General features: G+C 34.1%; 103 protein-coding genes, 4 tRNA genes and 1 pseudogene (2 of these 108 cut by a window edge). 54 read left to right on the top strand and 54 right to left on the bottom strand.

Annotated features, from left to right (window positions below; all coding sequences use genetic code 11):
- The 6 genes from B0A66_RS01365 to tsaB all read left to right on the top strand — a co-directional run.
- A protein-coding gene (locus B0A66_RS01365; protein ID WP_089048047.1) for an ABC transporter permease crosses the window boundary here: on the top strand, nt 1–869 show its 3' portion. It extends 397 nt beyond the left edge of the window; the window shows 869 of its 1,266 coding nt (coding positions 398–1,266); its start codon lies off the left edge, out of view; it ends in the stop codon at nt 867–869.
- A gap of 39 nt (nt 870–908) precedes the next feature.
- Nucleotides 909–2,024, top strand: coding sequence for an efflux RND transporter periplasmic adaptor subunit (locus B0A66_RS01360; protein ID WP_089048046.1), 1,116 nt, complete (start codon nt 909–911; stop codon nt 2,022–2,024).
- Nucleotides 2,025–2,102: 78 nt separating this feature from the next.
- On the top strand, nt 2,103–3,488 hold the full coding sequence (locus tag B0A66_RS01355; protein ID WP_089048045.1) for a TolC family protein: 1,386 nt from the start codon (nt 2,103–2,105) through the stop codon (nt 3,486–3,488).
- A gap of 6 nt (nt 3,489–3,494) precedes the next feature.
- Nucleotides 3,495–4,784, top strand: a complete 1,290-nt coding sequence (locus tag B0A66_RS01350; protein WP_089048044.1) for an efflux RND transporter periplasmic adaptor subunit — start codon at nt 3,495–3,497, stop codon at nt 4,782–4,784.
- A 15-nt stretch (nt 4,785–4,799) separates the two neighbouring features.
- Nucleotides 4,800–5,066: a hypothetical protein gene (locus B0A66_RS01345; RefSeq protein ID WP_089048043.1), complete on the top strand. Its 267-nt coding sequence runs from the start codon at nt 4,800–4,802 to the stop codon at nt 5,064–5,066.
- 26 nt (nt 5,067–5,092) lie between these two features.
- Entirely contained in the window at nt 5,093–5,764 is a 672-nt protein-coding gene (tsaB, locus tag B0A66_RS01340; RefSeq protein WP_089048042.1) for a tRNA (adenosine(37)-N6)-threonylcarbamoyltransferase complex dimerization subunit type 1 TsaB, read from the top strand.
- Between the two features lie 7 nt (nt 5,765–5,771).
- Here the strand turns inward: tsaB and B0A66_RS01335 are convergent, their stop codons facing one another.
- The gene (locus tag B0A66_RS01335; protein WP_089048041.1) at nt 5,772–6,587 is read right to left on the bottom strand and encodes a mechanosensitive ion channel family protein; all 816 of its coding nucleotides are present in this window, start codon (nt 6,585–6,587) and stop codon (nt 5,772–5,774) included.
- A gap of 174 nt (nt 6,588–6,761) precedes the next feature.
- Entirely contained in the window at nt 6,762–7,661 is a 900-nt protein-coding gene (locus tag B0A66_RS01330; protein ID WP_089048040.1) for a NifU family protein, read from the bottom strand.
- Between the two features lie 144 nt (nt 7,662–7,805).
- Here B0A66_RS01330 and B0A66_RS01325 point away from each other — a divergent pair, with 144 nt between their 5' ends.
- Complete coding sequence (locus tag B0A66_RS01325; protein ID WP_089048039.1) at nt 7,806–8,795, top strand: PorP/SprF family type IX secretion system membrane protein; 990 nt, start codon at nt 7,806–7,808, stop codon at nt 8,793–8,795.
- 11 nt (nt 8,796–8,806) lie between these two features.
- Nucleotides 8,807–9,325 carry a gamma carbonic anhydrase family protein gene (locus tag B0A66_RS01320; RefSeq protein ID WP_089048038.1) on the top strand — a complete coding sequence of 173 codons (519 nt, stop codon included), beginning with the start codon at nt 8,807–8,809 and terminating at the stop codon, nt 9,323–9,325.
- A 1-nt stretch (nt 9,326) separates the two neighbouring features.
- Here the strand turns inward: B0A66_RS01320 and B0A66_RS01315 are convergent, their stop codons facing one another.
- The 6 genes from B0A66_RS01315 to B0A66_RS01290 form a co-directional block, all read right to left on the bottom strand.
- Nucleotides 9,327–10,046: a LytR/AlgR family response regulator transcription factor gene (locus tag B0A66_RS01315; RefSeq protein WP_089048037.1), complete on the bottom strand. Its 720-nt coding sequence runs from the start codon at nt 10,044–10,046 to the stop codon at nt 9,327–9,329.
- A 104-nt stretch (nt 10,047–10,150) separates the two neighbouring features.
- A complete protein-coding gene (locus tag B0A66_RS01310) occupies nt 10,151–10,858 on the bottom strand; it encodes a dioxygenase family protein (protein WP_089048036.1) in 708 nt (235 codons plus the stop codon).
- Nucleotides 10,859–10,870: 12 nt separating this feature from the next.
- Nucleotides 10,871–11,980 (bottom strand): sensor histidine kinase, encoded by a 1,110-nt coding sequence (locus B0A66_RS01305; protein ID WP_089048035.1) that lies wholly within the window; start codon nt 11,978–11,980, stop codon nt 10,871–10,873.
- Between the two features lies 1 nt (nt 11,981).
- Nucleotides 11,982–12,314 carry a DUF4907 domain-containing protein gene (locus B0A66_RS01300; RefSeq protein WP_089048034.1) on the bottom strand — a complete coding sequence of 111 codons (333 nt, stop codon included), beginning with the start codon at nt 12,312–12,314 and terminating at the stop codon, nt 11,982–11,984.
- The gene (locus B0A66_RS01295) at nt 12,304–13,311 is read right to left on the bottom strand and encodes a Kelch repeat-containing protein (protein ID WP_089048033.1); all 1,008 of its coding nucleotides are present in this window, start codon (nt 13,309–13,311) and stop codon (nt 12,304–12,306) included. Before B0A66_RS01295 ends, B0A66_RS01300 begins: the two co-directional genes overlap by 11 nt.
- A 16-nt stretch (nt 13,312–13,327) precedes the next feature.
- On the bottom strand, nt 13,328–14,167 hold the full coding sequence (locus B0A66_RS01290) for a DUF6268 family outer membrane beta-barrel protein (protein ID WP_089048032.1): 840 nt from the start codon (nt 14,165–14,167) through the stop codon (nt 13,328–13,330).
- Nucleotides 14,168–14,397: 230 nt separating this feature from the next.
- Here B0A66_RS01290 and B0A66_RS01285 point away from each other — a divergent pair, with 230 nt between their 5' ends.
- Both B0A66_RS01285 and B0A66_RS01280 read left to right on the top strand, forming a co-directional pair.
- Entirely contained in the window at nt 14,398–15,726 is a 1,329-nt protein-coding gene (locus B0A66_RS01285; protein ID WP_244283372.1) for a DUF4270 family protein, read from the top strand.
- Nucleotides 15,727–16,962 carry an aromatic hydrocarbon degradation protein gene (locus tag B0A66_RS01280; RefSeq protein WP_089048030.1) on the top strand — a complete coding sequence of 412 codons (1,236 nt, stop codon included), beginning with the start codon at nt 15,727–15,729 and terminating at the stop codon, nt 16,960–16,962.
- Nucleotides 16,963–16,966: 4 nt separating this feature from the next.
- On the opposite strand, the gene murI is transcribed toward B0A66_RS01280, so the two are convergent.
- Nucleotides 16,967–17,743 carry a glutamate racemase gene (gene murI / locus B0A66_RS01275; protein ID WP_089048029.1) on the bottom strand — a complete coding sequence of 259 codons (777 nt, stop codon included), beginning with the start codon at nt 17,741–17,743 and terminating at the stop codon, nt 16,967–16,969.
- A gap of 443 nt (nt 17,744–18,186) precedes the next feature.
- On the opposite strand from murI, the gene B0A66_RS01265 reads away from it, so the two are divergent.
- Nucleotides 18,187–18,741 carry an urea amidohydrolase gene (locus B0A66_RS01265; protein ID WP_089048027.1) on the top strand — a complete coding sequence of 185 codons (555 nt, stop codon included), beginning with the start codon at nt 18,187–18,189 and terminating at the stop codon, nt 18,739–18,741.
- A gap of 65 nt (nt 18,742–18,806) precedes the next feature.
- Nucleotides 18,807–19,319 (top strand): hypothetical protein, encoded by a 513-nt coding sequence (locus B0A66_RS01260; protein WP_089048026.1) that lies wholly within the window; start codon nt 18,807–18,809, stop codon nt 19,317–19,319.
- A gap of 74 nt (nt 19,320–19,393) precedes the next feature.
- Here B0A66_RS01260 and B0A66_RS01255 read toward each other — a convergent pair whose 3' ends face one another.
- From B0A66_RS01255 to B0A66_RS01225, 7 genes are all read right to left on the bottom strand, one after another.
- Nucleotides 19,394–19,897, bottom strand: coding sequence for an OmpH family outer membrane protein (locus B0A66_RS01255; protein WP_208862559.1), 504 nt, complete (start codon nt 19,895–19,897; stop codon nt 19,394–19,396).
- Nucleotides 19,898–19,912: 15 nt separating this feature from the next.
- Entirely contained in the window at nt 19,913–20,914 is a 1,002-nt protein-coding gene (locus B0A66_RS01250) for an OmpH family outer membrane protein (RefSeq protein ID WP_089048025.1), read from the bottom strand.
- 48 nt (nt 20,915–20,962) lie between these two features.
- The gene (gene bamA / locus B0A66_RS01245) at nt 20,963–23,695 is read right to left on the bottom strand and encodes an outer membrane protein assembly factor BamA (RefSeq protein WP_089048024.1); all 2,733 of its coding nucleotides are present in this window, start codon (nt 23,693–23,695) and stop codon (nt 20,963–20,965) included.
- Entirely contained in the window at nt 23,628–24,368 is a 741-nt protein-coding gene (locus B0A66_RS01240) for an isoprenyl transferase (RefSeq protein WP_089048147.1), read from the bottom strand. The genes bamA and B0A66_RS01240 overlap by 68 nt, the downstream gene beginning before the upstream one ends.
- A 4-nt stretch (nt 24,369–24,372) precedes the next feature.
- Complete coding sequence (gene porG / locus B0A66_RS01235) at nt 24,373–25,056, bottom strand: type IX secretion system protein PorG (protein WP_089048023.1); 684 nt, start codon at nt 25,054–25,056, stop codon at nt 24,373–24,375.
- Between the two features lie 172 nt (nt 25,057–25,228).
- A complete protein-coding gene (locus B0A66_RS01230) occupies nt 25,229–26,113 on the bottom strand; it encodes an NAD kinase (protein ID WP_089048022.1) in 885 nt (294 codons plus the stop codon).
- Nucleotides 26,114–26,201: 88 nt separating this feature from the next.
- The gene (locus B0A66_RS01225) at nt 26,202–26,861 is read right to left on the bottom strand and encodes a CBS domain-containing protein (protein WP_089048021.1); all 660 of its coding nucleotides are present in this window, start codon (nt 26,859–26,861) and stop codon (nt 26,202–26,204) included.
- A 115-nt stretch (nt 26,862–26,976) separates the two neighbouring features.
- Between B0A66_RS01225 and B0A66_RS01220 the strand changes: the two genes are divergently transcribed.
- The 3 genes from B0A66_RS01220 to B0A66_RS01210 all read left to right on the top strand — a co-directional run bounded on the left by B0A66_RS01220 (nt 26,977) and on the right by B0A66_RS01210 (nt 30,903).
- Nucleotides 26,977–27,690, top strand: coding sequence for a pyridoxine 5'-phosphate synthase (locus tag B0A66_RS01220; RefSeq protein ID WP_089048146.1), 714 nt, complete (start codon nt 26,977–26,979; stop codon nt 27,688–27,690).
- A gap of 78 nt (nt 27,691–27,768) precedes the next feature.
- The gene (locus tag B0A66_RS01215) at nt 27,769–30,048 is read left to right on the top strand and encodes a TonB-dependent receptor (RefSeq protein ID WP_089048020.1); all 2,280 of its coding nucleotides are present in this window, start codon (nt 27,769–27,771) and stop codon (nt 30,046–30,048) included.
- Between the two features lie 3 nt (nt 30,049–30,051).
- Nucleotides 30,052–30,903, top strand: a complete 852-nt coding sequence (locus B0A66_RS01210; protein WP_089048019.1) for a DUF4249 domain-containing protein — start codon at nt 30,052–30,054, stop codon at nt 30,901–30,903.
- 50 nt (nt 30,904–30,953) lie between these two features.
- Here B0A66_RS01210 and B0A66_RS01205 read toward each other — a convergent pair whose 3' ends face one another.
- The gene (locus B0A66_RS01205; RefSeq protein WP_089048018.1) at nt 30,954–32,363 is read right to left on the bottom strand and encodes a hypothetical protein; all 1,410 of its coding nucleotides are present in this window, start codon (nt 32,361–32,363) and stop codon (nt 30,954–30,956) included.
- Nucleotides 32,364–32,581: 218 nt separating this feature from the next.
- On the opposite strand from B0A66_RS01205, the gene B0A66_RS01200 reads away from it, so the two are divergent.
- The 10 genes from B0A66_RS01200 to serB all read left to right on the top strand — a co-directional run bounded on the left by B0A66_RS01200 (nt 32,582) and on the right by serB (nt 40,960).
- Nucleotides 32,582–33,346 (top strand): alpha/beta fold hydrolase, encoded by a 765-nt coding sequence (locus B0A66_RS01200; RefSeq protein WP_089048017.1) that lies wholly within the window; start codon nt 32,582–32,584, stop codon nt 33,344–33,346.
- Between the two features lie 143 nt (nt 33,347–33,489).
- Nucleotides 33,490–33,834 (top strand): phage holin family protein, encoded by a 345-nt coding sequence (locus B0A66_RS01195; protein WP_089048016.1) that lies wholly within the window; start codon nt 33,490–33,492, stop codon nt 33,832–33,834.
- Nucleotides 33,835–33,952: 118 nt separating this feature from the next.
- Nucleotides 33,953–35,275: a trigger factor gene (locus B0A66_RS01190; RefSeq protein WP_089048015.1), complete on the top strand. Its 1,323-nt coding sequence runs from the start codon at nt 33,953–33,955 to the stop codon at nt 35,273–35,275.
- A 230-nt stretch (nt 35,276–35,505) separates the two neighbouring features.
- Nucleotides 35,506–36,180 carry an ATP-dependent Clp endopeptidase proteolytic subunit ClpP gene (clpP, locus tag B0A66_RS01185; protein WP_089048014.1) on the top strand — a complete coding sequence of 225 codons (675 nt, stop codon included), beginning with the start codon at nt 35,506–35,508 and terminating at the stop codon, nt 36,178–36,180.
- A 171-nt stretch (nt 36,181–36,351) separates the two neighbouring features.
- Entirely contained in the window at nt 36,352–37,584 is a 1,233-nt protein-coding gene (gene clpX, locus B0A66_RS01180; RefSeq protein WP_089048013.1) for an ATP-dependent Clp protease ATP-binding subunit ClpX, read from the top strand.
- A gap of 146 nt (nt 37,585–37,730) precedes the next feature.
- Nucleotides 37,731–38,135: an SRPBCC family protein gene (locus tag B0A66_RS01175; protein ID WP_089048012.1), complete on the top strand. Its 405-nt coding sequence runs from the start codon at nt 37,731–37,733 to the stop codon at nt 38,133–38,135.
- A 65-nt stretch (nt 38,136–38,200) separates the two neighbouring features.
- Nucleotides 38,201–38,608, top strand: a complete 408-nt coding sequence (locus B0A66_RS01170; protein WP_089048011.1) for a VOC family protein — start codon at nt 38,201–38,203, stop codon at nt 38,606–38,608.
- Nucleotides 38,609–38,610: 2 nt separating this feature from the next.
- On the top strand, nt 38,611–39,054 hold the full coding sequence (locus tag B0A66_RS01165; protein ID WP_089048010.1) for an SRPBCC family protein: 444 nt from the start codon (nt 38,611–38,613) through the stop codon (nt 39,052–39,054).
- Nucleotides 39,055–39,065: 11 nt separating this feature from the next.
- Nucleotides 39,066–39,506 carry a VOC family protein gene (locus B0A66_RS01160; protein WP_089048009.1) on the top strand — a complete coding sequence of 147 codons (441 nt, stop codon included), beginning with the start codon at nt 39,066–39,068 and terminating at the stop codon, nt 39,504–39,506.
- Nucleotides 39,507–39,730: 224 nt separating this feature from the next.
- On the top strand, nt 39,731–40,960 hold the full coding sequence (gene serB / locus B0A66_RS01155) for a phosphoserine phosphatase SerB (protein WP_089048008.1): 1,230 nt from the start codon (nt 39,731–39,733) through the stop codon (nt 40,958–40,960).
- A gap of 307 nt (nt 40,961–41,267) precedes the next feature.
- On the opposite strand, the gene B0A66_RS01150 is transcribed toward serB, so the two are convergent.
- A complete protein-coding gene (locus B0A66_RS01150) occupies nt 41,268–42,791 on the bottom strand; it encodes a GH3 auxin-responsive promoter family protein (RefSeq protein WP_089048007.1) in 1,524 nt (507 codons plus the stop codon).
- Nucleotides 42,792–43,032: 241 nt separating this feature from the next.
- Between B0A66_RS01150 and B0A66_RS01145 the strand changes: the two genes are divergently transcribed.
- On the top strand, nt 43,033–43,827 hold the full coding sequence (locus B0A66_RS01145) for a DUF2797 domain-containing protein (protein ID WP_089048006.1): 795 nt from the start codon (nt 43,033–43,035) through the stop codon (nt 43,825–43,827).
- A 136-nt stretch (nt 43,828–43,963) separates the two neighbouring features.
- Here the strand turns inward: B0A66_RS01145 and B0A66_RS01140 are convergent, their stop codons facing one another.
- From B0A66_RS01140 to sppA, 3 genes are all read right to left on the bottom strand, one after another.
- Nucleotides 43,964–46,579 (bottom strand): AsmA-like C-terminal region-containing protein, encoded by a 2,616-nt coding sequence (locus B0A66_RS01140; protein WP_089048005.1) that lies wholly within the window; start codon nt 46,577–46,579, stop codon nt 43,964–43,966.
- Between the two features lie 400 nt (nt 46,580–46,979).
- Entirely contained in the window at nt 46,980–47,927 is a 948-nt protein-coding gene (locus B0A66_RS01135) for an alpha/beta hydrolase (protein ID WP_089048004.1), read from the bottom strand.
- A gap of 8 nt (nt 47,928–47,935) precedes the next feature.
- Complete coding sequence (gene sppA / locus B0A66_RS01130; protein ID WP_089048003.1) at nt 47,936–49,693, bottom strand: signal peptide peptidase SppA; 1,758 nt, start codon at nt 49,691–49,693, stop codon at nt 47,936–47,938.
- Nucleotides 49,694–49,828: 135 nt separating this feature from the next.
- On the opposite strand from sppA, the gene folK reads away from it, so the two are divergent.
- A complete protein-coding gene (gene folK / locus B0A66_RS01125; protein ID WP_089048002.1) occupies nt 49,829–50,968 on the top strand; it encodes a 2-amino-4-hydroxy-6-hydroxymethyldihydropteridine diphosphokinase in 1,140 nt (379 codons plus the stop codon).
- A gap of 10 nt (nt 50,969–50,978) precedes the next feature.
- Here the strand turns inward: folK and B0A66_RS01120 are convergent, their stop codons facing one another.
- Both B0A66_RS01120 and B0A66_RS01115 read right to left on the bottom strand, forming a co-directional pair.
- Nucleotides 50,979–51,515 (bottom strand): RNA methyltransferase, encoded by a 537-nt coding sequence (locus B0A66_RS01120; RefSeq protein WP_089048001.1) that lies wholly within the window; start codon nt 51,513–51,515, stop codon nt 50,979–50,981.
- Nucleotides 51,516–51,590: 75 nt separating this feature from the next.
- Nucleotides 51,591–52,022 (bottom strand): DUF1573 domain-containing protein, encoded by a 432-nt coding sequence (locus B0A66_RS01115; RefSeq protein ID WP_089048000.1) that lies wholly within the window; start codon nt 52,020–52,022, stop codon nt 51,591–51,593.
- 163 nt (nt 52,023–52,185) lie between these two features.
- On the opposite strand from B0A66_RS01115, the gene mutS reads away from it, so the two are divergent.
- From mutS to B0A66_RS01095, 4 genes are all read left to right on the top strand, one after another.
- Nucleotides 52,186–54,792, top strand: a complete 2,607-nt coding sequence (mutS, locus tag B0A66_RS01110) for a DNA mismatch repair protein MutS (protein WP_165766567.1) — start codon at nt 52,186–52,188, stop codon at nt 54,790–54,792.
- 149 nt (nt 54,793–54,941) lie between these two features.
- Nucleotides 54,942–55,014 (top strand) — tRNA-Gly (locus tag B0A66_RS01105).
- A 14-nt stretch (nt 55,015–55,028) separates the two neighbouring features.
- Nucleotides 55,029–55,114: transfer RNA gene (locus B0A66_RS01100), tRNA-Leu, on the top strand.
- Between the two features lie 259 nt (nt 55,115–55,373).
- The gene (locus B0A66_RS01095; RefSeq protein WP_089047999.1) at nt 55,374–55,748 is read left to right on the top strand and encodes a DUF1508 domain-containing protein; all 375 of its coding nucleotides are present in this window, start codon (nt 55,374–55,376) and stop codon (nt 55,746–55,748) included.
- A gap of 121 nt (nt 55,749–55,869) precedes the next feature.
- Here the strand turns inward: B0A66_RS01095 and B0A66_RS01090 are convergent, their stop codons facing one another.
- Together B0A66_RS01090 and B0A66_RS01085 are read right to left on the bottom strand one after the other, a co-directional pair.
- Complete coding sequence (locus B0A66_RS01090) at nt 55,870–56,082, bottom strand: PG1828 family lipoprotein (protein ID WP_089047998.1); 213 nt, start codon at nt 56,080–56,082, stop codon at nt 55,870–55,872.
- Between the two features lie 344 nt (nt 56,083–56,426).
- The gene (locus B0A66_RS01085; RefSeq protein WP_089047997.1) at nt 56,427–57,659 is read right to left on the bottom strand and encodes a 3-deoxy-D-manno-octulosonic acid transferase; all 1,233 of its coding nucleotides are present in this window, start codon (nt 57,657–57,659) and stop codon (nt 56,427–56,429) included.
- A 136-nt stretch (nt 57,660–57,795) separates the two neighbouring features.
- On the opposite strand from B0A66_RS01085, the gene B0A66_RS01080 reads away from it, so the two are divergent.
- From B0A66_RS01080 to B0A66_RS01060, 5 genes are all read left to right on the top strand, one after another.
- On the top strand, nt 57,796–58,929 hold the full coding sequence (locus tag B0A66_RS01080; protein ID WP_089047996.1) for a DegT/DnrJ/EryC1/StrS family aminotransferase: 1,134 nt from the start codon (nt 57,796–57,798) through the stop codon (nt 58,927–58,929).
- Between the two features lie 4 nt (nt 58,930–58,933).
- Nucleotides 58,934–59,377 carry a nuclear transport factor 2 family protein gene (locus tag B0A66_RS01075; RefSeq protein WP_089047995.1) on the top strand — a complete coding sequence of 148 codons (444 nt, stop codon included), beginning with the start codon at nt 58,934–58,936 and terminating at the stop codon, nt 59,375–59,377.
- Nucleotides 59,378–59,393: 16 nt separating this feature from the next.
- On the top strand, nt 59,394–60,407 hold the full coding sequence (galE, locus tag B0A66_RS01070; RefSeq protein ID WP_089047994.1) for a UDP-glucose 4-epimerase GalE: 1,014 nt from the start codon (nt 59,394–59,396) through the stop codon (nt 60,405–60,407).
- Between the two features lie 142 nt (nt 60,408–60,549).
- Entirely contained in the window at nt 60,550–60,747 is a 198-nt protein-coding gene (locus B0A66_RS01065) for a hypothetical protein (RefSeq protein WP_089047993.1), read from the top strand.
- Complete coding sequence (locus B0A66_RS01060) at nt 60,735–61,052, top strand: hypothetical protein (RefSeq protein ID WP_089047992.1); 318 nt, start codon at nt 60,735–60,737, stop codon at nt 61,050–61,052. Before B0A66_RS01065 ends, B0A66_RS01060 begins: the two co-directional genes overlap by 13 nt.
- Before the next feature lie 86 nt (nt 61,053–61,138).
- On the opposite strand, the gene fabD is transcribed toward B0A66_RS01060, so the two are convergent.
- Together fabD and B0A66_RS01050 are read right to left on the bottom strand one after the other, a co-directional pair.
- The gene (fabD, locus tag B0A66_RS01055; protein WP_089048144.1) at nt 61,139–62,014 is read right to left on the bottom strand and encodes an ACP S-malonyltransferase; all 876 of its coding nucleotides are present in this window, start codon (nt 62,012–62,014) and stop codon (nt 61,139–61,141) included.
- Between the two features lie 72 nt (nt 62,015–62,086).
- On the bottom strand, nt 62,087–62,449 hold the full coding sequence (locus B0A66_RS01050) for a DUF983 domain-containing protein (protein WP_089047991.1): 363 nt from the start codon (nt 62,447–62,449) through the stop codon (nt 62,087–62,089).
- 184 nt (nt 62,450–62,633) lie between these two features.
- Between B0A66_RS01050 and B0A66_RS01045 the strand changes: the two genes are divergently transcribed.
- Nucleotides 62,634–63,497 carry a helix-turn-helix domain-containing protein gene (locus B0A66_RS01045; RefSeq protein ID WP_089047990.1) on the top strand — a complete coding sequence of 288 codons (864 nt, stop codon included), beginning with the start codon at nt 62,634–62,636 and terminating at the stop codon, nt 63,495–63,497.
- A gap of 138 nt (nt 63,498–63,635) precedes the next feature.
- Here the strand turns inward: B0A66_RS01045 and B0A66_RS01040 are convergent, their stop codons facing one another.
- The 3 genes from B0A66_RS01040 to B0A66_RS01030 all read right to left on the bottom strand — a co-directional run bounded on the left by B0A66_RS01040 (nt 63,636) and on the right by B0A66_RS01030 (nt 66,753).
- Nucleotides 63,636–64,169: a YceI family protein gene (locus tag B0A66_RS01040; RefSeq protein ID WP_089047989.1), complete on the bottom strand. Its 534-nt coding sequence runs from the start codon at nt 64,167–64,169 to the stop codon at nt 63,636–63,638.
- Nucleotides 64,170–64,292: 123 nt separating this feature from the next.
- The gene (locus B0A66_RS01035) at nt 64,293–65,009 is read right to left on the bottom strand and encodes a pirin family protein (protein ID WP_089047988.1); all 717 of its coding nucleotides are present in this window, start codon (nt 65,007–65,009) and stop codon (nt 64,293–64,295) included.
- Between the two features lie 262 nt (nt 65,010–65,271).
- A complete protein-coding gene (locus B0A66_RS01030; protein WP_089047987.1) occupies nt 65,272–66,753 on the bottom strand; it encodes a helix-turn-helix domain-containing protein in 1,482 nt (493 codons plus the stop codon).
- 209 nt (nt 66,754–66,962) lie between these two features.
- Here B0A66_RS01030 and aceB point away from each other — a divergent pair, with 209 nt between their 5' ends.
- Nucleotides 66,963–68,564, top strand: coding sequence for a malate synthase A (gene aceB, locus B0A66_RS01025; protein ID WP_089047986.1), 1,602 nt, complete (start codon nt 66,963–66,965; stop codon nt 68,562–68,564).
- Nucleotides 68,565–68,706: 142 nt separating this feature from the next.
- Complete coding sequence (aceA, locus tag B0A66_RS01020) at nt 68,707–69,987, top strand: isocitrate lyase (protein WP_089047985.1); 1,281 nt, start codon at nt 68,707–68,709, stop codon at nt 69,985–69,987.
- Nucleotides 69,988–70,029: 42 nt separating this feature from the next.
- Here the strand turns inward: aceA and B0A66_RS01015 are convergent, their stop codons facing one another.
- The 8 genes from B0A66_RS01015 to B0A66_RS00980 all read right to left on the bottom strand — a co-directional run bounded on the left by B0A66_RS01015 (nt 70,030) and on the right by B0A66_RS00980 (nt 78,782).
- Entirely contained in the window at nt 70,030–70,605 is a 576-nt protein-coding gene (locus B0A66_RS01015) for a Crp/Fnr family transcriptional regulator (RefSeq protein WP_089047984.1), read from the bottom strand.
- The gene (locus B0A66_RS01010) at nt 70,605–70,922 is read right to left on the bottom strand and encodes a DUF6370 family protein (RefSeq protein ID WP_089047983.1); all 318 of its coding nucleotides are present in this window, start codon (nt 70,920–70,922) and stop codon (nt 70,605–70,607) included. The genes B0A66_RS01015 and B0A66_RS01010 overlap by 1 nt, the downstream gene beginning before the upstream one ends.
- 3 nt (nt 70,923–70,925) lie before the next feature.
- A complete protein-coding gene (gene purT, locus B0A66_RS01005) occupies nt 70,926–72,086 on the bottom strand; it encodes a formate-dependent phosphoribosylglycinamide formyltransferase (protein WP_089047982.1) in 1,161 nt (386 codons plus the stop codon).
- 369 nt (nt 72,087–72,455) lie between these two features.
- Nucleotides 72,456–74,330, bottom strand: coding sequence for a peptidase U32 family protein (locus B0A66_RS01000; protein ID WP_089047981.1), 1,875 nt, complete (start codon nt 74,328–74,330; stop codon nt 72,456–72,458).
- A 289-nt stretch (nt 74,331–74,619) separates the two neighbouring features.
- A complete protein-coding gene (locus B0A66_RS00995) occupies nt 74,620–75,078 on the bottom strand; it encodes a ferritin-like domain-containing protein (RefSeq protein ID WP_089047980.1) in 459 nt (152 codons plus the stop codon).
- A 173-nt stretch (nt 75,079–75,251) separates the two neighbouring features.
- The gene (locus B0A66_RS00990; protein ID WP_089047979.1) at nt 75,252–76,265 is read right to left on the bottom strand and encodes a hypothetical protein; all 1,014 of its coding nucleotides are present in this window, start codon (nt 76,263–76,265) and stop codon (nt 75,252–75,254) included.
- A gap of 154 nt (nt 76,266–76,419) precedes the next feature.
- Nucleotides 76,420–77,610: a pyridoxal phosphate-dependent aminotransferase gene (locus tag B0A66_RS00985; RefSeq protein WP_089047978.1), complete on the bottom strand. Its 1,191-nt coding sequence runs from the start codon at nt 77,608–77,610 to the stop codon at nt 76,420–76,422.
- A gap of 77 nt (nt 77,611–77,687) precedes the next feature.
- Nucleotides 77,688–78,782 (bottom strand): fatty acid desaturase family protein, encoded by a 1,095-nt coding sequence (locus B0A66_RS00980; protein ID WP_089047977.1) that lies wholly within the window; start codon nt 78,780–78,782, stop codon nt 77,688–77,690.
- Between the two features lie 107 nt (nt 78,783–78,889).
- Here B0A66_RS00980 and rsmG point away from each other — a divergent pair, with 107 nt between their 5' ends.
- Nucleotides 78,890–79,519, top strand: coding sequence for a 16S rRNA (guanine(527)-N(7))-methyltransferase RsmG (gene rsmG / locus B0A66_RS00975; RefSeq protein ID WP_089047976.1), 630 nt, complete (start codon nt 78,890–78,892; stop codon nt 79,517–79,519).
- A gap of 54 nt (nt 79,520–79,573) precedes the next feature.
- Complete coding sequence (locus tag B0A66_RS00970) at nt 79,574–80,989, top strand: alkaline phosphatase (protein WP_089047975.1); 1,416 nt, start codon at nt 79,574–79,576, stop codon at nt 80,987–80,989.
- Between the two features lie 59 nt (nt 80,990–81,048).
- On the opposite strand, the gene B0A66_RS00965 is transcribed toward B0A66_RS00970, so the two are convergent.
- From B0A66_RS00965 to B0A66_RS00955, 3 genes are read right to left on the bottom strand one after another with little or no spacing between them, the layout of a single operon-like run.
- Nucleotides 81,049–81,747 carry a LytR/AlgR family response regulator transcription factor gene (locus B0A66_RS00965; RefSeq protein ID WP_089047974.1) on the bottom strand — a complete coding sequence of 233 codons (699 nt, stop codon included), beginning with the start codon at nt 81,745–81,747 and terminating at the stop codon, nt 81,049–81,051.
- 26 nt (nt 81,748–81,773) lie between these two features.
- Nucleotides 81,774–82,949, bottom strand: coding sequence for an alpha/beta fold hydrolase (locus tag B0A66_RS00960; RefSeq protein ID WP_089047973.1), 1,176 nt, complete (start codon nt 82,947–82,949; stop codon nt 81,774–81,776).
- A gap of 11 nt (nt 82,950–82,960) precedes the next feature.
- Entirely contained in the window at nt 82,961–84,013 is a 1,053-nt protein-coding gene (locus B0A66_RS00955; RefSeq protein WP_165766566.1) for a sensor histidine kinase, read from the bottom strand.
- Nucleotides 84,014–84,320: 307 nt separating this feature from the next.
- On the opposite strand from B0A66_RS00955, the gene B0A66_RS00950 reads away from it, so the two are divergent.
- Nucleotides 84,321–84,722 carry a hypothetical protein gene (locus B0A66_RS00950; protein ID WP_089047971.1) on the top strand — a complete coding sequence of 134 codons (402 nt, stop codon included), beginning with the start codon at nt 84,321–84,323 and terminating at the stop codon, nt 84,720–84,722.
- A 189-nt stretch (nt 84,723–84,911) separates the two neighbouring features.
- Here B0A66_RS00950 and pruA read toward each other — a convergent pair whose 3' ends face one another.
- A complete protein-coding gene (gene pruA / locus B0A66_RS00945) occupies nt 84,912–86,537 on the bottom strand; it encodes an L-glutamate gamma-semialdehyde dehydrogenase (protein ID WP_089047970.1) in 1,626 nt (541 codons plus the stop codon).
- Between the two features lie 221 nt (nt 86,538–86,758).
- Between pruA and B0A66_RS00940 the strand changes: the two genes are divergently transcribed.
- From B0A66_RS00940 to pdeM, 4 genes are read left to right on the top strand one after another with little or no spacing between them, the layout of a single operon-like run.
- The gene (locus B0A66_RS00940; RefSeq protein ID WP_089047969.1) at nt 86,759–87,784 is read left to right on the top strand and encodes a ligase-associated DNA damage response exonuclease; all 1,026 of its coding nucleotides are present in this window, start codon (nt 86,759–86,761) and stop codon (nt 87,782–87,784) included.
- Nucleotides 87,785–87,787: 3 nt separating this feature from the next.
- A complete protein-coding gene (locus B0A66_RS00935) occupies nt 87,788–89,389 on the top strand; it encodes an ATP-dependent DNA ligase (RefSeq protein ID WP_089047968.1) in 1,602 nt (533 codons plus the stop codon).
- Between the two features lie 13 nt (nt 89,390–89,402).
- Entirely contained in the window at nt 89,403–91,862 is a 2,460-nt protein-coding gene (locus B0A66_RS00930) for a ligase-associated DNA damage response DEXH box helicase (protein ID WP_089047967.1), read from the top strand.
- Between the two features lie 18 nt (nt 91,863–91,880).
- Nucleotides 91,881–92,516, top strand: a complete 636-nt coding sequence (gene pdeM, locus B0A66_RS00925; RefSeq protein ID WP_089047966.1) for a ligase-associated DNA damage response endonuclease PdeM — start codon at nt 91,881–91,883, stop codon at nt 92,514–92,516.
- On the opposite strand, the gene apaG is transcribed toward pdeM, so the two are convergent.
- The 6 genes and pseudogenes from apaG to map form a co-directional block, all read right to left on the bottom strand.
- The gene (gene apaG, locus B0A66_RS00920) at nt 92,513–92,899 is read right to left on the bottom strand and encodes a Co2+/Mg2+ efflux protein ApaG (protein ID WP_089047965.1); all 387 of its coding nucleotides are present in this window, start codon (nt 92,897–92,899) and stop codon (nt 92,513–92,515) included. The two genes, pdeM and apaG, sit on opposite strands and share 4 nt — an antisense overlap.
- 80 nt (nt 92,900–92,979) lie before the next feature.
- Nucleotides 92,980–94,239: a type IX secretion system plug protein gene (locus B0A66_RS00915; RefSeq protein WP_089047964.1), complete on the bottom strand. Its 1,260-nt coding sequence runs from the start codon at nt 94,237–94,239 to the stop codon at nt 92,980–92,982.
- Nucleotides 94,240–94,318: 79 nt separating this feature from the next.
- The gene (locus B0A66_RS00910) at nt 94,319–97,219 is read right to left on the bottom strand and encodes a DEAD/DEAH box helicase (RefSeq protein ID WP_089047963.1); all 2,901 of its coding nucleotides are present in this window, start codon (nt 97,217–97,219) and stop codon (nt 94,319–94,321) included.
- Nucleotides 97,220–97,283: 64 nt separating this feature from the next.
- Nucleotides 97,284–98,051, bottom strand: a complete 768-nt coding sequence (locus tag B0A66_RS00905; protein WP_089047962.1) for a class I SAM-dependent methyltransferase — start codon at nt 98,049–98,051, stop codon at nt 97,284–97,286.
- A gap of 83 nt (nt 98,052–98,134) precedes the next feature.
- Nucleotides 98,135–98,509: pseudogene (locus tag B0A66_RS00900) on the bottom strand (GxxExxY protein).
- A gap of 74 nt (nt 98,510–98,583) precedes the next feature.
- Entirely contained in the window at nt 98,584–99,402 is an 819-nt protein-coding gene (map, locus tag B0A66_RS00895; RefSeq protein WP_089048143.1) for a type I methionyl aminopeptidase, read from the bottom strand.
- Between the two features lie 192 nt (nt 99,403–99,594).
- Here map and B0A66_RS00890 point away from each other — a divergent pair, with 192 nt between their 5' ends.
- A complete protein-coding gene (locus tag B0A66_RS00890; protein WP_089047961.1) occupies nt 99,595–100,851 on the top strand; it encodes a DUF445 domain-containing protein in 1,257 nt (418 codons plus the stop codon).
- Between the two features lie 69 nt (nt 100,852–100,920).
- Here the strand turns inward: B0A66_RS00890 and gpmI are convergent, their stop codons facing one another.
- Together gpmI and B0A66_RS00880 are read right to left on the bottom strand one after the other, a co-directional pair.
- Nucleotides 100,921–102,438, bottom strand: a complete 1,518-nt coding sequence (gpmI, locus tag B0A66_RS00885; RefSeq protein ID WP_089047960.1) for a 2,3-bisphosphoglycerate-independent phosphoglycerate mutase — start codon at nt 102,436–102,438, stop codon at nt 100,921–100,923.
- Nucleotides 102,439–102,578: 140 nt separating this feature from the next.
- A complete protein-coding gene (locus tag B0A66_RS00880; protein ID WP_089047959.1) occupies nt 102,579–105,005 on the bottom strand; it encodes a DUF5916 domain-containing protein in 2,427 nt (808 codons plus the stop codon).
- Nucleotides 105,006–105,326: 321 nt separating this feature from the next.
- Between B0A66_RS00880 and B0A66_RS00875 the strand changes: the two genes are divergently transcribed.
- A complete protein-coding gene (locus B0A66_RS00875; protein ID WP_089047958.1) occupies nt 105,327–106,049 on the top strand; it encodes a murein L,D-transpeptidase catalytic domain family protein in 723 nt (240 codons plus the stop codon).
- On the opposite strand, the gene B0A66_RS00870 is transcribed toward B0A66_RS00875, so the two are convergent.
- Both B0A66_RS00870 and B0A66_RS00865 read right to left on the bottom strand, forming a co-directional pair.
- Nucleotides 106,038–107,630 (bottom strand): L,D-transpeptidase family protein, encoded by a 1,593-nt coding sequence (locus B0A66_RS00870; RefSeq protein WP_089047957.1) that lies wholly within the window; start codon nt 107,628–107,630, stop codon nt 106,038–106,040. The genes B0A66_RS00875 and B0A66_RS00870 overlap by 12 nt on opposite strands.
- Before the next feature lies 1 nt (nt 107,631).
- On the bottom strand, nt 107,632–108,066 hold the full coding sequence (locus B0A66_RS00865; RefSeq protein WP_089047956.1) for a GNAT family N-acetyltransferase: 435 nt from the start codon (nt 108,064–108,066) through the stop codon (nt 107,632–107,634).
- A 134-nt stretch (nt 108,067–108,200) separates the two neighbouring features.
- Between B0A66_RS00865 and B0A66_RS00860 the strand changes: the two genes are divergently transcribed.
- Nucleotides 108,201–108,273, top strand: a tRNA-Gly gene (locus tag B0A66_RS00860).
- A 105-nt stretch (nt 108,274–108,378) separates the two neighbouring features.
- Nucleotides 108,379–108,451 (top strand) — tRNA-Gly (locus tag B0A66_RS00855).
- Nucleotides 108,452–108,708: 257 nt separating this feature from the next.
- Here B0A66_RS00855 and B0A66_RS00850 read toward each other — a convergent pair.
- A complete protein-coding gene (locus B0A66_RS00850) occupies nt 108,709–109,245 on the bottom strand; it encodes a hypothetical protein (RefSeq protein WP_089047955.1) in 537 nt (178 codons plus the stop codon).
- Between the two features lie 1,057 nt (nt 109,246–110,302).
- Between B0A66_RS00850 and B0A66_RS00845 the strand changes: the two genes are divergently transcribed.
- Together B0A66_RS00845 and B0A66_RS00840 are read left to right on the top strand one after the other, a co-directional pair.
- A complete protein-coding gene (locus tag B0A66_RS00845; protein WP_089047954.1) occupies nt 110,303–111,568 on the top strand; it encodes a phosphoribosyltransferase-like protein in 1,266 nt (421 codons plus the stop codon).
- Nucleotides 111,569–111,807: 239 nt separating this feature from the next.
- Nucleotides 111,808–112,947, top strand: a complete 1,140-nt coding sequence (locus tag B0A66_RS00840; RefSeq protein WP_089047953.1) for a reverse transcriptase family protein — start codon at nt 111,808–111,810, stop codon at nt 112,945–112,947.
- Between the two features lie 331 nt (nt 112,948–113,278).
- Here B0A66_RS00840 and pepE read toward each other — a convergent pair whose 3' ends face one another.
- Complete coding sequence (gene pepE / locus B0A66_RS00835) at nt 113,279–113,986, bottom strand: dipeptidase PepE (RefSeq protein WP_089048142.1); 708 nt, start codon at nt 113,984–113,986, stop codon at nt 113,279–113,281.
- Nucleotides 113,987–114,145: 159 nt separating this feature from the next.
- Between pepE and B0A66_RS00830 the strand changes: the two genes are divergently transcribed.
- Nucleotides 114,146–114,916: a carboxypeptidase-like regulatory domain-containing protein gene (locus tag B0A66_RS00830; RefSeq protein WP_089047952.1), complete on the top strand. Its 771-nt coding sequence runs from the start codon at nt 114,146–114,148 to the stop codon at nt 114,914–114,916.
- On the top strand, nt 114,903–115,343 hold the 5' portion of the coding sequence (locus B0A66_RS00825) for a carboxypeptidase-like regulatory domain-containing protein (protein WP_089048141.1). Its footprint extends 285 nt past the window's final position; 441 of the gene's 726 nt are visible here — the first part of the coding sequence; it begins with the start codon at nt 114,903–114,905; the stop codon falls past the right edge of the window. The genes B0A66_RS00830 and B0A66_RS00825 overlap by 14 nt, the downstream gene beginning before the upstream one ends.

Raw genomic sequence — 115,343 nt, 5'->3', positions numbered from 1 at the left:
AATTCATTAAGCAGCAACCAATGAATATAATCAAAGGGCGTTTTGTGAATCAGCAGGATATTCTGGAGAGACGAAAAGTAGTTGTAATTGGAAAAGGAGTTATTAGTGAACTTTATGGCAAGGAAGAAGAAGCTGTTGGAACGTACATAAAAGTAAATGGAATTAATTTTATGGTTGTTGGAGTGTATACTTCAAAGCAACAAGGCGGAAACGCAGAGCAGGAGCAAAAAAATATCTTCATGCCTTTTACCACTTTTCAACAAGCCTTTAATTATGGAGATAAAGTAGGATGGATGGCGATTACTGCCCAGGATGATAAATCAATTACAGCCTTAAAACCTAAAATTTTAGAATATATAAAGTTGCTGCATTCTATTAATCCGGCAGACGAAAGAGCAGTAGGGAATTTTGATTTGTATGAGCAGTTTAATAAGATTCAGAGTCTTTTTAATATTTTACAACTTATAGCCTATTTCGTTGGGACTTTGGTATTGATTTCCGGTGTTATTGGGATTTCAAATATCATGTTGATTGTAGTAAAAGAGAGAACCAAAGAAATCGGAATCAGAAGAGCTTTAGGAGCTACTCCGGGAGCGATTCGCAGTCAGATTTTGTCTGAATCGATCTTTTTAACCATTATTTCCGGGATGCTGGGTATTGCTTTTGCGACCTCGCTTATTGCCATTTTAAACGCAGTTCTGGATCGTATGCCAGCGGATAGCAATACCATGTTTGCAAATCCGACTGTAGATTTAGGAGTTGTCTTTGTTGCCTTATTAATATTAGTAGGATCAGGTTTACTGGCAGGATTTATTCCGGCTCAGACCGCAATCAATGTAAAGCCTGTAGATGCTTTACGATCAGAATAAAAATATCAATCAAAATAATTGAATTAAACCAAAAACAAAATGAAAAAAGGAGTAACCGTAACCATTTTAATTTTTATTGCTATCGTTTTCTTTGGTGCGCTGTATTATTTGTACGCTAAAAATCAAGAATCGCCAATCGTTTATAAGACAGAAAAAGCAGAAATTAAAACAATCGTAAAAAACACTATCGCAACGGGTAATGTTAAGCCGGATGAAGAGGTTCTAATCAAGCCAAACATTTCGGGAATTATAGAGCAGGTTTACATTAAGGCGGGAGAAAACATAAAAGCCGGAGATATGATTGCGAAAATTAAAGTTGTCGCAAACGTTTCGAATGTAAGCAGTACACAAAATCAGGTGCAAACAGCTAAAATTGCTTTAGACAATCAGGAAAAAATCTTTCAGAGACAAAAAGTATTATTTGAGAAAGATGTAATCTCTGCAAATGATTTTGATGCAGCGCAATTGGCGTACCAACAGGCAAAGCAAAATTATCTGGCTACAAGACAAAGTTTAGATATAGTAAAAACCGGAACTACATCTTCATTTGGAAGTTATGCTAATACCTTAATTCGTTCTACTGTAACCGGAATGGTGCTAGACGTTCCTGTAAAAGTGGGAAATCAGGTTATTGAAAGTAATAATTTTAATGAAGGAACAACTATTGCAAGTGTTGCCGATGTTGGTAAAATGATTTTTGTTGGTAAAATTGATGAATCTGAAGTGGGGAAAATCAAAGAAAATATGCCAATCGAAATTACAGTTGGAGCTATTGAAAATAAAAAGTTTTTAGCTGTTTTAACGTATATCGCTCCAAAAGGTGTTGTTGAAAACGGTGCAATTCAGTTTGAAATTAAAGCTTCTTTAGAAAACAAAGATGCTACTTTCATTAGAGCCGGTTTAAGTGCAAACGCTTCTATTATTTTAGAGAAAGCAGATAAAGTTCTGGCTATCAAAGAATCGTTAGTACAGTTTGATAAAAAAACACAAAAACCTTATGTAGAAATTGAAACTGGTCTTCAGAAATTTCAAAGGAAAGATTTGGTTTTGGGTGTAAGCGACGGAATTTATGTTCAAATTAAAAGTGGAATTAAAGCCTCAGATAAAATTAAAATCTGGAATCAGGGCTTAATTGATGAAAAAGAGAAAAAATAATTTAAAACAAGAAAGTTTTTTAGGTCTAAAAAATGTTAAATTTGCGTAGTATCTTTACTATGCTTTCATTCAAAATATATGAAAATAAATAAATGTAATCGACTTGTTTTTGCTGTATTATTAGGCTTCGGCTTAACCGGACACGCACAAACAAAACAATGGACACTGGAGGAATGCGTACGATATGCATTAGACAATAACATTACAATAAAGCAATCAGAATTAGATCTTAAAAGCGCTGTTATTGATAAAAAAGGTGCATTTGGGAGTTACCTGCCAACGGTAAACGGTAATGCTTCGCACTCCTGGAACATTGGTTTGAACGTTAACCCTGTAACCAATATTGCTACAACGCAAACGACACAATATTCTTCTTTGGGCGTAAATGCTGGTGTGGATCTTTACAAAGGTTTACAAAATCAAAATAATTACCGTAGAGCCAAACTTACTATAGTTGCTTCACAATATCAATTACTGCAAATGCAGGAAGATATTTCACTAAATGTAGCAAATGCATTTTTAGAAATTCTTTCGAATAAAGAAAATTTAAAAGTAAGAAAAGAGCAATTGGCAATTGATGAAAAAAGATTAGCCCGTTCAGAAGAAATGGTCAATGCAGGTACAATTCCGCGTGGTGATTTGTATGATTTAAAAGCAACAGCAGCAACAGATCAGCAAAATATTATTCTTGCCGAAAATAGTTTACTTATCTCTAAATTGAGTCTGGCACAGCTTTTACAATTAAAAGAATTTGCTGATTTTGATATTGCAGATAATATTGAGGTAAAAGACGAAAATAATATCATGGCACAAAATCCTAATGATATTTATACGAAAGCAAAAGAAATCAGAACAGAATTAAAACTGGCTCAGACTAATCTGGAAATTGCAGAGAAAAACGTTTCTATTGCAAGAGGAGCTTATCAGCCAACACTTCAGGGTTTCTATTCTTTTAGTACAAGAGCAAGTTATAGTGATATATTATCGGGAGTTGATGCTAATGGAAATCCGGTATTTAGAGGTCCGGATCCGCTTTTAACCCAGTTTAGTGATAACAAAGGTCATAATTTTGGTTTTCAGTTGAATGTTCCTATTTTTAATGGATTCTCAGTTAGAAATAATGTAGAGAAAAGTAAAGTAAATTTAGAAAAATCCAAAATAGATTTAGAGCAAAAAAGTTTAGATTTGCAGCGTAATGTTTTCACGGCTTTTACAAATGCAAAAGGAGCTTTAAATGCTTACGAATCATCTAATGTAACTTTGGAAGCGAGACAACAAGCTTACAATTACGCAAAAGAAAAATACGATGTAGGTTTAATGAACTCATTTGATTTTACGCAGGCGCAAACATTGCTGACCAACGCACAATCAGACCTCATTAGAATGAAATACGATTACATGTTCAAAATAAAAATACTTGAATTTTACTTTGGAATTCCAATTGTTCCAATTATCGCAAAATAATTTATTATGTCAAAAAAAACAGTTTATTTCTTAGTAGGTGGTGCAGTAGTTATTATTGCCGCTTTGATTGGTCTTTCAAAATCAGGAGTAATAGGAAATAAGGACGAAGGAAAAGAAGTTGAAGTTTCAAAAGTGGTATCATCAACAATTGTTGAAACAGTATCTGCTACAGGAAAAATACAACCGGAAATCGAAGTTAAAATCGCTCCGGAAGTTTCTGGTGAGATTATTTTGTTAAATGTAAAAGAGGGGCAAACGGTTAAAAAAGGAGATTTACTGGTAAAGATAAATCCCGACTTATATACCTCAAGCTACAACCGTTCTGAATCGAATTTGTCAGGAAGCAAGGCAGGCTTAAGTCAGTCAGAAGCCTCTTTTAAAGAAGCAAAATCAAACTACGAGCGTAACAAAACACTATACGATAAAGGCGTTATTTCACGATCAGACTGGGACAAAGCAATCGCATCTTTCGAAGTAGCCAAAGCTACTAAACAAAATGCTTATTTCTCTGTTCAGAGTGCTTCTGCCTCTGTAAACGAAGCTAAAGAAAACTTAAGAAGAACTACTATTTACGCTCCCGCAGACGGAACTATTTCAGTTTTGAATGTAGAATTAGGAGAACGTGTTTTGGGAACGCAGCAAATGGCAGGAACGGAGCTTTTGCGAGTAGCCAACTTAAACAACATGGAGGTTGAAGTAGATGTAAACGAAAATGACATTGTAAAAATAAAAATTGGCGATGAGGCAAATGTTGAAGTTGACGCTTATTTAAAAAAGAAATTCAAAGGAACGGTTACGAGCATTTCAAATTCAGCTAGCAGTACTTTGACTACTGATCAGGTAACCAACTTTAAGGTAAAAGTTAGAATCTTAAAAGAATCGTATCAGGATTTAACAGAAGGAAAACCAGCTTCGTTTTCTCCGTTTAGACCAGGAATGACTGCTACAGTTGATATTATTACTAAAACAAAATCGGATATATTGGCGGTACCAATTAGTTCCGTTGTCGTAAAATCGGATACTGCTGCAGTAAAAGAATTTAAAGTAGAAGATCCGAATGAAGATAAAAAAGCAGCAGCAAAAAGCGATAAGAAATTCGAATGCGTTTTTGTGAAAGTGGGTGAAAAAGCACAAATCAGAGTTATTACAACCGGAATTCAGGACGATACGAACATTGAAGTAATGTCAGGTTTAAAATCGGGTGATGTAGTAATTACAGGACCTTACACAACCGTTGCAAAAGACTTAAATTCCGGAGATAAAGTAAAACTTAAAAAGGCTGAAGCTAAAAAATAATACCAATTACAATTTATGATCATTGCTTTACACGGCGGTTTACCTAAAGAAATGTTGTATGGTTTAGGCGGTGGCTTTATTGTTGCGGTTTTATTTTTTATATTTATTCATTATCGGGTTTATAAAAGCAATTATTACAAAGATGAATTTGTATATTTTTCATCAGAAAAAAAAGTGGTGTTCTATATTGGTTTTCTTATTGTTAACTTTTTCGTAGCCTATATTTTACTCTTTGTTTTTATGTTGCTGATTATGGCAATTGCCAATCTTTTTCTTAAATAAATTTTTAAACTATTAAATTAAATATCTTGTCTCTAATTCTCAATATCGAAACTTCTACTAAAAATTGTTCAGTTGCAATTGCAAAAAACGGTGAAACAGTTTTATGCAGGGAAATTGCGGAAGAAGGATATTCGCATGCCGAAAAATTACATGTTTTTATTGAAGAAATAATGGCAGAGGCAGGAGTATCTTTTACGGAGCTTACCGCAATCGCAGTAGGACAAGGACCCGGATCTTATACCGGTTTGAGAATTGGAGTTTCTGCAGCAAAAGGATTATGTTTTGCTTTGGATATTCCGCTAATCGCAATTGATACTTTACAGACTTTAGCTTCGCAGGCAAAGGTTGCTGATGGTAAAATCATCCCAATGCTCGATGCCAGAAGAATGGAAGTATATAGTGAGATATTTGATGCTCAATTACAGGTAGAAAGAGGTATTGAAGCAGAAATTATTAGCGAAGATTCTTTTAAAGATATTTCCGAAACTGTTTACTTCGTGGGAGATTGTGCAGAAAAAGGCAAAACAGTTTTAACGAAGGATAACTTTGTATTTTTAGAAGAAATCAAATACCCATCGGCAAGAGAAATGAGTAAAATAAGTTTCGATAAATACCAAAAAAGCGACACCGTAGATGTCGCTTACTTTGAGCCTTATTATTTAAAAGATTTTATGATGACAACTTCATCAAAAAAATAAATAGTTGTTATTTTTGAACTGTATACGGCTGAATAGAAATACCTTCAGCTTCTAATGCAGTTTTGCAATTCTCCAGTGTTTGAGAAAAAACAGCTCCAAAATCACTATTTTTTGCCCACGGACGTACTGCAAATTCTACAGCACTAGGCGTTAGATTTAGTACAAATACTTCCGGTGCAGGTTTAGCAAGTACTTTAGGATTTTGTACTAAGACATTTAAAAGTACTTCTTTTGCTTTCTTAATATCTGAATCATAAGAAACAGCAAAAGTAAAATCTGCTCTTCTTTCTCCACCCATCGAGTAATTGATTATCGTGCCGTTTGATAATGCACCATTAGGTACAAACACCGTCTGATTAGTACCTGTCGTCATCTTAGTAACAAAAATTTGAATTTCCTGTACTGTTGCAACAACGCCTTGCGCTTCTATTGTATCACCTACTTTAAAAGGTTTAAATACGATAATTAGCATACCACCGGCGAAATTAGAAAGTGAACCTTGCAATGATAAACCTACCGCAAGCCCCATTGCTCCTAAAATAGCGACAAAAGAAGAAGTTTCGATTCCGAGTTTTGAGATAAATGTAACGAACAATAAAATTCGCAATGCCCATAATAAAATGTCAGCAAGAAATTTTGTCAGCGTAGGATCTAAATTTCTTTTAACCATTATTTTTCTAATGATTCTGTTTATTAATCGTATAGCATACAAACCAATAAATAAAATTAGAAATGCCGAAATTAATTTAGGCGAATAATCCAGCAGTACGTTAATAAATCGGGATGCGTAACCGCCAAGTTGATCAGTGTTGATTTCCTCCATAGTGTTTAAAATAAAAAAACCTTCTCATAAGGAGAAGGTGGTATTAGGCAGCAAAGATAAAGATAATTTTAGAAGAAAAAATATGGTTTTTTACTCCATATCAAGATTTATCCAAACACAGATCAAAAAAAAAGCGCCTCAATTGAGACGCTCTATTATTTTGACTTTTAATTCTTATGCATTTACAGCTTCAACCTTAATAGCTTCGTCATTTAGCATGCTTTTCAACATGTTTTCGATTCCGCTTTTTAAAGTAAAAGTAGAAGAAGGACAACCACTGCAAGCTCCCTGCAATATAACTTTTACCGTTTTGTCGTTTTCGTTATAAGAGTCAAAAGCAATATTTCCTCCATCAGCAGCAACAGCCGGTTTAACGTATTCTTCCAGGATATTGATGATTTGTTGTGAAGTTACATCTAGTTTGTCAAAAGCTTCATCTTTAGTAACGTCATTTTTAGTAGCAACCTCAATCATACTTTCGTCAAGAACAGTTCCTCCGTTTTCAATAAATTGCTTGATAAAAGTTCTCACTTCAAGTGTAATTTCCTGCCAGTCGTTGATCTCATACTTCGTAACTGAAATATAATTTTCATCGATAAAGACTTCTTTTACATAAGGAAATTTAAACAATTCTTTTGCTAAAGGAGAAGAAGCAGTCTGGTCGATATTTTTGTATTCAACAGGATTTTTAGTCAGCATTCTGCTTACTACAAATTTCAATGCTGAAGGGTTTGGAGTAGTTTCTCCATAAACCGTAATTGGCTGTTTTTTAGCTTTAGTTTCATCGATATTAATGATCACACCACCTTTGTCAACAAATGCTTCAATTTGCTCCGCAACGGCATCTTTTACATCATCCCATTCTACAATACTGTAACGTTCAATAGCAATAAAATTTCCTGAAATATAAACTGTTTTTACAAACGGAAGATAAAATAATTGCTGTGCTAGTGGTGACGCTTGTGCTTCGTCAATATTTTTAAATTCAAAGTTTTGGTTTTGAGTAATAAAATCTTCAAATTCAAACTTTAAAATGGTAGGATTTTGAGTTTCCTTTATGGTGATTTTTGTCATGACTTGTAATTTTTTACAAATTTAGTAAAGTTATTTTCTACTATTGGCTATATTTGATTTTTTAATAAAATAATTAAGACGCTTTTCAAAATAATCGTATTAAATTCTGAAGTGCAAAAATTATATCTTAGCAAAAATGCCTTTATGAAGTTCAGAATCAGAGTTTTACTTGTTGTTTTAATCACATCTTTTTATTCTTTTTCCCAAGAAGGAATTCCGGTTTATTCGGATTATCTATCAGATAATTATTACCTGATTCATCCGTCTATGGCAGGAGCGGCCAATTGTGCCAAAATAAGATTGACGGCCAGAAAACAATGGTTTGGTGAGGAAGGTGCACCCGCTCTTCAAACGCTGAGTTTTAACGGGAGAATTGGAGAAAGATCCGGAGGTGGAATTATTGTTTTTAATGATAAAAACGGATATCACTCAGAGAAAGGCGTTAAACTTACCTACGCACATCACATTTTGTTTTCAAGAGATGAAATCGATTTAAATCAGCTTTCTTTTGGTATAAGTGGTGGATTGATTCAGAATCAGTTAGACGAAACTAATTTTGGAGGCTCTTTTGATCCTATCGTCTTTGGCTCCATTCAAAAAGATTCTTATTTTAATGTAGATGTTGGAGCATCGTATAATTATTTGGATTTTTATGCACATGCAACGGTTCAGGGCTTGCTGGAGACGCGAAGAGAATTATACAGTGATTTCGAAAGCGATAATATCAGAAAGTATTTGTTGAGTTTAGGTTACGTGTTTGGTAAGAGAGAAAAAATTACCTGGGAACCATCGCTTTTATTGCAGATATTCGATCAAACGAAAGAGAAATCAATAGACGTAAATCTAAAAGCCAATAAAAATATGGATTTTGGAAGTTTATGGGCAGCGTTATCTTACAGAAGAGGTTTTGGAGGAGCGCAGTACAGTTCAGGAAACGGAGTTGCTTCTCAAAAATTGCAATACATTACGCCAATAATTGGTGTTAACTATAAAAATTTCATGTTTGCTTATACGTATTCGCAAGTAACAGGCGACGTAAAATTTGATACAGGTGGTTTTCACCAAATAACTTTAGGAATCAATTTGTTTTGCACTAAGGAGCGTTACAATTGTAATTGTCCTGCCATTAATTAAAAATATATATTATGCTAATAAAAGCTGTTAACGGAAAAGCGCCGGTTATACCAGAAGATTGTTATGTTGCTGAAAATGCTACAATTGTAGGTGATGTTTCTTTTGGAGGTTCTTGCAGTGTTTGGTTTAATGCTGTAATTCGTGGTGATGTAAATTTTATTAAAATAGGAAATAAAGTAAACATTCAGGACGGAGCAATTATTCATTGTACTTATCAAAAACATCCAACAATTATTGGAAACAATGTATCAATTGGACACAATGCAATCGTGCATGGCTGTACTATTCATGACAATGTTTTAATCGGAATGGGTGCCATCGTAATGGATAATTGTGTGGTAGAAAGCAATTCTATCATAGCAGCAGGTGCCGTTGTAACGCAAAATACCGTTGTAACATCCGGAAGTATTTACGCAGGTGTACCAGCAAAAAAAGTAAAAGATATTGATCAGTCTGATTTTGCAGGCGAAATCGAACGCATTTCGAATAATTATGTGATGTATTCAGGTTGGTTTAAAAACGAAGAGTAAACTATAAATTGATTCTTTCGAAAAAAGACGTTTTATAACTTTCACTAATCGGAATTCTTTTGTCACCAATCAAAACTTTATTTTTTTGAATCGATTTCACATGTTTTATATTGATGATGTACGATCTGTGAATTCTCGAAAAACCTTTATTTGAAAGTAAATTTTCTAATTTGATCAAGCTAATCAGGGTAAGTGTGAACTTATTGTCTGCGGTGTAGATTTTTACATAATCTTTCAAACCTTCGATATATAAAATATCGGCAAAATTCATTTTCACGTTTTCATATTCGGCTCTTACGAACATAAAATCTTGTTCTATTTCCGGAGCAGCGGTGCTTTCAGAGATAGTCTGAACTGGTGCTGCAACAGGACTTAAAGTTTGTTGCGCTCGTACAACTGATTTTAGAAAACGATGAAAGGGAATGGGCTTTACCAAATAATCAACCGCACCAAGGTTAAAACCTTCAACAGCATAATCGGAGTAAGCTGTTGTGAAAATAACTAAAGGTTTTTTCTCAATAGTATTTAAAAAATCAATTCCGGAAAAATGTGGCATTTCGATGTCCAGAAAAATCAAATCAACATTGTTCTGATTAATAAACGAAACAGCATCGATAGCATTGTTAAAAGTGCTAACCAATTCCAGCGTATCTACTTTCTGAACAAAATCTTCTAATAATTCAACCGCTAAGGGTTCATCATCTATAATTACACATTTCATTTGCCGGATATTAGATTTTTAAAATTGTTTTGGTGCTCAAAAGTAGTTTGAAACCAGTGAATTAAGTTGTAAAATTTTCATAAAAATACAATCTTAATTTATAATTAAGCGTTAACAGTAATCTTTTTAGTTAAAGTATATCCATCGGTTAAATTCCCGGACAATGTTGCCAATTCAGCATCTAAACTATCTGAAAAAACATTGTCTCGGACATTGGATGTATCGGCTTGACCATGCGCTGCATAATTGCTACTTGCATATACTTCACTTGAAATAGTTTCAGGAAAAGCAATTTGTGTTACCAATAACGAAGAACCGCTTGCAGATAATACTTCTACATGTACATGTGGAGCTCTGCCCTGATACCAGCCCGGAAAAATAGAAAGAAACGAAACTTCTCCTTTTGTATTTGTGGTTTGTCTGCCTCTTAAAAAATGAACAGTAGTATAATCTGTCTGTTGCATTTGCGTTCCGCCGTATTCAGAATAATTACCATCTTTATCACAATGCCATACATCTACCAGAACATTTTCTAATGGTAAACAATCGTTGTTTTTGTTTTCGATAGTTAAGTTAATAAGCAAAGCAATACCAACGCGATCTGATTTTATGTTCTCTAAAACCAACTGACTCGGTGTTTTTATAGGAAACGGACCTTTAGTCTCTGATGGAGAAACTACACAGCTTCCGTCATCAGACGAATTGGTGTCTGTGTCGTTATCGCTTTTAGAACAAGATTCTAATAATTGTGAAGCGGTTGCTAATGAAGCAATTCCAAGTATACTATTTCTGATAAATTTTTTTCTGTCCATTATAGTTGATCGTTAATTTATAGCGGTTTGAATTTTATCTAATTTTAAATTTAAATGCACCTTGAAATATTGATTTTCCTGGGTTATAATCAGTTCATGTGCATTAGGGTAAAGCAAATCAAGTCGGTTTTGTATATTGACCAATCCTATTCCTGAATTATCGGGATCTTTTACAAAATTTTCAATACTGTTTTCGATCGTAAAATCAAGGTTATTTTCTAAAATCACAATCTTAATTTTTACATGGGCAGCACCTTTATAGTCGGTTCCATATTTAAAGGCGTTCTCTACAAACGAAATGAGCAGTAAAGGCTCGATAAACTTATTTCGGGTATCACCATGAACGTTGATAACAATATCTTCAATATTATTGAGGCGAAGCTTTTGTAACTCGATGTAATTCTGAATATAATTGATTTCGTTTTCTAAAGCCACCGTTTTATTATCCGTTTCATACAACATATAGCGCATGAGTTCAGACAGCGTTACGATGGCATCAGGAACCAAATCAGATTTTTTATGTGCCAGCGAGTAAATACTGTTTAAAGAATTAAATAAGAAATGCGGATTGGTTTGTTTTCGCAGATAAATTAATTCTGTATTTGTTCTATGCGTTTCGGCAATTAATTTGTTTTGCTGATTGTTGTAAAATTCCGTTAATGTTCTGATAATAGCACTAATAGTCAGGATTAGAATATAAAAAAAAGAAGGCCCTATTTTAAAAAAAAGAGGTTGTCTCATTTCTATTCTCACATGGTTTTGTTTCGGAAAATAATGTGGATCAGGCGGCATCATTCGGGCAGGCATAACATTACCGGGTCTTAAATGTCTAAATTCCGGAATGAAATAATTCAGCCTGATAACCATAAAAACAGCAATAATCAGGAATGCAAAAACAAAATAAAGCCAGTATTTTTTTTCTAAAAGTAAAAGAGGCACTAAATAAAAATAGTTCAAATAAAACAAGATGATTCCCGTTCCCCATTGTACATAGAAATCATTGTTGATTCTGAACGGACTTTCGTAAAATTGAATCAAGGATGTCAAAATAAAGAAAGTCCATATCATGATATGAAACAGGATCTTATTTGAATTGGTATTTTTTAAAGCGTCTAAGTTCATTTTATAATTTTATTTTTAATAAAATTAAATCATTTTTGGTTACTGTTGGCGAAGTATTTTGACTGAGCTTTTCTACAACCAAATCGGCTACTTTCAATGCATCTTTTTCTGAATCAAAACTTTTGGTATCATTTATAACCGGAATTATAGATTGCTTAATTATCGTTTTGTTTTGATACGTTATAGCATATCCCCAACCCGTATTGGTTTTGAAGGTTTCAGTAGTAAAAGTTTGTTTTCGGGTACAGGCGCCCAATTGAAAAACAAATACCAGAAGCAGTAAATTCTTCTGGATGTTACTCCAGAAGAATTGATTTTTACTTTTAATTATCATCGTCATTTTGCTCCTCTAAAGGTTTAAATTCCCAGGCATCATCAAAATAAGTGCTTCCTGTTCTTCCTAACATATAAAATCCGCGGTTGTTAATCGCAAAACCAACAGCATCTGTTCTTGTAGCACCTTCCATTGGGGTTCTCTCTACCCAAAGATCCGTTTGTGGATTGTATTCCCATATTGTTTTTACGCTTTCTCCACCCACAACGTAACCTAGTCCGTTCATGCTAAAAGCAGAAGCATTCGATCTTGTGATTGTATAATCATCGTTATAAGAGTAATCATCATCGGTATCTTTGTCGATATCCAATTTTCTCGTCCAAATGTCTGTAGCAGGATCAAATTCCCAAAAATCTTCCTGATATACACCATTATTACTTCCGGTCCCCAGGTAAGCCTTTGCATCAATAACAAAAACGACAGCGTTACGACGCTTGTTACCGCTAAAGCCATTTACAAGTGTCCACGTATCTGTTAGATCATTATACGAATAAAAGTCTTTTAAATAATTTCCGTCATACCCAGTTCCAAAATAGGCTTTTCCGCCTACCTGAAATCCTACAGCAGCGTAACGAGCCGTTCCTGCAAAATCTGTTTTCTGAGTCCAGCTATTCGCTGCAGGATCGTATTGATAAAAATCTTTCAGTCTGTTTGTTCCGTCATAACCAAGACCTACATAACCTTTGTCATTAAGCGTAAAACTAGATGCAGAACTTCTTCCTACTCCGGAGAAATCTGCTTTTTGCTCCCAATAATCTCCAGTTGAGTTGTACGCCCATAAATCTTTCAAATATAAATCGCCTGTGTAGCCAGTTGCTACATAAGCATAATCTCCAATAACAAAACTAGTAGCACTAGATCTTGCCGGTCCGTCAAATGCTGATTTTTTAACCCAGTTTCCCATTAAATCATCGTCGTCGTCGCTGTTACTGCAGCTAATAAAAAAGAGACTCGAAAATAGTGTCGCGAATAATATTCCTTTTTTAAAATTATTCATAGTGTATTAAATTTATTTATAGTTTGTATTTGATGCCAATTCCCAAGAGATATCCGTTGCCGGTATTAAAATCATAAACTTTATGATTGTCCTGATCTGTCAGGTTGTATTTTTTATTAAAATCATAACCAGTCTTAAAATTGATAAACCAGTTTTTGTCTACATTTCTTTCATATTCAAAAGCAGAGGTCATTTGTGACAATGCCATTTTTTCAGCATTTTCAGGATAAGTGACAGAACCTAAATTGTAATAATTACCATTAAAGCTGTTACTCAGATTAAAATTATTTCTGCTATTATTAGAATAAGAAAGCTTAGAATCCGGAAATCCAATTTGCAATTCAGTATTGGTATTCATTTTATATTTTAATGCAAAAACCGGTGTGAATTTGGGCGTTCCAAAAATGGTTGATCTTGCAGCTCCAATACTTAAACTAGTACTCGGACTAAACTGCCTGCTGATTTCAAACTTTCCCAAAACTGCGGCATCTGAAAAATCAACCTTAGACTGAAAACTCACTATTGGAATTATGGACAGATTCAGTTTTGTATTGTTTGAAATCTCATGTGCAATTGCAATAGTGTATCTTAATTGATTGAATTTATTTAGATCTTCAAATTTTGTAAAACTTCCTGTTTCATAATTCACTTTCAAATTCGAATATTCCAATGTATTTGTCAATGTGTTTTTGGCATTCATTTTTGTATTGACAGTTACACCAATATTAGTTTCATTAAAATCAATTTCAGATGTAGGCTCTGTTTTTAAATTCATATTTACTGAAAATTGTTCCTGAGCTTTCATATTGAAAAATGAAATTAAAAATGCGACACCTGTTAAAAACCTTATTTTCATTACTTAATTATTGGCTCAAAAGTAGGTGGCTAATGTTTTTAAAAAAAAGAAGATATATGTATGGTGCTTTTTGATAGACAAAACACCCCTTTTTATGGCTGAATGCATTATTTGTTTCTGAATGTCTGTAATAGATGTTTTTTTGCTATTTGTAGGCTAAAATCAGGCGACTGTATATGTTATAGTGCGATGCAAAACAGTGCCTTTTATATTTGTCAAAAAATAAGATTATGCACAAGTTTATATTGATGTTACTTTTTGGTCTTACCATTGTTTCCTGCGGAACAGATACAGATGCTGGTGAGTTTGTTGTTGGATCAGATTATTTGGCTGTAAACAACAAGGTTATTTTGATTGATACTGTAACGGTAGAAATGTCGACCATTAATTTTGATTCCCTCGTTACTTCAGGTCAGAATCGGATTTTAGTCGGGAACTATGACGATCCTCTTTTTGGGAAAGTGAAATCCAGCAGTTACTTTCAATTACACTCAGCAACAACATACGCCTTGACCAGTAACGGTTCAGATACAGATGCACCTAATTTTGTTTTTGATTCTATTTCGATGATTCTAAAATACGACAGGTATTATTATGGTGATACTACAAAGGTGCAGACAGTCAATATCCACAGATTAACACAAAGGGTAAAGCCCAATACAGATGATTCCAGCTTTTACAATAATTCGACCTTAAGTTATAATACTGAAAGTCTGGGTTCTATCTCATACATACCGAGACCACTTGAAAAAGATTCGATTAATATAAAAATGGATGGTGTTTTTGGGGATGCACTTTTTCAAAAAATCAAAAAAAGAGAAATAACAGATTTTGATACTTTTAGCGAATATTTAAAAGGACTGGTACTTGTGCCTTCTACATCAAATTCTTCAAGTGTTATTGGTTTTGATTTAACGACGAGCGTTGTCAGGTTGTATTATTCTAAATATCAGGGTGATGAAGAGAAATCGTATTATATTGATTTTACAATAACAGACAGTTCAGTGCAATTCAACTCATTTTATTCTGATAAGACAGGAACACTAATAGAGAATTTACCCAATTCGAGCAGTAAATTGTCAAGCAGCTTAACCAATCAGCAGTCTTTTATACAATCCGGAACGGGAGTGGCGTGCAGAATAGATTTTCCAAATATAAAGCAGCTCAAATATATTTCAGATAACGGAGCTATCGTAGATGCCCAATTGATTTTGAAAGCGGTTAATAATTCGTATTCAGCGCAATATCCACTGGCAGATTCAGTGCAGGTGCATGTAGGTGATAATTTGAACAGAATCAGCGGAACTTTACTTAATTCTGCAGGAGCAGCGGTTTATGGTGTGCTGAACCAAAAAAGTGACGAATTCAATGAAAATGTTGCCTATTCATTTTCTATCGGAACTTTTCTGCAAAAAGAAATGCTCAAACAATCTGATTCAAAATCGTCTTTGGTTTTAACGTTACCGGGAATTTCTAATTCTGTGGACAGAATTGTTTTGGGCGATCAAAAACATTTGAACAATAAAATTCAGCTGAAAATTTATTACATCTCCTATTAAATGAAAAATAAAATTATCTTTTTGATTGGCATTGTTTTATTGTCATTCAATTCGTTTTCTCAAAGTATTTCCAGTTCACCTTATTCGTTGTATGGAGTAGGGAGTTTGTACGATTCTGATTTTGGAATTATTCCGTCTATCGGTTCTTCAGGAATTGCATTGCCGTCAGATGTGTTTATTAATAATTTAAATCCGGCTTCGCTGGCTTATTTGCCATTAAACCATTTTATGTTTGATGTAGGAGGTAAAGCCATTGCGACAACTTTTGAAGGTAGTTCGAAAAGTGAGAAGCGAAATAATTTTCAGTTTTCTCATATTGCTTTTGCCTTTCCAATAACCAAAAAATCCGGTTTTAGTGTTGCTTTACGTCCTTATTCGAGTTCAGCATTTACGATTTCCAATTTAAAATTACCCATAACTGATAGCAATGATTTTTACTATTTGACCGCAACAGGTTCTGGCGGACTAAACAATTTTGATTTTTCATACGGCTATCTTTTTAGTAAAAAATTTGCAGCTGGAGTTTCTGCAACCGTGTTATTTGGAAATACAACAGATGACAGGAGTTATTTGATTTCAAATTCTATTACAACCATCAATAAAAAAACAGATTATAGTGGCGTGCGTGCTACTTTAGGAGCTCAATATAAAATTGATTCTACTTTTACGATCGCTTCTACATTTAAAGTTCCAACAAGGGTTAAAGCTTCCAAAGTGCAAAGTGTTGAAACAATAGCCAATGAAGTAATTACTACTGTAGAGTCTGATGTGGCTTCTGATGCAGATGATTACTACATGCCATTAGAAATGGGATTTGGGATAAGCAAGCGTTTCAAAAACAATATAAATGTAACTTTTGACTATGAAAAAAGTTTGTGGAACAATACGAACCAATCCGATTCCTACGGAGATTTTGTAAACCAGGACAGATTTGGGCTAGGATTTACATACAGTACGAAGAAAAATGTCCGCAGATATTGGGATAGAATTCAATATGCCGGAGGACTAAGTTATGACAACGGTTATCTTGAAATAGGTGGTAAAAGAGTAAACAATGCTGCCATTACTTTGGGACTTTCCTTGCCTATAGAAAATACGTTGACGGCATTAAGCATTTCATATTCTTACGGTCAAAAAGGAAGAGTATCGGATAATTTAATTAAAGAAAACTATCATAAAATATCCTTCAATTTATCTTTAGACGGAATATGGTTTGTAAAACGAAAAATAGAATAACGCTTTAGAAATCTTTTTCTATAACATTATATTTATCATTCAATATAGCTTTTAAAACAGCTGGATTTGAATTAATATAGAAAACAGGATCGCTTTTTTCGGCGTTAGAAAAACCTGCTTTTTCACGTAAGATGTTTTGCGTCTGACGTGCAACAGCTTCTCCGGAATCGATAATCTGGATATGCGGCGGAAGGATTTGTTTGATCTGTGGAATCAAATAAGGATAATGGCTGCATCCTAAAACCAGATAATCAATATTAGCATCAATCATGGGTTGTAAATACGATTCTAATAATTGAGTCATTTCCGGAGAATTTAAATTACCATCTTCAATAAGCTGAACCAATCCATGACCTATTTGTTCAATTATTGTAGTATGCTGAAACATTTCTGCCGTTTTGTTGAATAACTCACTATTCAATGTTCCTTTGGTTGCCAAAATACCAATGACTTGGGTTTTAGAATTGGTTGCTGCAGGCTTTATAGCGGGTTCAATTCCTATAAACGGAATATCATAAGCAGCACGAAGTTCAACTATGGCATTTGTGGTTGCAGTATTACAGGCAACAACAATTAATTTGCAATTGTTTTCGATTAAAAAATCTACATTCTTTTTACTTAACGCAACAATTTCCTCTTTGGTTCTCTGACCATAAGGAGCATTTTTACTGTCTGCTAAATATATGGTTTTTTCGTTCGGAAGTAGCTCGTGAATGGCTGTCCAGATGGAAGTTCCTCCAATACCGGAATCAAAAACGCCTATAGGATTGTTGTTCGTCATAGTACAAAGTTACATATTTTCCCTGTTCCCTTACAAATTTCAATTCAAATACGAGAGTATTTTATTGTGTGTTTAATCTTATTTTCCGGGATTGTGTTTTTTATGACAGAATTGAATATTTTTTTGATAATACTTTTAAAAAAAGCAGGATATTTTTTATCTTCGCTTAAAGAGAATTATTTAATTCTGTTTTTTTTATCATTAAAACCTAATAATGATTTAAGTGCTCTTGCATTGTTTGTAAAGCCAAATTTCAAAATACCACATTTAAATATTATTCGATTTTTGAAAATCGATTTTACGTGCGTCTTTCAATTCGTGCGTTTATAAGATTATTTTAAATTTTCAATTCCAAAAACAAATGTTTAGCAAAAGGGAAGTTCTTTTTGCTATATAAATAATTATAAATTATTGAAAAATTAATAAAATAACATAGTAAAGAAATGGGACAAAGTTTAGGAAAAGGAATAAAAGAGAATAATGCATTTAAAAAAGCAGGTATTAAAGCGGAGGCCGGGAGTGATAATCATAAACGCTGGTTAGCAGAAGAGTTGATGAATGGTTTTGGAACTATAAGTGATTTTATAATAGGTGGTGTTTGCTATGATGCAGCTGCCTATGTTTCACATTTGCTGCATCCGGATATAATTAAACGTTACCATTTAGAATCTATACGTGGGCAACATTGGCCTGATTTTTTTGATAAAAATTTTGAGTATAGGAGAATATGGAAGGGTAACGATATTAATAGAGGTAATTTGTTGATTTTTTGCAGAAATGAGGAACCTTTTCATGCAGCAATTGCGGTAGGAGGAACTTGCATTAGATCTGTTAATGGAGGTACGCTTGGAACCTCATGGGACTATGAGGTTAATTTGAAAACAGTGTTTAAAGAGAGATTAGAGTCCGGTGCTTATGTGCTTGGCAATGATAAAGTTAAAGTGTATATATATATATGCGAGATCTGTTTTGTAATAAACATTGAATACAAATTTTAGAAAAGGGAAGTTCTTTTTGTGTTGTTCAGATTATAAATTATGATGATATATTAAATATTAGAAAAGTGCCAAGACATTTAACAGAGAAAGGTTACGAAGTAGAGAAGAAGGATTTTAGTACCAAAAGCAGATTAGCTGAAGATTTAGTAAAAGGATTTAAAGATGTAAGAAACTACATGGGTAACGTTTGTTTTGATGTAGTTGCATATTTTAAGCATTTAGAAGATCCAAACACAATAACACTTTTTGATTTGGAAAACACAGTAGGAGAGCAATGGGTTTCTTTATTTGAGTTAAAATATCCGAATAAAAGGAAGTGGACAGGTAATCCTATTATAAGTAGTACTATTGTTCTTTTTTACCGACATAGAGATGGGAAATTTTTTCACGCTGCAATTGCTGCCGGAGGACATAATATTAGAGCAATTAACTCCATTAAATTAGGTACCGACTGGATAGGAGAAATAGATATGTTAAAGGTCTTGAAAAACGAACAAAAAAATAGCGAAAATAAAGAATTACCACCAGGTAAATACATGTTTGATAGAACTGAAATATCTGTTTATTTATATTCATAAAAGCTATAAGTGTTGTTATAAATAAAAATGGCTCAACTTTCGTTGAGCCATTTTCATAATAAGGTTTTTATAGATTAAAATCCTAAGTCTTTTTTAACATCAGCTGTAATGTTTGTACCTTCAGCTAATAAAAGAGTAGAACCATCTAAAACGTATTGGAAACCTTTTGCTTTTCCAACTTTTTGGATAGAAGTTCTTACTTTTTCCATTAATGGTTTTACGATGTCAGTTTCTTTTTGTTGTAGTTCTTTTTGTGCATTGTCTCTGTAATCAACAATTCTTTTTTGCATGTCCTGAACTTCTTTAGAACGGTCACCGTTTACAGCTTCAGTTACAGTAGCAGCTTCAGCCTCATACTTTTTGATTTTTACTTGATATTCATCAACCATCTTTTTGTATTCAGCATCGTATGTTCCACTTAATTTTTGTAGTTGATTTTGAGCATCAAGCATTGCAGGCATTTTCGACATAATCTCGCTTACATCAACATGTGCTACCTTAGCTTGCGCGTTCATTGTGTTACTTGCTCCTAAAACTAGTATCGCAGCAATTAGTAAAGTTTTGATTTGTTTCATCATTTTTAAAAATATTAATTAATTATTGGTCGTATTTGATTTTTGCGTTTCGGCTTCTTTTGCTTTTTTAGCCGCTTCTCTTTCTTCTAAAATTTTTCTTTTTCTTTCTTCTAATTCCAATTTACGTTGCTCATACATTTTCTGTCTTTCTTCTGCTTTGTTGACAGTTGTAGATGGCTCAGTAGTGGTCTTTTCCGTTGCTGTAGCAGGCTTTGCTGTTCCATCTGCAGGTGTCCCTGATTGTGTTGGTTCAGAAACCGTGCCATTTTTTTTGCCTTCTCTTTCAGCTTTGATCGCTTTTCTTCGATCATCAAACTCTTTTTTCTTCGCTTCCTGTTCCAGTCTTCGGTCTTCAATTAGCTTTTCTCTGGCTGCTTTTCTGCTATCCAGGGCTTTTTGTCTGTCCTTCATGTCCGGATTTTCGTCTATTTCATTTTCAAGCTTTTCTTTAGCTTCCTGTTCTTTCAATTGTTTTTTACTCAATTGTTCACGCTTTTCAGTTCTGTTCAGGACTCGAATAACCTGATCGCTGATATCAAACCTTTTATTGCTAAAAAGGATGGTCAGATCTGAAGACTTATCAAAAACAAAATCATAATTTTTAGCTTCAGCTATATCCTGAACAGCAGTAAAAACCTGATCCTGAATTGGCTTTGCTAAAGCGGCTTTATGCCTCATTAGATTTCCGTCAGCGCCAAATTGTTTTTGCTGATAATCCATCATTTCAGTTTCCTGAAATTTGATTTCGGTTTCTCTTTCTTCAATAAGTTCTTTAGTCAATAACGCTTTTTCAGCTTTAAGACTTTCTTTGAGCGTATTTATGTCTAATTTCCTTGTCTCAACTTCCTGTTTCCATTTCTGCGCTTTCAATTCTAATTGCGCTTTTGCTTCCTTATAATCAGAAACATTTTCCAGGATATATTCCATATCGATGTAGCCAATTCGCGTCGTCCTTGTCTGAGCCTGACTTGTATTTGCTACAATCAAGGCTAAAAATATAAATAAAAATTGTTTTCTCATAACATTACTTTATTTGCGAATTTTTAACCAAATGTACTAAATTGTGTATTAAAATTGTTGTCCTATAATGAAATGCGTTTCAAAACCGTGTGCTTTGTTCGCTACATCACCCGGAGCAGCATCGAAACCATATCCAAAATCAATACCTAACAATCCAAATGCCGGCATAAATACACGTAAACCACCACCAGCTGAACGTTTAAGATCAAAAGGATTATAGGTTTTAAACGATGGGTACGCTGAACCAGCCTCTAAAAATGCCAATGCATAAATTGATGCAGATGCTTTTAATGTGATAGGGTAGCGCAATTCCATAGAGAATTTGTTATAAACAGTAGCTCCAATTTGTTCTCCATTTGCATTTGTTGGAGTTAAAGTATTGTTTTTATATCCTCTTAATCCAATTGTTTCTCTACCATCCATTGAGTACATCGCCATTCCGTCTCCTCCTAAATAGAAACGTTCAAAAGGGACAACACCTCTGGTTTGATCGTAAGCTCCTAAGAAACCAAATTCAGTTAAAGTTCTTAAAACTAATTTACCATACACTTTAGTATACCAGTCTCCTTTAAATTTAATTTTATAGTATTCTAACCAGTTAAATTTCTTTTGATCGACTTTACCCTGATCCGTAGCAGCTTCCTGATACGTACTTACTTTGTTACCGTTTGCATCTAAATAATCCCCTACTTTGATCATTTGACCATTTGCATCACCAGCTGTAGCATCTGCTGTTGCTTTAACTTTATATTCTGCCTGATTTCCCAGGTCAGCATAATTTATCTTATTAAGCAATGAATAAGGAGGTGTGATTTTCGCAGAAATACTAAAGTCTGAACCGTACATAGGGAATATTGGGTTAGTTCCTTTATTACTTCTTGAAATTCCTATTGTATACGCTAAGTTTCTTGATGTTCCATTACCAAAAGTAAATAAACCAGTGTTATAATTTTTTAAGTCATAATGTTGGTAACTCACCGATTGAGATAATACAAAATAATCATCCGGCACCGTAAGACGTTTTGCTAAACCAACTTGTAAAGTCAGGATGTTAAAACTTCTGCTTTTGTCTACATCTCTTGTCACAAAGTTGTTTAAGTATTGTGTACTGTAAGAGATAGAAGAGCTAAACTGTACAGGTTTTTTTCCTCCAAACCATGGTTCTGAGAATGACATACTATAGGTACGGAAATAAGTACTTCCTTGCAAACGAAGTGACACTTTTTGCCCGTCTCCCATTGGTAATGGTTTGTATGCTTCTTTGTTAAACATATTTCGAACAGAGAAGTTGTTAAACGATAATCCTAAGGTTCCAATGAAACCTCCACCACCGTAACCTCCCTGAAGCTCGACCTGGCTGGATCCTTTTTCTACAACATTATACTCAATATCAACAGTTCCTGCTGCAGCATCAACATTTTTGAATTTTGGGTCAATCGCTTCCGGATCAAAAAATCCTAATTGTCCAATCTCACGAATAGTTCTAACCAATTGTTCTTTACTGTATTTTTCACCTGGTTTAGTTCTTAATTCACGGTAAATAACATGGTCATTTGTTTTATCATTACCTACAACTGTAATTTTGTTGAAATAGGCTATAGGTCCTTCTGTAACTCTGATTTCAAAGTCAATCGTATCATTAACCGTTTTTACCTCTACAGCATTAATGTTAGAGAATAAATAACCATTGTTTTGGTACAAATTGGTAATATCTTCAGCGTCAGGTTTTGTTTTATCTGCAATTCTTTTTTCAAGTAAAACTCCATTATAAGTTTCTCCTTTTTTAATTCCTAAAACACGGTGTAAAAGCTGATCAGAATATACAGTGTTTCCTAAAAACTTAATGTTTCCGAAGTAGTATTTGTTTCCTTCTTCTACATTAATTTTAATAGCAAGTGTATTTTTTTCTTTACTGTAAGTAACAGAGTCGTAGATAATACGTGCATCACGATATCCTCTTTCTTTATAAGCAGCAATTACTTTTTCTAAGTCAGTTTTATATTTTTCAGGAATAAATTTTGAAGCCTTTAAAACACGGAAGAAGTTCTTTTGCTTCGTATCTTTCATTGCAGCTCTTAACTTGTTGTCTGTAAGTTGCTTGTTTCCAATGAAGTCAATACTGCTGATTTTTACTTTGCTGCCTTTGTCTATTCTTACCAGCATGTTTACGTGATTTCCTGCAGTGGTATCAGGCGTAGTGGTAATTGTAACTTTGGTGTTGTAAAAACCGTCTTTTTTGTATTTATTTTCGATGTAATTTTTGGTAGTTGTAATTAAGTTTTCGTTTACAATTTTGTTTTTATTTAAACTGTTATCCTTAATTAAACCTTCTACTTTGCTTTTCTTAACACCTACTATTTTTACCTCATTAAGCTTAGGAAGCTCAATAATGTTTAAGTCTAAATAGATACTGTCATTATCAATTTTATTTACATAAAATTCGATTTCTTCAAAAAGGCCAAGTTTACCTAATTTTTTAATAGCCCCACTAATTTCTTCTCCGGGAACGGTTATTTCCTGTCCTTTTTGCAGGCCGGAAAATGTAACAACAGTTTGCTCATTGAAGCTTATTTTACCAACAACAGAAACCTTAGCAAGAATGTATTTTTTTCCCTGATCAAAAGGAACTCTTTCTTGTGCTTTTATTTGTGAAAAACTACCCAATAGAAGAAGGGTAAAGACTATTTGTATTCTTTTTTGTAACACTAAAAAATTATTTAATTTGTTCGCTGGTTTTTCCAAATCTACGTTCTCTTTTTTGATAACTAATAATAGCCTCATATAAATCCTGGTCTTTAAAGTCTGGCCACAAGACATTAGTAAAATACAGTTCTGCATAGGCTATTTGCCATAACAAAAAATTACTTATTCTATGTTCTCCACTTGTTCGTATTAATAAATCTACATCAGGTAAATTTTGCGTGTAAAGATGCTCATTTATAATTGAATCGTCAATAGTGTCTATTGAAATTATATTATTTTTAACTTTATCACTGATGCTTTTAATAGCGTGAACTAATTCCTCTCTCGATCCGTAACTTAGTGCTAGTGTTAGTGTTAAACTGGTATTGTTTTTTGTTTTGTCAATAACATCCATAAGCTCTTTTTGAGCTGATTTTGGTAATTTATCAAGATTGCCTATCGCATTAAGCTTAATATTGTTTTCTTGCAAAGTTCCAAGCTCCTTTTTTAAGGAATTTATCAATATCTTCATCAAAGCTTCAACTTCAAGTTTTGGTCTGTTCCAGTTTTCTGATGAAAAAGCATAAAGTGTTAAATACTCAATACCAAGTTTTGAGCATGTTTTAATGGTGTCTTTTACAGATTTTGATCCGTTTTCATGACCAAAAGCTCTTAAAAAACCTTGTTGTTTTGCCCAGCGTCCGTTACCATCCATGATAATGGCAAGGTGTTTAGGTAAGTTTTTTTGATCTATAGATTCTAGTAAATTCATTTTATTATTCTTTGCAATAGCAAGGTTTTTGTCCAAAGGTATAGGTTAAAGTTATCCCCGTAAAAGTATACCAATCATTATTATTTAAATTCCCAAAACGTAAAGGTGCTAAATTTCCACCTTTTGGATTACTCCCGTCAATATTATCTGTAAATGTATAGCGTACTCCAACTTCTGCTGCTAAAACAATCCTTGGTGATATGTTTGATTTTACTCCTAATGTCATCGGGATGGCAACAGAACCTCCATTTTTTTCTTTTCTGGTTTGTCCACCACTTATGTACAATTCTTCGTAGAGAATATAACTTAAACCGGAATGTACATAAGGTGTAATTTTTTGATGATAATCATGAAGATTGAAATCAAAAAAATTAAACTCTAATCCTGCAGAAAATTCTTTTACATTGTTTTCAAAGCTGTAGCCTCTTCTGTTTCTTGATGTTTCTTTAGAATCTTTGTCAATTCCTACGATAGAAGATTGTGTGTAAGAGAAACGATAAGAATGGCGTGGACTTTTGTTCCATTTGTATAAAACACCAAAAGCTAATTTCTCGGGCGAAATATAAGTTGTGTTTCCTACGTCACCAACAAAGTTGCTTCCGCCTAAAAAAACACCTATCTCATTGATTTGAGCATTTAGTGTGATAAAGGGGAAAAAACATAACAATAAATTAAAAATTTTCTTCATTTAATTCAAAATTGCGTGCAAATATAATAATTATCGATACGAATCAACGTTCCTTTAGTTAAATGTGCTTTTTTTTCAATTTACAATATGATTTTGTGGCGTTTAATGATGATTCGATACATGCAAAACGAGAAAAAGTACTATAATCGTATAGTGCAAAAATATAAAACGCTTAATTTCTTTTGTCCTCACCCCAAAGTAACTTGTTTCTAAGGGTTTTTAAGAAAGTTTCTCCTGGAATTTCTACCATTTTAATTTTAAATCCGGTTTTTTTAATGGTCAGAATCGATTCGTTTTTTACAGAAGCTATTCTGGAATCCAATGAAACTAAGTATTGATCTTCTCTTCCTGAAACACGAAGTTTTACTTCGGTGTCATCCGGAATGACAAGTGGTCTGGCTGTTAAATTGTGTGGCGCAATGGGCGTAATTACTAAACTTTTAACCTCCGGTGTCAGTAAAGGACCACCGCAGCTAAGCGAATAACCCGTAGATCCTGTTGGTGTCGAGATAATTAAGCCATCTGCCCAATACGAATTTAAATATTCATTATTCAGATACGTTTCGACTGTAATCATCGAGGTTGTATCTTTTCTACTCACTGTAACCTCGTTCATGGCAAAATTTAAATCTTCAATCGCTTCATTTTTAGGATCGCAGGTTAAACTAAGTAATGTTCTTTCAGAGGTAGTGTAGTTTTTGTCGATCACAAACTGCAAAAAATTATCGATATTTTCTTTTTGAACAGTGGCTAAAAAACCTAATCTTCCTGCATTGATACCTAAGATTGGAACGCCTGAATTACGAACTAAAGTAGCAGCTCTTAAAATCGTTCCGTCTCCACCAATACTAATCAGCATTTCAAAACTATTATCTAATGAAGTACTTACTGAAAAAGTTTCATATTCTCTATCTACTAATGCTTTTTCGTGAAGCATTTTTAAAAAGTTTTCTTCAATTACCATTTCGACACCATTCATGTTGAAAAACATAAAAATATCTTTGATGATTGGTTCTGTACTGTTTTGATAATACTGTCCGTAAATAGCTACTTTCATCTGATCTTTAATCGATTTTGTTTAATTGTTTAACGGCTTACACTTCTTCATTACATCGATTACAACTAATCGAATCTATAAACAATATTTAAATATTAAGGTATTTATCTAAATAGTCAGAACGTTCTTTTAGACTATTAATATAAGTGTCCTCCTGATGTTCTGAAATAATTTCATAATTATATCGTCTGAAAGTCTGGATGATTTCATTCATTGCTCCCAAGCCAATTTTCACAGTAACCTGAACATTTTCCAGATCAGCTTCGGATATAAAACAACCTAGTATTTTACCATTATTACTTTCTACTATCTGTGTAATCTGACTCATAGAATAATCCAAAAGGCCTTTTTGAACAATGATAATACCGCCTTGTTCTTTTAAAAATGGTGTTTCCTGAAAAAATTTCATGATGTCTTCCATTTCATAATAACCGATATAGTTATTATTTTCATCTAAAACAGGAACTGTATTGGTATGGTTTTTAGCAAAAACCTCTAAAATATCCAGCCAAATCATTGATTTTCGTGCATAAAAACGCTCCAGTGTATATTTATAATCACCAGCTTTTTTGTCTGTATCAAATGTCTCAACATCTTCAGAAGCAATGCTTCCTATGAAAATGCCATTTTCTAAAACAGGAAAGTGCGTAAAATTCAGGTCAGCGAAAAAATCCTGAACCAGGCTTATCGTTTCCTGACTATCTATTGGGCGATAATCATTTGTAATATAGTTCGTAATTTCTGTCATAAATCAATTGGAAATATTTCATGCAAAATAATCAAAAAATAGCAAAAACTGCTACGTTTTACTTTGTATTTTTGCGGTAACAAATATAGTGTTACCAGAATTAATATCTATTTATATGACAAAGTTAAGTGTAAATATCAATAAAATTGCAACCTTGAGGAATGCACGAGGAGGAAATGTCCCTGATTTATTAAAAGTTGCAACTGATATACAAAATTTCGGTGGACAGGGAATTACCATTCACCCGCGACCAGATGAGCGTCACATTCGTTATCAGGATGCACGTGATTTAAAAGCAATCGTTCGCACAGAATATAACATTGAAGGAAATCCGCAGCATAATTTTATAGATTTAGTTTTAGAATGTAAACCGGATCAGGTAACATTGGTTCCGGATGCCATTGGTGCTATTACTTCTTCGGCAGGTTGGGATACCATAAAAAATCAAGAATATCTAACAGAAGTTATTCAGGAATTTCAACGTAACGGAATCAGAACTTCAATTTTTGTTGATCCCATTGCTGAAATGATCGAAGGAGCAAAGAAAACAGGAACAGACAGAATCGAATTGTATACAGAAGCTTTTGCGCATGAATATGCGTTAGGGAATAAAAACGGAATTGATCCGTATGTAAAAGCAGCAATACTGGCAAATGATTTAGGATTGGGTATTAATGCCGGACATGATTTAAGTCTGGACAACGTTCAATTCTTTAAGCAAAATATTCCGGGTCTTCTGGAGGTGTCGATTGGACATGCTTTAATTTCAGAAGCCCTTTATCTTGGTCTTGATAATGTGGTAAATATGTATTTACAGAAATTAAAATAGGTTACCAAATTAAACAATTATAGCCTGACGGAGTTGGGTTATAATTGTTTACTTTCGCTGTTCTTATTTTATTAGGTATTGAAGACAATTACTTTCTTTTTTTTATGCTGTTTTTCAGGTTTGCTGGCGCAATCTAAAGCAACTGTAACAGGTACTTTGAGATCTGCAGACAATGAAAATTTAATTGGTGCAGACGTTTCATTTACGCTAAATCAGCAACATTTTTATACCGTAACAGATTCTCTGGGATTCTTTTTGCATAATATTCCAACTGGGAAACTGGATATCACATTCGCGACATCGGGGTATTTTCAAAAAACGATTCAAATTGATTTGGTAAAAGATACCGTTATTTCGATTGTTTTAGAAAAAAACATTGCTCTTTTAAAGGAAGTGATTATAGCCAATGAGAAGAAAAATGGCATTACCGCTTTATCAGGAGGTAAGTTATCTTTTAATTTAAAAGATCTCAGTGGAGTACCAACACTTTTAGGTACTACGGATATCATTAAACTTTTACAGCTGACGCCCGGTGTTCAAAATTCAGGCGATGCAAACGGATATTTATATGTAAGAGGAGGTGATCCGGGTCACAATGCGATATTATACGACGGAACACCCATTTATGGAATGTCACATTTATTAGGTGTTTTTCCTTTTTACAATACAGATCATATTAAGGAAGTCGAATTTGATAAATCAAGCTCTAATTCCAAGTATGGTGGCAGATTAAGTTCAACAACATTATTACTTCCTTATAAAAAAGTCCCTTCTGAATTTACTGTTCAGGGAAATGTTGGCATTCTGGCATCGCAGTTAACATTGGGAGTTCCGCTTACCGATAAATCAGGCTTTTATATTTCCGGACGAAAAACATATATAGATGAAATCGTTGCTCCTTTTTTGAATGATCAATCAGAAAGCAATGATGTGGCAGGAATGAAGTATGGTTTCTCTGATGGTAACCTGACATTTGTATCCCAAATTTCAAAAAAGAATTTCCTTAGTGTTGATGCTTTTTTAAGTGGTGACGAACTAAAAATAAGCGATGGGAATCTGGCTTTGAAAACAACTTTAAAATGGAGTAATTTCACGGTTTCGCCAAATTTAATCACAACGTTTTCACCTAAAACAAGTATGTCGAATTCTGTTTACTTTAGTCAATATTCGAATAATTTAGGAATGGAGCAGGCTTCAATTCAATTTCGTGTTTCATCGTATGTAAAAGATTTTGGATTTAATAATGCTGTTCGCTATCAAATTAAAAACATCCCTGTTGAATCCGGATTTCAATACGTGCATCACGATCTGCAGCCTCAGAGAGTAAATGTCGACAATTTAACGGATGTTAATGCGACTCAGAATAATTACATCAATGCAAATGAAGCCGCTGTTTTCACCACAATTAAACCAACAATAACCGATCACATAAGTGCTGAGTTGGGTTTAAGAATTAATTATTATACGGCCGGATCAAAATTAGATTCCTATCTGCATTTCCAGCCACGTGCCATTTTAAATTATAAGGTAAACGAAAAATATTCTTTTTACGGATCGTATAACAGACAATATCAATATCTAAGTTTGGTAACAACATCGAGTGTTGGGATCCCGACAGACTTTTGGATAGCGAGTTCAGGCGGAGTAAAACCCCAATCGTCTCATGAGTTTTCCATTGGTTCCAATCAGAATATTTCGAAAAATATTGTTTCGTCTTTTGGAGGGTTTTATCGTACCATGAAAGATTTATTGGAGTATCCTTATGGAGTAACGCAATTTAATGAAGTAACAACATTTAAAAATGATTTGATTAGCGGAAAAGGAAAGGCGTATGGCTTTGAAATGATGGTGCGAAAAAATAACGGAAAATTTACTGGCTGGATGAGTTATACATTGAGTTGGTCTGACAGAAATTTTGACGAACTGAATAACGGAGAAACGTATTTTGCAAAATACGACAGGCGTCATAATCTTTCTTTGGTTGGAATGTATGATTTAAATCAAAAATGGAATTTTGGTATTACACAGATATTTAGTTCCGGTACACGCTTTACGATGCCAACGTCCTGGTATTTTATCAACAATAATCCGGTAAAAGAGTATTCAGAATATAATAATGCACAAATGCCCAATTACATCCGTACCGATCTTTCTGTAAATTATTTTTTCCTGAAAACGAATAAAAAAGAAAGCGCTCTTAACTTTTCTGTTTTCAATACATTTAATGTTGGAAATCCTATTTATTTGGTTTTGAATATTAAAGTAGATGAGGATAATAAAAATAATGTTACCGTGGTACAGGACAGAAAAGTGTTGTATAAAATATTACCTTCCATAAGCTGGAGATTTAAATTCTAACAGATGAGATATATTGTAATTATATTGACCTTACTAATAGCAAGTTGCTCTAACAATGAGTTTAGTGATAAAACAAGTATTGAATCTAAAATTGTTGTAGAAGGTTTTATTGAAGAAGGAGATTATGCTCAGGTTTATTTATCGAGCAGTATTCCGATAACGGATGTTGTCGATTCTACCAATGTGTTAAATCATGTCATACGATCTGCAAAAATCACCATTTCTGACGGTACAAATTCAGAAGTTTTACGAGTTAAGAATGACAAAAACAGGATTCCGCCTTTTGTATATATAGGAGGAGATTTTAAAGGAGAAGCTGGAAAAACGTATTCTTTGAAAATTGAATACCTCAATCGAATTATTGAAGCTACAACAGTTATTCCTAAAAGTGTACCGCTCAAAAGTGCTGAGTATGTAAAAAACAATCCATCTGATACAACAGGCTATATTTTTGTGAAATTTGATGATCCGATAGATGAAAAGAACTATTATCAGCTCGCAACAAAAATAGATGGTGAAGAGCCTGTTTTTGTTCCTGCTTTTTATGGCAACTTAGACGATCAAAACTTTAAAGATCCTGCAGTTTCGGTACAAATAAACCGAGGCGTTTTGCTTTTTCCTAAAACGAAATTCACGCCTTATTTTGCAGATGGCGATGTGATTTTTGTGAAGTTAAGAACGCAAAATAAAGAGGCGCTGGATTTCTGGAACAGCTGGCAAAATGAAATTGTAAACAGTAAAAATCCTATTTATCCTTCTAATACAAGTTTAAAATCGAATATAAAAGGCGGCATAGGAATTTGGGCAGGATATGGACATAGTACAATTACCGTTCGGACACCACCTAAAAAATAAAGCCGATCTGATATTTCAGACCGGCTCTACAGTATTTATTTTGAGGATAATTATTTTCTTTCGAAACCTTTAATGAACTCTTCGAATTTTTTCTCGAATGTTTCAAATCCTTCAGAGAAATAAGCGCTCATAGCAACTTGAGTCTGATCACTGAATTTTAAGTAATAGTTTTCTTCGTAGTATTGAATTTTAAATTCTTCTCCATCATTACTATAGCTCCAGTAAGGTTTTGCACCATAATAATCATCCGTCGTCCAAACAGGTAAACGATCATTGTAAAAACTTCCTTCTTCTGAGCGTATAATAATATCAGCTATTTTCGTTCCTTCTTTTTTAGAAATTAAAGTTAATTTGATATTTTTATTAAAGCTTGCTGCTGAAGCTGTAGAATAGTTTTTGTAATATGTATTTTTACCATTATAATAAGCTTTGTAATCAGCGTTAGGGTCATCGTAATATGGTTGGTTTGGAAATTTCAGGCTTTCTAAAGCTAAGTCATCAGCAGCATCAGTAGCTAAATCCATGTCTGCTACAATGATAAAGTTATCCATAAGTGTAATCAAAGCATTTGCTTTTCCTCTGTATGAAGAAAGTTGTTCTTCTGAAAGTAAACCATCAATATTTGCAGAGCTTCCGGCAGTAAATGCTAATAAGCTTTTTCCGTTGAAGGTAAGAGAAGCTGTAGAAGTACTTGCAGTACCTTTTTTACCACTCATTTCCCAAACGTAACCATCGTTTAATGTTATTTTGTAATTAAAAGTATCAGGGGCTTGTTTTCCGTTAGAATATGCAGCTGTTTGTGTAATAGTTGCAGCCTGAGTACCATCAATAGTTAATGATGCATCAGTAGATGTTGGTAAATAAAATTGATCGAAAACTGGATCTATTTCTTTATCATTAACGTAGTCATATCCTCCGTAAATGTCTGTGAATTTAATTTTTACATTGGATGCAACACTTTTAGAAGTCAATACTGCATTGTTAGAAGTTAAACTTGCTTTTGCAGGAAAAACAAATTTTAATTCAGTAGTAGAAGCAGTTTTTACCCAAGTATTGTTTGTGTTGTTCCAAGTATAGATTCCGTATACGTCAGCAACGTTTAAAATTTCTTCGATACTATTACCATTTTTTCCTCCGAAAATATCAACAGGATTGATAGCGATTAAATTAGATAAATTCTCAATAGCTTCGATTGCGCTTGATCCTTTAGTTTTGTCTAATTGAACTAACATTTCATTAGCTTCAGCTTCTAGTTTTACTTTTTGCTCCGCTGGAGGTAAAGTCGAATAAGGTTGTTTTAAAATAGCGGCAACTTGTTCTTCAAGTGTAAGCTCAGGAGTTGGTTTTACAGGTTCTTCTGTTGTTGGATCTTCTTTTACAGGATCTGTGTTATCATCACTTGAACAAGAAACGGCTAACTGAGAAAGAACTACTGAAAGCAATAGTAATTTTTTAATCATGGTGTGGTATTTAAGTTAAATAAATTGATCGAATTTTCGATGTTAATTTTAATGCCGCAAGGTAGTATTTTGACTGTAATTTTGATTACGGAAAGCCGTAAAAACGCAAACTTTTTTTAATAAAAAATACTTAAAATATTTCTTATGAAATTTTATCGAAGGCGAATAATAAATAAGTTTTTTACCTTTGTATTTCAAGATTTAAAACCCATATACAAATGTTATATTCAAAAATAGAAGGTGAAGGAAAGCCATTCATCATCATGCACGGATTTTTAGGAATGTCAGATAACTGGAAAACACTTGCCTCTCAGTATGTAGACGCCGGATTTCAGGTTCATATTCTAGATTTAAGAAATCACGGAAGAAGCTTTCACTCAGACGAATTTACATACGAAGCAATGGCGCAGGATGTTTTCGAATATTGTCAGGAAAACAAATTAAACAAAATAGATATTTTAGGGCATTCAATGGGTGGAAAAGTGGCCATGCTTTTTGCAACAACGCATCCGGAAATGGTCGATAGATTGATCGTTGCTGATATCGGTCCTAAATTTTACAAGCAACACCATCAGGATATTTTGGCAGGATTAAATGCAGTAGACTTCTCTATAAAACCAAGCCGAAACGATGTAGAAGCTACTTTGACAGAATATGTGCCTGATTTTGGAACACGTCAGTTTTTAATGAAAAACCTATATTGGCAAGAACCTGGACAATTGGCTTTCCGTTTTAACCTGGAAGTCTTTAATAATAACTTAGACGAGATCGGAAAACCATTGCCGGACAATTTAACTTTTGATAAACCTACACTATTTGTAAGAGGAGGAAATTCAGGTTATGTTTTAGATACTGATATTGACCAAATAAAAACACATTTCCCTGATTTAAGAGTCGAAACCATTCCAAACGCGGGGCATTGGCTTCATGCCGAAAATCCAAAAATGTTTTTTGAGCTGACGACAACATTTTTAAAAGAATAAGGTTTTGAAAGCATTCCGTTGCTTTTTGATGTTACGCAGCAGTCAACAGGATATTTCCATAATTGATCTCTAAATAAAAAGAAATTGTTCCGTATCCTGCACTAAAAAATTAGTACATTTATTAAAATTTAAAATCTAAAAAAATGAAATTATTACTTAGACTTCTTGTTACAGCAGCCTTAGTTTTGTTAATTGCTAACCTATTGCCGGGTGTGCATGTTGCCAGTTTTGGAACCGCTGTCATTGTTGCAATAGTTTTGGGATTGCTTAATCTATTTATAAAACCAATATTAGTTATCCTGACTTTACCGGTAACATTTATAACACTGGGCTTGTTTTTACTGGTTATAAATGCAATCATAATTATAATGTGTACGTATATAGTTGGCGGTTTTGCTGTTGACTCATTTTTAACAGCATTTATTTTTAGTATTATATTAGCTGTACTTCAGTCTCTTACTTATAGGATTCTGGGAGACGATAAATAAAAGAGAAGAATAAGCGGGTGAAAAACTCCTTACAAATACAATACATTAAAAACTTGGTTGGGTTGCAAAAATTTTATAATTTTGCAACCCAATTTTATTATGTAAATTAAAGAAGAAGATGGATATTAAAAGAGTAGCAAAAGACGCTGTGAATGAAACAATTGTAATGACAGTTGTTCACATGGATTATAAAGGTCAGGTAGCAAAAAGAATAAACGAAAAAATGCCATTGGCTACCGTAAAAGGTTTTAGAAAAGGACAAGTTCCTAAAGATCTTGTTGAAAAACAATACGGGAAAGCGATTAAGCAAGAAGAAGTTAAAAAAGTAGTTGATTTGGCTTTAGAGCGTTTTGTTCAATCTGAAAGATTAAATCTTTTAGGAACTCCTCTTGCTAAAGAAAACGAAAACTTTGATTGGGATGCAGAAGAACTAACTTTCGAATACGAAATTGGTTTAGTGCCAAACTTCGAAATTGATTTAGAAGCAAAAAATAACATCGTAAAATATATCGTTACTGCTGATGATAAATTAATCGATGGACAAGTAGAGCGTATCCAAAAACAATTCGGAAAAGCAATTCCACAAGAAGTTGTAGTTGCTGATTCAGATTTAACTGGAACATTTACAAACGAAGAAAAAGGAATTAGTAATACAACTACAATTTCTGTAGCTACTTTCAACAAATCAGCCGGAGATAAATTTATTGGTAAAAAAGTTGGAGATGTTGTTACAGTAAGCACAAAAGGTTTATTCGCAGACGATCACCAATTAATGGATTACCTAAAAGTAGCTCATGATGATGTTCACGGATTAGATGTTGAAGTAAACTTTACTATCGAAGCAATCAACGGAGCAGAATTGGCTGAGTTAAACCAAGATTTGTTTGATAAACTTTTTGGAGAAGGTAAAGTAGCTTCATTAGAAGATTTGAAAGCTAAAATTAAAGAAGATGCTGAAGCGCAATTTGCACAACAAGCAGATCAAAAATTATTATTAGACGTTCAGGAATTCTTAATCGAAAGCACAAAATTCGAATTACCTGTTGAATTCCTTAAAAAATGGTTGCAAACTGTTGGAGAGAAAAAACTTTCTGCAGAAGAAGCTGAAGTTGAATACGCAAGATCTGAAAAAGGATTACGTTTTCAATTGATCGAAGGAAAAGCAATGGCTCAAAGTAATATTCAAATTACATTCGAAGATTTGAAAGCTTTTACAACAAAAGCAATCAAACAACAAATGGCTCAATTTGGACAAACAAACCCAACTGACGAAGAAGTTCAAGGAATCGTGGCTAGAGTTTTATCTAACCAAGAAGAAGTAAAAAGACTTTCTGAGCAAGTTGTAGCTGATAAATTGTTAGAGGTGTTTAAAGAAAAAGCAAACCCTACAACAAAAGAAGTAACTTATGACGAATTTATTGCTGCTTCATACGGAGAGTAAATTCTAAAATAATAAGTATATTTGAGCGTCAGGAAATTTTTTTCCTGGCGCTTATTTTTTGATTCAAGTTGAAAATGTTTTAATTTTAAAAATGTTTCAGATTAACAATGATAACCTGAAATTTAAAACCTGTAACAAAAAAACCAAGACAAATTGACATTCTATAGAAATAGGTATAACCTTTGATGAAGAATCTATATACATAACGTAAAACTTAGAACACTTAAAATATGAACTACGGTAAAGAATTTAAAAAATTTGCTACAAAGCACCAAGGAGTAAATGCTATGTACTACGACAAAATCGTAGCAGCAATGAACCCAACAAACATGACTCCATATATTATTGAAGAACGTCAGTTAAACATTTCTCAATTAGACGTGTTTTCAAGACTTATGATGGACAGAATTATCTTTTTAGGAACAGGTATCGACGATCAGATTGCTAACATCGTTCAGGCTCAGTTATTATTCTTAGAAAGTGCAGATGCTTCAAAAGATATTCAAATTTATTTAAACTCTCCTGGAGGAAGCGTTTATGCAGGATTAGGAATCTATGATACAATGCAATATATTAAACCTGATGTAGCTACAATTTGTACAGGTATGGCAGCTTCTATGGGGGCAGTTTTATTATGTGCTGGTGCAGAAGGAAAACGTTCAGCATTACCACATTCAAGAGTAATGATTCACCAGCCATCAGGAGGAGCACAAGGTGTTGCGACAGATATGGAAATCAACTTACGTGAAATGTTGAAACTAAAAGATGAATTATACAACATCATTTCACAACATTCAGGACAATCTTTTGAAAGAGTACACAAAGACAGTGAGCGTGATTACTGGATGAAAGCTGACGAAGCAAAAGAATACGGAATGATTGATGAAGTGTTGAGAAGAGGATAATTTTAAGATTTAAAGTTGTAAAGGCGCTAAGATTCTAAGTATTTAACTTGAACTTGAAACCTTTTTTAAATTTGAAAAAAAATAATAAGCCAAAAAGTTACTAAGTTTAATGAGGTTTTAGTGATAAATCTCAGAAACTTAGTAGCTTTGCAGCTTAGTAACTAAAGAAGAATGGCTAAAGTAGTATTAGAATGTTCGTTTTGTGGAAGGAAGAAGCCAGAAACCAATTTATTGATTGCAGGTATCAATGCACATATTTGTGATAAGTGTATTGAGCAGGCACACGGAATCGTCTTAGAAGAATTAAAATCAAGCGGAAGTGCAAAACTTGTTGGAGACTTAATTTTAAAGAAACCAAAAGAAATCAGAGCTTTTCTGGATCAGTATGTTATTGGCCAGGATCAGACAAAAAAAGTAATGTCAGTTGCGGTTTACAATCACTACAAACGTTTAATGCAACAGCAATTAGACGATGAAGTAGAGATCGAAAAAAGTAACATCATCATGGTAGGTCAAACCGGAACCGGAAAAACATTAGTAGCAAAAACAATTGCAAAAATGTTAGATGTTCCTTTGGCGATCGTAGATGCAACAGTACTTACAGAAGCAGGTTACGTAGGTGAAGATGTCGAAAGTATTTTGACACGTTTACTGCAAGCTGCAGATTATGATGTAACCAAAGCCGAAAGAGGAATCGTATTTATAGATGAAATAGACAAAATTGCACGTAAGAGCGATAATCCGTCTATAACACGTGACGTTTCAGGAGAAGGTGTACAACAGGCATTATTGAAATTGCTGGAAGGAACCGTTGTAAACGTTCCTCCAAAAGGTGGACGTAAACATCCGGATCAAAAATTTGTTGAGGTAAATACTCAAAACATCCTGTTTATTGCAGGAGGTGCTTTTGATGGTGTAGAACGTATTATTTCTAAACGTTTAAACCGTCAGGCAGTTGGTTATTCAACTTCTAAAAATGTAGACAATATCGACAAAGACAATTTGTTGCAATATATAATTCCAAAAGACATCAAAGACTTTGGATTAATTCCAGAGATTATTGGTCGTTTGCCGGTTTTAACACACATGGATCCATTAGACAGAGAAACACTTCGTGCTATTTTGACACAGCCTAAAAATGCGCTGATCAAACAGTATGAAAAATTATTCTTAATGGATGAAGTAGCGTTTAGCATCTCTGATGAAGCTTTAGATTTTATTGTAGATAAAGCATTAGAATACAAATTAGGAGCACGTGGTTTACGTTCGTTATGCGAAGCGATCCTAACCGATGCGATGTACGAACTGCCAAGTTCTGATGATAAAGTTTTAGTAATCGATCAGGATTATGCGAAACACACTTTGAATAAAAATTTATTAAAGCGAATGGAAATTGCTTCATAAGCTTTAAATCAGATAAAACATTACCGCAAACCTGCTCCCTAATTTTGGAGCAGGTTTTTTTTTATGCTTTTAAATTATATTGTTAGCTGTTGTTTGAATAATTTGTAATTTTAAATAAAAAACAGTCTAACATCAATTCAATCAATATGATAACAATACAAAATACAGTTGAAGCAGCAATAGATAAAGTATGGGATTTCTGGACATTGCCGGAAAATATTACAAAATGGAACACCCCTTCGCAGGATTGGCATACACCTTATGCTGAAAATGATGTAAGAATTGGCGGAAGATTTAAATCGACTATGGCGGCAAAAGACGGCAGTATGAGTTTTGATTTTGCGGGAGAATACACTTTAGTAGAAAAAAACAAAGCCATAGAGTATGTTATTGATGACGGTAGAAAAGTCGAAATCATTTTTATAGAAACAGCAAACGGAGTAGAAATAACAGAGCGTTTTGATCCCGAAACAATAAATCCCGAAGAAATGCAACGCGAAGGCTGGCAAGCCATTCTGGATAGTTTTAAAAGATATGTAGAGAATAATTAAATACAGTTTAATACCTGAAAAAAAACTCCTGTCGATTACTTATATCAACTTAAAACAATTGAAAAATGACAAAACAAATTTGGTTGAATTTGCCGGTAAAATCAGTTACAGCATCAAAAGCTTTCTTCACAAAAATCGGTTTCTCATTCAATGATGAGCATGATACATCAAGTTCGACTTGTATGATTGTTGGAGAAGGTAAATTTGTAGTAATGCTTTTTGAAGAATCACTTTTTGAAAGTTTTTCTCAGCACAAGCTTACCGATACCAGATTGAGCTCAGAAGTTTTAATTTCTGTTGATGCAGAAAGCAGAGAAGAGGTAAATCAGTTTGCTCAAAAAGTAAAAAATGCAGGCGGCATTGTTTTTAGTGAGCCTGCAGAAAATCAAGGTTGGATGTATGGCTGTGCTTTTGCAGATTTAGACGGTCATCGCTGGAATGTTTTATATATGGACTTTAGTAAATTATCATAATTATGGAAACACTAGAATTTACAATCAGAATCAAGGCAACGAAAGAAAAAGTCTGGTCCGTTTTATGGGATGACAAAACATACCGAAAATGGACAAGTGCTTTTAGTGAAGGTTCACATGCTGTTAGTACATGGAATGAAGGAGATAAAATTCAATTCCTGGGCGCAGAAGATGGCGGTGGAATGAATAGCATTATCGACAAGAAAGTACTTTATGAATACATGGCTTTTAAACATTTGGGAGAAATAAAAGATTTTAAAGAACTTCCAATTGATGAAAAAGCGAATGAATGGAGCGGTTCAATGGAAACGTATCGATTAACGCTTGATGATGAGTTTATTGATCTGAAAGTTCAGGTTGATAGTATCGAAAGTCATAAGGATTATTTTAAAAATGCTTTTCCCAAAGCGCTTGAAATAGTCAAAGAACTCTCAGAAAAAAAATAAACTAAAATATCATGGCAACAACAGTAAATCCGTATTTAATATTCAATGGAAATTGTGAAGAAGCATTTCTGTTCTATCAATCCGTTTTTGGAGGCGAGTTTCAGTATTTAGGCAAATTCAAAGACATGCCCGTGCCGGAAGGAGGCGAGCAAGTTAATGATAAAGATGCAAACAGAGTAATGCATGTTTCGCTGCCTATTGGTAATACTATTTTGATGGGAAGCGATTCTAATGAACAATCAGGGGATGTTGCAATGGGAGGAAATTTTTCAGTATCTGTTAATGTGGAAAGCGTAGAAGAAGCCGATCGTATTTTTAACGGACTTTCAGCAGGAGGAGATATTTATATGCCTATGAATAAAACATTTTGGGGCTCCTATTTCGGAATGTTCAAAGATAAATTCGACATAAGCTGGATGATTAATTTTGATGAATTAGAACCCTTAAAATAAAACTTTAAAAGAGTAGCTAAATTTGTTTTAATGCTGCTTTTTAACAACAGTTTTTAATTAATTACAACCAGAAAGTTAGGTTATTTTGATAGCGGAACATAATTGTTAAATTAATTCAAAAAGCACACTAAGATGTGCTTTTTCTTTTCAAAAAAACAAACAATATCCTTTTTTATAAACAATAGATTACCGATTTTTGTCGCACTCAAATCAATACAAATAAAATGGCAGCAGAAGATAAAGAAATTATTTTATTAAAAGTTTCAGGTCATGATAAACCAGGAGTAACAGCCGGGCTAACAGCGATATTAGCTACCTACGATGCTGTAATTCTGGATATTGGTCAGGCCGATATCCATGATACACTTTCTCTTGGAATTTTATTTGAAATAAAAGCCGGTTCAACTTCAGGACCTGTTTTAAAAGATTTGTTGTTCAAAGCGTATGAATTAGAAGTAAAAGTAAAATTCATTCCAATTTCTATAGAAGATTATGAAACCTGGGTTAAATCGCAATCCAGACAACGTTACATTATCAACATTCTGGGTGAAAAGCTTACCGCTTCGCAATTGGCAGCCGTGACCAAGATCCTGTCTGATCAAAACCTGAATATCAATTCTATTATCCGATTAACCGGAAGAACCTCTATTATCGAGGAAGAAGAATATCCACGATCTTGCATTCAATTATCAGTAACAGGTGAAATCGTCGATAAAATTATCATGACGGCAAGCTTTATGCAAATTTCGCGAACGTTAGACGTTGATATTTCTTTTCAGGAAGACAATATCTATAGAAGAAACAGACGTTTAGTATGTTTCGATATGGATTCTACTTTAATCCAAGCCGAAGTAATTGATGAGTTGGCAGAGCTAAATGGTGTAGGAGAACAAGTAAAAGCAATTACAGAACTTGCAATGAATGGTGAAATTGATTTTAACGAAAGTTTCAAACAACGTATGGCATTGCTGGAAGGCTTAAGCGAAGATGTGCTGCGTTCAGTTGCAGAAAAATTACCTATTACAAAAGGAGCACACCGTTTAATGAAAGCTTTAAAATATTATGGTTATAAAACTGCCATTCTATCTGGAGGATTTACCTATTTTGGAGAATACCTGCAAAAAGAATTGGGTATCGATTATGTACATGCCAATCAGTTAGAAATTATCGATGGTAAATTGACCGGTAAATATTTAGGAGAAATTGTAGACGGACAAAAAAAGGCAGAATATTTACAAGCCATTGCAGAAAAAGAAGGCATTCACATTAACCAGACAATTGCTGTGGGTGATGGTGCAAACGACTTACCTATGATAAACCTCGCAGGCTTGGGAATTGCTTTTCATGCCAAACAAAAAGTAAAAGAAAGCGCATCGACTTCGATATCAAGTTTAGGACTCGATGGTGTTTTGTATCTTTTAGGCTATCACGATCGTTATATCGATATGATGTAACAGATAATTATTGCTTTTTATCATAGAAATGACAAAACAAAACAAATAAAGAAGAAATCCGTATAAATCTGCGTTTTCGCATAGCGAATCCGTATCATCAGCGTCTTAAAAAAAGCAAGTAGCCACAATCTTGTCATTTCTCACAGAGGCTTAAAAAAAAAACAGAAACCTTAATTCTCGAATAAAGAACTAAGGTTTTTTTTATGGGCATGCCCCTCCGGGTCGGGCTATTTGTTTCAATCTTTTTGTTTTTAAAGAAAAAACAAAAAGGATTTCCACTACTATCCCTCATGCGAGCCCAGAAGTGTTATATAGTCTGAACCTGCATTTCTTTCAGTTGTTCCAGATAATCACGTTGATTTGAAAGCCTCGGAATTTTATGTTGTCCGCCTAATTTGTCTCTTTCTTTCAACCAGTCATAAAACAAATTCTCACGCGCTACATTAATCACCAAAGGGTTTAACGTCATGTTGTTGTAACGCTTCGCTTCATAATCAGAGTTCAGCGTTTGCAGCGTTTCGTCTAGTACCTTCTGAAAAAGTCCTACATCAGCCGGTTTTTTCTTAAATTCAATCATCCATTCGTGTGCGCCTTTCTCTTTATCTTGCATAAAAATAGGAGCCACAGTATAATCTTTAACCTCGCTGTGGGTAATCTGGCATGCTTTTGCAATCGCCTGATCCGTATTCTCAACCATAAGTTCTTCACCAAAAACATTAATATGGTGTTTAGTTCGACCCGTCACACGAATCCTATACGGATTTAAAGACGTAAAACGAACAGTATCACCAATCAGATAACGCCATAAACCCGAATTGGTAGTAATGACAATAGCATAATTTTTATTCAGTTCAACATCAGCCAAACGAACTATCTTTGGATTTTCGCTGTCAAAAGTATCCATTGTAATGAATTCGTAGAAAATTCCGTAATCCAGCATCAACAGCAAATCGCTCGAATTATTTAAATCCTGAATGGCAAAGAAACCTTCAGAAGCATTATATATTTCGTAATATTTAAAATCTTTACTAGGAAGTATTTTTTTGTATTGTTCTTTATACGGAGAGAAGCTTACGCCTCCGTGAAAATAAACCTCTAAATTAGGCCAGATCTCCAGTAAACTTTCCTTTCCTGTGTTTTCCAGCACTTTGTTCATTAAAACCAGCATCCAAGATGGAACTCCGGCAAAGCTCGTTACATTCTCTACTTTCGTTTCATTGATGATAGCCGCAATTTTAGATTCCCATTCGCTCATCAGCGAAGTTTTATTACTTGGCGTACTGCTGAATTCAGCCCAGATAGGCATGTTTTCAATCAATATGGCAGATAAATCACCAAAATAAGTATTGTTGTTTTCGTAAATCTGAGAACTTCCGCCTAAGCGAAGACTTTTTCCCAAAAACAATTCAGAATCTTCATTATTATTTAAGTACAAACAAAGTAGATCTTTGCTTCCTTTATAGTGACAATCCTCCAGCGCTTCATTACTTACAGGAATAAATTTACTTTTAGCATTAGTAGTACCGCTTGATTTGGCAAACCATTTTATTGGCGTTTCCCAAAAAACATTTTGTTCACCCTGACGCGTGCGTTCAATCAGCGGTTGTAACTCTTCGTAGGTTGCGATAGGCACTCTTTCTGCAAAAGTCTGATAAGAAGTTATAGAGCTGAAGTCATACTTTTTTCCAAAAACAGTATTTTCGGAAGCTACCAACAAATTATGCAATAATTCTTCCTGAACTTCATTCGGATATTTTAGAAAAAGTTCGATTTGATGAATTCTTTGTTTAAGAACCCAAGAGGCAAATGAGTTAATTATTGATATTGGCATGAGTCAATTTTAGATTTTAGATGGTAATTTTAAGTTTTAGATTTTCTGTTGATGTGAAAATCAAAAAATATAAAATTTGAATATCGGCCGACAAATACTAACTTTGCCGCTGTATCAAAAATAGTGTTTTTCTGTAAAAAAAACCACTCTATTTTTACGAAAGATTCTAAATTCAGCAGAATAAAGAATTATAATTTATATCCTTCAGGGAAAGTAAAATCTACAATCAGAAATCTAAAATATGACGTATCAAGGAGTACTTACAAAAATGCAAACAGAAATCGGAAACACAATTCAGTATTATCTGGTTTTCGAAGATAGTTTTCTTAACATGAATCAGTTGTTGAATAAAGAAATCGAATTCAATTTTGTAGGTTACGAATGTTTAAATTGTCATAAAAAGAAAAAAATATTCAGACAAGGATTCTGTTACGACTGTTTTTACTCAAGTCCTGCTGTTGGCGACTGGATCATGCGACCGGAATTAAGTACAGCACATTTGGGAATAGCAGATCGTGACCTGGAATACGAACAAAAAGTACAATTGCAGCCACACGTAGTGTATTTAGCTGTAGCAAGCGAAATAAAAGTAGGTGTTACCCGAAAAACGCAAGTACCAACCCGATGGATTGATCAGGGCGCAAGTCAGGCCATTGCAATCGTTGAGGTTCCTAACCGATACCTGGCAGGAATTACAGAGGTGGCATTAAAAAGCCATTATACCGATAAAACCAATTGGAGAAAAATGCTGCAGCAAACCACTCAGGTTTTTGATTTGGTTCAGGAAAAAGCCAAACTCGAAAATTTAATTCCGGAAGAAGTACGCGAGTATTTTTTCAGTGAAAAAAATGATTTGTACGAGCTTAATTATCCTGTTTTAAATTACCCGACAAAAGTAGCAAGTCTAAATTTAGACAAAACACCTTCGTTTCAAGGGAAGCTTGTTGGTATAAAAGGGCAATACTTAATTTTCGAAAACGGAAGCGTTTTTAATATTCGAAGTTCAGAAGGATATGTTGTTACTATAAACGTCTAGCATTATTACGGTAATATCGGTCTAAATATACAGACGTGCACATTAGGAAGGAAAAACCTGTTCAGATGCTGTTTAAAACATAGAAAAAGGTCAATCGTGAGATTGACCTTTTTGCTTTGTAAAAATTTTGAATAGCTTATTTCTTTTTAAACAAACCATTTAATAAGTCGCCTGCTTTTTTGGTAACTTCTTGTGTTGTTTTTTCCTTTTCAGTTGCAGCCGCTTTTGTAGTATCCTTAGCTTTGGTATTCTTATTAATCAGATCCGTAAGAGCTGAGGTACCTTTTTGCGTCAATTTCTCTTTCTGCTGATTCACTAACTGTGCAGTCAAATTAGTCGCGGCAGCCTTCATATCAGTTGAGATTTTCGGATTCGAAAAATTACCTGTCATTAAAGCTGTAATCGGAATGTTATCTAATTTTGCAGCATCTGCAGGAGACATTTTTGCAATTAGTGCATTAGCTTCGCTTCCTAAATACTTAGCAGGAACATCTAATTTTAAATTATAGTTCATTACCTGATCAAAACCATGCGTTCCGCCAACCGTAACTTTGATATCCTGGTATTTAATGTCAAATGGTTTTACATTTACTTTTCCGTCAGCAAAGGTCAACGCCATTTTTAAATCATTCAGATTCAATTTGCTTGGGTCAAGGAATTTTATGTTTGATGTTAAAGAGTTTAAAACCGTAGAGTTTTTAGGATTCACCGTAGTCGAAAGCAATTGTCCGATTAAGTCTCCTGAAATTGATTTTAAATCCGGAGTTAATTCCTTAGCATCTAAATTTCCGTTTAACTTAATAGTCGAATTCAATTTACCATTGATGATACCTGCCAAAGGAGCAATTTTTTTCATCATCTCCAATTGCGTAAAAGTTTGACCAATATCTACCTGATTAAAACCTAAATTAACATCAAATGTTGGCACTTTTTCCTTTGTAGAAACAGCTCCCGTTAAGCCAATTGTTCCTCCAAATATTGATGTTTTAAAGTTTTCTAAAGTTGCTTTTTCATCTTTGATAATCAATTTACCGCCAACATCTTTTAGTGTTAAATTGTCATACAAAACAGTATTTGCTTTAGCATTCAATGTGCAATTCAAAAACGCAGGGATTTTCATTGCTTCAGCAGGTTTAGCTGGCGTTTTTGTTTCTGTTTCACCTTTTGTTTCTGTTTTAGCAGGTTCACCTGAAGTCATAAAATCGTCAACAGCAAGTTGGTTTGAACTCATATTGAAATTTCCTCTTAGTTCCTGTTTCTTGAACATAAAACCGTAGAAATTCTCTAAAACACCATTAATACTGATGTCACTTCTTCCTGTAGTAGCGTCAAACTGTTTAAGGTTAATTTTACTCGGATTAAACTCAACCAATGCCGTGCTGATATTCATAGACTTGTTATTCTCGTCTGTGTATTTAAATCCGGATAAACTCATAGTTCCTGCATTTTTGATATTCTCATATTGACTTTTTTCAACAGAAGCCATATCAAATTCAGTAGTAACATCAGCTTTTAAGATACCGGCAAGAGGCTTATCCATTTTTACAGGATATGCTTTTGAAAGGTTGGCTAAGTTAATAGTTCCTTTTAAAGCCGCTTTTACCAAAGGATTTACGGTTATGTTTCGAACATTTGCTTTAGCGCTAAAAACGTCCTGATCTATTTTAAACGAAAGCTGATCTAAGTTCACATAAGTATCATTTAAGATCCCTGTTTCATTAATGATTTTCGTGTCAATTACAATGTTTTGTACTGATTTTGGAAGATTAGGATATTGGAAAGAAGCATTGTTAGAGGCAATTGCAATATTAAATTTAGGAACAGTAGTTTCTGTAAGTTCTCCTTTTGCAAAACCAACAATCGTAAAATCTCCAGTAGTTTTTACACCATTTAAGCTGGATGAATAAGCTTCAGGAATTAAACCTAAGAAATTCGTAAAAGAGGAAGTTGGTGTTTTGAATTTCAAATCGTAAATCTGACCCGCTTCAACCATTTGTATAAAACCATCAAATTCTAAAGGCAATTGGTTAATCAAAGCTTTGTTCTCTTTAAAAGTATATTTGCTTTTATCTAAATCGATTCCTAAGATCGCGTCTAAAGTCAGTTTTACATTTTTCATGTAATTCACTTTATCCATATCCATCGAAATGTTTGCCGTCGTTTTAGTTGTCAAATCAAGTTTAGCGTTGGTAAAGTCACCCGTACCTTCGTGATTTAAACTATCAATTACCATTTTTATCTTAGAACCCTGATCTATGTATCTGAAAGTATAATTCTCGATTTTATAATTCTGAATTTTCAAAGAAAGCGGTTCGCTCTTTTCGTCTTTCGTTGTTTTCTCTTTATCTTTTAATGCGATATCAAAGTTTCCAACACCATCTTTATTAAAGATAATATTGATTATACCATTTTCCGAGGTAATTCCCTGAATGTTTAGCGATTCTTCTTTTCCTTTGAAAAGCTCTTTGATGCTCATTTTTAAATTTAACTGACCTAATGAAACCAAAGTATCGCCTTCAAAAGGAGCCTTATTGATGATCAATAATTTTTCGATTCCAACAGTGGCGTTAGGAAAATTTTTAAACAAACTTAAATCAGCATCTGCAAAACTCACTTTAGCATCAACATTTTCATTGATTGCATCTACGATTTTAGCTTTTATCTGATCCTTAAAAAGATACGGAATTGCAAATAATGCGGCAATGAGAACCACAAAGACAATGGCTACGATTTTTAAAATTTTCTTTAACATAATTATTATAGATTTGAGGTTTTAAGGTTCGTAATTTAAATGCATTAACTGTTGTAAAAATAAACTTTTATAGTGGAGTTTATTTGAAATTTTTCATAAAAAAACAATAGCCTGCCATAGATCGAATTTCGATTGCTGGCAAGCTATTAAAAAAAAATAAATTAATTTTCTATGTTTTTATATTTTTGAACAGGCTTTTAGTAGTTGTATTAAGTGTAATAATTTTTTGCTAAAATAGGCAAGAGTAGTAAATTTAAGCGTTAAGCGTAAATTAACTTTGGGTTAATTAAAGCTAAGCTTTGAGGGCGAAAAACAGTTGTATGCTAAGAAATTGTTTAGCGTAAAATAAAAAATCCGTCTGAATAGTCTCAAACGGATTTAAATATAATGTCGGCTAAAATTATTTTTTAATAAAAGAAACTATTTTATTGGCAAGTTCTTCAGAAATGGGTAAAGTTGAATTGTTGTAGGATGCAAAATTGGCCTGCTTGTCTCCGTCGATAATCTTTAAAACATGATTCATTTTATCAATGATTAACAATTCACCATTGTTGCTCGATTTTGATAAGGCTTCGGCATCTTGTACCGTTACTTGCAAATCATTATTTCCTTGCAAAATTAAAACAGGAATCGTTAGTTTTTTTATTTCTGTCTGAGGATTGTATTTAAACCAGGAAATAAGATAAGGCTGGATACTTGGTCTGAATAAAGAGTTGAGCATAGGGTCAACTTTTTTTACAGTGTTTCCGCTTTTCAGACTGTCAATAATCGGGAAAGTTAAATCCTCTAATGGTTTGGTCGCTTTACTGGCGATTTGTGCTTTCAAAACTTTATCAGCAGCATCACCGGCTCCGGCAATAGAAACAAATTTATTTGCTTTTGCACCTGCAAGCATTCCAATAAGAGAACCTTCGCTATGTCCGATAATGGTAATCTGAGAAAACCGTCTGTCCTGTTTTAAAAAATTAACCCAGCTTTTAGCATCTTCAATGAAATTTTCAAAAACAAGACCGGATTCAAAAGGAGCCAAAGCTTTGCTTTCGCCAATTCCTCTTTTATCATAACGTAAAGAGGCAATACCATTTTTAGCTAAAGCCTCAGACAGTAATTTCAATGAATTGTTTTTCATTGTCAAATTGTTGCCATTTCTGTCCGTTGGTCCGGAACCTGCAATAATCAAAGCTACAGGACATCTGTTCTCTGTGTCCGGAACCGTTAACGTACCATAAAGCTGATCAGTATTGATTTTTAAGATCGCAGGAGATTCTTTAAAGGTCATTTGCTTTGCTTCCTGAGCATTACCAAATGAAACTGCCAGGAGACCAAAAAAGAAGAGTATTTTTTTCATCTTAAAAATTATTGAATGTTAATTCCAAAAGGCAACATTGCCTGAACTCCTTTTTGTCTCTGAAATCTTTTTACCTGCTCAATAATCATATAATTTTCAACTCCAATTTCTTCTTTTATAAAAGCCTCTTTAGATTTTGCAAATGGCAGACCAGATAAAAGATCGTTAAATGACTTTTCGTATTCAGGGAAATTCTGAGTACTGTATGATTTTACTTTAGCCAGTTTTGCTGCCTCGGCAACAGCATCATTCAAACCGCCAATTTTATCTACTAATCCAATTTTTAAAGCTTCTGAGCCAGACCAGACTCTTCCTTGTGCAATAGCATCTACCTGAGCAAAAGTCATTTTTCGGCCTTGAGCCACATGCGTTACAAAAGTGTTGTAAATATGCTCTACGCTTTCTTGTGTAAAGGCTTTGAAGTTTTCATCAACAGGAACAAACGGACTGTAATTCGCTGAATTTTGGTGTGTTTTTACCTGTTCTGTGTTAATTCCTAATTTGTTAGCAAGCGGAGTAAAGTTTGGCAATACACCAAAAACACCAATAGAACCTGTTATAGTATTGCTTTCTGCAAAGATTTTATCTGCATTACAAGCGATGTAATAACCTCCTGATGCAGCATAATTACCCATAGAAACCACAACTGGTTTTTCTTTTTTAGTAATTTCAATTTCTCTCCAGATCAGGTCAGAAGTCAAAGCGCTTCCGCCCGGACTATTGATTCGAAGTACAATTGCTTTTATGTCTTCATTTTTTCTGGCTTCCTGCAAAGAACGGCGCATCGCACCTTCGCCAATTACAGTTACATCGCCTTCACCGCTCGCGATTTCGCCTTGAGCGTAAATCACAGCAATTTGATCGCTTGAAGAATTAGTTAAAGCAGTTGTAATATTATTTTGCGTATAATCGGAGATCGAAATTTTATTGTAATCATCATCACCAGTAACTTTTAGTGCTTTTTTGATTGCATTATGATATACATCTTCATACGCTACAACATCTACTAAATGCTGCGCTTTTGCCATTTCCGGAGTTCTTGCCAGTAAACCATCAGCAATTTCGTTTAGTTTAGCTACAGGAATATTTCTGCTTTTTGAAATGTCTGTTACAACAGTGCTCCAAATCGAGTTTAAAAGAGCGGTTAATTGCTCTCTGTTTGCCTCACTCATTTTATTGTCTAAAAACGGCTCAACAGCACTTTTATATTTTCCGTGACGAATCACTTCCATGTGAATACCTGATTTGTCCTGAAAATCTTTGAAGAACATAATCTCTGACGAAAGTCCTTTAAAATCTAAATCCCCAACAGGATTCAGATAAACAGTATTAGCAACAGAATTTAAGTAATATTCTTTTTGAGTGTAAGTATTAGCGTATGCCCAAACAAATTTTCCTGATTTTTTAAAACTTTCGAGAGCGTTTCTTAAATCTTTATATTGCGCTAATCCAAGTGATGATTCATCATTTAAGATCGAGATTCCCTTTATTTTGTCATCTGTCTTTGCAGCATCAATTGCATTAATAACATCCGTTAATCCAATTTCTTTTTTATTTGAAAAAACAGTAACCAATGGATCTTTATATTTTCCTGCATAATCGTTATTGATTTTTTTCAAGTCTAATTCGATAACAGAATCCGATTTAACAGAAACAGTTTCGTCTCCTCCAAAAATAGTCCCAATAATGATTATTCCAAAGAAGAACAACATGATAAATACAAAAATACCAATTACTGTGGCAATTACATTTCCTAGAAATTTCATAAATATATTTTTTTAATAAGTCGCAAAAAAAGAATTAAGTTACAAATTTTAAACACTTAATCCCAACTAAAAAGCGAACTCGTTTCGCAAATATATTGCTAATTCTAAAATAGTTTTAGTTAATTTGCATTAATTATGAAATCACAGCATCAGGTCGTTTTGTCCATCGGCAGCAATCAAGGAAACAGGTTAGAGAATATTGAGAATTGTATTAATTTAATACATAAGGAGGTAGGTACTGTACTTAAAGTTTCCAGATTATACGAAACGCCGGCATGGGGATTTGAAAGTGATGCTTTTTATAATTGTGCTCTGGTTTTGCACAGCACTGCATCAGCGCAGAAAATACTTACCCAGATATTAAAAGTCGAAAAACAGCTAGGCAGAATCAGATTAAATCAACAAGGATATCAGTCCAGAATTATAGATGTGGATATGATTGCTTTTGATGATGAAATTATCGAATCAGAGAAGCTTACTATTCCGCATCCTTTAATGCAGGATCGTAATTTTGTCCTATTGCCAATGCAGGATTTAAAACTGGCGTGGAAACATCCTGTTTTTCAAAAATCAATTTCAGAATTAATTGCAGTTACACCAGACGATAGTATATGTACTGTTGTTCAGGATTTAAAAAGTCCTTTGAGTGAAATTCCGCTTGAGAAATTCAATTATATTGCTTTTGAAGGAAATATTGGAGCAGGAAAAACAACTTTGGTGAATAAAGTAGCAGAAGATTTTAATGCTAAAACGGTTTTAGAGCGTTTTGCCGACAATCCCTTTTTGCCTAAATTTTACAAAGACCAAAATAGATATGCATTTCCGCTTGAAATGTCATTTCTTGCTGATCGCTACCAGCAATTATCAGATGATTTGGCGCAGTTTGATTTGTTTAAAGATTTTATTGTAGCCGACTACCATATTTTTAAATCCTTAATTTTTGCTAAAATTACATTGGCAGAAGATGAATACCGTTTGTACCGAAACCTGTTCGATATTATTTACAAAGAAATGCCAAAGCCGGATTTGTATGTTTACTTATATCAAAATACAGGGCGATTATTGGAGAATATCAAAAAACGCGGACGTACTTATGAGCAAAACATTACATCTGAATATCTGGATAAAATAAATATTGGGTATTTGGAATATATAAAATCGCAGATAGATCTAAATGTTTTAATTATAGATGTATCTGATCGCGATTTTGTAAAAAGACATGAAGATTATATTTTTGTTTTAGATGAAATTCAAAAGAAATTGAATTCTAAATAACAATAGAATCTTATTTAGGCCAGTTTAGTTTTTGAAATAAATCCCAAACTACAATTCCTGCACTAACAGAAATGTTTAGGGAATGTTTGGTTCCTAATTGTGGAATTTCAATACAGCCATCGCAAATAGCAACTGCTTCCTGAGATACACCAAATACTTCGTTTCCAAAAACTAAGGCATATTTCTGATTGGCTTCTACTTTAAAATCCTGAAGAAAAACAGCACTTTCTACTTGCTCAATGGCTAATGTCTGCACGTTGTCTTTCTTTAAATTTTCTATTACCTCCAAAACACTTTCATGATGTTCCCACGCAACAGTTTCTGTAGCGCCAAGAGCCGTTTTATGAATTTCTTTATTGGGTGGAGTAGCGGTAATACCGCACAATATTATTTTTTCGATTAGAAAAGCATCTGCCGTTCTAAATACAGATCCAATATTGTGCAGGGAGCGAATATCATCTAAAACTAAAATTAAAGGTGTTTTTTCAGATGTTTTAAAATCTTCAATTGATTTTCTTTCTAGTTCGCTATTTTCAAGTTTTCTCATTTGTGTTGCATTCGGGTCATAAAAAAAGCTTCCAAAGATAAGGAAGCTTTTTCGATATTATAGTGTTTTTTCAGATTAGCTTTTAACTGGATCTGCTAAAACTACACCTTTAATAGTAAGGATTTTTGTTGGTTGTCCTTCAGCATTAGAAGTAACAGTTACCGTTTTTGTAAAACTTCCTACTCTGTCAGTAGCATATTTTACACCAATAACACCTTTAGCACCTGGAGCGATTGGCTCTTTAGGAGTTGTCGGAACAGTACATCCGCAAGATCCTTGAGTACTTGTAATGATAAGAGGTTTAGTTCCGTTGTTTACGAAAACAAACTCACGTTTTCCATCTGCATTGTGTGCAATAGTTCCGTAATCAATAGTTTCAGTTTCAAAAGCCATTCCAGCGCCTTCAACTTTAGCAACTTTTGTAGCTTTAGCTTTTTTTGTGCTTTGAGCATTAGAAGCCGTAATTCCCACTACAGCTAACATAGCAAGTAAAATTATTTTTTTCATCTTTTAGAGTCTTTTTTAAAATTAACACAAAGCTATATAAAATTCTTATATGGAAAGATAAAATAAAGACTAAATTTATTTTAAATTTTTAAAGGTTCTTCTATATTCCTTCAAAATAGCATAAATTCGCTGTCTTAATTTTTCATTTTAAAATCACAATAATTTGGCAGCGAAAGAGAAAGTGGTGAAAGAAACACCCTTAATGAAACAGTACAATGAAATCAAGAGAAAATATCCTGATGCCTGTTTACTTTTTAGAGTGGGAGATTTTTACGAAACCTTTGGAGAAGACGCCATTAGAGCTTCAAAAATTTTAGGAATTACCTTAACAAAGAGAGGTGCAGGTTCTGAAACAGAAACCGCTTTGGCTGGTTTTCCGCACCATTCTATCAATACTTATTTGCCAAAATTAGTAAAAGCAGGACTTCGTGTTGCCATTTGCGATCAGCTTGAAGATCCTAAAATGACTAAAACGATCGTGAAACGTGGTGTTACAGAACTGGTAACTCCTGGAGTTTCGCTTAACGATGAGGTGTTGCAGTCTAAAACAAATAACTTTTTGGCTTCTGTTTATTTCGCAAATAAAAGTATCGGAATTTCATTTTTAGATGTTTCTACCGGAGAATTTTTGACGGCTCAGGGAAATGCAGAATATATTGATAAACTATTGCAGAATTTTAATCCGAGTGAAGTTCTGATTCCTAAAAATAATAAAGGAGATTTTAAAGATGCTTTTGGAGATGACTTTCATAGTTTTTATCTCGAAGACTGGATTTACAAAGAAGATTACGCTATAGAAACGTTGACGAAGCACTTTGAAACCGTTTCACTAAAAGGATTTGGTGTAGAGGAATTAAAAGAAGGAATTATTGCTTCGGGGGCGATTTTATATTATTTGTCTGAAACGCAACACAATCGTGTACAACATATAACGGCAATTCAGCGTATTGCGGAAGATGCGTACGTGTGGATGGATCGTTTTACAATTCGAAACTTAGAGTTGTACCATAGCTATAATCCAAATGCAGTAACGCTTTTAGATGTAATAGACAGAACGCTTTCGCCAATGGGAGGGCGTTTATTAAAACGCTGGCTGGCTTTACCATTAAAAGATGCTCATAAAATAAAAAACCGTCACGATGTTGTTTCATATCTAAAATCGGATACAGAAGTTTTACACAACATTCAATATCAAATAAAACAAATTTCAGATTTAGAACGTTTAATTTCTAAGATCGCAGCAGGAAAAGTATCTCCTCGTGAGATTGTGTATTTAAAAGAATCTTTGGATGCTATTATTCCGATCAAGACTTTAGCTTTAAAAAGTCCTCAGGAGGCAGTAAAAATAATCGGAGATAGTTTGCATGCTTGTGATCTTTTAAGAGAAAAAATAAATACAACCCTAAATCAGGATGCTCCTGTCGCTATTGCGAAAGGAAATGCTATTGCAAAAGGAGTTAGTGAAGAATTAGACGATTTACGTGCTATTTCGACTTCAGGAAAAGAATATCTGGAAGGAATTGAAAAAAGAGAATCAGAAAGAACGGGAATTTCATCTCTGAAAATTTCATTCAACAATGTTTTTGGATATTATATTGAAGTTAGAAATACACATAAAGATAAAGTACCTACAGAGTGGATTCGTAAACAGACGCTTGTAAATGCAGAACGTTATATCACAGAAGAGCTAAAAGAATACGAAACGAAAATTCTGGGTGCAGAAGAAAAGATTTATAAAATTGAAAGCGATTTATTTGAACAATTAGTAGCCTGGATTGCGACTTATATCAAGCCCGTTCAAATGAACGCTAATTTGGTGGCGCAATTGGACTGTTTGTGCTCGTTTACGCAGCTTGCAGTAGAAAACCAATATGTGTGTCCGGAAATTGACGAATCGTTTGAGCTTGAAATCAAAAACGGAAGACATCCGGTAATCGAAAAGCAATTACCGGTAGGAACTCCTTATATTGCCAATGATGTTTATTTAGACAGAGAGACGCAGCAAATCATTATGATTACAGGTCCTAACATGTCGGGTAAGTCGGCAATTTTGAGACAAACGGCGCTAATTGTATTGCTGGCTCAAATGGGAAGTTTTGTTCCTGCAGACATTGTTAGAATGGGAATTGTAGATAAGATTTTTACAAGAGTAGGAGCGTCGGATAATATTTCGATGGGAGAATCTACTTTTATGGTCGAGATGAATGAAACGGCTTCTATTTTGAATAACATTTCAGATCGAAGTTTAGTGTTGCTAGATGAAATTGGTAGAGGAACAAGTACGTACGATGGAATTTCGATTGCGTGGGCGATAGCGGAGTTTCTGCACGAACATCCTTCAAAACCTAAAACATTGTTTGCAACGCATTATCATGAACTAAATGAAATGACCGAATCGCTTTCGAGAATACAAAATTTTAATGTTGCGGTGAAAGAGCTAAAAGACACCGTTCTTTTTGTTCGTAAGCTCGTAAAAGGAGGAAGTGCGCATAGTTTTGGTATTCATGTTGCAAAAATGGCGGGAATGCCGCAGCTTGTAATTTTGAAAGCGCAAAAGCTGCTGAAGAAATTAGAAAAAAATCATTCAAGCGATGCTTTAAATGGCGTTAAGCAGGCAAGTGATGAGATGCAAATGAGTTTCTTTAATTTAGATGATCCTTTGTTGGAAGAAATAAAAGAAGAAATTTTGAATCTTGATATAAATGCGATAACACCAGTAGAAGCATTGATGAAACTCAATGAGATTAAAAGAATGTTGAACAAAAAATAAATTCAGATTTAAAGTTTAGGTTATCAGAAAGTTATAAAATAAGTGTGATTTTTTTTCGAAAAACGCTTGTGTAATTGAATAAATGTCCTAAATTTGCACTCGCAATACAGCACAAGTGAGGTATTGCGGTTCTTACGAGAATTTGAAATGCGAAAATAGCTCAGTTGGTAGAGCGCGACCTTGCCAAGGTCGAGGTCGCGGGTTCGAGCCCCGTTTTTCGCTCAAAACCATATAATGCTCGGATGGTGAAATTGGTAGACACGCTGGACTTAAAATCCAGTGAACAGCAATGTTCGTGCGGGTTCAAGTCCCGCTCTGAGTACTAAAGCCTCTTCTTTTGAAGAGGCTTTTTTTATTGTCTTTTTTAAGGGGCTGAGGTTTTGAGGATCTAAGATTCTAAGTATTTGAGGTTTTTAGGTCTTGATGTCTAGTAATCTAAAGGTCTGGTAATCTAAAAATTATAATATCTAGCGGTCTAAAAGTTTAAAGGTTTAATAGTCTAAAAAAATCTAACAGTCTAATAATCTAGCAATCTAATAATCTAAAATCTAAAATCAACAATCTAAAATTAAAAAATGTAAATGGGAGCTTTTGTTATTAGCAGGCGATTTAATGATGAATATAAGTTTGTGTTTACTTCTAGAAAAGGGAAAGTGATCTTTACGAGTCTGAGTTATGAATTGAAGTTTGAATGTGAAGAGGAGATTGAGAAATTTAAACTGGCTACAGATCAAGCTCGGTTTTTGAAATTTAAAGGGTCTGGAGGAAAGTATTTTTTTAAATTGATGCTTGGGGAGGTTCATTTTGCAACCAGTCGTAAATACACTACAGAGTTGCTTTTGCAGAAGGGAATAAAAGAAATTGTAACGTATGCTTCCAGGTCTGAGATTCTGGATTTTTCATCTACGGAATCTATTTTTGAAGATGAGGAAGTTGAGGAAGAAGTAGAAGAATAAAAAAAAGCGATCATGTGAATGATCGCTTTTTTTGTGACTAGTCAGTCCTAAAATCGAAACTTTAGGGCATAAAAAAACCATCAAATTGATGGTTTTAAAATTTTTAGAATCTAGGTTCTAATTATTTTTTTACTTCTTCTACTTTAGCAGCAGCAGAATCAACTTTTGCAGCAGCAGAGTCAACAGTTACAGCAGCAGAATCAACTACAGCAGCAGCAGAGTCAACAACAACAGCAGTAGAATCTACAGTTTCAGTAGCTGCAGCGTCAGCTTTTTTACAAGATACAACAGTTAAAACAGCAACAACAGCTAAACTTAAAAATACTTTTTTCATCTTACTTTATTATAAAAGGTTAATTATTAATTCGTGGCAAAGATATAAATTTTTTAATATGTAAAATATTTTTTTACTTTTTTTTTAAATTATTTTCGTTGCTCACGTGTAAGTTAATTATCAAATAATGTGCCACAATGATAATACGGGATTCTTTTGTTATATTTTTTGTGTAAATTATTTTTTGTTGAATATTATGTAAGTGAATTGGGTATTTTAATTTACTTACTTGCTATATGTTTTGTTTTTTGAGCGTAATTTGACCTTTTCGTTCTGATGAAAAAAGATGATTTTGAGTTTTTTTACCTGACAATCGTCTTGAAATGTATGTTTTTTAAGTACGATTATGAATAAACCTGTTGCATAATGGTGTTTGTTGCGCCCTTATTATCCTGTATATAGGACTTACAAATTTGCCCTTTTTCCTGAAGTAAATTTGTGTCTGTAATCAGGAGATCAAGGCTTTCTTTTAGTTCGTCTAAGTTAGAAATCACAGTGCATCCGCCCAATGCAACAAGCTGAACTGCTTCTGCAAAGTTCGAGTAATTAGGGCCAATAACAATTGGAATGCCAAATGTAGCGGGCTCCAGAATATTATGGACTCCCGGGTTTCCAAAACCGCCTCCTACATACGCAATCGTTCCGTAGCTGTAGATTTTGGTTAATAGCCCAACTGTGTCAATAATAAACACATTGTATACTTCTAGGTTTTGGTTTTCTTTCTCAGAAAATAAAATGCTTGATTTTGTAATTTGTGTTTTAAGGTTTGAGATTTGTTCTCCTTTAATATTATGTGGTGCAATAATAAATTTTACATCGTCTGGAGCCTGATTAATATACTCAATTAATAAGGATTCGTCTTTCGGCCATGAACTTCCGATGATAATCGTTGTTTGATTGTTTTTAAAACTTTCGATGTAGTCTAGTGAGTTGTCTCTTTCTAAAATTGCATTTACACGATCAAAACGTGTATCTCCGGAAACAATTACATTGTTGAATCCGAGAGCTTCAATTTTTTGTTTTGAACTTTCATTCTGAAGAAAAAAGTAAGTGAAGGCGTTTAATGCTTTTCGGTAAAAACCGCCGTACCATTTAAAGAACATTTGATTGTCTCTAAATATACCCGATATTAAATAGGTTGGTGTTTTGCTCGTTTCTAATTCTTTTAAATAGTTTAGCCAGAATTCATATTTAATGAAAAAGACAAATTCAGGATGCGCTAGTTTTAGGAATCTTTTTGCATTGCTTTTGGTGTCTAAAGGAAGGTATAAAGTAACGTCTGCAACAGTATTGTTTTTGCGAACTTCATATCCCGAAGGCGAGAAAAAAGTAACGATGATTTTATGCGAAGGATATTTTTCTTTGATTTTTTCGATCACCGGAAGCCCTTGTTCATATTCTCCCAAGGAAGCAGCGTGAAACCAGATTGTTTTGTCTGTGGTTTTTATTTTGTTCTCTAAAATGGTGAAAACATTTTTGCGTCCGTCTACAAAAAGTTTGATTTTCGGGCTGAACAAAGCAACGATTCTTATTAAAAAACCAGCGATGGAAACTACTAAATTGTATAGAAAAAGCATGTTTATAATTTTGGTGCTAAAATACGTTTCTTTGAATTATTTTCATTGGTTTGAAGGGATTAATAACTATTTTTGTTGTGCGTTTTAAAGATTAAGTTCCAAAAACAATTCTTAAGTTTTAAATAAAGAAAGAGAAATGAAAAAAATTCAAATGGTTGACTTAAAGAGTCAATACGAGAAAATAAAATCAACTGTCGATGCTTCAATTCAAGAAGTTTTAGATACCAATACTTATATAAACGGACCTTTAGTACACCAATTTCAAAAGAATCTGGAAGATTATTTAGGTGCAAAACACGTTATTCCTTGTGCGAACGGAACAGATGCGTTGCAAATTGCTATGATGGGATTGGATTTGAAGCCAGGCGATGAGGTGATTACGGCAGATTTTACTTTTGCTGCAACTGTTGAGGTAATTGCTTTACTGCAATTGACTCCGGTTTTAGTAGATGTTGATATGGTAAACATGAATATTGATATCGAGGCAATTAAAAAAGCAATCACGCCAAAAACAAAAGCCATTGTTCCGGTACACTTGTTTGGACGTGCAGCCAATATGGATGCTATTATGGAAATTGCTGCAGAACACAATTTATATGTAATAGAAGATAATGCTCAGGCAATTGGAGCTGATTATGTTTCTAAAACAGGTACAAAAAGTAAAGTTGGGGTAATTGGACATGTAGCTGCAACTTCATTTTTTCCATCTAAAAACTTAGGTTGTTACGGAGATGGAGGAGCAATTTTTACTAACGATGATAAATTAGCGCACATTATTCGCGGAATTGTAAACCACGGAATGTATGAGCGTTACCATCATGATGTTGTAGGTGTGAATTCACGTTTAGATAGTATTCAGGCTGGTGTTTTAAATGCAAAATTACCTTTACTGAATGAATATAATACAGCACGTCGTTTAGCTGCAACAAAATACAATGCTGCTTTTGCGGGACATGCTAACATCATTGTTCCAGAATTTGATGCCAATGAAAATGATCACGTTTTCCACCAATATGTGTTGAGAATTGTAGATGCTGATCGTAATGCTTTGTTGCAGCATTTGCAGGATAAAGCAATTCCATGTGCTATTTACTATCCAATTCCGTTGCACTCTCAAAAAGCGTATGTTGATGTACGTTATAAAGAAGAGCAATTTCCGGTAACCAATCAATTGGTGAAAGAAGTTATTGCGTTGCCAATGCATACAGAATTAGATGATGAGCAAATTAAATTTATTACAGATTCAGTTTTAGAATTTTTAAATAAATAAAAAAATGAAAAGATTTTTCTGTGTTTTAATTTTAGTCGTGTGTTTTCAGTTTTCGGTTTTTGCTCAAAAATCAGATTTAAAGCAAGAAACAGCTGTTGCTAATCGTGTCGAACTTTTGCGCAAAGCAATGATTGATGCCAATGGTAAAGATTTAAAATTATTAACGTCAGAAAATCTGAATTATGTTCATTCCAATGGAAATTACCAAAATCAAGCCGAATTTGTAGAAGGAATCGTTAGCGGTAAATCTGATTTTGTCTCGATTGAATTTCAAAATCAAACGATCACCGTTACTAATGATGTTGCAATAGTGCGACATGTACTGGCTGCTCACACAAAAGATGATGGTATTGATCGTGATATTAAAATAGGAATAATGCTTGTTTGGCAAAAGCAAAAAAACAATTGGATTCTTGTCGCCAGACAAGCGTACAAATTAACTACATAAAAAAACAAACCAAAAAATGAAAGTATTAGTAACAGGAGGATTAGGTTTTATCGGTTCTCACACCGTAGTTGAATTGCAAAATGAAGGCTATGAAGTGGTGATCATCGATAACCTTTCGAATTCTACAGAAGATGTTTTAAAAGGAATTACCAACATTACAGGAAAAACGCCTTTATTCGAAAAATTAGATTTAAGAGAAAAAGCGGCTGTTCAGGATTTCTTTAAAAAACACAATGATGTTACCGGAGTAATTCACTTTGCAGCATCAAAAGCAGTTGGAGAAAGTGTTGAGAATCCGTTACTGTATTATGAAAACAATATTAGCAGTTTAGTGTATCTTTTACAGGAATTACAACAAAAACCGGAGGCAAGTTTTATTTTTAGTTCTTCTTGTACGGTTTATGGTCAGGCAGAAAAAATGCCAATTACAGAAGATGCTCCTGTGCAGGCAGCAATGTCTCCTTACGGAAACACCAAACAAATTGGTGAAGAAATCATTACTGACACTGCGAAAGTAACTAATATTAGTGCTATTTTATTACGTTATTTTAATCCGGTTGGAGCGCATGCTACAACTGAAATTGGAGAATTACCAATTGGAGTACCACAAAATTTAGTGCCTTTTATTACACAAACCGGAGTAGGATTACGTCAGGAATTATCTGTTTTTGGTGATGATTATCCAACGTCAGACGGAACTGCAGTTCGTGATTACATTCACGTAGTTGATTTAGCAAAAGCACACGTTATTGCTTTACAGCGCTTGTTTAATAAAAAGAATTTGCAAAAAGTAGAAACATTTAATTTAGGAACCGGAACAGGAAGTTCTGTACTTGAAGTAATACACAGTTTCGAAAAAGTAAGCGAGAAAAAATTACCTTATAAAATTATGCCACGTCGCGAAGGCGATATCACAGAAGCGTATGCGAATACAGACAAAGCAAATAACGTGCTGGGCTGGAAAGCAGAGTTAAGTTTAGACGAAGCAATGGCAAGTGCCTGGAAATGGGAACAAAAAGTTCGTTCGTAAAATTTATATGAAGATATTTTATACTGTAGAGACGCACAGCAGTGCGTCTCTCGTTTTTATTAAAAAGCCAAAATAACCAAATTATTTTGGCTTTATCTTTTTATGTTATTTCGTAAATTTGTAAGATAAAATTTTATAAGCCATGAATAAGAAAAAAGAAAACAAGGAAAACAATAAGGTTGAAGAGCCAGCCGTAGAATATGAAATTCAAAAACCTCAATTTAAAGGAATAGATCGAGAAACTTTTGATTTTGACGCTGAATTTGCAAAAGGATTAACGCCAGAGGAGTTTAAAGCTGAAATGTCTAAGAGAATAAAAGCGTATCCTTGGAAAAAGTAATTTTTAAAAATGCTGTCCTGGAATATTTTGACGATTTAGTGTTTACTCTTCTAAAAAATGAATATTTTGGTTTTGCTGAATCGGCACAAAATTATGTTGATAAAATAGTGGATTTTATTATTTTAAATATTTCAAATTTTCCAGAAAAGAAAACACCTAAAGCACTTCAATACTTAGGTTTGAATTATATTTTTTATAAACCAAATAACCGAACAACTTGGTATGTCTTTTTTGAAAAAAGAGATCAAAATTATTTAATAACAGGAATTACAAATAATTACTGTTCAGAAGCAAAAGAGTTATAAAAACAAATCCTCATAAACAATTTGTTCATGAGGATTTTTTATTGTGAAGTTTTTTAACTGAGAGTTAAAAAACTGACTACTAAAAATTATGCATTGGCAGTAGCCGCTTCTTTGTCAATTTTATTAATCAGACCAGCTAATACTTTACCAGGACCAACTTCAGTAAACAAAGTAGCGCCGTCAGCGATCATTTGCTGTACCGATTGTGTCCATTTTACAGGAGCAGTCAATTGAATAATTAAGTTCTTTTTTATTTCGTTTGCATCTGAAACAGCATTTGCTGTAACATTTTGGTAAACCGGACAGATAGGAGTAGAGAATGAAGTTGCTTCAATAGCAGCTGCTAATTCCTCTCTTGCCGGTTCCATCATAGGAGAGTGAAAAGCTCCTCCAACAGGTAAAAGCAAAGCACGTTTTGCTCCGGCCGCTTTCATAGCTTCACAAGCTTTTTCAACAGCAGAAGTTTCACCTGAAATTACCAATTGTCCAGGGCAGTTATAATTCGCAGCCACTACAACTCCGTCGATAGAAGCACAAACTTCTTCTACGATATTATCAGCTAAGCCTAAAACAGCGGCCATTGTAGAAGGTTTGATTTCGCATGCCTTTTGCATTGCTAAAGCACGTTGAGAAACCAATTTTAATCCGTCTTCAAAAGATAAAGCGCCATTAGCAACCAAAGCAGAGAATTCTCCTAAAGAATGTCCTGCAACCATTTCCGGTTTAAAATCGTCGCCTAAAGTTTTTGCTAAAATAACCGAATGTAAAAAAACAGCAGGCTGTGTAACCTTAGTTTCTTTTAGTTCTTCGGCAGTACCTTCGAACATGATATCTGTAATTCTAAAACCTAAAATTTCGTTAGCTTTTTCGAATAATTCTTTGGCTAGAGCCGAGTTTTCATAAAGGTCTTTGCCCATTCCTGTGAATTGTGCCCCCTGACCCGGAAATACATATGCTTTCATTTGTCTAGTTTGTTTTTTATTTTTTTTTGAATTGAAACTACTTTTCAATTGAAAGACAAAAATAGCATTTTTTTAGCTCGTATAATCCTTAAACATGTAAATCCATACCAATCTCGAAAATCTTAGATTGAAAGAGGTGAGTAAAGTAATCACAACGGCAATGATTGGAATAATTCTTAAATCGAAATTTTTCTCAAAGAAATACTGAGCAATACAAAAGGTTGCGATTCCCTGAGCGACTGTTAATCCGTAGTTTACATACATAGCGCCAAAGAAATAACCAGGCTCTTTTTGAAACTTGTAATTACAGTGACTGCAGTATTCGTTCATTTTTGGCAAACCAAAATTCAGGAAAATATTTTTGTCTGTAAATACTTTTCCGGTGTGACAAACAGGACATTCGTTTTTTAAAATATGGGTTAATGCGCTTGACATGACTTTGTTGTTTTTTATTTATACAAAGGTAATTTGGAATGACTTAAAAGTCTTTTTTATATCTTCGCTTATTATAGCACAATAAAGACATTTGTATAACATCGCCTGCCTTAAATGACTTTGTAAACGAAAAAGGTGATTGGGCGATCCCATATAGGACTAATAAAAAATAAATTCTACAGATATGAAAAAGTATCCCGTTTATAGTGTTCAGAATTTTAGTTGTAACGATGTGCATCGTGATTTTTACGTAAATACATTTACAGAACATTTAAAAAGTCACAGTTTTGTAGAAGAACCACATCGGCATGATTCCTATTTGATGGTATTTTTTACCAATGGTTCCGGACAGCATGAAGTTGATTTTGATCAATTTGAAATTAAAAAAGGCAGCTTGTTTGTTTTGCAGCCCGGACAAATGCACCATTGGAGTTTGTCTGAAGATATTGAAGGCTTTGTGATTATTTTTTCGCAGGAACTTTATAATTTATACTTCGGACAGAAAAACATCAACGAGTATAATTTTTATCATTCTATACACAATCGTCCCGAAATGGTTTTTGAAGAAAATCAGATTCCTAAAATCCTGCCTTATTTTAATTTACTGATTGAAGAAAATAACCAAGAGCAAAAACATCAATTGGATAAAATGCTGAATTTGCTGGATTGTATTCATATTGAGATCGCGCGCAAGTACAGCGAAACATACTCGCATCAGACACATTCTTATAATGTTAAAATCAATACGTTTGAGTTGCTTTTGGAGCGCTATTTCAGAGAAGAAAAACTGCCTTCCTTTTATGCAGAAAAATTAAATATTACGTTGAAACATTTAAATCGTATTTGCAATGAAATTTTACAAAAAACAGCAACAGAAGTCATTACAGATCGGGTTATTTTGGAGATAAAACGAATGTTGATCGACAAACAATTAGCCGTAAACGAAATTGCTTTCAAAGTGGGTTATGAAGATTACTCGTATTTTTCCAGATTTTTTAAAAAACAAACCGGATCATCGCCAACTGAATTTAGAAATACGTTACGATGAGTTTTTTAGCCAAGAATTCATTAATGGGAAAATAATTCATGAATTCGTGGCTATTTTTATAGCAACAAAAAAACGCCTGTACTTGAAAAAGCACAGGCGTTTTTAACCAACCAAATTAAAACCTAAATTATTAAAGAATTACGCTTGTTTTACGAATTGTAATTCAATGTTTAAACGAACTTCTTCGCCTACTAAAACACCACCAGTTTCAAGAGCAGAGTTCCAGTTTAATCCCCAATCTTTACGGTTTATTTTTCCTTCGATGCTTAAACCTACTTTTGTATTTCCCCATGGATCAGTCATGATTCCGCTAAATTCTACTGGAAATTTTACTGATTTTGAAACACCTTTGATTGTTAAATCACCAGTTAATTCATAATCACCAGCATCAACTTTTTTGAAAGACGAAGCTTTGAAAGTCAATTTTGGATTGTTTTCTACATCAAAGAAATCAGCACTTCTTAAGTGACCATCTCTGTCTGCATTTGCAGTGTCAATAGAAGCGATATCGCCAGAAAACTCAATAGCAGCATTTTCGAAACTATCTCCGTCTGTAGTAATTGTTGCATCGTAAGTTCCAAATTTTCCTGAAACATTTGTAAACATCATGTGTTTAACTTTAAAACCAATTTCTGAATGTGTTGGGTCAATTGACCATTTTGTAGTTGACATAATTTTATTTTTTAAATATTAATTTCATTTTGATAAGACAAAGTTACGGAGTGCGTAAGCTTTGGGCACTTAACCTAGATTAAGAAATGCGAATGCTCTGATTTTCTGTTTTTAATTTCAGAATTAATAATTCATCGGAATATCCATTAAAAGTATTTCGGCTTCCGTATTTGCTGTAATGTTCAAAGTTTCAAAATCTGAAATTCCCATTGCATCGCGGGTATTCAATTCTTGTCCGTTGATCGTTACGTTTCCTTTTAAGATAAAAGCATACACACCGTTTCCTTCTTTTTTTAAGTTATAAGTTGTAGAAGTTCCAGCGTCAAAATTCCCCATATTAAACCATGCATCCTGGTGAATCCAAACACCTTCATCATCTGCATTAGGCGATAATATTTGTGAAAATTTATTGTGTCTGTCTGCAACGTCTAAAGTGATTTGCTGATAACGAGGTGCTACATTTCTTTTGTTTGGAAACAACCAGATTTGCAACAATTTAGTTTGCTGATCTTCATTTGGGTTAAATTCGCTATGTTGTACACCAGTTCCGGCACTCATAACCTGAATATCACCATTTTTGATAATTTCAGTATTTCCCATGCTGTCTTTGTGTGCTAAATCACCTTCTAGTGGAATCGTAATGATTTCCATATTATCGTGAGGATGCGTTCCGAATCCCATTCCGGCAGCAATCGTATCGTCATTTAAAACGCGAAGAGCTCCAAATTGAATTCTATCCGGATTGTACCAGCTTGCAAAACTAAAACTATGATAAGCATTAAGCCATCCGTGATTTGCATTTCCTCTTGTTTCTCCTTTGTGTAAAACTATATTTTCCATGATGTCTATGTGTTTTGTTTTTATTATGGTACAAATTTACCACCAACATAAACGAAACGCACTTAACCTAGATTAAGTTTTTTTCAAAGGTTCTGAGGTTCTGAGGTTCTGAGTTGCAAAGGTTCAGAGGTTTTTTTTAGGATGTTTTTTAACGTAGAGACGCACAGCAGTGCGTCTTTTTAGGTATGTTGTAAAATCTAAGAAATCTAGCGTCTAAGAAGTCTAACAATCCAAACATCCAACAATCTAAAAAATCCAACAATCAGCTATACTTAGCAATAAACTGCTGTACAACCGCATCGGTATTTTCGTGTCGTTTTTTTTGTTCGAGTGCGATAGGCGGAGCAGCTCTTTCGAGGCAATCTTGTACGGCGCAGGTTTCGCAGGTAACGCCTACGATTCGTTTTACAAGAGGTTTTCCTTCAATGAATTTGAATTTCTTTTTCATTGCCGGCGTGATCAAAATTCCAACCGAAATACTACGGATATTGTGGTGTACAAAAGGATCCTGAGTAGCTGAAGAAAAAACTAGATATTCATTTCCGCTATTGGCATAACTCGAAATCTGAGCATCAAAAAAGTGCGGTTTGTTTTGTTTTATGGCCTCGTCGATAGTTTTTACAGAAACCCAGCGTCTGCAATAATGCTCGTTGGTTTCGTTGGCGTGTGGTTCCTGTTGGTTGGTGATGTGTAATTCTTTTTTAATTTGATAAACATCAGAACCAACTTGATGCGAAAGTCGGAGAAAGAATAAATTTTTTAAATGAAAATCTTTCGGTAGTAAGTTGGTTAATCTCTGATAAAAAGATTCCGGTGAAACCTCAAAACTTTCAATAAGAGCAACAAATTCTTCCGGATTAGGTTTTTCGTTATGCAAAAAACTATTGATTTTGTCTACAACCAATTGGCGTGGAAGCAATAAAGCTCCCGCAAAATACGAAGCGTAGAAGTTGTGCAGCACCTGATCGAAATTATCAAACTTAATCCAGCTGAAAGTCAGCAGGCGATCTGATAAATTAAGATAGTTGTATGCAATTTCTTTGGCTAATATAAAAGCCCTTTGGGGAGTGTCAATTTCCGTAGAAAGTAATAATGTCTTGCTTTTAGGAACGTAAATCGAGCGTAGATCGCCCAATGCTTCCTGATCAGTAAAAGCGATTTCTTCGATTTTGTATTCGTATTCTTCCGTTAAAATGGCTTGTAATTCCTCGATACTGATTTTAGAGTCCAGATTAATCTGAAATGACTTGGAAAATTCAATCACTTTGTTTTCCAAATCTTCAAAGTAATTGCTGTGTGCTTCCTGATACGAACGCAAAGCAGCTAAGAAAAAACTTTCTCGGCTAAGATTGTAATGCTGGGCAATTTCGATTATGGTGCTGATAAAAGCATTGACTTTGGCAGGAGCGTTGGCAATAATATCAATTAAATCAGCTTCCTGGATGCCAAAAAGTTCAAGCGGAATCTCTTTTAAAATTCCTGATTTTAGAATTTCTCCAATCGGAGCAAGATTGTTATCGAGTTTTAGCGATACCATTTGGTCGTAACTCACGTCCAGATGCTCGCATAAAAGTAAAATTTTATCTGTTTTTGGATATTTCTTTCCTTTTTCGATTTCGTTCAAATACGATTTAGAAAGATTAGTAAGCTTAGCCAATCCAAAAAGAGAAAGATTCTTTTGGGTGCGGACTTGCTTTAATTTCAGGCCAAAAATCAGTTTTATATAGTCTTTTTCGATATCCATAATATCAAATGTAGTTATTATAAAAATAATCGCCAAAAAAATATTTTACACATTTAGCGAACGTTCGCTTGTTTTGTAAAAAACTTTTTCCTAACATTGTAGTGTGAAACTAGTTAACTATTAATTACTTATAAGTGTAATGTCTTTTTTAGATATAAAAGCAATGTCTTTAAAACATAAAGTATTGATCAAAAATAAAATCTGCAGCTATGAAAAACCAATTAGAGATTACCGAAACGGCAATGGAATTTTTAGCCGAAAAGAACCTTTCTTATCCAACAATCTGGACAGAAGAAGCAGTTGCTTTTATAAGCGATTTACATCGCAAATTTGATTCGCAGCGAAAATTATTGTTGTTGCAACGCGAACAAAAACAGCTAACTTTTGATCAAGGCGTCATGCCGTCTTTTCCTGCCGAAACCAAAGCTGTTAGAGAAGGTAATTGGACAGCAGGTGAAATTCCGAAAGATTTGCTGGATCGTAGAGTAGAGGTTACTGGACCTGTTGACCGTAAGATGATTATCAATGCTTTAAATTCAGGTGCAAAAACATTTATGGCAGATTTTGAAGACAGTACTTCACCAACCTGGCAAAATTTAATGGAAGGACAACTCAACTTAATTGATGCTGTAAACAAAACAATTTCCTATACTGATACCGTTAAAAACAAAAGCTATCAGCTAAATGAAAAATTAGCGACTTTAATAGTTCGTCCACGTGGATTGCATTTGACAGAGAAACACTTGGCTGTTGAGGGGAATCCTGTTTCGGGTTCATTAGTCGATTTCGGATTGTATGTTTTTCACAATCACAAGTCATTATTGGAGCGTGGTTCCGGACCTTACTTTTACATTCCAAAATTGGAACATTATCTGGAGGCAAGATGGTGGAATACGGTAATCGATTTTACCGAAGATTATTTGAAACTGAAACGAGGTACCATAAAAGTGACGGTTTTGATAGAAACCATTACAGCAAGTTTTCAATTAGATGAAATAATATATGAATTGAAGGAGCATATCGTAGGATTGAATTGTGGGCGTTGGGATTATATTTTTTCTTATATCAAGAAATTCCGAAAAAATCCAAAGTTCATCGTGCCGGATCGCGATCAGGTAAATATGACGTCACCTTTTATGGATGCTTATTCAAATCTGGTGATTCAGCGATGTCATAAACGCGGTATTCATGCTATTGGCGGTATGGCAGCACAAATTCCAATTAAAAACAATGAAGAAGCCAATGCTATTGCTTTCGCAAAAGTAAAAACAGATAAAGAACGTGAAGTTCGAAATGGTCATGACGGAACCTGGGTAGCACATCCTGATTTGGTTGCACTGGCTAAGAATGTTTTTGATGCCGGAATGCCAGGTCCGAATCAGATTCATGTTAAAAGAGAATACCGTAAAATCACAGAGGCAGATCTGATTGAACCACCAATCGGAATTATTACAGAGACTGGTGTTCGTAAAAACATCAATATTGCGGTATTGTATCTGGCTTCTTGGTTAAACGGACAAGGTGCAGCTGCTTTGCACAATTTAATGGAAGATGCAGCAACTGCCGAAATATCGAGATCGCAATTGTGGCAATGGCTACAGAATAAAGTGGTTTTGGATACCGGTAAAAAATTAGATCTCGCTCATTATCACGAATTGACTTTAGATGAATTTGAGAAAATTAAAAATGAATTGGGCGAAGAAATTTACGAAAAAAGACAATTTCCGCTAGCAGAAAAAGTGCTGGAAAGGCTAGTTGTAAATGCTGATTTCGTTGACTTTCTAACGATTCCGTGTTACAAATACCTTTGATCAATTAAAAATTAAAAATTAAAAATCTGGCGTTATCTGTAATACTTTCTAAATCCGCGTGAAAAAACATTTTTAATTTTTAATTCTCAATTTTTAATTGATTTAATAAAAAGCTTTACTAACCAACTTAACTATATTATTTATGAAAACTACAGAAGACAGAATTCAGGAATTGATTAACGATTGGATTACAAACCTAAGATGGAAAGGAGTTGAACGTCCGTACACGGCTACAGAGGTAATTACGCTTCAGGGTTCGTATCATATTGAGCATTCTATTGCCAAAATGGGAGCGCAAAAATTATGGAGCAAGTTAAAAAATCAGGATTATGTTGCGGGTTTGGGCGCATTAACCGGAAATCAGGCTATTCAGGAAGTCGATGCGGGCTTAGAAGCTATTTATTTGAGTGGCTGGCAAGTAGCTGCCGATGCTAATTTGGCGGGAGAAATGTATCCTGATCAATCGCTATACCCGGTAAACAGCGTGCCAATGGTAGTAAAAAAAATAAACAGTGCCTTATTACGTGCTGATCAGATTCAGGTAGTAAATGAGGTAGAAGATAAAAAAGATTATCTGGTTCCGATTGTAGCTGATGCAGAAGCAGGTTTTGGGGGAAATCTGAATGCTTTTGAATTAATGAAATCGATGATCGAGGCCGGAGCGTCTGGAGTTCATTTTGAGGATCAATTAAGTTCGGCTAAAAAATGCGGGCACTTAGGAGGTAAAGTTCTGGTGCCCACTCAGGAAGCGATAAACAAATTGATTGCGGCTCGTTTAGCAGCAGATGTAATGGGAGTTTCGACTTTGATTGTGGCAAGAACAGATGCTGACGCTGCAAATTTACTGACCAGCGATGCTGATCCGCGTGATGCTAAATTTATTACTGGTGAGAAAACCAATGAAGGCTTTTTTTATGTAAAAAATGGTATTGACCAAGGGATTGCAAGAGGATTGAGCTACGCACCTTATGCTGATTTGATTTGGATGGAAACCAGTAATCCTGATTTGGTATATGCTAAAAAATTTGCTGATGCAATGAAAAAGGAATTTCCTGATAAAATGCTGGCGTACAATTGTTCTCCTTCTTTTAACTGGGCTGCAAAGTTATCAGTAGCTGAGATGGAAACGTTTAGAGAAGATCTTGCTGCAATGGGATATAAATTTCAGTTTATTACACTTGCAGGATTCCATGCTTTAAATACAAGTATGTTCGAATTGTCTAAGGCCTATAAAGAACGCGGAATGGCAGGCTACTCTGAATTGCAGGAACGAGAATTTGCTTTACAGCAAAGCGGATTCAGAGCTGTAAAACATCAGGCATTTGTGGGAACTTCTTATTTTGATGCCGTTCAGAATACGGTTACGATAGGAAGATCTTCAACTACCGCAATGAAACATTCTACAGAGGTTGAGCAATTTTAATTCAAAAGAAAACCAGTTCATTGAACTGGTTTTCTTGTTTTTTTATTTCTTCAAAAGCCTAGCTTTCATTTTGCTGAAAAATTCAGGTGTAACGCCAATAAAAGAAGCAATTTGTTTTTGAGGAACTTTGTGAACCAATGTTCCGTATTTAGCACAGAATTTCTCAAAGCGTTCTTCAGCGGGTAAACTTAAATTATCCATTAAGCGCTGTTGATTGGCAACTAATGAATTCTCGATCAAAATTCTGAAAAAGCGTTCTAATTTTGGAATCTCAAGATACAATTGTTCCTGATTTTCTTTTGATAATGAAATTACTTCTGCATCTTCTAGAACTTCAATAAAAAGCTGTCCCGGTTTTTGAGAAAAATAACTGTACATGTCACTCATCCACCAGCCTTCGCAGGAAAAAGACAAGACATGTTCTACGATGTTATCATTGATGTTAAAGCTTCTTAGGATTCCTGAATTAACGAAATACGAATGTTTGCACACTTCACCGGCACTCAATAATATTGTTTTGGCTTTGTAAAAATTTGTTTCAGTTTTGGATAAAAATAACGCTTGTTCTTCTCGAGTTAAGGAAACGTGTTTGGCAATGTTTTCAAGAATCAATGCCATTATTTTTCGTTTACCAAAGTGAATGAAGTCGCTTTAAAACGGTTTTTTTCAATTGCTCCAGTTACAGAAGCTTTTCTGATCGCGTTGCAAAATCCATCTTCTGCATGTGCATCACCATGATCGTGAATAGTTGTACCGTCAACGAAATAGGTTTTGCCATCAATACGAACAGCCAAATCACAGCTTTTACCTTTCATTCCGAATTGGCATTCGCCACACGAAGCTTCTACAATTTGTGGTTTGTCGATTACTTTTTTACTTTGAGCCTGAGTTGAGATTCCGATAAAAAGGAAAATCATAAATACTAGTTTTTTCATTTTTTAAGCGTTTACGGTTATTAATGTTGCGGTTGCTTTCGCGCGTTCTATTACTTCTTCAATTGGTGTTGCCAATGTATCATTGCTTAATACAACACCCATTCTGCGATAAGGTCTTGAAGTAGGTTTTCCGAATATTCTGAAATCGGTTTTTGGTAGAGCTGCTACTTTTTCGATTCCTGTAAAAGTAGGATTGTTAGAATCTGCTGAGGCCAGAATAACAGCACTTGCGCCTGTTTTTTCCAGTGTTATTTCAAAAATTGGCAAGCTTAAAATAGCGCGCAGATGCAATTCGAATTCGTTAAAATTTTGAGTTCCTGCTAAAGTTACCATTCCGGTATCATGCGGGCGTGGAGAAAGTTCAGAGAAATAAACACCATCATTGGTTAGGAAAAATTCAACACCAAAAAGTCCTGCTCCGCCAAGTGCTTCTGTGATTTTTTCTGCCATATCCTGAGCTTCATACAAATCTTTTTCAGAAACTAAAGCAGGCTGCCAGCTTTCCTGATAGTCGCCACGTTCTTGTCTGTGACCGATAGGAGCGCAAAATAAGGTTGGGTTGTTGTTTTGAGTAATGGTTAAAAGTGTAATTTCAGAATGAAAATTTACAAATGCCTCTACAATAACTTCGATTACATCGCCACGAGAACCTGCAACGGCATATTGCCATGCTTTTTCGATATCACCTTCGGTTTTTATAGTCGATTGTCCTTTTCCTGAAGAAGACATTAAAGGTTTCACCACACACGGAATTCCAACTTGCTGAACTGCTTTTTGTAGTTCTTCTGCTGAAGTGGCGTATTGATATTTTGCTGTTTTTAGCCCCAGTTCTTTAGAAGCTAAATCACGAATGGCTTTACGATTCATGGTAAAGTTGGCTGCTTTTGCAGAAGGAACTACGGTAATACCTTGTTTTTCGTAATCGTAAAAACGTTCTGTTCGGATAGCTTCGATCTCCGGAACGATAAAATCTGGTTTGTGTTTGGCTACGATTTGATCCAGTGCATCGCCATCGAGCATATTAATTACTTCGAAACCATGTGCCACTTGCATTGCAGGAGCATTTTCGTAACTATCGACAGCGATTATAGTTTGTCCGATTCGTTGTGCGGCAATGGCAAATTCTTTGCCTAATTCGCCTGAACCCAGAAGTAGTATTTTCATAGGAATATATTTGAAATATTGTAATATAAAAGGAGTAGTAAAAGTAACGAAAAAATGCTTTTAACAGTAAAGATCAAAAAGATTTAGGTGGGGGAGCATTGTTTTTGTAGAAGGATTAAGTAATGATAGAGAAAAGACAAGATTGTGGATAGTTTTACTAAAGAACGTAAGGTCTAAAGCATGAAACATTGAATCTAAAGTCTAAAATCTGAAATCTAAAATTTCAATGGGTAGCTTTGCGTGAGGGATAGAAGCGGATAGCCCGGAGCCTGACGAAGGAAGAGCGAGGACTTGCAGCGAATAGCCCGGCCCTTGTGGACACGCCCAAAACAAAAAAACCGACACTTTAAAAGTATCGGTTTTGTATAGTTAGTGAAAGTGATCTTCTTCGATTTCAAATTCAGCATCTTTTTCCCAGATTTCCATTTCGCAAGGTTTGCAATTGAATTTTAGTTTGTATTCAAGTTCGCCTTGTTTTAAAACCAATGGTTCTTTTACTTTAACCCCCATGATATCTTTCTGGTGTATTGGGCATTTTTTTAATTCGTATTTAATGCAATATTTGGTTGTCATTACACGTGATTTTCCTGGATCCCATTGCAATTCAAATGCTTTTTCGATTTCGGTAACGCCATGACGCTCGTAGAATTTACGTGCTGTTTTGTTCGAAACGTTGTACATGAAATCAAGTTTGGTTTCCGGATAAGGATGCGATGTTTTTACCAATTGGTGTTCTTCGCGCTTGTAATTTGCTAAACGAATTTCTGTAAGCTGATCATAAACCGTTCTTCTCATTTCGTTGATTTTTGAAATAGGAAGGAACCAGTTTTGAGAAAACATTACATTAATTTCATCGGCGGTATAAGGTGTGAAACCTGTTTTTGCCAATTGGGTCTTGAAGTTTTCAGCGATCGATTCGTTATTTTTTGTTGTTTCTTTCGGATGTTCTAAAGTTACTGTGCTTACGTTTCCGTCTTCATCAGTAGCGATTAGTTCAAAACCTGTTTCGTTTTCTGTAAGCAATAAAATGGTGCTGATTTTTCGAACCGCACTGTCTTCTCTTTCTACAATTTTAATAAATGCAGCATCGTTGTTACGGTAAATGAAAGTTCCCGGTTTGATGTCTTTTAAAACATTTGGATAGATTATTCCGTTCTCCGCTTTATTTACATAAATTCCGTCGGCTTCATTGTTTTCGTTGATAAAGCAAAGTCCGTCTCCATTGTTCAGGAATTCTCCGTTTTCGATTTCGTAAGCATTTCCAACAGTTCTAACCAATTTACCAATATATTGTCCTTTTGATTTTGGGCTTTCCCAAGAACCGATACTATGGTTTCTGTCGTTTACAAAATAATCTGTATAACCACGGTTGAACGTTCTGCTTAAAGAAGAATCAAAAGTATAAGTACATTTTCCAGAAGAAGCTTTTATGTATTTATCGTTTCCTTCGGCCTCTAAAAAGCTGTCTAATTTCTGGCGTAGGAAAGAAACGTTGTTTTTTACGTAAACAACATCTTTCAAACGACCTTCAATTTTGAAAGAAACAATTCCCGCTTCGATAAGATTTGGAATTTGATCTGAAATATCTAAGTCTTTTATAGAAAGTAAGTGACTGTTTTTGATTAAAGTATCGCCGTTTCCGTCGATTAGGTTATAAGGCAAACGACAGTTTTGAGCGCAAGAACCACGATTGGCACTACGTTCTCCGTTGGCTACACTCATATAACAGTTTCCGCTGAATGATACACAAAGAGCACCGGTAACGAAAAATTCTAATTCAACATCTGCTTTGTCGCTGATTTCTTTTATTTGATGCAGGTTTAATTCGCGGGCTAAAACCACACGTTTGATTCCAGCATCTTTTAGGAACTTAATTTTATCGGCATCACGGTTGTTTGCTTGTGTGCTGGCATGAAGTACGATAGGAGGTAAGTCCATTTCCATAATTGCCATATCCTGAATGATTAGCGCATCAACACCAATATCATACAATTCCCAGATCATTTTGCGACAGGTTTCTAATTCATTGTCGTATAAAATGGTATTCATTACCACAAAAACCTGAGCATTAAATAAGTGTGCATATTGTACCAATGCGGCAACATCTTCTATAGAGTTGTTCGCATTTGATCGGGCTCCAAATTGCGGCGCACCAATATAAACGGCATCGGCACCACTGTTAATGGCTGCCATTCCTCCAATTAAATCTTTAGCAGGAGCTAATATTTCGATTTTCTTCTTCATTTCTAAAACTTTAGGCTTTTTGTGGTATTCCCGAAAAAAAGTGTGCAAAGGTCTTATAAATTATTTGAGTTTGCTAATACTGAAGGAGTTTTTTTGAAATTGTTAACGTAATATGGAATGAAGTTATTTAAAGAAACAATTTTGGATGTTTGTGAGCTAGGGAAATTTTGATTGAATTTGCATATCGCGATTCGCGATATGCAAATTCAATCAAAAACATTTTTAAACAAAAAAAACTACTTGAATTTAATAATCAAGTAGTTTTTCTATTGTCTAAATACGGTATGTATTAAGATAATTTGCGGGCTTTAATTTTTGTCAAAGTATTTTCGATACTGTTTAATTGTTTTGAAACAATAGCGATTTGATTTGGCTCAAGCTCGTCTTTTTCTAATGCCATTTTGTATTTTTCGATGGCTGCTTCTTCTCCTGTAATACAAGCATTTACAATTGCTTCTGTATCACCACCTGTAAACGATGATTTAATATCGATCCAAGTACGGTGTAAGGCACCTAACGGACCTCCGCCTGAAGTGTCTGTAGATTTTCCTAGTTTATTGATTTGATCCTGAATTTCGACAATAAATAATGCTCTTTCTCGGGCATAGTCTAAAAAGTCTGCTTTAATACTTGAGTTCTCTACATGCTCTGCTGCATTAGTATACCCTAATTTTCCATCTTCCAGAATAGAAATTAATCCTTCTAATGTACTAACTGTTTCTTTTGTGGTTTCATGTGTATGTGACATAATTTCAATTTTTTAATTAATTTATATTACAAAGATGGGACTTTATGAAACCTCTTGTTTTACAGAATTATAGAGCTTGTTTATAAAATTGTAGAATGGGAATTGTGAAAGTTTTATTTCTGATTTTTTGTAACTACTATCTGAAAATATTTTAAATTGAAGAAAACAGTTATTTATATTTTTACTTTAATATCTTTTGATATACCATATATTTTTGAATAAAATAAGATATTATTGTCAAACGCGTGCTCATGTTCGATTACATTATAAAATCCATTTTCTTTCATTCTTTGTAATTTTTCTACTGGCAAAAGTTTTTTCAACTCTTCTTTAGTTGTTTTTCTATTCAGTTTAAAGATATTATAAACATCTTTGTAGATAAGATAATACATGTTTGATCCCCATTTTATTTCGTTTTTGTTATTGATGTCAAGTGCCCAATAATTAAAATTTTCAGCTTTTTTAGTGAAGTCATTGCTTTCGTTTAAAACATCAAAAACAAAAATTTTGTTATAAATTTCTACTATTTTTATTTCCTTTTTATTTATTGAAAACGTAGTAATTAAATTTGCTTTATTTAATTTTTGAATAGCATAGTCTGTTAAGATTTTTACATTATATGTTGCAAATCCTGTCGCTTTTTTTGACGAAATATTAATGTTATCCTGAAGTTTGATTGTATGATAGATTAAATCTTTTTCTAAAAGCGTACCACTATTCTCGGCTCTGGCATGGATACTGTCAATCATTATTTTCTTTTTGTTTTCATTAATTGCATCAAAGGATCTTAAATTTATTTTGACAAAATCAAGACTATTGTTTTTTTGAAAGAAACTCGGGAAATTTGATTCAAGTACAAGTTGTTGCTTTTTAAATTGAGTGATTAAGCTTAATTTAGAATTTTTTGACAGCGAATCGATGCAGGAAATTAATTTTTCTTCAGAAAGATTGCTTTTGAAGAAAACTTCTTTCTCATCAAATTTTTTAAGACTTGCTTTTTCTGAAATGGCATTGTACTTTTCAAACATGTCATAAATTTCATCATATATAGCAGAAGAATTTTCGTTATTAATCTTTTCACTTTCGCCTTTGTAAAAAACGGAAATCATTAAGTCTGGATTTACTTGAGCAGTAATATTTTTAGAAAATAGTATAACGGTCAAAATTAGAAGAAATCTTTTTTTCATTTTTGTGATTGGTTTTATTAATTGAAGTTGCAAACATATCACATTATGTTAACTTCTAAATTAGAAAAATTGTAATTAATCTAAATGCCGCACGCAGAATAAAAAAAGCCTCTGGAATTTCCAGAGGCCTTATTTGTATAAGTATGAATATTGATTACACAGTCAAAGCTTCTTTGATTCTGCGTAAAGCTTCTTTTAAAATGTCGTTGCTTGTTGCGTAAGAGAAACGAATACAGTTTGGATTTCCAAAAGCATCTCCTGTTACCGTTGCAACGTTTGCCTCAGCTAACAAATACATAGAAACGTCGTTTGCATCTTTAATTTCAGTTCCTCTTAATGTTTTTCCGAAGAAAGAAGAAACGTCTGGGAAAACGTAGAATGCTCCTTCCGGAACGTTGATTTTTACACCTGGAATTTCTTTTAACAATCCAACAACTAAATCTCTACGACCGTGGAAAGCCTGAACCATTTCGTTTAATACGCTTGGATCAGCATCTACAGCAGTAATAGTAGCGCGTTGTGCTACAGAGTTCGCTCCGGAAGTTACCTGACCTTGAATTTTTGTACACGCTTTTGCGATAAATTCAGGAGCTCCGATATAACCAATTCTGTATCCTGTCATAGCAAATGCTTTTGCAACTCCGTTTACGGTAATTGTTTTTTCTAACATACCCGGGATTGAACCAATGCTGCAAAAAGTTCCTGAGAAATTAATGTGCTCATAAATCTCATCAGCAACTACATATATATTTGGATGTTTTTCTAACACTTTTGCAAGAGCTGTTAACTCTTCTCTGCTGTAAACAGATCCAGAAGGATTACAAGGTGAGCTAAACCACATCATTTTTGTTTTTGGTGTGATTGCTGCTTCTAATTGTTCTGGTGTAATTTTAAAATCTGTTTCTACAGAAGTAGGAACCTCAACAGGAACTCCACCTGAAAGTTTTACGATTTCGAAATAAGAAACCCAGTAAGGTGCAGGTAAAATAACCTCATCACCATCGTTTAGCATTACCTGAGCAATGTTGTATAAAGATTGTTTTGCTCCTGTAGAAACTACAATTTGAGATGGTTTGTAGTCTAATCCGTTATCTCTTTTGAATTTTCTGCAAACCGCTTCTTTTAATTCCTGATAACCGTCTACTGGAGAATAAGTACTGTAATTTTCGTCGATTGCGCGTTTAGCGGCTTCTTTAATAAAATCTGGAGTGTTAAAGTCAGGCTCACCTAAACTTAAACTGATAATGTCTTTTCCTTGTGCTTTTAATTCGCGTGCTAATGCTGCCATTGCCAAGGTTTGTGATGTTGCTAAGTTGTTGATTCTGTCCGAAAGAATGTGATTCATTGTGTAGTTAATTGCGGTTTAATATTATATTGAAATTGTATTATAATCCTGTACCTGTCGATACAGGATTATTTGTATTATGCTAGTTCCGGTTTCATTCCCAATTCGCGCAAATGCTTAAAGTGAGCAATAACAGCGCTTGTCATGGTTTTGTATTCATAGTAAGGTAAATTGCATTCTTTTGCTGTTTCTTTTACAATTTTTGCAATTTTACCATAGTGAATATGACTGATATTCGGGAAAATATGGTGTTCGATTTGATGGTTTAATCCGCCTGTGTACCAGTTTACAATAGCATTTTTAGGTGCAAAATTAGTAGTGGTAAACAATTGGTGAATTGCCCATGTATTGTCCATTTCTCCTAATTCATTTGGAGAAGGATTTGTAGTTTCTTCTACAACGTGTGCTAATTGAAACACAACGCTTAAGATTAATCCAGCTGTGTAATGCATGATAAAAAAGCCAACAAGAACTTTCCACCATGTAATTCCAATCACGATTGGTAATACAATCCAGATCGAAACGTAAATTATTTTGGTAATAATTAAAGTAGTCCAAAGAATCTTAGGGCTTTTGGCTTCACCATAAGAAAGTTTTCTTTTCAGGTAATTACGCATTTGTTTAAAATCGGTAGTAATCGCCCAGTTAAAGGTTAGTAATCCGTAAAGAAAAACAGAATAGTAATGCTGAAAACGATGAAAACTATGCCATTCAGCATCTTTTGTAAATCGGATAATTCTTCCGGCATCTAAATCTTCGTCGTGTCCGGGAATATTAGTATAGGTGTGGTGCAGTACATTATGTTGTACCTGCCAATTATAAACGTTTCCGGCAAGAACATAAATTGTTCCTCCCATGAATTTGTTAATCCAGTTTTTGTTTGAATAAGAACCGTGATTTCCGTCGTGCATCACGTTCATTCCAACTCCAGCCATTCCAATTCCGATTACGACTGATAAAATGATCATTACCCAGAAAGGCATGTTAAGTGTAAGTATTAAAAAATAAGGCGTTAGGAAAACCGCGAATAAAATAACCGCTTTTAAATGCAGCTTCCAGTTTCCGGTTTTCTGAATGTTGTTTTCCTTGAAGTAATTGTTTACCCGAGAATTAAGTGTTCGAAAGAACTTCAGATTGTCTTGCTTCGCAAATGTTGGGATCGTCTTATTCATAATTATTTTAAATAAGTTTCAAAGGTAATTATTATAAATTTTCAATTTGCAAAATTGAGTTAAATATTTCAATCGTAAAGTATTACTTTTGTTAAAAAAATAGAGCAATGGATGAGATTCTGAAATATTTTCCTGATTTGACCGACATTCAAATCGAACAATTTCAAAAATTAGATTTTTTATATCACGACTGGAATGAAAAAATCAATGTTATTTCGCGCAAAGATATTGATGCCTTATATACAAAACACGTTTTGCATTCACTTGGAATTGCAAAAATCATGAAATTTGAGCCAGGAACAACTGTTCTTGATGTTGGAACCGGAGGTGGATTCCCAGGAATTCCGTTAGCGATTCTTTTCCCGGAAACACGTTTTTATCTTATCGATGTCATTGCCAAAAAAATAAAAGTAGTACAAGGTGTTGCTGATGCATTAGAATTAAAAAATGTAAAAGCAGAACAACTTCGTGCTGAAAATGTAAAAGGTGATTTTGATTTTATCGTAAGCCGTGCCGTAACCAATATGCCGGATTTTGTGTCGTGGATTAGAACCAAAATTAAAAAACAACACAAGCATACGTTGAAAAACGGAATTTTATATCTGAAAGGTGGTGACTTAACAGAGGAACTAAAAGATTTTCCTAAAGCTACCTTATATGATTTATCGACCATTTTTGAAGATGAGTTTTTTGAAACTAAAAAAGTGGTACACCTGCCTTTGAAATTTGTAGTGTAATGCATTTCGATACAATGCAATCTCATATTATTACTTAGAAAATTAATTATTATAATGAATAGAAGAAAGTTCTTTAAAAGTGGTTCTTTATTAACCATTGGAGCAGCAGTTATGAATCCGTTTCAGGGAGCTGCGAATGTTTTAGATTTAGAATCAATCAACAAAAATAAAAAAGCCAAAAACATTATTTTTTTAGTGAGTGACGGAATGAGTACCGGAACTTTAAATATGGCCGATATATTTTTGAACAGAAAAACAGGTAAAGGTTCTACCTGGATACAATTATACAAAGACAGTCTTGTTTCCCGTGCTTTGATGGATACCGCATCTGCGAATTCTATTGTAACAGATTCGTCTGCGGGAAGTTCTTCATGGGGTGGAGGTTTCCGCGTTAATAATGGAGCACTAAATGTTAGTCCGGAAGGAGCACCGAATTTACCAATCTGGCAAAAATTTAAAAAAGCCGGAAAAATGGCAGGTTGCGTAACGACCGTTCCTATTACACATGCAACGCCAGCAGGTTTTTGTGTCAACAGTAAAAGCAGAAATGCTCAGGAAGATATTGCAGAGCAGTATTTAGAACTTGGGTTTGATATTATGATGGGTGGTGGATTAAAATACTTTAGCCCTGAATTAAGAAAAGATAAAAAAGATGTATTTGCTGCCTATAAAGCAAAAGGATATCAGGTAGTAAAAACACGATCTCAAATGGAGGGTGCTTTAAGCTCTCAGCCAATTTTAGGTGTATTTGCTGAAGATGCGCTTCCGTACTATGTTGATAGAAATAATGATGATACTTTACAAAGGACAGTTCCAAGTCTGGGAGAAATGACACAGAAGGCTATCGACAGAATGAAAAACCATGGTAAAGGTTTTGTTCTTCAAGTCGAGAGTGGTAAAGTAGACTGGGCTGCACATGGAAACGATATTGCAGCTTTGCTTCATGAGCAGATTGAATTTGATGAAGCCGTAAGAGTAGCCATAGACTTTGCAGAGAAAGACAAAGAAACATTAGTTATCATTACTACGGATCACGGAAATGCTAATCCTGGGATTATTTATGGTAAAGATGCCAACAATAATTTTGATAGTATTCAAAAATATACGCAAACAAACGAGTGGATTCTGAATCAGATAAAATCGGATACGTCTGTTGCGCAGGTTCGTGAAATTATAGAAAAAGCAAACGGACACTCGGTAAAAGAAGAGGAAGCAAAAACGGTACTAAGCTATTATGACGGTTTGCATAAAGAAGAAGGCTTGTACAACTACAAAAAGTTACCTTATAAAGCTTTTTCAGATATGCAGGGTAAGATCAATTCTGTAGGTTGGATCAGTATGGATCACTCTGCTGATTATGTTGAACTGGCTATGTTTGGACCAGGAAGTGAACTTTTAAAACCTTTTGTGAAAAATACCGATCTGCATTATTTAATGCTTGAGGCCGCTGAGGTTGAAAATAAGTTTTAATTTATTTTAAAGGATAAACAGAATCCCCATGATTTTAGATTTAAAGTCATGGGGATTTTTTATTTAGAAGTGTTGAGGTACGCCAGCCAGTTTTCTTTGTAGCTGTTACCAATTGGAATTTCTACCGAGTTAATTTCAACTTCATTTTTAGAATACGCCGTCAGTTTTTTGGACTGAATAATAAAAGAACGATGAATTCGGATGAAATCAGTATCGAGCAGTTTTTCAAAAACCGAAATATTTTGTTTGATGTGATGTGATTTTCCGTTCTCCAGATGTATCGTTATATAATCTTTTAAGCTTTCTACGTATAAAATTTCATCAAAGATTATTTTGATGTTTTTACTTCCGCTCGTCACAAAAATATGATTCTCCTGATTCGTTTTAACTTCCTTTTTTACACTTTGTAATTGTTTGAATTTTTCGATGGAAACAAAAAAGCGATCAAACGTAATGGGTTTTAAAAGATAATCAATCACATTGAGTTCATAACCTTCTATGGCATATTCGCGGTAAGCAGTTGTGAAAATAACTTTAGGCGGGTTTTTTAGTTTTTTCAGAAAATCATTTCCTTTTAGTAAAGGCATTTCAATATCCAGAAAAATTAAATCGACCGTATTTGTTTCCAGAAAGGTATACGCTTTTAGCGCATTTTCAAAAGAATCGATTAATTCGAAACTTTCAAAATTTACTAGATGCGAAGCAATTAATTCTCGTCCCAGAGGTTCGTCGTCAACAATAATGCATTTGTATTTCATCAAAAAAAGAATAGAATAAAAAAAATCTAATGTAGTTGTTTTGCGCTGTCTTTTGAAATTCTTTCTAAAACTTCTTTAGCATTTGCACTTTCAGGATTTAGCTCAATTGCCTTTTTATACATTTTTATTGCTTCTTGCTTTTGATCTGTTTTTAGTAAAGCTTCTCCATAGCTGTCATAAGCATTAGAACTTTGTGGATTCAGTGTAATATTGAGTTTAAAAACTTCTGCTGCTTTATGATTTTCATTTTTTCTTAATAGCTCATATCCCCAAGTGTTTAAATCATCTTCAGAATTATTAAAGGCTAAAACATCTGCTTTTTCTTGATTGTTTGCTGTCAAAGCATATTCGAGGGCGTGTTCCTGAATTTCTGCTTTTTGTTTTGATGAGCCGGCGTATATTTTTGAAATTGAAGTAATAACCAATGACGGATTACCCACCCAGATACCATGACCACAATCATGCGCTGTAATACCTGTAACATTAGAATTATTAGCAACGTAATTTCGGTGGCATTCTTTCCAGCGTTCTATTTCTTCAGTGGTTTTTAAGAAAGGAATTCCATTCACAAAATCAATTACCGGAATATGTTGCGGAATTTTAACTTTACTCATAATCCTGACCGTTTCCTGAATGGTAGCAGACATATAATAAGTGCCTTTGTTATTCTTTTTCCATTGTGGAATAAGTTTATCCTGTGTTGCCAGCACTTTTTCAATATAACCATCTTCATAATAGTTGTGATTGACATCAATTAAAACAACACCTTTTACTAATTTAGGGTGTCTGGATGCATAAAGCTTAGAAAGATAACCTCCATACGAATGGGAAACTAAGACAATATCTTTATCGTAGCCTAATTTCTTTAGACCAATTTCTAAATCTTCAATGCTGCTTATAATACCATGTTTAGATTCATCTGTTTGTAAAGTATCGATAGTACTTGTTCCAAATCCAGCACGATCGTAAGTAATCAGCGGTGCATTGGTAATTTTTGAAATCGGATCTAAAATAGAATTCCACACTGATCCGTCATTTCCTCCACCCGCATCAAAAAGAACAGGAGTTCCTTTGCCCGGTACAATTTTGAAATGAATTTTATGATTGCCAACATCGACTAAAGTATCAATAGTTTTCGTTTGGCTTTGTACTTTAAAAAAAGAACAAAGAATGAAAAGAGTAGGTAGTAAATATTTCTTCATTTAGGAATGTGTTATAGCGTAAGATAAAGTTTGACTTTGTAATTGGTTTGTGTTTCTTGTATTTCGAGCTCATGTTTTTTAGGATATAATAAATCCAGTTGTTTTCGCACGTTCTCTAATCCAATTCTGGATTTATTAGAAACATTGCTTAACTCATTTTGAGGTTTTGTATTTTCGATAGTAAACAAAATTTGATTTCGTGTACTTTCTAAATGCAGTGCAATAGTTGCTTTTTCAGTTTCATTGATTACACCATGTTTGAAAGCATTTTCTATAAAAGTCAGTATGATTAAAGGTGAAATTTTAACGCTTTCCTGAATGTCTTTTGTAAAAGAAATAGCCAATCGATTATCACTGTATCGTAACTTCTCTAAAGCAATATAATTTTCAATCAAAGCGATTTCTTTCTCTATAGAAACATAGTCTTCATTACAGCGGTAAAGGACAAAATCAAGAATTTCAGATAATTTAGCAATAATCTCAGGTGCTTTCTCATCTTTTTTTAGTGTCAGCGTGTAGAGATTGTTTAAAGTATTAAAAAGAAAATGCGGATTCAGCTGATTCTTCAGGACTTTTAGTTCCATTGATTTTTTCTCTTCTTCCAGTTTTAAAAGACGTTGCTGTTTACGGTTAAAACTAATAAAACCTAAAATGATAACAGGATAAGTAATAAAAGAGAATTCTCTGAATATAAGTTTAAATGAAGTAAGCCTTTCAGGTACGGTCATTTTATGTCCAAGCCATTCATCAAAAAAGCCAGGAAATTTTGGTTCGAGGTAATAATATTTTAAAGTCATTAACAACGCAAATATTAAATACAGCCAGCTAAGAGCAGAAAAGATAAAAAGTAAAGGTCTCTTTTTATTTAATGTTTGAGGAATAATAAAATAGATAAGACCATAACCAACAGTTGCCTGTGCTATTATTTTAAAGAAATAGACAAATATATATTCAAAATAACCTTCGTCATCAGACTTTCCCGAAATGTAAAACCATAAGAAGAAGATCCAGTACAAACAATGAAGTCCAATTCTTTTAAAATCAAGTTTTTTGATAAAATTCATATTGTATTTTAATTGGGAGCCAAGATAATAAAATATAGAGATAAGCTTTATCCGCCGGGATAAATAAGGCGTTTTTGCTTTTAAAAACCACATTTGAGCATACGAATTGAATAAAACAGGCAAATCAGGTATTCAAATGCGAAAACAAGGTTTTCGTTTGCTCAGAAAAAAGGAGGTAACAGCTTCTATTATATTCGCTAAAAAATAGAAACAATGATCAAATTTATTATCGTGCTAGTGTCGTTTTTAAGCAATGTACTAAAGTAAAAACCTTTTTAGCCAGAAGAACTATTAAACCAAAACAAAAATGAAAAGAACTATTAAAAGCACCATTTGTATTCTGATTGTAATGAATACATCGCAACTGTTTTCTCAAGACTACAAAAAACATAAAATGTTCAGTCATAATGCAGAGACTTATAAAATTTCCAGATTTGCTGATGGGATCGAAGCTGGCTATATGCCAGACAACACAATTTTAGACAACACCGTAAATAAGCGCATAAAAGAGATCATACAGCAAAACAAGATTATTGGTTTACAATTGATAGAAAATAATAAATTAAAACTGGAAGATCCGATTTCAAAATATATAGACAGTTTGCCAAAGACATGGCATAATATTACGGTAAAACAGTTATTTATGTATATTTGCGAAATTCCTGACGTATGGAGTAATGAAGGGAATATCATAATCGAAAAGAATTGATGTTGTTGTAATTATCCTGACCAATTCACAAGGCTTTCATCCTGAGGATTATTTAGAAGAAATAGCGAATTTGTATATCGAAGAGAAAATATAGAGTACAATAAAACAAAAGGTCGAATCATAAGATTCGACCTTTTTATCTTGACAAAAGTTTCTAAAACAGGAAACTTTTAAATGGGAAACAAAATATTAACCTAAGAAAGGGTATCTGTAATCTTCTGGAGTTACAAAAGTTTCTTTAATAGTTCTTGGAGAAGCCCAACGCAATAAGTTCAATGCAGAACCTGCTTTATCGTTAGTTCCAGATGCTCTTGCACCACCAAATGGTTGCATACCTACAACAGCTCCTGTTGGTTTATCATTGATGTAGAAGTTACCTGCAGCATTTTGCAATTTCGTAGTTGCTACTTCAATAGCGTAACGATCCTGGCTAAATACAGCTCCTGTTAAAGCGTACTCAGAAGTAGTATCAACTAATTCTAAAGTTTCTTCCCATTTAGCATCTTCGTATACGTAGATTGTAATTACCGGTCCGAATAATTCGGTTTCCATTGTAGTATATTTTGGGTTTGTAGTTACAATAACTGTTGGCTCAATAAAGTACCCTACAGATTTATCATAATTTCCTCCAATGATAACTTCAGCATCAGCATCTTTCTTAGCCTGATCAATAAAACCAGCTAATTTATCAAAAGAACCTTCGTGAATAACCGCTGTAATAAAGTTTCCGAAATCTTCCGGAGAACCCATTTTCATAGATTTTACATCAGCAATTAATTGTTCTTTTACTGCAGGCCATAAACTTTGTGGAATATAAGCTCTTGAAGCAGCAGAACATTTTTGTCCTTGAAATTCAAATGCTCCACGAGTAATTCCTGTAGTAACTTGTTTTACGTTAGCACTTGGATGCGCAATGATAAAATCTTTACCACCAGTTTCTCCAACGATTCTTGGGTATGTTTTATAATTGTGGATGTTTGCACCAATTTTAGCCCAGATATCTTTAAATACGTGAGTTGAACCTGTAAAGTGAACTCCTGCGAAATCGCGGCTTGCCAATACAGTATCTGTAATCATTAAAGCATCTCCAAAAACAACGTTGATAACGCCATCAGGAACACCAGCTTCTTTGAAAACTTCGATAATAATTTTTGTAGAGAAAACCTGGCTATCACTTGGTTTCCAGATTACAACGTTACCCATCATAGCAGCACTTGCAGGAAGGTTTGCAGCGATAGCAGTAAAGTTGAAAGGAGTAATAGCGTACACAAAACCTTCAAGAGGTCTGTACTCTAAACGATTCCATGTAGTAGAATCAGATTTTGGCTGATCTCCGTAGATTTGAGTCATAAATTCTACGTTGTAACGTAAAAAGTCGATCAATTCGCAAGAAGCATCAATTTCTGCCTGGTGAATATTTTTAGACTGACCAATCATTGTTGCAGCATTGATACGCGCTCTGTATGGACCAGCAATAAGTTCAGCAGCTTTTAAGAAAATAGCAGCACGTTGTTCCCATGCCATATTTGCCCATGCTTTTCTTGATTCAAGAGCATTAGCAATTGCTTTTTCGATATGTTGTTTTTCAGCTAAATGATAAGTTCCTACAATATGTTTGTGATCGTGAGGAGCTGAGATTGTTTTTGTATTTCCAGTTTTGATTTCTTCACTACCAATGTATAATGGAACATCGATTTTAGAGTTCCACATTGAAGTATACGCTGCCTGAACAGCTATTTTTTCTGGCGAGTTCGGTGCGTATGCTTTAACTGGCTCGTTTACCGCTTTCGGTACATGAAAGAATCCTTTTAACATGTTATTTAAGTTTAAAAATTGGGATGAAATAATTTAAAATTACGAATTATCTAATTTTTGTACAAAAGTACAAATGATATTTTGAATATCTCATAAGACAATATTAAAAGTTGTAATTTAATAAATTAATAAGACGAAATTGTAAAATAGAAGCTATTATTAAAAGCTAACTTTGGTAGAACTGTGCCATGAATTTTAATAAATATCTAAATGTTACCGACATGAAAATACCACTTTTAGCTTTTAATGATAAAGGAATTTACTGTCAGCAGGCAGATGTTTATCTTGATCCGTGGCGTCCTGTAAAAAATGCCATTATTACACACGGTCATGCCGATCATTCCCGCTGGGGACATCAAAATTATATTACACATCATACCAATGTTCCAATCATTCGGCATCGTTTAGGAGAAATAAACGTTACCGGAAAAGACTGGGGAGAAACCTTTGTGATCAATAATGTCAAGTTTTCGCTTCATCCGGCTGGACATATTATAGGAAGTGCTCAGATTCGAGTCGAACACAAAGGCGAAGTATGGGTTTTTACAGGAGATTATAAAACAGAGGATGATGGAATTTCGGTTCCGTATGAAGTAGTAAAATGCAACACTTTTATAACCGAATGCACTTTTGGATTGCCTGCTTTTAACTGGACCCCACAAGCTGAGGTAATGACAGAAATCAACAATTGGTGGGCAGAAAACAAAGCAGAAGGAAAGACATCCATTCTTTTTGGCTATTCGCTTGGTAAAGCACAACGACTATTAAAATACTTAGATACAGACATAGGAAAAATTTACACACATGGCGCCATCGAAAACATGACGAATGTTTTGCGCCCCATGGTTGATTTTCCACCCACAACCTTAGTAACACGCGAAACTAAAAAAGAAGATTTTGCGGGAAATATTGTTCTCGCTCCGCCAAGTGCGCACGGCAGCATATGGATTCGGAAAATGACACCTTTCGTAACCGGATCAGCCAGCGGATGGATGGCGTTTCGCGGTGCCCGACGACGACGTGCTATTGATAAAGGATTTGTTTTAAGCGATCATTGCGATTGGTATTCCTTACTGGACAGCGTAAAAGCTACAGGTGCAGAGAAAGTAATTTGTACACATGGTTACACCGATATTTTTTCGAAGTATTTGAGAGAACTAGGATATGATGCCAGAACAGAGAAAACGCAATATGAAGGCGAAACGGCAGAAATGGAAAAAGAAGTGGAAACAGAAAAAGAATTGTAAACAATGAAAAATTTTGCCCAACTTATAAAAACATTAGACAGTTCTAATAAAACCACCGTAAAAGTCGATGCACTTACTTTATACTTTAAGAACGCATCGCCGGAGGACAAGGTCTGGACAATTGCTATTCTCTCGCATCGTCGTCCGCCCAGACCTGTCAATACAACATTATTGCGCCTTTGGGCAAATGAGCTGGCTAATATTCCGCTATGGCTTTTTGAAGAAAGTTATCATATCGTAGGCGATCTTGCCGAAACGATTGCATTGATAATTCCAACAACCAAAGAGCATTCTGATAAAAGTTTAACCGAATTTCTTCAGGAAATCATTGCACTAAAAAAGAAATCAGATCCTGAAAAAAAAGAATATCTCCAACAGAATTGGCTGGCGTTAAACTACTACGAACGTTTTGTTTTTACCAAATTAATTACCGGAAGTCTGAGAATCGGCGTAAGCCAAAAACTAATGACGCGAGCTTTGTCCAAAGCAGAAAATGTAGAGGAAGATGCTTTGGCGTACAAATTAATGGGGAATTGGGATCCGAATACGATCACTTTTCAGGAATTGATTTTAGATGAAAAAAGCAGTGACTTTCTATCCAAACCCTATCCGTTTTATTTGGCCTATCCTATCGAGGGAGAAGTAGAGAATCTGGGTAATCCGGAAGATTGGTCGATAGAGCATAAATGGGACGGGATTCGGTCGCAAACCATTATTCGTGACAACGAAATTTATGTCTGGTCAAGAGGTGAGGAGCTGGTAACCGATAAATATCCTGAATTTAAATCGCTGGTTGGTATTATTCCAAATGGAACTGTAATCGATGCCGAAATTTTAGCTTTTCCCGAGGGAGAAATAGGAACTTTTAATGATTTACAAGCCCGAATTGGACGCAAAACCATATCTGCAAGTTTGCTGCAAAAAGTGCCAGTAATTTTAAAAGCGTATGATATTCTGGAATGGGAAGGAGAAGATATCCGAAGATTACAATACGAAGAACGCAGAATATTTCTCGAAAAACTATATGAACTGATAAAAGATAAAACATCTTGTTTTCAATTATCAGAACGGGTTTTACTCCATTCCTGGGAAGATGTTACTGCCGAAAGAATGCGCGCCAGAGAAATGAAAAGCGAAGGCTTAATGCTAAAACGAAACGATTCACCTTATTTGGTAGGAAGAAAAAAAGGCGATTGGTGGAAATGGAAAATAGAACCTTTGGTTATTGATGCTGTTTTAACCTACGCCATGCGAGGACACGGACGACGTTCTAATTTATTTACAGATTATACTTTTGCGCTTTGGCAAACTAATGATGATGGAGAAAAAGAACTCGTAACATTTGCAAAAGCCTATTCAGGTTTAACCGATGCTGAATTTAGAAAAGTAGATGATTTTATAAAAAAGAATACATTGGAGCGATTTGGTCCTGTGCGAAGCGTAACACCGCAATTGGTTTTTGAAATTGGCTTTGAAGGTATTGCCCTTTCCAAAAGACATAAAAGTGGTATTGCAACCCGATTTCCAAGAATTTTGAGATGGCGACACGATAAAAAGATTGAAGAAGCCAATTCCATTGATGATTTAAAAAGTATGATAGTATAATCTATCTTATACGATGAACAGAGACGAACTTTATACGATTGCCGAAAATTGGTTTCACAAACAGGGATGGAAGTCTTTTCCGTTTCAAACCCAAACTTGGACCGCTTTTTTACAAGGCAAGAACGGATTACTAAACGCTCCAACCGGAAGTGGAAAAACGTATGCTTTATGGTTTCCGATCGTACTCAATTACATAAAAGCAAATCCTGATTATAAAAATAAACACAAGCCCGGATTAAAAGCCATTTGGATAACACCTTTGCGGGCACTTTCTGTAGAAATAAAACAGGCAGCAGAACGAATAGTAGAAGATCTGGATTTGCAAATGACGGTTGGGATTCGTTCCGGTGATACGTCTCAAAGTGAAAGGACGAAGCAAAGCAAAAAAATGCCGGACTTGTTGGTTACAACACCGGAAAGTCTGCAATTACTTTTAGCATCAAAAGAATTTGCCAAAACATTTGCTTCCTGCACCGCTATTGTTGTCGATGAATGGCACGAATTATTAGGTACCAAACGTGGTGTGCAAATGGAACTCGCCTTGTCCAGATTAAAAACCGTTGCTCCTAAAATGCGCATTTGGGGAATTTCTGCTACGATAGGTAATTTGGAATTAGCACAACAAGTTTTATTAGGATTAGATTCAGAGGCGTATCAAAACTCAGTTTTGATAAAAGCCAGCATCAATAAAAAGATAAAAGTAGTGTCGTTGCTTCCTGAAAAAATGGAAACGTATCCGTGGCGTGGACACATGGGATTGCACCTTATCGATGAGGTGGCTAAAATCATCAGGAAAAGTAAAACTACTTTGGTTTTTACAAACGTGCGTTCTTCCTGCGAAATGTGGTATCAGGCGATTCTTGAAAAATATCCTGAATTTGCCGGAGATATGGCAATGCATCACGGAAGTATTAGCAGGGAAATAAGACAATGGGTCGAAAATGCCATTAGAAACGAAGAACTAAAAGTCGTTATCTGTACGTCAAGTCTTGATCTTGGAGTCGATTTTGCACCTGTAGAAAGTATTGTTCAGATTGGGGGACCAAAAGGCGTTGCGCGTTTCCTGCAAAGAGCAGGTCGAAGCGGTCACCAGCCGGGTAAAGAAAGTGTGATTTATTTTCTGGCAACACATGCGATGGAATTAATAGAAGCTTCTGCATTAAAAAAAGCTGTTGCGCAACATGTCGTAGAAGACCGAATTCCGTATTTGAATAGCTGGGATGTTCTGGTGCAATACTTGAATACTTTGGCGGTTTCGGACGGATTTTTTCCGGATGAGATTTACGAAGAAGTAAAAAATACCTTTTGTTATCAAAATATAACACCGGAAAAATGGAATTGGATTCTGAATTTTATCACGAACGGAAGTCAGAGTTTGCAGGCTTATGATGAATTCAAAAAAGTAGAAGTAGAAGAAGACGGACGATATAAAATCAATAGTCGTTTGATCGCCATGCACCACAGAATGCAAATCGGAACCATTGTTGGCGATGCTTCTTTGAATGTTAAGTTTTTGAGTGGCGGTTATATCGGTAACATTGAAGAATGGTTTGCCTCTAAGTTGAAACCCGGAGATGTATTTACCTTTGCTGGAAAGAGACTTGAATTATTTCGGGTCAAAAACATGCAGGTTTTAGTACGAAAAGCAGATCCCAAAAAAACGTCGAGAACAGTCAGCTGGATGGGCGGGCGAATGAGTTTCTCGGCACAAATGAGTGAATTGTTGCGGGAAGAATTATATGCTGCTAACAATGAAAATCTCTCTCCTGAGTTAAAAGCATTGAAGCCCATTTTTGAGAGACAGCGAAAAGAAAGTATTGTTCCCGGAGACGATGAGTTTTTAATAGAAACATTTAAAACCAGAGAAGGATATCATGCTGTTTTTTATCCTTTCGAAGGTCGGTTTGTGCATGAAGCTTTAGCGAGTATTCTGTCATACCGAATTAGTTTGTTATCTTCCATTACTTTTTCTCTTGCCTACAATGATTACGGATTCGAATTGCTTTCAGATCAGCTAATAGACATACAGGCAGTGCTTGATAATAATTTGTTTTCGACGGAATATGTACATGAAGATTTGCAAAAAAGCCTGAATGCGACAGAAATGGCGCGCAGAAAATTTAGAGATATTGCCGTAATTGCGGGTTTAGTATTTACCGGAATGCCAGGGAAACCCATTAAGAGTAAACATTTGCAAAGCGGTTCTCAATTGCTGTTTGAAGTTTTTAGAGATTATGAACCTGATAATTTACTCCTTCAGCAAGCTTTTACAGAAACATTCGAACATCAGTTAGAAGAAGGTCGTTTGCTGCAGGCGTTGGAAAGAATCAATAAACAAACCATCGTCTGGAAACAATGTATGAAGCCTACACCATTTAGTTTTCCGATCATTACAGACAGACTTAGAGAAAAATTGTCCAGCGAAACTTTGCAGGAAAGAATAAAGAAAATGACAGCCAGTTACATGAAATAATAGTACTTTAGATTGAATATGATTATAAATATTAATAACGAACATTTTACGTTGCATCAGTCAGGAGCCATTTTTTGGGAAAGCAAAAAGATGCTTCTCATTTCTGATGTTCACTTGGGGAAAGTAGCCCATTTTAGAAAACACGGAATCGGAATTCCAAAGGATGCTATTTTTGAAAACTTTACCCGTCTTAGCGCTGTGTTGGAAATGTTTGATGCGGAAACCATTGTTTTTTTAGGAGATTTGTTTCATAGTACAATCAATAACGAATGGAATCTTTTTTCAGAATGGACGAAGCAGCATGCGAAGCGAATCATTTTAGTAGAAGGTAACCATGATATTATTTCTAAACAATATTACACAGATTTGAATATTGAAATTTATAAAGAATTAATTTTTGATGATTTTTTACTGACACATCATCCAACAGAAAGAGAAGGATATTTTAACTTTTGCGGACACATTCATCCCGGAATAAAATTACGCGGAATGGGAAGACAATTTTTGAATTTATCCTGCTTTTTTAGAAAACCAAATCAATTAATATTTCCGGCTTTTGGAGAATTTACAGGTAATTCTTATGTAATTCCTACAGAAAATGATAAAGTATATGCTATTACCAAAGATGAAGTAATCGAAATTGCGCTAAATTAATTTAGAGCAAATGGAGCACACATTCTAAAAGTGGGAACAATAACTTTGAATGTTTTTGTTGAGGTAAAATTAACCATATTGAAATGGCCTTTCATTGCTCCATAAGGAGATGATAATAAACATCCAGAGCTATAGGTATGATCTTCACCTGGTTTTAAAACCGGTTTTTTACCAATAACGCCTTCTCCATCAACGATTTCGATGTCATTTAGAGAATCAAATATCTCCCAGTGACGTGAGGTTAACTGAACAGAATCTTTACTGTGATTTTCGATTTTAATTACATAACTAAACGCAAAATGAATCTTGTAGTTTTTGAAGTAAGTACCTTCAAAACTAGTTAAAACAGATATCTTTATGCCTCGTGTAATCTGAGAAACCATACTAAAGTAGTATAAATGTGAGTGTTATAATGACAAACATACAAAAAAAAATCATTCAATAGAAATCCTTTAACAATGTTTTAGTTGATGATATTGACAGAGCTTGCATTTCCTTTTCCTATAACACGCTGATAACGATCAGAGCTTTGTCTGTAATATACAAGTATTGTGTATTCATTTTCAGTCTGATAATAGTTACCATCGATCGCATTTTCATAGTCAATTATGCCTTTTCGGTCTGCTACTTTATATTCGTAACTCGTAAACCCCTGCTTGATCATAATAGCTTTTTCATAAACATCCCTTTCAGTATTATAATCCATTTTGTATTCTGGAGATAAACTGTAATTGTTGAACATTCCGGTAATGTAAATGTCTTTATTGAGTCTGAATGCCGGTGCAGAAAGACTAAAGTAAACCCAGGCATAATCGGCTTCGATGTCATTGCTGGCTCCATTGATGTTTTTCACAACAAAGTTTCCGTTTATATCCTGATAAACGGTATAAATCTGGCTTCCTCTTGCCGCATTGGTATGCAGATAAGCACTGTAAATATCGCTATTGGAATTAATTTTACCTACGTTATTAGCGGCAGCACGAATGTCTTTGTTTTCAAAATATAAAAATTCGTTTCCACCCCAAAACTGCGTTTCTTTGTCGTATTTATAAACCAGCTCATTTCCGATAGTATATTGCGGAACAATATTTTTCATACTCGTACTAAAATCCCCATTTTGAAGCAATAACACTTTTACATTTTGTATCGGTGTCTGAAAAGCAATATCATTAGAAGAAATAGAAAAATCAAGGTTTTGTTTGAACGCTATATTGCTCACTTCTCTGCTTCGTTTTACCTGTGCAGAAACGGTGGCTTTATTTTCAAAAACAATAAATTTTCTCGAAAACACAACATCACGGTCTTCATTCAGAATTTTCAGCATGTAATTACCTGATAGGCGAATTTGAGTTGTAAATTGATTAGGAAATGCCAATCGGTAATGCGAATAAACCTGAAGGGTATTAAAAGAATTGGAATAATCCATAATACGCTGATTGTCGAATCCGCGAATGTAATCCAGTTTTGGAATATCGGTAGGTTTCCAATTATAATCACAATGTGTTACTTCATAATAATAGTTGGCTTCATTACCAAACAAATCATCAAATTGAAATTCAAAAGAAGAGCCTAGTTCAAATATTGGTACAACATTGGTTCCCCCCTGAACAAACGTAACTGTTTTAATATTATAAGGCGGCAATATTTCAGTTTGTACTTCCTGCGCTGTAGCAGAAGTAAAAATGAAAAACAATAGAAGGTTTTGAACTAAAAATTTTGGCATCTTAATAACGTTAAGATTGTAAATATAGCAATTTTATGTACGAATAAGATGCTGTTCTGTTGGATTTAAGAACAAATTATCAAGAACCTAGTATGTAATCTAAATTAACTTCGATTTCATCATTGATATAGCTTTCTTCCAGAAGGGAATCAGATAAGAGCTTTTTGTTCTCTTGTAATTTGATTATTTTTTCTTCTACCGTATTTTTCGAAATAAAGCGAATTACGTTTACTTTGTTCAATTGTCCAATTCGATGTGCCCTTCCGACACCTTGTTTTTCGGCAAAAGGATTCCACCACGGATCTAAGAATAAAACATAAGAAGCTTTAGTAATATTCAAACCAACGCCACCCGCTTTTAGCGAGATAAAAAACAACAAAGGCTCTTCTTTTTCCTGAAACAAGTTGACTTGCTGTTCTCTTTTAGCAGCAGGAGTTTCGCCTGTGATTTCGCAAAACGTTATTTTGTTTTCCTTACACCAATCGGTGTAAAAATTTAAATTGGTAACAAATGAACTGAAAATGATCACTTTTTGCTTGGCTTTGACCAAATTCTCCAGATAATTAGTCACGGCAATATATTTTCCGGAATCAATTTCAGAGTCCGCATCCACCATTTTTGGGTGATTGCTCAGCTGTCTTAATTTCATCAGCGTATTGATGATGCTAATTTTATCAGGGCCGGAACCATCTGTTTTAAGTAAAAAATTACGCGCTTTTGATTTCTCTTTCTCGTATAATTTTTCCTGTTCAGGATCCATATTACAGTAATAAATCTGTTCTGATAACTCCGGTAAATCTTTTAAAACCTGTTCTTTGGTTCTTCTCAGTATATAAGGTTGGATGAGGTTTTTCAGCTCGTTTAAAATATCTTCGTCCTGTTTCTTTTCGATTGGCATTTTAAAATTCTCTGCAAAAAAAGCATAACTGCCCAAAATATCCGGATTTATAAATTGCATTTGCGACCATAAATCGTCTAACGAGTTTTCGATTGGTGTACCGCTTAAGGCAATTTTATGTCCTGTACTTATTTTATTAATCGCTTTGAAAATCTTAGAATTTTTGTTTTTAATGTATTGACTTTCATCTAAAATTAAATAACGAAAATCATATTTTTCCAAAATCGAAATATCGCGGTGAACAATACTATAGCTCGTAAAAATTAAGTCAGTTGTTTCTAATCTGCTTACTAAAGATTTTCTGTCATTGCCAACATATTGCATCTTCGAAAAATGCGGTGTAAATTTTCCAGATTCGTTATACCAGTTAAAAACCAATGAGGAAGGAAGAACGATCAAGGTTTTGAGCGGTTCTCTTTCTATCGTAGTTTCATTGGCGAATAAATCAAAATTGGTGGTTTTGGTCGTAAAACCTAATTGTTCCTGAACTGCAACAAGAACAGCCAGCGTTTGTAATGTTTTACCAAGTCCCATATCATCAGCCAGACAGGCACCCAAATTCGAATTAAAATGCCCCAAAAGCCATTTCACACCATCAATTTGATAAGGTCGCAATGTTGCTTTTAGTAAATCAGAAGCAACGTATTCTGCCTTATGAATAACATCGTCTGCTATTTCCGGAATCGCATCTAAGGCAGCAAAGTTACTTTTACGCAAAAGCAGATTTCCGTTTTCAGTTTTGGCCAATTTTGCCAGTGAACTGTATTTGCTAAACCATTCTAATGGAATTAAAAAATAATTTCCATCAGGCAGTAAAAACAGTCTTTCTTTGCTTTTTATGTTAGGGATGATTTCGCTGAAATTAATCACATAATCACCAATTGTAATGATGATTTTAATGTCGAACCAATCTTCTTTGGTTGCCTTTGCAGCAGAAACGGTATGACTTCCGGCAATGATTTCTTTACTCTCCAGTTTCAAATTTTGAATCGTAAAGCCAAGACTTTCCAGCTTTTCTTTCTGATCAATAATAAATTGAATATTGAGATAAGTGTCAACATTTTCAGCTTCTGAGTGCAATCCAAATAATTCGTTTTTGATTTTTATTAAACCAATTTCAATTAATTTGTCGGTATAAGAAGCTTCGTCAGCACTACGTTTAAATTGAATAATTCGGGGTTCATTTTCAGTGCTGAAATCAACAAACGAATGCGTTTTTTTAGTTTTACCGGCATCAAATACATAACCGTTATAATCAAAATAAAGGTTGAGGTAATAGCAGTTTTTAAAGAAATCAAAAACAGACTGAATCGTGCATGAAATAATCGTATCACGAAGCTCAACCTCAAAACCGGTTGCTTCGATATCTATTTTTTTAGCAATTTCAGGAATGAAATTTTTAAAATAATTATCAACTAATTTTGAAGGTATTTCAATTGCTTTTTTCTTTAAAAATGGCGTCAGTTTTTTAGAATTAAGCTCTTTAAGCCTTCCTAATTTTTTATTAATAATCAGCCAGCCCGGTTCATCTAAAAGAATGGTTACATTTTTATCCATTGGTAAAAATGTAGTGTCGTTTTCTTTTAAAGATAGGGTATACGTAATGCCTTCGGTATGTTTGTCAAATTGAATTTGAGGTTCAAAATCCAGCGGATCAATTTCTACTCGAGAACGGTAAAAATCTTTTTCGACTCCCAATTCAAGCGATAATGGAAATTGTTCCTGTACAATTAAGCTGTAGAAAGAACTTAAATGAAATTTTAAATGCTGACGAATCGCAAATTCAATTTTAGAATCTTTTTGCAAATCAGCAATTGTTTTTGCTGATTTGATTTTGGCACCGAATTTTTTAAAAATAAATTCAGGCTTTAAAGATTCGCAGGCGGTAAGGATTTTTTGAGAATTGGAATTTAAATCTTCAAAGATAATTCCAAAGCTTTCCAAAACGCCTTTAGTTGCTTTTTTGTCTAAATATTTAATATCACTAACATTCTCAACAATGTATGCTGTTGGGATATGGACATTCAGATTTTTTTCAAAACTGATGTCAAAACAAAACTGAAATGAATTTGTATGATCCAAGATTGATTGGTTTGATTTTGGTAGAATTTGGGGAATTCGCTCAAAAAAATAGAATGGTTTAGTTTTATTGTTTAAAGCAAAGCGGAAGAATTTCTCCTTTTGCTAAACAATATTTTTCAACCAATTCCGGTGCAATTTTATTCGTATAATCTTCTTCGATTACAATAAAACCAATGCTTCTTAATTTATCAAAATAATCGCGGCCATAAATACGAACGTGATCGTACTGACCAAAAATTTTAGCACGTTCTTTTTGATCTGTAATACTATCATCAGCAAAAGTAACTTCTCTTGATAAATCCTGTGGAATCTGAAGAACAGCCATTCCGCCTGGTTTCAGCACGCGAAATAATTCCTGCATTGCTTTTGTATCATCCGGAATATGCTCTAAAACGTGATTACATAAAATCACATCGTATTCATTATCCTTAAAAGGCAAATTACAGATATCCGCTTTTACATCTGCCAAAGGTGAAAGTAAATCGGTAGTCGTGTAATCTAAGTTTTTTTGTTTGCGGAATAACTTGTAAAAAGCTTGTTCAGGTGCGAAGTGAAGTACTTTTTTTGGTGCTGTAAAAAAATCAGTCTGATCGTTTAAATACAACCAAAGCAAACGGTGTCTCTCTAAAGAAAGTGTACTAGGTGAAAGCACATTATTACGTTGTTTTCCGTATCCATAAGGCAAGAACGATTTAAAACTTTTCCCGTCAATAGGATCAGTAAATTTATCTCCCTTTAATGAATAAGCTAAAATAGGACGCGCTACATAACTCAAACGAATTAAGATAGGACGGGGAATTGTATTAAGTACTAATTTGAATAATTTTTTCACGGTTTAATGTATTTGAACACGAATTTCACAGATTGACACGAAATAATGCTGCGCTGTAATTTCACGAACTTTTGATTTGGTTTTTAAAGTATTATTCTTTTGTATTTAAGGCTGTCTTCTCCAAAATTTACCAGTAATCCCAGCTTATTTTTTGATGCAGCCAAATAATTTAATGTTTGTTTTATTTCACTTGTAGAAAGAGCTGCAATTGCCTTTAATTCTAAAATGATTTCATTGAAAATCACAAAATCTGCAAAATAGTAACTTGGTAACACAATGTCTTTTTAAGCAATATAATATCTTAATTCACGATTGTAAGGAATCTCATTTCGTTGAAACTCGTATTCTAATGCATCACCGTAAACTTTTTCACTATGTCCTTTTCCTAAAATTTTATGGACTTCCATGCAAATTCCAATAATTTTATAAGACTCTTCTCTTAAGTATATTTCATTCATCATTTAATCAATCTTCATTCTATTCAGTGAAATTTCTACAAAGTATTATTTCGTGCTAATTTGTGAAATTCGTGTTACAATACTAGCGGCACTTTCCTGAATTCATCTTCCTCATTGCTTACGATTCCTAAAGCTTTGTAGATGTATTGAAAAGTAGATAACAATTCGGGTTTACCATCAATTAGAGCAACATCGTGTTCGAAGTGAGCACTTGGTTTTCCGTCAGCTGTAGTAATTGTCCAGCCATCTTTATGTTGTTTGATGTTTCTTGTACCAAGGTTAATCATAGGCTCGATCGCTACAACCATTCCTTCAACAAAAAGTTTTCCACGGCCACGTTTTCCGTAGTTTGGCATTTCCGGTTCTTCGTGCATTTTTTTGCCTAAACCATGTCCAACCAATTCACGAACAACGCCGTATCCATGATTTTCTGTATATCTCTGAATCGCATTTCCAACATCTTCAACACGATTACCAGCTTTAAATTCTCTAATTCCAAAGTATAGTGATTCTTTAGTCACTTTTAAAAGTTTTCTAACTTCCGGAGCAACCTCTCCAATTTCGAAACTGTACGCATGATCACCGTGATATCCGTTTTTAAACGCACCACAATCTACCGAAATAACATCACCACTTTGTAAAGGTGTATTATTTGGAATACCGTGCACCACCTGAGAATTTGGACTCATACAAAGCGAATTCGGAAAATCATACAATCCCAGGAAACTAGGAACTGCACCGTGATCGCGAATAAATTCTTCAGCACGTTTGTCAAGATATAATGTAGTAACGCCTTCTTTTATTTCAGAAGCAATCATTCCTAATGTTTTAGATACGATTAAGGCACTTTCGCGCATTAATTCTATTTCTTCTCTATTTTTTGGGATAATCATATTTTTCGGATTTTCAGTTCGCAAAAGTACAATTTTAATCTCAACTTTTTTTGTGTTGCTTTTGAATTTAATTGCGATTCTCCATTTTTGAATACTATTGAATATCAACGTTTCTGTGAACATTCAGATGCTGATCTGAATTTATATTTGACAGAAAAGCCGTAAATTAGCGTAAGTAACATTATTAAAATTATGAAAACCACTATAGATCAGGAAAATATATCGAAACAGAAAGCGCTAAACCGAATGAAAAATAATGCTTTGGCATTGTTAGGTCTGGCGGTATTACTGTTTATCATTGCCATTTATTATAAAATTCCGATGCTGCAGGCTTTTAGTGAAGCCGCGATGGTAGGGGGAATTGCAGATTGGTTTGCCGTTGTGGCCTTGTTTCGTCATCCGTTAGGGATTCCGATTTGGCATACGGCTATTATTCCAATTAAGAAAAATGAAATTGGCGAAAATCTGGGCAATTTTGTCTCAGAAGAATTTTTGAATCGCGATAAATTAGAAATAAAACTGGATGAATTTAATTTTGCTACAAAAGCTTCAGATTGGTTATCGCAAGATGAAAATGCTAATAAAATTGCGAGTCTTGTGGCAGTCAATATTATCCCCGGGATTTTAAAAACAATAAAAGATGAAGATATAAAACGCTTCATTCAGGTTCAATTCAAAGAAAAACTCGAAGGAATTAATTTTGGAGATTGGGTAGCATTAGCGTTAGAACCTTTACAAAAAGGACAAGTTAAAGATCAGTTGCTGAATAATATTTTGGAAGTAATGACAACAGAATTAAGCAATAACAAAGATTTGATTCGAAAAAAAGTAAAAGAATCAACTCCTTTTTTGAGTTTTGGTCTTGCTGACAAAAGTATTTCAGAAGGAATCTTCAACGGATTGTATGAATTTCTAAACGAAGCCCGAAATCCGGAAAGTGAAATCAGACTTAAGATTGACGAGTATATTTATGATTTTCTGGACAAGGTTAAAAATTCTGAAGAAATGCGAATCAAGATTAATAATATGATTTTGGGATTTGCAGGTAAAAAAGAAGTTCAGGATTATGTAAACGGAATCTGGGACGAAATAAAACTGTCCATTTCTACAGATTTGGAAAAAGGGGATGAATCTTCCATCAAAAAAAGTATTGCCAGCCTGATTCAGGGATTTGGAAACGGAATTAAAGAAGATCCGGTTATGATTGATAAAATTAATAATTTTATCAAGAATGATTTACTGTCTGTGCTTTTAAATAATAAAGAAGTAATAGGAGATTTAATCTCTTCAACGGTAAAAAGCTGGGATGGTAAAGAAGTTTCGGAAAAACTGGAACTCGAGATTGGAAAAGACCTGCAATACATTCGTATTAACGGAACATTAGTTGGCGGACTTATTGGACTTGTTATTTATGGTGTGGAGCAATTGTATCATTATTTTATTATTTGATGCAAAGAGCAAATAAAAAGAGAGACAAATTCTAAAATTTGTCTCTCTTTTTTGTGATAATAATGCTTTCTACAATAGTGAATGACACGTCATTGCAGCTGGCTGTTGCACTCCCATTAATTCTAAAATAGTAGGAGCGATGTCACCTAAAACACCATCATTTATATTTCTTAATTGTTTGTCAACTAAAATAATCGGCACCGGATTGGTTGTGTGTGCTGTATTTGGGCTTCCGTCAGGATTAATCATCGTTTCGCAGTTTCCGTGATCTGCAATTACAATTGTAGTGTAATCGTTTTCAAGCGCAGCAGTAATTACTTGTTTTACACAAGCATCTACAGCTTCGCAAGCAAGGATTGCAGCACTCATAATTCCGGTATGTCCAACCATATCTCCGTTAGCGAAATTCAAGCATACAAAATCAACTTCACCTTTGTTTAATTCAGGAACAAGAGCATCTGTCAATTCAAAAGCACTCATTTCCGGTTTTAAATCGTAAGTAGCTACTTTTGGAGAATTTCTTAAAATCCTGCTTTCACCTTCAAAAGGAACTTCACGTCCTCCTGAAAAGAAAAACGTTACGTGAGGATATTTTTCTGTTTCTGCAATACGAATTTGTTTTTTGCCCGCTTTTTCTAAAACCTCACCAAGTGTTTCTGTAATGTTGTCTTTATTGTAAACAACTTTTACATTTTGGTACGTTTCGTCATAGTTCGTTAGCGTTACATAATACAAGTTTAGCTTGTGCATGTTTTGCTCGTGAAAATCTTGCTGTGAAAGCGCTTCCGTTAATTCACGTCCTCTGTCTGTTCTGAAGTTAAAGAAGATAACCACATCACCTTCGATGATTGTAGCTAATGGAACTTCGTTATCGTCAACCATTACAATTGGTTCGATAAATTCATCCGTAACATGTTTTTCGTAGCTTTCCAATACACTTGCTACCGGATTTTTAGACGGAGTTCCTTGTGCATTAACTACTAAATCGTAAGCTAATTTCACACGTTCCCAACGTCTGTCACGATCCATTGCATAGTAACGGCCAATGATAGAAGCGATTTTTACAGGAGTATCTTTAATGTATTCTTCTAAATCGTGAATGTATTTTACACCAGATTTAGGATCAACATCACGACCATCTGTAAAAGCATGAACGAAAACATTCTCTAAACCATATTCTTGAGAAGCATCGATCAATCCACGTAAGTGTGACGTATGCGAGTGAACACCTCCGTCAGAAACTAATCCTAAAAAGTGAACTTTCTTATTGTTTTCTTTAGCATAAGTAAAAGCATCGATAAGTACTTGCTCTTTGGCAAGTGTCTGGTGTGCTACTGCTAAGTTTATTTTGGCTAAATCCTGATATACAATTCTTCCTGCGCCAAGATTCATGTGACCTACTTCGCTGTTTCCCATTTGACCTTCTGGTAAACCTACGTTTAAACCATCTGTTCTAAGTTGTGCGCTTGGGTAATTTTGGTAAAGACTGTTTATAAAGGGAACATTTGCATTGTCTATTGCAGAAACTTTAGGGTCAGGAGATTTTCCCCAACCGTCTAAAATCATAAGTATTACTTTTTTGTTCATCATTTTTTTGTTTTATACAAAGATAAACCATTTATAAAATGTGCAAGGAAGCAACGTTACAATTATGTTTTATAAAATGAACTGTATTGAAAAATAATAATTTAATTATATAAGTCTTTATTTTTTATAATAAATTCACGCTAACCTCTGTTTCTAATCTTATTTTTAATTGCGTTATAGTCAATAAAATACTTCACACTTACTGAAAAAATGTGTTTTAAGGCATCATTGGTAAGCAAGTGGCTTACGTTGTCTTTGAATTGTTTATCAATAACACGCTCAAAGTTCGAGGCACTATTTCGATATAGCACTGAAACCTGACTTCCGGGTGCAAACCACCAGGAATACGACAAATCAGCATTCCAGGAATAGAAGCTCGAATTTTTGTTGGTAGTATATGTCGAATTAGGTGTTAAAGTTCCGTTAGGCTGTAGTTCTAGAATGTCTTTGTTTTCAGCATACGACCAATATTGACGTACAGCCAGATTAAGCGTCATAGTGCTGTTTATAGCATATTTCCCGCCTAAAGTGTTAGAATAGGTGATTACGTTTCGGTTTGCAAAAATAATGTTGTCCGGACTGTTTCCGTTGTCTTGTTCAACGGCGTCAATATATCCTTTGTTATTATTCCTTCTAAAAAAGCTAAAAGTATAAGTAAGAAGCAGCTTGTCGCTAAAACGGTATCTTGGTCCCACATCAAAACCATACGACATACGCCCTGACTGATCGTAAAACGTAACAGACGGATTTAAATCGAGTGCAAATTTGTAGTTGTAATTGGTTGAGATACTTGCCCAGGAATCAAATTTTCTTGGTATAGCAACATATCTATTGTCTGCTCTTGGTTCGTAGTAATCGTAGATCTCAGTTGGCCAAACGGTAAAACCGGCAGCGTAATAATTGTTTTGCTTGGTAGTCAGATTAAAGTTAGTGTTGAAACTATTGTCTTGCAGTTTTCCGGATTCTCTGTTGAATTCGGTATACATATTATAGTTGATCCTAAATTTATTCAGCAGTTTGGTTGGATTTAGAATTCTATAATTGGCATTACCATAAAAGTTATAATAATTAGTATAGAAATTAATGCCTAAATCGTTTGGGTCAAAATCTTTAGACACGAAATCGGTACCAACGCTGTAGCGGTAGTTTCCGCTGGTTTCTGCAAAACCAATAGCTGAATAAAAGCCTTTTTTAACCTCAAGTTCATTGATGTTGCTGTATTTTACATTTCCGGACAAATTATAAGTATTTGCTTTGGTATTTAAATCCCATGCAACTCCCGTTACGTTAGCATCTCTGAAATGTCCGTTTCGGGTAACATTCGTATTGATAAGCGATACCGATGAATTTTTACGAAAACGCTGATCGAGCACCAATACATTATAATTGGTAAGCGGTTCTATAATGGCGCTTCTTGTTTCTCCGGTTAAAGTGTCTTTTATCGTAGCGTATGTTTTTTCAGTAATAGCGTTTAAAATTCCAACACCTAATCCGGCTTTAGTTCTTCCGGATACTTTTAACGCATTAATAAGATTGACGCTCTGAACCGTTTCAGTAATTTCTTCGTTGTCGTTCAAATCAGGATCGATAGAAGGTTTTCCTCCAATTCTTCGAGAGTAGAACATGTTTCCTTTGTTAAACAAATCCGTTCCTTCTGTAAAAAAAGCTCTGTTTTCATTGAATTGCTGTTCAAACGGACCTAAATTTAAAATCTGATCATCATATTTTGCCTGTCCGAAATCCGGAATCAAAATCGCATCAAGCGTAAACGCGTCGTTTATACCATATTTAATATCCATTCCGCCCTTCATTGTTCCGTATGTTTTTTGTCCGTCGGCAGCATTTAAGTAATGCGAAGCATACGGCATAAAAAACAATCGGGTAGGAGGTTTGATGTTTTCTATTCCTTCCAGATTACCATTTTGCTGGGTAAAAGTTCCAATTTTAGTATCGATCAGATTCCAAGTATATTTTTTACGTTCTCTTTTTATTTCTCTAAAAAAATTAATCCCCCAGGTTTGTTTGTTTTGGTCAGAAAAGCGCAATGCCGCATACGGAATTTTCATTTCTACAATCCAGCCTTCTTTGGTTAGTTTGGCTTTGCTAAGCCAGATAGCATCCCAGGAATAATCTTCACCAATAGCATCTGTCATAATACAATCACCTTGTACATCAGCAGCAGAAACGAAAAACTGAAAGTTTTGCTGACCATCGTTAAACCCATTTATAAAAACACCAAACAAGTCAGCAGTTCCAAAATTATCGCGTTGTGATATTTCTTTTAAAACCTTATTGGGCTCATCATCGTACATTATAGCACCAATATAAATAGCATCATTATTATACAGTACTTTAACTTCAGTTCGTTTTCCATAAGGAGCAGGTTTTCCATTGTCTGGTTCAAATACAATAAAATCAGAGGCAGTTGCAGCTTCTTCCCAAGCGGGTTCATCTAGTTTTCCGTCGATAGAAATGCTATGGGGAGTCGATTTGGCTTCTAAGCTTTTTTTCTGTGAAAAGCTATAAAAACTGCATAAGAGGATTGTAAAAAAAACAATTGCTTTCATTCAGGGTTGTAGGTATAATAGATGGTATTTTTTAATATAAAAGACAACAACTTAATACAATTGTTACAGCTTTTGTCTACATAATAAATTAAGCCTCTGTAAAATTTATCCCTTAAACAGTTCTGATTGAGATAGTAAAATATTTTTTTGAGGTAAAATTCTTTGTAAAATTACTTATTTTGTCGTTTTATGCTAATTTTTTCTTTTTAAATTGTTAAAGTTTAAACAAAATGTCCTCATTTGATAGTTATAAAATTTTATGTTGGCATTTTTTGTATAGTTTTGCACTACCCAAATATGTTATTAACCTAAAGAAATTCAATGATTTACAAAATTTATCCATTATTGGTGTTTTTGTTATTGTCTTTTGGAAAAGATTCTACAAATACCACAGAAGAAAAAAAAGTAACAGTAAGAAGTATTGCTAAAGTTGAAAAGCTTACTATTGATTCTAAAATTGAAAGTGTTTACAACACCTTAGATTCTAACAGTTACAAACTACCTGAATTCAAGACTTTTTCAGAAGCGTTAAAAGGGTTTTACCTGCTAAAAGAAAGAGGCGTTATTCAAAAAGACATCTTAACTCTAATCGATTTCAGCCTTTCATCAAACGTAAAACGTTTATGGGTTATCGATTTAACAACCAACACTGTTTTATTTCAGTCTTTAGTTGCTCACGGCAGAAATACAGGAGAAGAATTTGCAACTGTATTTTCAAATTTAAATTCATCTAACAAAAGCAGCCTTGGTTTTTATGCTACAGGCGAAATTTACAGAGGCAAACATGGAGCTTCTTTACGTTTAGATGGTTTAGAAAGAGGTGTAAACGATCACGCTCGTGAAAGAGCAGTAGTAATGCATGGCGCTGATTATGTGTCAGAATCTTTTATCAGAAGTCATAACAGATTAGGAAGAAGCCAGGGTTGCCCGGCACTTCCAGTTGAATTGACGAATGAGATAATTGAAACAATAAAAAATAAATCGTGTTTATATATTTACCATCCTTCAAGAAATTTTGCGATGGAATCAAAACTAATTTCTTAGTTTAGTATATAAATCCGAATCTAAGTTATAAATATCAGCTCTGAAAATGAGCTGATTTTTTTTGCTCCAAGCTGTCCAATACCACTGATACAAAGCGTATTTTTTAGTAATTTTTACGTTTATTGTTTTCTTAGTTTCAATAATCGAGTCTATTTTTTTCTTTGTCCAATTGTCAGTAAGAGTATCATTTAGAATATGCTGCGCCAGTTCAAGCGGATTTTCAACACGAACACAACCAGAACTTAAAGAACGATTGCTTCTCACAAAATTACCACGGTGATTGGTGTCGTGCAAATACACACTATGATGGTTTGGAAACAAAATCTTCATTAGTCCTAAGGAGTTATTGTAGCCAGGACTTTGCACATAGCGGTAGCTATGCGGTTTGTTTTCGTTCCATGCCTGAGGATCTACCTCACGATTAGCAGAATCATAGATTGTAATATTCTTTTTAGCTAAATAATTTCTATTCTTTTTCATTGCCGGAACAACATCTTCCTTCAAAATAGTAGGAGGAACTGTCCATGTTGGGTTAAAAACAACCGTTTTTAAGGTTGATGTAATAATAGGTGTTTTTCTTTTGCTGGTGCCCACAACTACATTACGTACTAAAGTTGTATCTTGATTTTCAATCACATTTAGACTGTAATCCGGAATGTTGACAATAAAATAATTTTCAGCCAAATCAGTCGTGTACCATCTCCAACGTTCTAAATTGGCAATAATTTGCTCTTTTCTTTTTTGTTTAGAGAAGTTCAGGGCGCTTAAAGTTCCTGCACCAATTACGCCATCTGCAGCTAAACCGTGTCTCTCCTGAAATTTTTTAACCGCCTCAAATGTTTTTTTGTCGTAAATTTTGGTAAGACTGTCTTTTCTGCCAGACATGTCGTTCCAGAATAATAATCTTTGTTTGATGTTTACTAAAGCAGTATTGGTATCGTTTAGTACTATTTTGTCTTTAGCTTCAATAAGTCCTATTTCATCATCAGGGAATGTATTAATGATTTCAAGCGCTTTTAAAAGTTCTTTATAAGCTTCTGACTTAGGTTGAATGTTTTCGACGATACTGTCTAATTTGTTTTTATTGAATGCTTTGATCAGGATACTGTTTTCATCAAATACTTTTTCATCCAAATCCCAGTCTGTGTAGAGTTTTTTTGGATTTAGCTTTCCTTTATATAAATGCGTTAAGTACAATTCGAAATTATAAGTAAGCAATATGTCGTAAGTAGCCAGATCTTTATCGTTTAGAGAGCTGATTTTCTTCTCGAATTTTTCAAGTGTAGTTGCTTTGTAATCTTCAGGGTTTAATCCCAACTCTTCCGACTTTTTTAACTGAGATAATACGTAAGTTCTCTTTTTTAAATTTCCCCAAACCGTTTTGTTTTCTGATGAGTTGTAGAACTGTTTCAGTGTTTCGCTTTTAAAAGTGTTGATTAAAGCAGTATCAATTTGTACCGTTCTTTCATCCGTAAGTATAATGGCTGGCGGAGGTGTTTTTTTTACGGGAGCGGGTTTAGGAGTGTCTTTTTTGCAACCAATTAAAAGAGATAATAATAGCAAAAAGTAAAGTTTCTTCATTTTATATTTTTTTAAACATTAAATAGTGCTCGCCAACATCTTTGATGTCAAATGGCTCGCCAATTGTCTGATAATTCAATTTTTTATAAAATCCCACAGCTTCGGTTCTGGCATTAAACCATATTAAAGACGTATTGTTTGCTTTGCAATATTCCTCGCAATGTAATACTAAAGCTTCTCCAAAACCTTGTTTCTGATGGATTTCCAAGATTGCCATACCGCGAATCTGCGCCTGATTTTCGTGTGCAAATATAGGATTGATTTTCGAAAACAATGAAATTATTCCTATTAATGAATCTTTGTATAAACCGAAATGATGTGTGGTTGGTAAATCATCGCCCTCGAAGATGCAGCTTTCGATGGGTTTTCCTTTTCGAAGAACAGGTTGGCGAACGATATAAGTGTCTTTTGATGGAATTTCTTTAATAATAGTCATGATTTGTAAAAAATATTTAAATATATAACTTTTTAATTTTAAATAGGTTAAAAGAAAATGTTGTTTTTTATTAAATTTTTTTGCCCAAAAGCTTGTTTTGAACTTAACTTATTTTCTATATTTGCACCACCAATGCGAAAGTAGCTCAGTTGGTAGAGCTCCAGCCTTCCAAGCTGGTTGTCGCGAGTTCGAGCCTCGTCTTTCGCTCTAAGAAAAATGAAGATTTAGATTTTCAATTTTTTAGCAAAGTAAAAAAATATTGATTTAATTTTTTTTAAAAGAAATTATTTTTTACATTTGCACCCGGTTAATGCGAAAGTAGCTCAGTTGGTAGAGCTCCAGCCTTCCAAGCTGGTTGTCGCGAGTTCGAGCCTCGTCTTTCGCTCTTCAAAATCCTCAAACAATTTGTTTGAGGATTTTTTTTTGCGTGCTATTTTGTTGGGATTATGTTATGGTACGCGGATTGAACTGATTCGCTATGCGAAAACACGGATTTACACGGATTTTCTTCTTGTTTTTGTGAATTCCTTAAATACCTAACAGGTTTTTGAAACCTGTTAGGATAGCGCATCTTAACGGAATTTCCTACCAGGTCTTCAAGACCTGTTAGGTATGAAATTTAACGCTTTTAAAATCAAATAACTATTCATTAATTTTTTCAACTTTACTTTCGAGTAATAGTTGACTTGCGTCTAGCATTTTAATGACATGAATATAAGGTGTGAGCAAATCAAAATCAAATTCTACAATAGTGGGGCGTAATGCCAGATGGATTATTTCGCACAGGAAAAATTCGAAGTCGGCTAAGGAATGTTCTTCAAAGGCATTTTGAAACACTATAAAAGGATTTTCGTATTCTTCTACTGTTAGAGAAGCTTGTGAAAGTATTGATCTTTTTTCAGCTGATATTTCGGTAATCTTCCATTTTTTGCTTTTGTATGGAAGGCAGGAGCAAGCTTTTAAAAAAGAGCGAATTGCGGTATAGGTAAAAAACACATCTCCCGGACATTCTTTTTGATAGATTTCATCTTTGCTTCTGTAAAAGACTATTTCACTTAAGGTTTGTTTGTAGAAAGATAGACTTTCGGAGCCTAAAAAGGCATCAATGACTTCAAATGGGTTTTTTAATTCTTGGTGTGCCCAAAAAGTAGTTTCAAAAGATATTTTATTTTTTTTCATGTGGAAACGATATAAAGCGTTTGCCTATCCATATAAAATGAAAATTTATTCATAATATTGGATAAGTAAATTTAACGATAGTTTAATTAGCTACGATCCTCTATACTAGTTTGGCGACAACGGTAGAGGATCATTTTTTATGTATTAAGTAAACGGCTTAATGAGCATAAAGAGGATAAAATTTTATTTCACAACTATAACTTTTAAAAGATTCGACTTTATAAAGCGAAACTTAAAACAAAAACAGAAGAAATAGCGCTAAGAATAAGGAGAGTTTAGAGCATAAAAAAGGCGCGGAACTCAGCTTACTGCTCTTGAGGTACTGGTATACCCTTGCAACAATAAGTGAGCCCACGCCATAGGACGTGAGCATCTTACTTATCATCTCGTTGCAAAAATTACCAGTTTTCAAGAGCGAGACTCAAAGCGAACGCTTCAAATATTTTATATGAAGAATCGCAAAAATACAATCCTGACGGATTAAAAGCAAATATAAGAAAAATGGGCAATCGTTCGTAATGGTAAACAGCTTTTTCTGTAAATAAATTTATTTTGTCGATATAAATACTTACAAATCAGACATGTGTATCTTGTCCTTAAATAAGCTTACATAAGATTGTGCGAACGAGCATGATGCTCGCACGAGCAGAAGAAACTACATTATCTTAATTTTTTATAGAATGTGAAAAAGAATACGATTGATAAATTAATTTAAAGGATGCTTAGGCATCCTTTTTTATGCTTAATAAGACTAAAACAGGTATTTATACTGTAGGCTTTTCATTTTTAAAAGAATTATTTTGCGACTTATTATCAAAACAATTTATGGAAAACTGTAGCAGAAAGAATAAGTTTGAAAAGTAAAATGTAATCATTTAAAGTTAAAAGAATAGAAATATATAGAATTATACAAACAAGCAAGAAAAGGTAGTCTATTAATTCAATTTGCGAAATTAATTCATCAAATGATAAAAAATGAAGCAAATGTTGAACATGTTGAATTTCAAGTGCTTAAAGACGTAGTTAGTTTAATACAACTATTACTAAATCGATAAAAATGGAAATTAAAGGCGATAAATATTATTTTGATGATAAAACTTCGGCAAGAATACAGAATCTTTTGCCGAGATTAAAAAATTCTATTTTGCCTTCAAAGATTGTAAAATGGCTTGAGAATTTTGAAGAAAATGAAATTAACATTGCTATAGACTTATTAAATGTTTTTGAATACATTCCTTTTACTGAGTTTATGTTCCGGCTTAATAATTTATTGTTTGAAATTTTAAAAGACATTCCTGATCATGAAAAAATAATAGTATTTCCCTATGGTAAAGTAGGTAAGAGCGGAAGTTTAGTAACTTATCCTTTAAAAAATACATCATCATATAAAAAAAGAGAACATAATATTTTACCAACGCATGATATAGAAAATGTAAAAAATCTTTCAGATTATAAGTATATCATTTTTATTGATGACTTTATTGGAAGTGGAAAAACTTTTATTGATGAGTATAAGAAAGTAAAAAAAATTAAAAATTGGATCGATAATAGTGCATTTAAAGGTTTTTATTTATTATCAGCTATAATAATGGAAGAAGGGAAACTTCAAATAGAAAATGCTTTTTCGGAAATAAAAATACGTGCTGAAATTAGAAATAAAATTTTTCAAAATGGAAAATCCCCTTTAATGGCATTTAAAAATCTATTGACAATAAAAACTATGGCAATGAAATATGGAAACTCACTTAATTTTGTTGCTCCACTAGGATTTGATAATGGACAATCATTGGTTTCTTTTTTTCATTGTACACCTGATAATACATTACCTATTATTTGGGTTGAAACTAAAGAATGGAACGCAATATATCCAAGAGAGTCAAAAAATAGGATGGATGAAGCTAAAGAATTTAAAAAAGATATAGCATTTTATATAGGAATCTGTAATAGAATAGGAATTGATGTAATAACAGGACAATCTATTGTGGGAAAAATAAAGGATAAATATGTTCGAAAAACTCTTAGCAATACAAAAACTGCTCATTCGATTGTTGCTCTTTTATACTTAAAAAATTTAGGATATGATAACATAATAATATGTCACATTTTAGGCTTAACTAGACAAGAATTAAGAATGGTTTATTTTGAAGCTAAAATGAAAAAATTGATAGATTATAGATCTGAATTAAGTTTAGAAGGTTGTCAATTTTTAAAAGAATTAAAAAAGAAAACAAAAAAAGAAAACATTAGAAAAGAATCATTAGAGAATTTGACAAAAAAAACGAATGAGTTATATTTACCATCAAAATTCAAAGGATTGACATAAAGTTTGTTAGCAATAAACCCCTAAAAAGGTCTCCTCGGTATAGTGTATCGAGATTTATTAAAGCTACTTGATAGCATATTGAGAATTTATGACCAGTATTATGTTGATTTTTTCTGCTACCTTCAACAATAACATAAGGGAAATAAAATAAAATCTTTCTGTTAGCTGCAGATTAAGAATACGGATAATAATTTCTCAAGAACATTTGTTTAACATTCAAGAAAGAGTAACAAACGATTATGTCATTCCCCTTTGAAAAATTTATTATAAAAGCGAGAGAACACAATAAATCAGAAGAATTTATTAATGCTTGCTTGGTATACGGTAAAAATTTAGTAGAAAAAAAGCTGCCTGTTATTTTTTCTTTAGAGCATCTATCAATTCAAATTGGTGTTAAATCAGATTATTTAAGAAATTTAGTTGGTGATGGTAAAAATGATATTATTTATAATTATGAGCATAAGTATAAACGGTATAATTACTTTAAATTAAAAAAACGGAACGGTACATTTAGAGAGATTATGGCTCCTGCCAAAGACTTAAAGTATATTCAAAAATGGATACTTGTTAATGTTTTAGAAAATTATCCATTAGCGGAAAGTTGCAAAGGCTTTAGAAAGAAAGTATCTATTTATGATAATGCTAAAGTTCATGAAAATGCTGAAGTTATTTTGAAAATAGATTTACTCAAATTTTATGATACAATAACCGAGAGAAGAGTGTATGGAATATTTAAATCAATGGGCTATGTTGAAAATTTAGCTTTTACATTAGCAAAAATAACAACGGCAAGACACAGGGAGAGTTATTGGATTGATTTTGATAGAAATTCACAAGAAATATTATCTAAATTATTAAAAGAAAAACCTTCGATATTGCCACAGGGAGCTCCAACTAGTCCAATGCTTGCTAATATAATAGCTACTAAACTAGATTACAGATTTGAAGCATTAGCAAGAAAAATTAATTTTAATTATTCTAGGTATGCAGATGATTTAACTTTTTCAATACAAAAAAAAGGGAAGTTACCTCCGTTGAAATTAATAAATAAAATAATTAGTGAAGAAGGTTTTTTTGTTAATACAGAAAAGACAAAATATATGAAAAAAGGAAGCAAACAGTATGTTACAGGTCTTACAACTACAAATGGCGTGAATGTTTCTAAAAAATATAGAAAAGAAATTTCAGAACATATTTTTTATTGCAGAAAATATGGAGTAGTAAGTCATTTAAAAAGAAGAGAAAATGAATTTCCAAAATATAATTCCATGAATTTTCATGACTGGCTTTATGGGCATTTGTGTTTTATAAAATCAATAAATGAGACAGCAAGTAAAAATATGTTAGAAGATTTTAATAAAATAAATTGGTTCGTGTAATATCTAAAAGCAATTCAAAAGAATTGTAAAATAGAAAAAAAAATGAAATTAATATTCTATATCGTATTGAAATAGGTCTTCATATTCGTAATCTTGTCATTTCTTCTCGTTAGAAATAAAAAAAAATATTAAATCTTCCTGGGTTTGCGTTAGTGATAGAAGCGGTATCCTTTTTGTTTTTTCTTTAAAAACAAAAAGATATAGCGGATAGCACGGCCGAAGGAAACGCCCAAAATAAAGTTATGGCTAATCAAATATGATCTGCGTAAGATTAGAAAGCAAAGCGGCCATAGTTTTTAATTGTTCTATGGCATACTTGGCTTGGAATTTTTTATTTTAAATTGCTTAAATCGCTTTCGGGAGCTAATTCTTCAGGGGTTTGATTTTGTAGAAACAAGCGAGCTTTTAGGTCTCCTTTTAGGATAATTTTGTCTCCTTGTACTTCTAGCCAGCTTCCTTCTCTTAGGCCTAAAACGGGTATGGCGTTGAAGGCGTGAAATTCTTTAATCCTTGTTTCTCGGGTTTCTCCCATGTGTTTAGACTGCTCATCAGCATCCAGAAAATGCGGATTCAAATTAAACGGAATTAATCCTAGGGTCTGAAAACTTGGTGGGTAAACAATTGGCATGTCGTTGGTGGTTTGCATCGATAATCCGCAAATGTTGCTTCCGGCACTTGTTCCCAGATAGGGCGTTCCGTTTTTTACAGTTTCAGAAAGGAGTTGCATTACATTGTTTTGGTACAATTGTGTTACCAATAAAAAAGTGTTGCCTCCGCCGGTAAAAATTCCTTCTGCATTTTTAATGGCATTTTGAGCGTCTTCGTATTCATGAATTCCTTTTACGGCGATGTTTATAGAAGCAAAGGCTTGCGCTACTTTTTGGGTATATTCTGTATGCGAAATTCCACCCGGACGCGCATAAGGTATGAATAATATGGTTTTACAATTTTTGAAATGTGATTGTAAGGTGGGTAATAAATACTCTAAATAGCTGCCTCCGTGTAGTGTAGAGGTGCTGGCAATGATGATCCTTTTCATGTTTTTTGACTCAAATGTTTCGACTAAAGATATTAAAACTCTTTGTTTGGTTTTAAAAAATTGGAGTTTAATTAACATATTTTTACCAAGCTCTTAGTATTAAATTTGGAATACATTAGGATATTTTTACATCTTAACAATAATCCTAATTTTTTTATTTTGAGCAAAAAGGTTTTGTGCGTTTTAGTAGCTGTTTTAAGTCAGTCGATGTGGTCGCAAAGTGATGAACGCATTGTATTGAGCGGTAAAATAGTGTCAGAGGCTAATGATTTGGAAGGAGTTTATGTGATAAACGCGCAAACCGAAGAAACAATTACGACCAATGATGAAGGATCTTTTTCTATAAAAGCGAAGGCTGGTGAGACTCTTGTGTTTTCGTCTATTCGATTTAGAGAGAAGAGAATTTTGCTAACAGCAGAAAATTTTACGGATCTTAATTTTACTGTAAAATTAGGTTTGGTGATGTATCAATTGCAGGAAGTTGTTGTAAAGAGTTACAATAATATTAATGCGGCTAATTTAGGTATTGTGCCTGCAGGGCAAAGAACGTATACTCCTGCCGAGAGAAAACTGAAAACGGCAACAGCGTTAGATCCTTCTGCTAATGCAGAAAATATGATGGCGGGCGGTTCAATTTCTGCTGATCCGTTGCTGAATTTTTTCTCTGGACGTACGGCAATGCTGAAAAAGGAAGTGAAAGTCGAAAAGAAAGAATATTTTATGAGACTTTTGGAGAAGATGTTTACACTTGATCATTTCGTAAATCGTTTAAGCATACCAAAGGAATATGTAAAAGGATTTGAATATTATGCAGTAGATAATGATAAGTTTACTATTATTCTGGATTCTAAAAATAGAACTACAACCGAATTTTTACTGGGCGAATTAGCCGTAAAATACAAACAAATACTTGCCGTTGAAAACAAATAAAATAGTAGCCCTGTTATTATTGTTCGTAATCCAGATTTCATTTGGACAAACAGAGAGCACAAAAGAAATTAAGGGGCAAATATTTGAACAATCGACTTCGGTTGAAGGTGTAAATGTTGTAAACAATGCAACACAGGTTACAACTATTTCTGATGAAAATGGTGTATTTTCGATTGTAGCGAAAGAAGGTGATGTTCTGGTTTTTTCGGCGGTCAATTTAGAGGGCTTTCGTTATCGTATTACAGCGAATGATTTAAGCTCGGAATTGCTTAAGGTAAAAATGACGGCAAAAGAGGTGGAACTTAGGGAGGTGATCGTTAATGAAAATGCGAATATAAATGCAGAAAATCTTGGAATTATTCCGCATGGACAAAAAAAGTATACTGCTGCCGAAAGAAAAGAAGCTACAGCAGGTTCAACTCCTGTA

Source organism: Flavobacterium hercynium, assembly GCF_002217285.1.
GTDB classification, from domain to species: domain Bacteria; phylum Bacteroidota; class Bacteroidia; order Flavobacteriales; family Flavobacteriaceae; genus Flavobacterium; species Flavobacterium hercynium.
The sequence above is the reverse complement of the archived record's forward strand: the minus strand, read 5'-3'. Positions and strand labels throughout refer to the sequence as shown.

Bases quoted from the DNA above. Each gene is read 5' to 3' on its own strand.
- B0A66_RS01315 (WP_089048037.1), bottom strand. From the start codon at position 10,046: ATGAAATGTGTAATTATAGATGATGAACCCTTAGCGGTTGAATTATTA.
- B0A66_RS00955 (WP_165766566.1), bottom strand. From the start codon at position 84,013: ATGAATTTTATCAAAAAACTTGATTTTAAAAGAATTGGACTTCATTGT.
- B0A66_RS01225 (WP_089048021.1), bottom strand. From the start codon at position 26,861: ATGACAGAAATTACGAACTATATTACAAATGATTATCGCCCAATAGAT.
- B0A66_RS01095 (WP_089047999.1), top strand. From the start codon at position 55,374: ATGGGAGCTTTTGTTATTAGCAGGCGATTTAATGATGAATATAAGTTT.
- B0A66_RS01350 (WP_089048044.1), top strand. From the start codon at position 3,495: ATGTCAAAAAAAACAGTTTATTTCTTAGTAGGTGGTGCAGTAGTTATT.
- B0A66_RS00935 (WP_089047968.1), top strand. From the start codon at position 87,788: ATGAAAAATTTTGCCCAACTTATAAAAACATTAGACAGTTCTAATAAA.
- clpP (WP_089048014.1), top strand. From the start codon at position 35,506: ATGAACTACGGTAAAGAATTTAAAAAATTTGCTACAAAGCACCAAGGA.
- map (WP_089048143.1), bottom strand. From the start codon at position 99,402: ATGATTATCCCAAAAAATAGAGAAGAAATAGAATTAATGCGCGAAAGT.
- B0A66_RS00875 (WP_089047958.1), top strand. From the start codon at position 105,327: ATGATTTACAAAATTTATCCATTATTGGTGTTTTTGTTATTGTCTTTT.
- B0A66_RS01115 (WP_089048000.1), bottom strand. From the start codon at position 52,022: ATGAAAAAAATAATTTTACTTGCTATGTTAGCTGTAGTGGGAATTACG.
- apaG (WP_089047965.1), bottom strand. From the start codon at position 92,899: ATGGTTTCTCAGATTACACGAGGCATAAAGATATCTGTTTTAACTAGT.
- B0A66_RS00845 (WP_089047954.1), top strand. From the start codon at position 110,303: ATGGAAATTAAAGGCGATAAATATTATTTTGATGATAAAACTTCGGCA.
- B0A66_RS01090 (WP_089047998.1), bottom strand. From the start codon at position 56,082: ATGAAAAAAGTATTTTTAAGTTTAGCTGTTGTTGCTGTTTTAACTGTT.
- B0A66_RS01120 (WP_089048001.1), bottom strand. From the start codon at position 51,515: ATGAGAAAACTTGAAAATAGCGAACTAGAAAGAAAATCAATTGAAGAT.
- purT (WP_089047982.1), bottom strand. From the start codon at position 72,086: ATGAAAATACTACTTCTGGGTTCAGGCGAATTAGGCAAAGAATTTGCC.
- B0A66_RS01075 (WP_089047995.1), top strand. From the start codon at position 58,934: ATGAAAAGATTTTTCTGTGTTTTAATTTTAGTCGTGTGTTTTCAGTTT.
- rsmG (WP_089047976.1), top strand. From the start codon at position 78,890: ATGGATGAGATTCTGAAATATTTTCCTGATTTGACCGACATTCAAATC.
- B0A66_RS00870 (WP_089047957.1), bottom strand. From the start codon at position 107,630: ATGAAGAAACTTTACTTTTTGCTATTATTATCTCTTTTAATTGGTTGC.
- gpmI (WP_089047960.1), bottom strand. From the start codon at position 102,438: ATGAACAAAAAAGTAATACTTATGATTTTAGACGGTTGGGGAAAATCT.
- B0A66_RS00965 (WP_089047974.1), bottom strand. From the start codon at position 81,747: ATGAAATACAAATGCATTATTGTTGACGACGAACCTCTGGGACGAGAA.
- aceA (WP_089047985.1), top strand. From the start codon at position 68,707: ATGAAAACTACAGAAGACAGAATTCAGGAATTGATTAACGATTGGATT.
- B0A66_RS01295 (WP_089048033.1), bottom strand. From the start codon at position 13,311: ATGAATAATTTTAAAAAAGGAATATTATTCGCGACACTATTTTCGAGT.
- pepE (WP_089048142.1), bottom strand. From the start codon at position 113,986: ATGAAAAGGATCATCATTGCCAGCACCTCTACACTACACGGAGGCAGC.
- B0A66_RS01230 (WP_089048022.1), bottom strand. From the start codon at position 26,113: ATGAAAGTAGCTATTTACGGACAGTATTATCAAAACAGTACAGAACCA.
- B0A66_RS00930 (WP_089047967.1), top strand. From the start codon at position 89,403: ATGAACAGAGACGAACTTTATACGATTGCCGAAAATTGGTTTCACAAA.
- B0A66_RS01000 (WP_089047981.1), bottom strand. From the start codon at position 74,330: ATGAAGAAGAAAATCGAAATATTAGCTCCTGCTAAAGATTTAATTGGA.
- B0A66_RS01290 (WP_089048032.1), bottom strand. From the start codon at position 14,167: ATGAAAATAAGGTTTTTAACAGGTGTCGCATTTTTAATTTCATTTTTC.
- B0A66_RS01010 (WP_089047983.1), bottom strand. From the start codon at position 70,922: ATGAAAAAACTAGTATTTATGATTTTCCTTTTTATCGGAATCTCAACT.
- B0A66_RS01220 (WP_089048146.1), top strand. From the start codon at position 26,977: ATGACAAAGTTAAGTGTAAATATCAATAAAATTGCAACCTTGAGGAAT.
- B0A66_RS00995 (WP_089047980.1), bottom strand. From the start codon at position 75,078: ATGTCACATACACATGAAACCACAAAAGAAACAGTTAGTACATTAGAA.
- aceB (WP_089047986.1), top strand. From the start codon at position 66,963: ATGAAAAACCAATTAGAGATTACCGAAACGGCAATGGAATTTTTAGCC.
- B0A66_RS01360 (WP_089048046.1), top strand. From the start codon at position 909: ATGAAAAAAGGAGTAACCGTAACCATTTTAATTTTTATTGCTATCGTT.
- serB (WP_089048008.1), top strand. From the start codon at position 39,731: ATGGCAGCAGAAGATAAAGAAATTATTTTATTAAAAGTTTCAGGTCAT.
- B0A66_RS01345 (WP_089048043.1), top strand. From the start codon at position 4,800: ATGATCATTGCTTTACACGGCGGTTTACCTAAAGAAATGTTGTATGGT.
- folK (WP_089048002.1), top strand. From the start codon at position 49,829: ATGAAATCACAGCATCAGGTCGTTTTGTCCATCGGCAGCAATCAAGGA.
- B0A66_RS00850 (WP_089047955.1), bottom strand. From the start codon at position 109,245: ATGAAAAAAAATAAAATATCTTTTGAAACTACTTTTTGGGCACACCAA.
- B0A66_RS01065 (WP_089047993.1), top strand. From the start codon at position 60,550: ATGAATAAGAAAAAAGAAAACAAGGAAAACAATAAGGTTGAAGAGCCA.
- B0A66_RS01205 (WP_089048018.1), bottom strand. From the start codon at position 32,363: ATGATTAAAAAATTACTATTGCTTTCAGTAGTTCTTTCTCAGTTAGCC.
- B0A66_RS00915 (WP_089047964.1), bottom strand. From the start codon at position 94,239: ATGCCAAAATTTTTAGTTCAAAACCTTCTATTGTTTTTCATTTTTACT.
- B0A66_RS01195 (WP_089048016.1), top strand. From the start codon at position 33,490: ATGAAATTATTACTTAGACTTCTTGTTACAGCAGCCTTAGTTTTGTTA.
- B0A66_RS01190 (WP_089048015.1), top strand. From the start codon at position 33,953: ATGGATATTAAAAGAGTAGCAAAAGACGCTGTGAATGAAACAATTGTA.
- galE (WP_089047994.1), top strand. From the start codon at position 59,394: ATGAAAGTATTAGTAACAGGAGGATTAGGTTTTATCGGTTCTCACACC.
- B0A66_RS01035 (WP_089047988.1), bottom strand. From the start codon at position 65,009: ATGGAAAATATAGTTTTACACAAAGGAGAAACAAGAGGAAATGCAAAT.
- fabD (WP_089048144.1), bottom strand. From the start codon at position 62,014: ATGAAAGCATATGTATTTCCGGGTCAGGGGGCACAATTCACAGGAATG.
- B0A66_RS01285 (WP_244283372.1), top strand. From the start codon at position 14,398: ATGCACAAGTTTATATTGATGTTACTTTTTGGTCTTACCATTGTTTCC.
- B0A66_RS01145 (WP_089048006.1), top strand. From the start codon at position 43,033: ATGACGTATCAAGGAGTACTTACAAAAATGCAAACAGAAATCGGAAAC.
- B0A66_RS00950 (WP_089047971.1), top strand. From the start codon at position 84,321: ATGAAAAGAACTATTAAAAGCACCATTTGTATTCTGATTGTAATGAAT.
- B0A66_RS01085 (WP_089047997.1), bottom strand. From the start codon at position 57,659: ATGCTTTTTCTATACAATTTAGTAGTTTCCATCGCTGGTTTTTTAATA.
- B0A66_RS01050 (WP_089047991.1), bottom strand. From the start codon at position 62,449: ATGTCAAGCGCATTAACCCATATTTTAAAAAACGAATGTCCTGTTTGT.
- B0A66_RS00865 (WP_089047956.1), bottom strand. From the start codon at position 108,066: ATGACTATTATTAAAGAAATTCCATCAAAAGACACTTATATCGTTCGC.
- pdeM (WP_089047966.1), top strand. From the start codon at position 91,881: ATGATTATAAATATTAATAACGAACATTTTACGTTGCATCAGTCAGGA.
- B0A66_RS01140 (WP_089048005.1), bottom strand. From the start codon at position 46,579: ATGTTAAAGAAAATTTTAAAAATCGTAGCCATTGTCTTTGTGGTTCTC.
- B0A66_RS01080 (WP_089047996.1), top strand. From the start codon at position 57,796: ATGAAAAAAATTCAAATGGTTGACTTAAAGAGTCAATACGAGAAAATA.
- B0A66_RS01175 (WP_089048012.1), top strand. From the start codon at position 37,731: ATGATAACAATACAAAATACAGTTGAAGCAGCAATAGATAAAGTATGG.
- porG (WP_089048023.1), bottom strand. From the start codon at position 25,056: ATGAAGAAAATTTTTAATTTATTGTTATGTTTTTTCCCCTTTATCACA.
- B0A66_RS01255 (WP_208862559.1), bottom strand. From the start codon at position 19,897: ATGATGAAACAAATCAAAACTTTACTAATTGCTGCGATACTAGTTTTA.
- B0A66_RS01335 (WP_089048041.1), bottom strand. From the start codon at position 6,587: ATGGAGGAAATCAACACTGATCAACTTGGCGGTTACGCATCCCGATTT.
- pruA (WP_089047970.1), bottom strand. From the start codon at position 86,537: ATGTTAAAAGGATTCTTTCATGTACCGAAAGCGGTAAACGAGCCAGTT.
- B0A66_RS01265 (WP_089048027.1), top strand. From the start codon at position 18,187: ATGGGACAAAGTTTAGGAAAAGGAATAAAAGAGAATAATGCATTTAAA.
- B0A66_RS01150 (WP_089048007.1), bottom strand. From the start codon at position 42,791: ATGCCAATATCAATAATTAACTCATTTGCCTCTTGGGTTCTTAAACAA.
- B0A66_RS01200 (WP_089048017.1), top strand. From the start codon at position 32,582: ATGTTATATTCAAAAATAGAAGGTGAAGGAAAGCCATTCATCATCATG.
- B0A66_RS01210 (WP_089048019.1), top strand. From the start codon at position 30,052: ATGAGATATATTGTAATTATATTGACCTTACTAATAGCAAGTTGCTCT.
- B0A66_RS01240 (WP_089048147.1), bottom strand. From the start codon at position 24,368: ATGAATTTACTAGAATCTATAGATCAAAAAAACTTACCTAAACACCTT.
- B0A66_RS01040 (WP_089047989.1), bottom strand. From the start codon at position 64,169: ATGTCAACTACAAAATGGTCAATTGACCCAACACATTCAGAAATTGGT.
- B0A66_RS01305 (WP_089048035.1), bottom strand. From the start codon at position 11,980: ATGAACTTAGACGCTTTAAAAAATACCAATTCAAATAAGATCCTGTTT.
- B0A66_RS01320 (WP_089048038.1), top strand. From the start codon at position 8,807: ATGCTAATAAAAGCTGTTAACGGAAAAGCGCCGGTTATACCAGAAGAT.
- B0A66_RS01160 (WP_089048009.1), top strand. From the start codon at position 39,066: ATGGCAACAACAGTAAATCCGTATTTAATATTCAATGGAAATTGTGAA.
- B0A66_RS00985 (WP_089047978.1), bottom strand. From the start codon at position 77,610: ATGAATCACATTCTTTCGGACAGAATCAACAACTTAGCAACATCACAA.
- murI (WP_089048029.1), bottom strand. From the start codon at position 17,743: ATGACGAACAACAATCCTATAGGCGTTTTTGATTCCGGTATTGGAGGA.
- B0A66_RS01030 (WP_089047987.1), bottom strand. From the start codon at position 66,753: ATGGATATCGAAAAAGACTATATAAAACTGATTTTTGGCCTGAAATTA.
- bamA (WP_089048024.1), bottom strand. From the start codon at position 23,695: ATGAGGCTATTATTAGTTATCAAAAAAGAGAACGTAGATTTGGAAAAA.
- B0A66_RS01355 (WP_089048045.1), top strand. From the start codon at position 2,103: ATGAAAATAAATAAATGTAATCGACTTGTTTTTGCTGTATTATTAGGC.
- B0A66_RS00840 (WP_089047953.1), top strand. From the start codon at position 111,808: ATGTCATTCCCCTTTGAAAAATTTATTATAAAAGCGAGAGAACACAAT.
- B0A66_RS01330 (WP_089048040.1), bottom strand. From the start codon at position 7,661: ATGACAAAAATCACCATAAAGGAAACTCAAAATCCTACCATTTTAAAG.
- B0A66_RS00940 (WP_089047969.1), top strand. From the start codon at position 86,759: ATGAAAATACCACTTTTAGCTTTTAATGATAAAGGAATTTACTGTCAG.
- B0A66_RS01170 (WP_089048011.1), top strand. From the start codon at position 38,201: ATGACAAAACAAATTTGGTTGAATTTGCCGGTAAAATCAGTTACAGCA.
- B0A66_RS01045 (WP_089047990.1), top strand. From the start codon at position 62,634: ATGAAAAAGTATCCCGTTTATAGTGTTCAGAATTTTAGTTGTAACGAT.
- B0A66_RS01310 (WP_089048036.1), bottom strand. From the start codon at position 10,858: ATGGACAGAAAAAAATTTATCAGAAATAGTATACTTGGAATTGCTTCA.
- B0A66_RS01325 (WP_089048039.1), top strand. From the start codon at position 7,806: ATGAAGTTCAGAATCAGAGTTTTACTTGTTGTTTTAATCACATCTTTT.
- B0A66_RS00980 (WP_089047977.1), bottom strand. From the start codon at position 78,782: ATGAATAAGACGATCCCAACATTTGCGAAGCAAGACAATCTGAAGTTC.
- B0A66_RS01015 (WP_089047984.1), bottom strand. From the start codon at position 70,605: ATGGCATTGATTCTTGAAAACATTGCCAAACACGTTTCCTTAACTCGA.
- B0A66_RS01280 (WP_089048030.1), top strand. From the start codon at position 15,727: ATGAAAAATAAAATTATCTTTTTGATTGGCATTGTTTTATTGTCATTC.
- B0A66_RS00890 (WP_089047961.1), top strand. From the start codon at position 99,595: ATGAAAACCACTATAGATCAGGAAAATATATCGAAACAGAAAGCGCTA.
- B0A66_RS00960 (WP_089047973.1), bottom strand. From the start codon at position 82,949: ATGAAGAAATATTTACTACCTACTCTTTTCATTCTTTGTTCTTTTTTT.
- sppA (WP_089048003.1), bottom strand. From the start codon at position 49,693: ATGAAATTTCTAGGAAATGTAATTGCCACAGTAATTGGTATTTTTGTA.
- clpX (WP_089048013.1), top strand. From the start codon at position 36,352: ATGGCTAAAGTAGTATTAGAATGTTCGTTTTGTGGAAGGAAGAAGCCA.
- B0A66_RS01250 (WP_089048025.1), bottom strand. From the start codon at position 20,914: ATGAGAAAACAATTTTTATTTATATTTTTAGCCTTGATTGTAGCAAAT.
- B0A66_RS01165 (WP_089048010.1), top strand. From the start codon at position 38,611: ATGGAAACACTAGAATTTACAATCAGAATCAAGGCAACGAAAGAAAAA.
- B0A66_RS00970 (WP_089047975.1), top strand. From the start codon at position 79,574: ATGAATAGAAGAAAGTTCTTTAAAAGTGGTTCTTTATTAACCATTGGA.
- B0A66_RS01135 (WP_089048004.1), bottom strand. From the start codon at position 47,927: ATGAAAAAAATACTCTTCTTTTTTGGTCTCCTGGCAGTTTCATTTGGT.
- B0A66_RS00880 (WP_089047959.1), bottom strand. From the start codon at position 105,005: ATGAAAGCAATTGTTTTTTTTACAATCCTCTTATGCAGTTTTTATAGC.
- B0A66_RS01300 (WP_089048034.1), bottom strand. From the start codon at position 12,314: ATGATAATTAAAAGTAAAAATCAATTCTTCTGGAGTAACATCCAGAAG.
- B0A66_RS00990 (WP_089047979.1), bottom strand. From the start codon at position 76,265: ATGAAAAAAAGATTTCTTCTAATTTTGACCGTTATACTATTTTCTAAA.